The sequence below is a fragment of the Neobacillus piezotolerans genome, from assembly GCF_003362805.1.
Taxonomy (GTDB): Bacteria; Bacillota; Bacilli; order Bacillales; family Cytobacillaceae; genus Bacillus_D; species Bacillus_D piezotolerans.
Genome location: NZ_QNQT01000003.1, coordinates 1 through 113177, shown reverse-complemented (window position 1 = coordinate 113177; position 113177 = coordinate 1). Strand labels below are relative to the sequence as shown.

Below are 113177 nucleotides of genomic sequence, written 5' to 3'. Positions count from 1 at the left end.
TATACACCTAAAGTCGGAGAAATACCCCTTGGGGATTTTTCCAAAAACCAACATTCATGGGTAAACGAAAGGACGTTTTATTTGTGGAAAAGATTAACATGAGGTATACATCCGAGATGGAGAAAGCCATGCAAGGATCTCATGGTATCGGTTATGAAGAGTACCAGCTTAAGCATGATGTGCGGATGGAAGTTGAGCAGCGCCGCGAGAAAGAATATGTGAAGAGCCAGCGGATGATCGCGGATATTGACCGGAAAATCTTCTAGCAAGAAATCAGCCAAACGATGCCGTAATAGCGGCCAAGAAGAGGCTGGCCCACTTGCTGGTTAGACACAATATATAATAGGAAGAAACACGGAAAGCCAGTGGACCATATCACTGGCTTTTCGTGTTTTTTTAGGCTATTGTAAAAGCGTGTATACATGAAGCTGTCCGGGCAAGGGGAAAATAGCCTTGAAAAATCGAAAGGCCAATTCTCAATCCTGCATAGTTCAGTGAAAATGGAAAACAGCCCTGACATTCTGGTTAAAGGGTTGCTAACACATTTGATTTGTTATAAGATTGGAATGAGAATAAAATGAGAATGGAAGTTCCTGCTATACAGCTAGGGAGACTTCCTCATTCATAGCGGAGGTATTGAAATGGGTGGATCAACTTTAACGATCAAAGATCTTCATGTCGCGATCGAAGGGAAAGAAATTTTGAAGGGTGTAAACCTTGAAGTAAAAGGCGGGGAAATCCACGCCATCATGGGACCTAACGGAACCGGAAAATCAACCCTCTCTTCTGCGATCATGGGGCATCCGAAATATGAAGTAACAAGCGGTTCCATTACGCTTGACGGCGACGACGTCCTTGAAATGGAAGTTGACGAGCGCGCTCGCGCAGGACTTTTCCTTGCAATGCAATATCCAAGCGAAATCAACGGCGTTACAAATGCCGATTTTTTACGTTCTGCAATCAACAGCCGCAGGGGCGAAGGCAATGAAATTTCCCTTATGAAATTTATCCGCCAAATGGATGCCAAAATGGACTTCCTTGAAATGGACCAGGATATGGCCCAGCGCTACTTGAATGAAGGCTTCTCCGGCGGTGAAAAGAAGCGCAACGAAATCCTTCAGCTCATGATGCTTGAGCCGAAAATCGCCATTCTTGACGAAATCGACTCCGGGCTTGATATCGACGCACTCAAGGTTGTATCCAATGGAATCAACGAAATGCGCGGCGAAGAGTTCGGATGCTTAATTATTACACACTATCAGCGCCTTTTAAACTACATCACTCCTGACCATGTGCATGTCATGATGCAGGGCCGCATCGTTAAATCAGGCGGGCCGGAACTTGCCCAGCGCCTTGAAGCGGAAGGATATGACTGGATCAAGCAAGAGCTTGGCATTGAAGACGAAACAGTCGGGCAAGAAGCATAAGCGTTAGGGGGATTGGAAATGACTACTGAAACCATTTTGCCTTTTGACAAGGAGTTCATCAGCTCTTTTTCAAAAGAAAAGGCCGAACCCGCATGGCTTGAAGAATTGCGTCTGAAGGCTCTTGCCAGCATCGATTCTTTGCCAATGCCTAGGCCCGATAAAACGAAAATTGATAAGTGGAACTTCACGAAGTTCGAACGCCACACTGTCGAGAGCGAGCCGTTTGCATCCTTGAACGACCTTTCCGAGGATGTCAAGGCGCTTGTCGACATCGAGGGCCATAAGAATCTGTATATTCAGCGGAACAACACGCCGGCCTATCTATCACTGTCCCAGGACTTGAAGGATCAGGGCGTTGTGTTCACTGATATTTTCACGGCAGCGAAGGAGCATGGCGACTTGCTGCGCCGTTATTTCATGAACCAGGCTGTCCAGGTTGACGAGCACCGGCTCACTGCGTTACATGCCGCGCTCATGAACGGCGGAGCGTTCCTCTACATTCCGAAGAATGTCGAGGTTTCCGAGCCTATACAGGCTGTATACCTTCATGACAATGCCGAAACGAATCTGTTCAACCATGTCATTGTCGCTCTGGACGACAACAGCTCCGCGACATACGTTGAGAACTATATTTCGACTGTCGATGGACAAGGCGTGTTCAATATCATCAGCGAAACAATCCTTGGCGCGAATGCCCGCCTCCAATACGGAGCGGTCGACACACTTGCCAAAGGAATCACGACCTATGTGAACCGCCGCGGCGTAACAGGCAGGGATGCCCGGATTGATTGGGCGCTTGGCCTGATGAACGACGGTAACACCATTTCCGACAACGAAACCAAACTTGTCGGCGACGGCTCCCATGGCGACCTGAAGACAGTCGTTGTTGGGCGCGGGGAACAGATACAGAACTTTACGACGAAAATTGTCCATTTTGGAAAAAATACAGAAGGCTTTATTTTGAAGCATGGCGTTATGAAGGACAGCGCTACGTCAATTTTCAACGGAATCGGCAAAATCGAGCATGGCGCGACCAAATCGAATGCCGAGCAGGAATCACGCGTCCTTATGTTAAGCGAAAAAGCCCGCGGCGACGCGAACCCAATCCTGTTGATTGATGAAGACGATGTTACGGCGGGCCACGCGGCTTCCGTTGGACGTGTCGACCCAGTCCAGCTGTACTACCTGATGAGCAGGGGGGTACCGAAGGCAGAGGCTGAGCGCCTCGTCATTCACGGATTCCTGGCTCCGGTGGTCAACCAGCTGCCTATCGAAGGCGTCAAAAAGCAGCTTACCGAAGTGATTGAGAGGAAAGTTAGATGATAAATTCAGCCGAAATCCGCCAGCTGTTTCCAATTTTGAACCAGGAAGTTAACGGAAAGCCGCTCGTCTACCTTGACAGCGGCGCTACATCCCAAAAGCCGGTTCAGGTCATTGAAGCGCTAGACAAGTACTATCGCGAATATAATTCCAACGTCCACCGCGGGGTCCATACCCTTGGCACGAAGGCGACTGATGCATTCGAAGGGGCTAGGGAGAAAGCGCGAAAGTTCATCAATGCCAAATCGACTCAGGAAATCATCTTTACGCGCGGGACGACGACTGCTTTAAATACCGTCGCCCACAGCTATGGCACGGCGAATTTGCGGGAAGGCGATGAAATCGTTATTACCCCGATGGAACACCACAGCAACATCATCCCGTGGCAGCAGGTCGCAAAGCGGACCGGCGCCACACTGAAATATATGCCTCTTCAGGAAGACGGCACGATTTCAATTGAGGATGCGCGGAAGACGATTACGAAAAACACGAAAATCGTATCCGTCGTTCATATTTCAAACGTGCTTGGCGTAGTCAACCCTGTCAAGGATATTGCCAGAATCGCCCATGAAAATGGCGCGGTCATGGTCGTCGACGGCGCCCAGAGCGCACCCCACATGAAAGTCGACGTCCAGGATTTGGATTGTGATTTCTTCGCATTTTCCGGCCATAAAATGTGCGGTCCGACAGGAATTGGGGTATTATACGGGAAAAAGGAACTTCTGGAAAACATGGAGCCAATTGAATTTGGCGGCGAAATGATCGATTTCGTCCATGATTTCGAGTCGACATGGAAAGAGCTGCCGTGGAAGTTTGAGGCCGGCACCCCGATTATCGCGGGCGCCATCGGCCTTGGAGCGGCAATCGACTTCCTGCAGGATATCGGCATTGACAACATCGAAGCCCATGACCGCAGGCTCGGCGCCTACGCGCTCGACAAGATGTCGCAAATCGAAGGGATGACGATCTACGGGTCTAAGGATCCATCCAAGCGCACCGGCATTGTCACATTCAATATAAGTGACGTCCATCCGCACGATGTCGCCACTGTCCTTGACGCTGAAGGAATCGCCGTCCGCGCCGGCCACCACTGCGCCCAGGTGCTGATGAGGTGGCTGAAGGCTTCGGCCACGGCCAGGGCGAGCATGTATTTGTACAACACGGAAGAAGATATTGATAAGCTCGTTGACGGACTTGTCAAAACAAAGGAGTATTTCAGCGATGTCTTCTAATAACTTGGATCAGCTTTACCGCCAGGTGATTATGGACCACTACAAAAACCCCCGCAACAAAGGGGTTATCGAGGATGGCAGCCTGACGGTCAATATGAACAACCCAACCTGCGGAGACCGGATCCAGCTGACAATGAACGTTGAAGACGGAATTGTAACGAATGCGAAATTCGAAGGGGAAGGCTGCTCGATATCGATGTCTTCCGCCTCGATGATGACGCAGGCGATCAAAGGGAAAAAAATCGACGACGCCCTCAAGCTGTCCAAAATTTTTTCCGATATGATGCAGGGAAAAGACTATGATGACGATCTTGACCTCGGCGACATCGAAGCGCTATCCGGCGTTTCGAAGTTCCCGGCGCGAATCAAATGCGCGACACTCGCATGGAAAGCGATGGAAAAGGGACTCACGGATGGGACTAAAGAATAGGTTTGGCAGCCTTTGGAAGCGGTGCGCGTGCAGGCTCGATGCCGGATTGCCGGGATTGGGCGTGGGCGCAAAGCACCTTTTTCCAAAAAAAGGCCTTTAAAAACCTAAGAATGGAGGAACACGGTAATGGCTAAAAAAGCGCCAGAAATCGGTGATTATAAATATGGCTTTGCCGACAGGGATGTTTCCATCTTCCGGTCGAAGCGCGGGCTGACGCGCGAGATCGTTGAGGAAATTTCGAAAATGAAGGAAGAACCGCAGTGGATGCTCGATTTCCGCCTGAAATCGCTTGAGTATTTCTATAGCATGCCGATGCCTCAGTGGGGCGGCGATTTGAATTCGTTGAACTTCGACGAAATCACTTATTACGTTAAGCCTTCCGAGAAGACTGAACGCTCTTGGGATGAGGTGCCTGAGGAAATCAAGGCGACGTTCGACAAGCTCGGCATTCCTGAAGCGGAACAGAAGTATCTCGCGGGTGTTTCCGCCCAGTACGAATCGGAAGTTGTTTATCACAATATGCAGGAAGACCTTGAGAAGCTTGGGATCGTCTTCAAGGATACCGACTCCGCGCTTAAGGAAAACGAAGACATTTTCCGCGAGCACTGGGCGAAGGTTATCCCTCCGACCGACAACAAGTTCGCTGCTTTGAACTCGGCGGTATGGTCCGGCGGCTCGTTCATCTACGTACCGAAAGGCATTAAGGTGGACACTCCGCTCCAGGCTTACTTCCGCATCAACTCCGAAAACATGGGGCAGTTCGAACGGACACTGATTATTGTGGATGAAGGGGCCCATGTACACTATGTTGAAGGCTGTACAGCGCCTGTCTACACGACGAATTCGCTGCACAGCGCGGTCGTGGAAATCATTATTAAAAAAGATGCCTACTGCCGCTATACAACTATCCAGAACTGGGCGAACAACGTTTACAACCTTGTAACAAAGCGCGCGGTTTGCGACGCGAATGCGACGATGGAATGGATTGATGGCAACATCGGCTCGAAGCTGACGATGAAGTATCCGGCAGTCATCCTGCGCGGCGAGGGAGCCCGCGGCATGACATTGTCAATCGCATTGGCGGGTAAGGGCCAGCACCAGGACGCGGGGGCGAAAATGCTCCACCTGGCGCCAAACACATCTTCAACCATCGTGTCGAAGTCAATCTCGAAGCATGGCGGAAAGGTAACGTACCGCGGCATTGTCCACTTCGGACGCAAAGCCGACGGCGCCCGTTCCAACATCGAGTGCGACACATTGATCATGGACAACAAATCGACTTCGGATACGATTCCGTACAACGAAATCCTGAACGACAACATTTCGCTTGAGCACGAAGCGAAGGTTTCGAAGGTTTCCGAAGAGCAGCTCTTCTATTTGATGAGCCGCGGAATCTCCCAAGAAGAAGCGACTGAAATGATCGTAATGGGCTTTATCGAGCCGTTTACGAAAGAACTTCCAATGGAATACGCCGTTGAAATGAACCGCCTCATCAAGTTCGAGATGGAAGGCTCCATTGGTTAATATTTTTACTGTAAAAACCGTCTGTCCACGTGGCAGGCGGTTTTTCGCTGTGGGGGGATACTTCGGCCAGAAAAGGCAATTCAACAATGAAAGCCAAGATATACGGTGCGGCTGTTTGTATCGATTGTGGATTTGGACAAAGGAAGGGGAAAACATGGGGCCGGTGTCCAAATCAGGGGTGGATTTGGACAAAGAAAGAGGAAAACACGGGACCGGTGTCCAAATCAGGGGTGGATTTGGACAATGAAAGAGGAAAACGCGGTGTCGGTGTCCGAATCAAAGGGGCTTTCGGACAATGAAAGAAGAAAACGGGAGCTTTCCTTTGTGTGGCGGAAATCAATCTCAAGGTTCCATCAGAATATAGATCTTTGATTCAGCCTATATAGAAAAAAAATCCGCCCTTTTTAAAAAAGGGCGGATTTATCGTAAAATATCACGTAATTGTTTCAAACTGCCTGGAATAGAGGTGGGAGTATACACCGTTCCGTTTAAGTAAAGAATCGTGTGTGCCTTGTTCCATAATGCCGTCTTCAGTTAAGACAATGATCCTTTGAACATTGCGGATCGTTGATAGGCGATGGGCGATGACAATGGTTGTACGTCCTTTCGCCAGTTCTTCGAGTGATTCCTTGATAATGCTTTCACTTTCGTTATCCAAAGCACTGGTTGCCTCATCCAATATGAGAATTGGCGGATTCTTAAGAAATACACGGGCGATGCTTACTCTCTGTTTTTGCCCTCCGGAGAGTTTAACTCCCCGTTGGCCAATACTGGTGTGATAACCGTTTGGCAAGCTCATGATAAAGTCATGGGCGTTTGCGTGTTTGGCTGCTTTAATAATTTCTTCGTCGCTGGCTCCAGGATTTCCGTAACGAATATTTTCCAATATCGTTCCAGCGAAGAGATAAACATCCTGTTGGACAATTCCTATGCATCTTCTTAATGATTGAAGGTCAATCCTGCAGATGTTTTCCCCATCCAGCAATATCTCCCCATTCGTGACTTCATAAAAGCGGGGGATAAGGGAGCAAAATGTTGTTTTTCCAGCACCAGATGGGCCGACCAAGGCAACGTACTCTCCAGGCCGTATATGAAGTGACATATTTTCCAAGACATGGCTTGAATGATCTTCATAACGAAAGGAAACATTTTTGAACTCTATTTCCCCACGTACCTCTTCCATAGGCAGAGTCACGGCATTCGGTTCGTTTTCAATCGAAGGCTTTAGATTCATGATTTCCATAAACCGCTGGAAGCCAGTGATTCCTTCCTGAAATTGCGTGCTCATATGGGTCAGTTTTTGAATTGGTTCTATCATATAGCTGATATACAGCAAAAATGTGATTAAATCGGCCAAATCCAATGTGTTGTGTACGATACTGGCGCTCCCGATAATGACTACTGTGATTGTAATCAGCTGTATAATTGTTTGTACGGTATTGTAAAAATTGGCTTCGACTTTGTAAAACTCTATTCTGCTCTCAAGGAAACGATTATTTTCCCGGCTGAACTTTTCGATCTCATATTCCTCGTTGGCAAATGATTTCACGACGCGGATTCCTGATAAACTATCCTCTACTTGAGCGTTTACGTCCCCAATCCTTTCTTTGTTTCTTCTTAATGCCCTATTTTCAATCTTATTAAAATAGAGGGAAAGGGCGCCCAACAAAGGCAGGAAACAAAAAGTGACAAGCGTTAACGGGGCGTTAATAAGGAATAAAATGACAAAGGACCCGATAAAACGGATTAGATATTTGATGTAATCTTCCGGGCCATGATGATACAGCTCGGAAAGCATCAGCAGGTCGTTCGTAATCCTTGTCATAAGCTGGCCGGTCTTTTCCTTATCGTAAAAGCTAAAGGAAAGTTTTTGAATATGTGCGAACAGTTCACGCCGCATATCACTTTCCATGCGGGCTCCTACTTCATGGCCTTTGTAGTCTACAAAATAGGTTCCAATATTCTGGATAGCGACTAAAATGAGCATCATTGCCCCAATCCAATATACTTTAGGCAATGCGACGGATAAGTCTCCTTCTAAAACATCCTTTGTAATATACCGGACAAGCAGCGGGAAAACCAGCGTCACACCTGAGACAATGATTGCACAGGCCAAAACCGTAAGATACAACCTTGCATATGGCTTGTAATACGAGAAAAACTTTTTAATTGGAAAATCCATAAGTTACCCCTTTTTGTGTTATTTAACTAAACACATAGTAGGGGGTACACCGTAAACAATTAAGAAAGTGATACACCCCTATATGTTTGAACGGATGTGCTAATCAATTTTCGCATGGAAAATTCCTCCTTAATCTTTGTTAGTAAAATTATAAACACAGTATTTCAGTAAAGTACAGAATATTTAATGAAATTGTGTTTACCGATTATTGAAGGAATCCATAGCCAAGCCGTTCAGTGGGCGAAGCACTGCCATAGTAACCAGCACCATCCCAATCCACTCTAGATCCGCGTTTACTTTCCTCTCTCCCGGGAAAAAGACATTGAATAAGATGGTTTTTGGGCCTAATGTGCTATGATGGGAACTGGGGGGATTGTATGATTTATGTTGGAGTGACGGGTTGGGGGGACCATGATAGCCTGTATCGGCAGGGAATTCCCGCTCGCGAAAAGCTAAGCGAATATGCGGCCCATTTCCCGGTTGTCGAAGTGGACGCGGCGTTTTATGCCATTCAGCCCACTAAAAATTCAACGAGATGGGTTGAACAGGTGCCTGATACCTTCCAGTTCATCGTCAAAGCCTATCAGGGAATGACCGGCCACCAGCGAGGCGACAGCCCGTTCAAGACGGAAGCCGACATGTTCGCGGCGTTCAAGGAGTCCCTTACGCCCTACATGGAGCATGATAAGCTTGCGATGGCACTGTTCCAGTTCCCGCCATGGTTTGACTGCAAAAAGGAAAACGTCGACTATCTCCGCTTCTGTAAAGCCGAAATGGGCGACATTCCGTGCGCAGTTGAATTCAGGCACCAATCCTGGTATTCACCGGCATTCCGCGACCAAACGCTTGAATTCCTCAGGAACGAAAAATGGATTCACTCCGTTTGCGACGAACCTCAGGCAGGAACGGGTTCAATCCCGATTGTGCTTGAAGCGACCGACCCGGAGAAGACTCTTGTCCGGTTCCATGGCAGGAACGTGCACGGCTGGCAAAAGAAAAACGCGAAAAACTGGCGAGAGGTGCGCTATTTATATAAATACAACCGAGAGGAGCTGGCCGAATGGGCAAACTACCTGAAACAGCTCCAGGAAAAGAGCAAAGACATCTACGTTCTATTCAACAATAATTCCGGGGGGGACGCCGCGGGAAATGCGAAGGAAATGATCGAACTCCTTGGTATTGAATACAGCATTCTCGCACCCAGGCAGCTCGATCTTTTTTGAAAATTGGCCCATGCCAGCAATCTATATATTTTATTGAAACAGCAAACACCACCCGCATAGCAGGCAGGTGCGCGCAATAGTGGGAGACTGACATAATCATGGAATGGATTTTTATCATCTTGCTTGGGGTGGCGGCGAGCGCGCTTGGCTCGCTGATTGGCCTCGGCGGCGGGATTATCATCGTCCCGGCGCTTCTGTACCTTGGCACGCTCGGCATATTTCCCGACATTACGCCGCAGCAGATTGTGGGTACTTCTCTTTTTACAATGATTTTTACCGGCGCTTCCTCGACGGCCGGCTATATCAAGCATAAGACGGTGGACTATAAGAGCGGCCTTATTTTCCTGGTTGGGAGCGCGCCAGGCGGAATTTTTGGCGCCTGGATGGTGAAAAATCTCGATGTTCATACCTTTAATCTCTATTTTGGCATGTTCGTCCTCTTTGTTTCCGCCGTCATGATGCTCCGAAACCGCATCAAGCCGCTTCCATATAGGAAGGATTCCGGCTATGCGATGGCGTATACGGATAATAGAGGGAAAGTCCACGAATACGGATTCAATCCGTTCCTCGGGATAACCATTTCCCTCTCAATCGGCTTCATCTCCGGGATATTCGGAGTCGGCGGCGGTTCGCTCATGGTGCCGGCAATGATCCTGCTCTTCTTCTTCCCGCCGCATGTAGCCGTCGCGACATCGATGTTCATGATCTTTTTGTCCTCGATCATCAGCTCCGCCGCCCATATCGCTCTTGGAAACATCAACTGGCTCTATGCCGCCGCGCTTGTTCCCGGCGCCTGGATCGGCGCGCAAATCGGTGTTTTTCTGAACAGGCGGCTGCAAAGCAAAACGATTGTCCTGATCTTGCGCATCATTCTTGTTATAATCGGCATGCGCCTCATCTATGAAGGCGTTACCGCTTAATCAAACGAGTGAAGGGGGAACCCAATTTGAGCTACCGGAACACGTTTATAACAGTTTCTGAAGATTGCAAGGCAACCGAAGCAAAAGAGCCTTCTGTGAAGAACAACAAACAAACAGTGGCATCGATTGAATATAATCTAATGAAAAACAACCCGTATCGGTTCACCCAGGACGATGTTCAATTCGAGTCGCATATAAAAAGAAACCATCCCGGCTCAACGGAATTGAATGGCCTGAAGGAACAGTTTTTTGCAAAACCGAAGGCGTGTTTCCGCGCATCCCCGCTCGTCAAAACATACGGATGGGGCATCCATTATAACAATGAGGGAAAAGTGGCCATTTATGGCGTCAATAGCCCCGAATATAACGAATTCCTCCATTCGGATTCAGTCAAAGTGATTAAAGGAATGCGCTCAAAGAGGAAATAATTCTACTACCACAGAAAAAGTATGCTTATACCTTCTTTAAAAGCAAAGGAAGCGAACAGATGGAAAAGATACATATTTACCATACAAACGACCTCCACAGCCATTTTGAGCATTGGCCGAAAATCAGCCGCATCATCCGCGATCGCGCCAAAGAGAACCGGGAAGCGGGCGATGAGGTTTTTGTTTTCGACATCGGCGACCACGTCGACCGCTGGCATCCGTACACTGAAGGGACGATGGGAAAAGGGAATGCCGGGCTTTTGAACGAAACTGGTTACACCGCCGTTACGATTGGCAATAATGAGGGCATCACCCTCCCATATGATGGGCTGGACACCCTTTTTGAAAAAAGAAGCTATGACGTCCTTATCGCCAATTTATATACAAAGAAAGGGCAGCGCCCCGAATGGGCGGAACCTTTTAAAATCTACACAACAGCTGCGGGGACGAGAGTCGGAGTCATTGGCCTGACCGCCTATTTCGCGCATTTTTACAGGCTGCTGGGCTGGAGACTGGCCGACCCAATCGATGAACTCAGGCGGCAGCTTCCCTCAATGAAGGGACAGTCCGATGTAATCATCCTCCTTTCGCACCTCGGCTTATATGAAGATGAAAAGATTGCCGATGAGTTTTCGGAGATCGATGTGATTCTCGGCGGCCATACCCATCACGTCCTTCATGAGGGCAAGCTTGTGAACGGCACTCTACTGGCCGCGGCCGGCAAGTACGGCAATTTTGCAGGCCACGTCATATTGGAGCTTGAAAACGGCCAAATCTGCAGTAAATCGGCCCGCCTTTACCAAATCGAGGGCGCTCAGCCAGAGCGGTGGGAACGGAATGAAACCGAAGCGCTGTTTGCCATGGGCCGTAGCCTACTTGAAAAAAAAGTAGCCGAAGTCGAATCGCTGACAGCCGATTTCTTCATCGATTCGGATTTGCCGCAGCTTTTATGCGAAGCGCTACGGGAATGGTGCGATGCCGACTGCGCCTTTTTGAACGCAGGCCTGATCCTTGGCCCGCTTGAGGGCGATGTCACGAAATTCGATTTGCTTTCCGTTTGCCCGCACCCGATCAACCCATGCACCGTGACGCTCGAAGGGGACGAACTGAAGGAAATCCTCCGCATGACCCTTGATGAAAGCCTGCCACATATTGAAGTAAAGGGATTGGGGTTCCGCGGGACGGTCATGGGTAAATTTGTATATGACCGGATTGAAGTCCTCGAGGAAGAAATGGACTTCCTCATTGATGGAAAAATAATCGAACCTGAAGGGAAGTATATCATTGCGATACCCGACATGTTTACATTCGGCCGCTTCTTCCCGCAAATCGTCAGGTCGGAAAATAAATATTACTATATGCCCGAATTTTTGCGGGATGTCCTCGAGTGGAAACTGAACAGGATCTAATACACAAGTGCCTTTTGCTGCCATGCGAAAGACACTTTTTTCGCCTTTCAAGCTCCCCCGCGAGAAAGAAAATTTACCAGGGCGGGGACAAGTTCACTCCCCCCGCGCACATGCATAAAGTAATAGGGACAGGGGGAAAGGAGTGGGCGGATGATTGACGTCACACCAATAGAAATCGGCAGCAATACGTTCCTCGGAATCACAGTGCTACTACCCAAGACAACCCTCCTCGTTATTACAGGCGGCTCCGGCTACATTATGTGCGGCGCGCTCGATGTCGGCCTGTTGAACCGGAAACTGAGGGACAGGAAAATCATTGCCGGAAGGGCGGTAGGAGTAAGGACGATTGACCAGCTCCTCGACGCCCCGCTTGAATCCGTAACCCATGAAGCGGAAAAGCGGGGTATCCACGTTGGAATGGCGGGCCGTGACGCACTTCTGAAAATGATTTAAATACACAAGGCATCCATCCATATACGGATGAATGCCTTTTTTTTTGGGGGAAAATGGGCCCATGACGCCGGGGGTGGCGGCGCGGCAGCCGTTGCCAGTCACCCGTATTCCTCCGCCAAGGCACCTTGAAAAGTGTAACCTTCCTATTTTCCTGAATGAAAAAATGCTTTTCAATTAATAATTTTTGGTAGTTCCTGTAATTTTCTGAGATACTATTAGATTGAATCCGCTTTTTTACACTATCCAAAGAATCGAGACGTTTTTCCTAAGGAATAACCTTTATTTTACTTTTATTCTAGATATTATCCGAATTTTGGTGATATTTTGGTAAAATTTATTCTATAAATGAGTAATTGAAATAAAATATATTAAGATAATGTTTTTTTAGTTGACAAGCCTGCCGGGAATCCATATACTAACTTTATGATTTTATTTAAAAAGTCAGAAAAATAACAATTTTGTATTTATTCATCTGAGAATCATGGGGGTATTTGTTTATGGAAAATAGACCGCAATGGGGAACGCGGACGGGATTCGTCCTGGCTGCGATAGGTTCCGCAGTAGGTTTAGGGAACATCTGGAGATTTCCGGCCGTAGCGTATGAAAATGGAGGAGGGGCGTTCTTTCTCCCATACCTGTTCGCACTTTTGACAGCAGGGATTCCTTTGCTCGTTCTTGAATTTACTCTAGGCCATAAGTATAAAGGATCGTCGCCGCTGACATTCGCGCGGCTGAATAAAAAGTTTGAATGGCTTGGCTGGTGGCAGGTGGCGATTTCGTTTGTCATTTCAACCTATTATCCAATCATCGTTGCATGGGCGTTATCCTATGCGTGGTTCTCGTTGAACCTTTCTTGGGGGAAAGATCCGGGTTCGTTCCTCATGGGCGAGTATCTGAAGGTTGCCCCAAACCCAGGTGAATTCATTGGACTTGTGCCGGGTGTATTCTTTCCCTTGCTTCTCATTTGGGGCATTACGCTTGGAATCATGTTTAAAGGGGTTAAAAAGGGGATTGAAGCAGCGAACAAATTCATGCTTCCAACTCTGGTCATCCTATTCCTAATCATTGTTGTACGCGCTCTTTCATTAGACGGCGCAGCCGAAGGACTCAATGCGTTCTTCAAGCCGGACTGGAAAGAAATTGCGAGCCCGAAGGTTTGGATTGCCGCTTACGGACAAATTTTCTTCAGCTTGTCGGTAGGATTCGCCATCATGGTTACGTATTCAAGCTATCTTCCAAAGAAAACAGACCTAACAAACAATGCCTTTATCACAGGCTTTGCGAATTCCGGGTTTGAATTGCTTGCAGGTATCGGAGTATTCGCCGCGCTTGGCTTCATGGCCCAGCAGCAGGGCGTGCCGATTAACGAGGTGGTTAAATCGGGGATCGGGCTTGCATTTGTGGTATTCCCGCAAATCATCAACGAATTCCCGGCATTCAACCAGTTTTTCGGCTTCCTGTTCTTCGCCTGCCTGTTCCTGGCTGGATTAACATCACTGATTTCAATCGTCGAAACGTTCGTCGCCGGGGTCCAGGACAAATTCAACGTCTCCAGGACAAAGTCGGTTATGATTGGCGGAGGAGTTTCCGCCCTTGTTTCTATCCTTTACGCGACTAGGGGAGGACTGTATCTGCTTGATGCGGTCGATAACTTCATCAACTCATTCGGTATCGTAATCGCCGGCCTCGTAGAAGTAGTGCTGGTTGCGTGGGTGGCCAAAAAGCTTACCAATCTGCAGGATCACGCAAACGCCATTTCGGATATGAGGCTCGGCGGCTGGTGGAAGATCTCCCTGTCCATCATTACGCCTCTTGTCCTTGGCTATATGACGGTTCAAAACTTCATCACCAATACGAAGGAAAATTATGAAGGCTACCCAACTTCATTCCTGCTTTACGCTGGCTGGGGTGTCGCCATTGCGGCGGTTGTGGCCGGATTCGTCTTCATGTCCCTGCGCTGGGGCAAAGACAGCCTGAATGTGCCTGATGAAAAGGAGGTTTCATAATATATGGCGGGAGATGCAGTTACAATGATGATCCTCGGCATCGTCATTATTTGGGGAGGCCTCGTCGCAAGCATCGCGAACGCGGTCGTCAAATCGAAAAAAGCACGCTAACAAACCAAAGGCCATTCCGGGCAGCCGGAATGGCTTTTCCTTTTACGGAGCCTCCAATCAAATCCTGGCTGTGTGAAAACAAAAAGCCAAACCCCGGGGCATTTGTCACTCAATCCCCAATTCGTGACAACAAGAAGCTCAAATCCAAAAAGGAAGTCACTCATCCCAATAAGTGACCAAAGTACGGCCAAAGATGCCACTCTCAAAATCATGAAATCCTCACTAAATGATAAGAAAAGATAGCCGCTAAGCAGCTATCTCTGTTTGGCCTTCTTTTCCAATCGTTCCCACTTGCGCAAATGCGGAAATGGATCAAATGCCCATTCAGTAAAGCCATTGTCCTTGTACATCCCGTAGTGGAGGTGGGGAGGAAATTTTCCTGATGTTCCGGGCGGGCCGTATCCTGAACTGCCGACCCCCCCGATTAATTTGCCTGGTTCCACTACGTCTCCAACATTAATATCCTTTGCAAACCCGCTCATATGCGCGTAATAATGATAATTGTTGTTCAGGTCCCTGATTCCGATCCGCCAGCCTCCAAACCGGTTCCAGCCTTTCATTTCAACGATTCCATAGCTTGTTGCCCGGACCGGAACGCCATAGCCGGCAAAAATGTCAGTTCCCTCATGCATCCGGCGGCCTCCCCAGCCGCGCGCATCGCCCCATGTGTTTTTATAGCTGTGGTTGCTTCGGTAGGGGACTGGAAACGCGTTCCCTTCGAGGTCAATCCTGCCAAACTCATTGAAAACTTTCGCAAACCCCATAATGATTCCGACAGCTTTGTCACGGTGATAATATTCCCATAGGGCAATCCGGAAATTTTCATTGTCTGTCCCGTATTTCAGGACATGGTTTGCGAACGCTTGCAGTGCATCCTCACCCTCAAAGCGGCTCGCTTTTCTGTTCCCGTTCCCATCAATTCCTGCACCGCCAAAAAAGGATATCGACACAGGATGTTTGTCTTCATGGTTCGGGTTCGCCGCACCTGCCCATTGTTCCGGGGAGAAATAAATTGAAATTGCCCCATCCGGATCAGGCAAATCCTTGCGGGATAGCCGGACATTTCGTTCATACTGGTCTACAGCGGCGATATAATGCCAGGGAATGCCGGTTGCTGCCTCTGTTTTTTTATAAAGCTGCATCCTTGTTTTATATAAATCAGGCTCAGCCGCGCTTGCGAATTGGATTCCCGTCCCGGCCACGAGAAGCGAAAGTGCCAGCAATAACAGTGTCCTCAACTCAAATTCCCCTCCTTCCAGAATGGCTTCCGGCCGCTTCCCGGCTCACCTTTTTCTGTATTTTGCCTCATGGAATCAAGCTTCATAACGGACAATAATTGCCAATGGAAGCCCTTAATCTTGAAGGGCTTTCTTGAGTATGTTACAGTTCAAAAGAGAATAGCATTCTGTACATAATCGATGGAGTGGATGATATGACAACAGGGAACAGGCCTTTACGAAAGCCTGAATGGCTGAAAATAAAATTGAATACAAACGAAAATTACACAGGGTTAAAGAAAATGATGCGCAGCAAAAACCTTCACACGGTGTGCGAAGAAGCGCGCTGCCCGAATATCCATGAGTGCTGGGCGGTCAGGCGGACGGCAACATTCATGATCCTTGGGGACATCTGTACCCGCGCCTGCCGTTTTTGCGCCGTCAAAACAGGACTGCCGACCGAGCTTGACCTGCAGGAACCGGAGCGCGTAGCCGATTCCGTCTTCCAAATGAACTTGAAGCATGCCGTCATAACCGCCGTCGCCCGCGATGACCTTCGTGACGGAGGAGCCGCCGTTTTCGCGGAAACAGTCCGCGCAATCCGCCGGAAAAGTCCATTTACAAGCATCGAGGTGCTCCCATCCGATATGGGAGGCGTCGAAGAAAACCTTAGGATGCTAATGGACGCCCGCCCGGATATCCTGAACCACAACATCGAAACGGTTAGGAGGCTCACGCCGAGAGTCCGCGCCCGCGCGACGTACGACCGCTCGCTCGAGTTCTTGCGCAGGGCGAAGGAAATGCAGCCCGACATCCCGACAAAATCAAGCCTGATGATCGGTGTTGGCGAAACGTGGGAGGAAATCATCGAGGTGATGGACGACCTCCGCGTCAATAACGTTGACATTATGACGATCGGCCAATACCTTCAGCCGACGAAAAAGCACCTCAAGGTCGAAAAATACTACACGCCTGATGAGTTCAATGAACTGAAGCAGATTGCACTTTCCAAAGGGTTCAGCCATTGTGAAGCAGGGCCGCTTGTCCGCTCGTCCTACCACGCCGACGAGCAGGTAAACGCAGCCGCTAAAGCCAGGGCCGCACTGGCGGAAGCTACAGGGAACGAAGCCATCGAGGCATAGCCCGCGCATTGTGAAGGGCAGGCAACGAAGCCATCGAGGCGCAAAACTCACAATTTCGCCGCTAACCAGTAACCACAAACCAACTAGCAAACCTAAAGGCATCCGTTTCGGCGGATGCCCTTATCGCGTTCCATCCTAAACATAACCGATACACTTAGGCCCATACCTGAACTCCAATCCGGAGCCAAATTGCCACATCACCGATTCATGCCGCCGTTCGAACCGCCATTCATACCACCGTTTGTTCCACTCATACCGCCACTCCTATCACCAGGAGTCTCGCCATTTTCATTTTCCAATGCATTCACCCGTGCTCCCTGGGGCGATTTTTTCATTTCCCTAATCACAGCCGTAATCGATTCATCCGCATTCTTATTTTGCGTCGTCAGGCTTGTGAGGGTTTCCACATCGCGCATCAAGTTCTTGTTGTCCGAAATATACACATGGAAAAATCGCGGAACCCGTGACAATGCCGTTCTTTTCACCTGGTCAGCCGTCAGTTCCCGATTGGTTGTATCCGTATCGTAAGCGACAAGCACCTCTTCATCCGTAACAAGCACCGCGGCATCATTCACATTCGGAAGCGTCGTGCAAACCCGGCTAATATCCTTCGCGATTTGCCCCCTATCAAGGACAGCCATCTCTGATTTGTCCCCCATAATAGGGCTCTTCTGATGCCGGTAATATCCAAACCTCTGTGACTCATCTGGCCGCTTCTTATTTCCCCGGTCCCCATACACCTCCGACCGGCGATTATCCGGGTGCAAATGGCTCGCGCCGCCATAATTATCCCCCTTCGGATTGTCCTGGCACCCCGCAAGCAGCAGCGCGCATAGCCCGGCGGCCAAAAGCTCCTTCCTCATTCGCAACACCTCCTACCACAAGTATTGCCCTCCCGAAGCTTTTTTCTGTTAGTAATTGATTGGGAATCGGTTATAATGGAAAAAGAAGATTTGCCCGCAAATGAGGTGATAGGAATGATTATTGTCAACAACACCGCTTACGAGGTCATAGAAGATTACAGGAACGGTTTCAATGAGGATGCCTTCAAGGACAGATACAGCGAAATCCTGGCAAGGTATGATTATATAGTCGGCGACTGGGGGTACGGCCAACTCCGCCTCCGAGGCTTCTTCGACGACCAGAACCAAAAAGCCACCTTCGACACGAAAATCAGCACCCTGACTGAATACCTTTACGAATTCTGCAACTTTGGCTGCGCCTACTTCGTCGTTAAAAAGATTAAGAAATGATTTTTTTTGAAAAAAAGGGGCAGCCAAAAACCGGCTGCCCCTTTGCCAATGCCATCATGCCCGCGGCCCAATAAAGAACCCGCACACACCGCGTTATACAATCTGAGCCAAAAACGAGCGAAGCTCCTCCGCATCCTCTTCAGAAAGCTGGAAGGCATACTCAAGATACCCTTCCTCCTTCAGGTCATCCTCTCCAATAATCGCGAACCGGCTCCCTTGCATATCAAGCACCAAGGTTTTCCCGAAATGCCGGCCAGTCTGGATAAGGGCCAGATCGAACCGTGTGTTTTCACCAACGAAGCTCACAAACCTTGTTTTTGAAGCTTCGGTATCATCATATAAGAAAAAACGCTCTGCCATTTTTCCGCTCCTTTTAAAAAAATAATTCCATAACCCATCTTACCAAAAATAGACTGGGAAATGAATGTCGACAACTTTATTCGAAAAATCGGCTGAAAAACGACGAAAACTGCCAAATTGTGTTACAATACGATTACAGGTTAATCGGAGAGGAATGAAACGAATGGTCCGTCAGTATGTGACAAAGGCAACACAACTCATGCAATGGGGCAAGATTGTCCTTCCCCTGTCATCCATAAAGTTTTTCCCTCCGCAATTCGTCATCAGGAACCCGGTTGCCCAGGGAGTTAAAAGCGCTTTCCGGGAGGGCTATGAGGCTGCCGTTATTGTATTTAACCTAAAAAATTTAAAAGAACTGGCCGACTTCCTTGGCCCGGCCGAATTTCCGAAATTCATGGGACGCTTCAGGAAAGTTTTCCGCGAAGCCGTCGAGGCCGAGGTGGAGGAAGAGGACATTATTTCGCTCCATGATTTCTACGGGGATGGGCTGTCGCTTTACGTCCGCGCCGGGCATGACCGGAACGGCCTCTCTGTAATCGATTCCATCATGATAAAGGTGGCTGGCAGGGGGAGAAGGGAGCTGCATGCGGAGTTCCCGGAGGCGCAAATGGTCCTTGAAACAGGCTATATGTTCGTTGAAAAAAAGCATTACTCGATTCAGGAAGCCATTCTGAAAGCCCATCAGCAAGCTGTTGCAATGGCTGAAAAGCGGATTGAATCCGAATTTAACGAAATGCTCTTCATAATGGGCAAAATCATTTCCCAAAAAGAAATTTTTCTGCTCGCGCAGCCGATTATCGATGTTGCCACCAAGGAAGTCCGCGCTTGGGAGATGCTGACGCGGGGGCCGGCGGGAACGATGCTGGAAAACCCGTTCACACTTTTTTCCGTCGCCAGGCAGACGGGCAAGCTGTATGAATTGGAACTAGTCGTGCTTGAAAAAGCGCTTGAGGAAATTCGGCATATTGAATCCGAGCAGGACATTTTTATCAACTTCACGCCGCTTACGCTAGGGAACGCCCGGTTCATCCGGGACGTAAAGAGGCTGATGCATAAGTATAAGAATATTTCCCCAAAACAAATTACATTTGAAATAACGGAACGGGATTCAATTGAAGAGATGCGGGACTTCATTTACAACATTAAGGTCCTCCGCTTGATGGGATTCCGGATCGCGGTGGATGATACCGGTTCCGGCTATGCCAGCTTGAACACGATCAACGAGGTCATGCCGGACATCATCAAAATCGACCGCTCCGTCATTGAGAATATCGACAAAAACTCCGTGAAGGAATCGATGCTAAAGGGTCTTTTGCTTGTCGCCAGGGAGGCGGGCTCGCTAGTTGTCGCGGAAGGCATCGAAAATGAGGAAGAGGCTTCGGTCCTTACCCGCAACAACGTCGACCTCGCCCAGGGCTATTTCTATGCAAGGCCGAGGATGCTCGAAAAAAAAATTGCAACATAGGGATGTGGACGTATGTACTTTGTCGACCGCGAACTGATGGAGCAAAGGCTCCTCTACATAGAACAGCTGGCCGCGCTGTTCAAGGCGCAGGGGAAATGGGAATCCCCGGTTGAAAAAGCCGCGCTTGAAAGGATTGCCCATATGCTGGCCGAAGCTATGCTCGATGTCGGCAACGCGATGATCGATGGCTTCATCATGCGCGACCCGGGCAGCTATGAAGATATTATCGACATTCTCCTTGATGAAAAGGTTGTTGATGAATCCGTTTCCGCCAAGCTGAAAGTGCTTGTATCCCAACGGAAACAGCTTGTCCAGTTTTATACAGCCATCGACCATGGACATCTCGCGGCTGATTTGGCGGCAATACTGGATGGGGTCGAAGCCTTTCCAGGACTGGTCAGGACATACCTTGTCAAGGAACTGGGGCCCGTATCGGCTTTTAAAAACTAACGCTTTGAACGGCCGCTAAGAGCGGCCTTTTTCTTTATCCTGCTATTCAATTTGCCAAATTGGTATTCTATTTTTAGGAGTCAGCTATTTGACCTTTTATCAGGAGTGATGGATTTGAAAGCATATAGAGGTTACATGATTGATTTGGATGGGACGATGTATCGGGGGGCACAGCGGATCGAGGCAGCATCCGATTTTGTGAAGAGACTGCGAAGCAAAGGGATTCCGTATTTGTTTGTCACGAATAATTCGACCCGTACGCCCGCGCAGGTCGCCGAAAAGCTGAGCTCTTACGACATACCAGCCGAAGAGGATCATGTGTTTACTTCAAGCCTTGCTACCGCGAGCTTCATCGCGGCGGAAAAGCAAGGGGCGTCCGTGTATATGATCGGGGAAGAGGGGCTTCGGAGCGCCATTAGGGATAAAGGGCTTATTCCAGGAGCTGAGGATGCCGATTATGTTGTTGTCGGGCTTGATACCGCATTAACGTATGAAAAGCTTGCTGTAGCATGCCTGGCTGTCCGCAACGGGGCGCGCTTTTTGTCAACTAACAGCGATTTGGCCCTGCCCACCGAGCGTGGCATGCTGCCGGCGAACGGGGCGATTACAGCGGTGATTTCGGCTTCGACAGGTGTAAAGCCGACCTTCATCGGAAAGCCTGAATCAATTATCATGGAGCAGGCATTGAAAGTTCTTGGGACAAGCAAGGATGAGACGATTATGGTCGGAGACTATTATGAGACCGACATCCTTGCCGGAATGAATGCCGGCCTTGACACCCTTCTCGTCCATACCGGCGTAACGACCCGCGAATTGTTGGCAAATTACCCGAGAAATCCGACGTATGCAATCGATTCACTTGATCAATGGAACGTATAGCGCAAAAAGTCCAGCCGTCTAATGGCTGGACTTTTTTAAAAGAGAACACCTAAAAAAATAGTTTTATTCTGCATTTTCAGCGCGGTGCGCGAGGCGGCTTGACGCTGCAGCGGCGACCGCTCCAACGATATCATCAAGGAATGTATGGACTTCTCCGGTCGATTTATCGTTCAAGCGCCTTAGGATTCCGGGCTTTTGCTTATCAATGTATCCATAATTCGTGAATCCAATCGAACCGTAAACATTCACGATGGAGAATGCGAGAATTTCATCCACGCCATAGAGGCTTTCATCCGTTTTTATAATCGACTGGAGGGGCTCCTCCAGAAGGCCTTTCTCGGCAAGCATGTCAAGCTGGATGCCGGTAATAATCGCATTTTGAACTTCCCTTTTTGAAAGGACACGCTCCACGTTGTGGATGCAATCTTCAATTTTCAAGTCATCGTGGTATTTTTGCTGCAAGAAATAGACGAGGTCGGCGATATCCTGGACCTCGACCCCCCGTTCCTTCAGCCACCTGCGGGCGGTAGTCTCCGTTAAGTTTTCCTTCTTGTTCTCTGACATGTGGCAGTCACCTTTCCCTGTAATTTTCACTCTATATATACCCTATTTCTTTACATTATGCCTGACCTCCCCAAAAGGAACAAATTTGGGGATTCTTTCTTATTGTTTGCAATTGCCCCCGGTTCATCCCGTAATTTTTAAAAAAAGGGCGAATCCGAAGGTGAAAACAAGTTTGCAATAAACGGGCATATACATAGTAGGGAGGTGGGAAGGCAGGTGTTTTCATGCTCGGTCAAATGCTTGAAAAAATATACGGGATTACAAATGGAGAGTATTTGCGGCTCGAATCCTACGATGCTTTCAGGGGAAATGGCTTTTATTATATTGTCGTCAGCCCCAGAGGAAAAGACGAAGAAGAGGCTGCGGAACTTCAAAAAATAGCCGCCCATTTATCAGCGTATGGGGACAGGAATGTTCCCGCGGTCCTTCCTACAAAAAGTGGGAGCATCATTGCCGAGTGGGAAGGGGGTAAGTATTGCCTGCTTGCATCTGGGCCGCCAGAGAGGCAGGGGCAAATGAGGCTTGGGCGGAAGCTGGCAAAATTCCACGAGCGTGGCAGGATGGTGCCCTTCCAGGTCGAAAAAACGGCCCGGATTGGCCAGTGGAAAAACATGTGGGAAACAAGGCTTGACCAGATGGAGCGGGTCTGGTCTGAACGGATTTTCCAGCCGGCCGCGGATGAGTTTGAAAGGATGTTCATCGAATCGTTTCCCTATTTTACAGGGCTTGCCGAAAATGCCATCCAATATCTTGTGGATACGGAGCTTGATGAGGAAGCGGAAACGGTAGATGGCGGTACGGTCTGCCATGAACGGTTTACGGAAGGAGCTTGGGGGCGGGAGTATATTTTAAAAAACCCGATGGATTGGGTTTTTGATCACCGCAGCCGTGATTTGGCGGAATGGGCAAGGGGACGATTTCTCCATAACAGTCGGACTTGCGGGCCGGAAATCGCCCGGTTCTTTTCCGACTATAGGGGCATTGCGCCGTTGTCGAAATTTTCATGGCGGCTCCTGTACGCAAGGCTTTTGTTTCCTCTTCATTATCTTGAAACCGTTGAATCGTACTACAGCGCCAATAGGGAGTCGGTCCAGAAGGCGCTTGAGGACCGGCTCAACACAATTCTGAAGCAGACATCGGATTACGAGCAATTCACCGCGGCCTTTTTCGTAACGGCTGGTTCGCCATTTGCCGGGGCGCTTCCAGGGCCTGAGTGGCAGTCGAACCGATGACTCCTGTTTACCCGTCATAATATGGTACTATAATGTTATGACGGGTTTTAATTAGGAGGATTTAAAAATGAAGCCATACATATTCATTACACGTAAATTACCTGATGAAGTAGTTGAAGGGCTGCAGGATAGCTATGAGGTATCCATGTGGGACAAGGAAGAGATGCCTGTACCCAGGGAGCGGCTCCTTGAAGAGGCGGGGAAAGCGGACGCCCTTTTAACGATGTTATCCGACCGGATTGACGAGGAGGTTTTAGAGGCGGGAAGGAATCTAAAGGTTGTCGCCAATCTTGCGGTCGGTTATGACAACATTGATGTCCCTGCCGCTACGCAAAGGGGAATCGCGGTGTGCAATACTCCCGATGTCCTGACGGATACGACTGCCGACCTTACGTTTGCGCTTCTGATGGCCGCGGCCCGCAGGATTGTCGAAGCGGCCGATTATATAAAAGGAGACAAATGGAAGAGCTGGAGCCCGCTTCTTTTAGCAGGGCTGGATATCCACCATAAGAAAATCGGGATTGTCGGCATGGGAAAAATCGGTGCAGCAGTAGCGAAGCGCGCGACTGGTTTTGAGATGGACATACTCTACCATAACCGTTCGCGGAATATGGAGATGGAGGAGGCGGTCGGGGCCCAGTACGTGTCCTTCGACGAGCTTATAACCGAATCTGATTTCATCGTTTGCATGACGCCGTTAACCGAGCAAACGAGGGGGATGTTTACCCGTGATGTATTCAGAAAAATGAAGAAAACCGCCATCTTTGTGAACGCCGCCCGCGGCCCGGTCGTAGATGAAGGTGCGCTGTATGACGCGCTTGTTGAAGGGGATATCGCAGGAGCAGGGCTTGATGTCTTTGAAAAGGAGCCGATCAGTGCGAGCCATCCGCTTCTGAAACTTAATAATGTAACGGCGATTCCGCATATCGGAAGCTCAAGCATCGAAACGAGAATGACGATGATGAATCTGTGCGCATACAATATCAGCCTCGTCCTGTCAGAGAAGGAGCCGAAATCGCTCGTCAATAAGGACTGGAAAAACTCTTGATCCGCAGCATAAAAAAAGCGATTGCCTCGTTGGGGCAATCGCTTTGCTATAATTAATTAGAATACCTGCTCAACTTCGACGACGCCTGGGACTTCTTCAAGAAGGGCGCGCTCAATCCCGGCTTTCAGTGTAATTGTCGAGCTCGGGCAGCTTCCGCATGCGCCAAGCAAACGGAGTTTTACAATGCCATCCTCGACATCGACTAATTCACAATCTCCGCCATCGCGAAGGAGAAACGGGCGCAATTTATCTAAAACTTCCTGAACCTGTACCATCATTTCCTGTTCTGTCATGAAAATCGACTCCTTTCATAGTATCTATTATAATCTGAGAGGGGTTAAAAATCCATTCTTCAGAACAGGAAAACTTTGAATAAAAAGCTTTTTTATATTATTATCTTCAAAATGTTGTAAAATTTGGTCAAGGGGTGATTAGGGATGGGAGAAAAGAAAGTCGAAATTATCGTTTATGGCGCTGAACAGCTTTGTCCAAGCTGTGTGAACCTGCCGTCGTCAAAAGAAACATATGAATGGCTCGAAGCGGCGGTAAGCCGGAAATTCCCGGGCCAGCCATTCGATATAACTTATGTGGATATTTACAGTCCGCCGGAAGAGAGTGAAAAAAGGGAGTTTGCCGAGCGCGTTATCGAGGAAGACATGTTTTACCCGGTTGTCCTTATCGGCGACAAGGTAGTCGGCGAAGGCAACCCGCGTTTGAAAACGATTTTTGCGGAACTCGAAACCCACGGCTACCGCGCTGATTAGAAAAGCTATGGGTATGAGGTTTTCCACGAAAATTCAGCCCACCTAAATAGCTCCTATCCAGGCACAATTGGCATCCCCAAAAAGCGGAGGATGCCCTTTTGATTTTAAAAAAGACTGAAGGGCCATGGGCGCCATCCAAATATGTGCTTTCCCCAAACTCATGCACATAAAAAAACCAGGCACGGCACCTGGTTTCTCCATCAGCCCTTATGATATTTGTACAGCCACAGCACGCCTGATTTAAGCAGCCTTGCCACACGGCCAGTTATCGCGTGCTCAGCCATCATGCCAAAGCCCTGTTTTTTTCCAAGCGACCCGAGGACGCCTTTCAATTTAATCGGAGGCAGCGTGTCAGGCAGCTTTTCGCCGCTCCATCTTTTCTTGAGGATCTCGGCGATTTGTTCGGCCTGGCCCTCGGCAAGCTGCGCGCTCGGCGCATGCGGTAGGCTTGCGCAATCCCCGACAACAAATACATTTTCATGGTCCGGAAGATGGTGGTGCGGAGTCACGGTCAATCTGCCGGAGGAATCTTTCTCCACCCCGAGTTGACGGACAACTTTGTTTGCCTGGATGCCGGCAGTCCATACAATTACGTCGCATTGGACCTGTTCGTCATGGTTGTAAAGGATCTTCTCTTCCACCTTCGTAATGTTGGAATTATTGATAATTTCGACGCCGTGTCGGACAAACCAATTTTCCACGTATTCGCTAAGGCGGTCCGGGAAGTCGGACAGGATATGCTTGCCCCTGTCAAAAAGTTTTACATGAAGGTCAGGCCTACTTTCGCTCAATTCGCTTGCCAGCTCGACGCCGCTCAGGCCAGCGCCGACAATGCCGACGGTCGCGCCGGGAGAAAGATTGCTAAGGGTTTGGTACGTCTGGCGGGATCTACCGATGCTCTGGATGCTGAGGGTGTAAATGTCAGCACCAGGAACGTTATGGTATTTATCCTCGCAGCCAAGGCCGATAACGAGGATATCATAGCCCACCTTTTCGGACCCGTTTAGCTCGACGGTCTGCCCGTCAAGATTAATACCTGTCACTTCGCCATATTTGAGGGAGAGGCGAGGGTGTTCTGGAAAATCAACCCGCAGCTCCTTATCCGAGACCGTTCCGGCGGCGAGGGCATAATACTCCGTTTTAAGGCAGTGGTAAGGGTTTTTGTCCACCAATGTGACTGAAACTCCGGCAGGCAAATGGTCGGGGAGAAGCTCGTCCAGCAGCCTCATTCCGCCGTATCCTCCACCCAGGATAACTAGATTCGTCATAAAAATAATCCCCTTTTGTGTATGCAAAATGATTTTGTCGAGCGGGTAAAATTTTTGCGCCATAGCTTTTTAAACACGATTCATTCAGTTTGAGTATAGCTAAATTGTGGCGATATCTCAACAATTTCAATTGCGGTATTGACAGCAATAACGAGTATATGGTAATTGACTGGGATGGACAAAAAGAGTAGGATAATAGGGTGTACAAAATGAGGTGAGTGAATGATTAAGCCGTTAATAGAATTCTGCATCAGCAACCTTGCCAGTGGTGCCCAGGCGGCCCTCGAAAAGCTCGAAAGGGATCCGAACCTCGATGTTGTTGAATACGGGTGTCTCGGGTATTGCGGAAAATGCGCTTCCACCATGTATGCCTTAGTCAATGGAGATCCAGTCACCGGGAGCACACCGGAGGAACTTGTGGATAATATTTATCTGTACCTGGATGAGAATCCAATGTTTTGATTTTTGCCAAGGATAGGCAGACATGTTGAGAATCGATGCTCAACTGAAATATACTATAGATAAGGCTAGGAAAAAGGAGGGATTTGGATGGAAAACCAGATTGTAAACCTTACAGAAGCGGCTGCCCTTCAGATCAAGGATATGATGAAGCAAAACGAAGAGGAAGGCGCGTTCCTTCGCGTCGGCGTAAAAGGCGGCGGCTGCAGCGGCCTCTCGTACGGAATGGGCTTTGACCACGAAAAAGGTGAAGCAGATATTCTTCTTGAACAATTCGGGATTCAAATTTTGGTCGACAAGGAAAGCGGCCCGATCCTGAACGGGACAAAGATTGATTATAAAGAATCGATGATGGGCGGGGGATTCACAATCGAAAACCCGAACGCAATCGCTTCATGCGGATGCGGTTCGTCGTTCCGCACCGCAACAGCCGCCGGATCACCGGAAGAGTGCTAATGCTTTTTTGAAAAAATAACATTGAAATCTTCCTGATCGTTTGGTGAAACTTAAACGAAAGGGAAGGTTTTTTTTTTGAAAAATAAAGAGTGGCCTAGTTCAATCTGGAAAAAGAGCGGGACAAGGGTGTGCTGAATCGCATAGTACCTAATAAGGGGCGTAGATTAGGTTTTAAGAGCTAACTGAATTGCAATAGTCTCAAAACGTGACAAAGATCCTGTATGAGGAGAAGCTGAAGTCCCATTATTCGGATGGCCATCCAAAGAAAAAGGAACAAAAAAAAGCCTCCCGGATAAACCGGGAAGGCACGCTGGGATCAGCCAAACATTGACGAGCTGTGAAGCGGCTGGATCTTTGCTTTTGGATCAATATAGGCTTTGGCGTTGTTGACCGCGGTCGGCGCTTCGCCGAATCCGCATGCGATTAGTTTCACCTTGCCATCGTATGTGCAGATATCGCCTGCGGCATAGATGCCAGGCACATTTGTCTCCATTTTTGAATTAACTAAAATAGAGTTCTTTTCAATTTCAAGGCCCCACTCCTTGATTGGGCCGAGCGAAGAAACGAAACCGTAGTTGACGATGACCGCGTCGACATCGATTGCTTCTTTTGTAGAGCCGTCGACACTGGAAATGACGACCTGCTTGATCTCATCTCCGCCAATCAATTCGTCCGGAATATAAGGGGTCTTGATTTCCACCTTCGAATTGTGGAGGTTTTCAACGCTGTGCTCATGTGCCCGGAACTTTTCGCGGCGATGGATGATTGTCACTTTCTCGGCGATTGGCTCAAGCATCAATGCCCAGTCAACGGCTGAATCGCCTCCGCCAAAGACAACAACCTTTTTGCCTGCAAAATGGTTCAGGTCATCAATGAAGTAATGAAGGTTCTTCCCTTCATATTGGGAAGCGCTTTCTAATTCAAGCCTTCGAGGCTGGAACGCGCCGTTTCCAGCGGTAATGATGACTGTTTTTGTAAAATGGGTTTCTTTATCGGTCGTAAGCTTGAAGACGCCGTCAGCCTGCTTTTCAACTTTTTCAACCGACTGCTCAAGCGCGACAACAGGATTGAACTTTGCCATTTGCTCCTTTAGGTTGTTGACCAGTTCCTGTGCGCGGACCTTTGGGAATCCAGCAACATCATATATGTATTTTTCAGGATAAAGGGCTGACAGCTGGCCGCCTAGTTGTGGAAGACTCTCGATGATTTTTACCGAAGCCTGTCTCATCCCACCGTAAAAAGCAGTAAACAGGCCGACTGGCCCTCCCCCAATAATGGTAATATCAAAAACCTTTTGCTCTTCTTGCACTGTGTATCCCCCCAACAAAGTAGTAAAGGTAATCCACAGACTATCATACCACAACTGGGGCAATACAAGCCAGATGCTGCAAAATTTAGGAAACGCGACATCCTGGTTTCCACGCCCATAGTAGCATTAACTGGAAAAACCCTTGCCAATAAAGGGAAGGAAGAATAAGCAGAATTGTTGAAAATTTTAAAAGGAGCTTTTTGGTTAAAGAATTCGCTTGAAAATACAGGAGAAAAAGAATAAGATGAGATATGGAAATATTGTTACTAAATTGTGACAAAATCAGCACATTTTTTTTGACTACCAAAGTGAAAGAAATCACAATCTTACTCAAGCCGCTTTTGTTCCAAATTTAGGGATAAGAAAAAATTATTGGCTAACTAAAGTGGATAACAGCGGCAGAAGCTAAAAGCACTCGTATAAAATATAATGTAAAGGTGGAAGTGATTGCGTTGAGAATCCCAAAAATCGTCATTCTTGGGGCCGGCTATGGCGGTCTCATTACTGCGGTCCGTCTTCAGAAAATGGTTGGAGTAAATGAGGCGGAAATCGTCCTGGTAAACAAAAATGATTACCACTATGAAACCACTTGGCTGCATGAAGCATCCGCTGGCACTCTGCACCATGACCGTGTCCGTTATGATGTCGATTCCGTCATCGACCGGCACAAGATTGAATTCGTCCAGGGAACAGTTGTGGAAGTCAATAAGGAAGAAAAGAAGGTCATCCTTGAACAAGGCGAAGTCACGTACGATTATCTTGTGATTGCCCTGGGAGCGGAGCCTGAAACATTTGGTATTAAAGGATTGAAGGAATTTGCCTTCGGGATTACGAATATTAATTCGGCCCGCCAGCTCCGTGAACACATCGAGTACCAATTCGCGACTTACAATTTTGAAGAAGAAAAGAAGGACGAGCGCCTGACAATTGTTGTTGGCGGTGCGGGCTTTACTGGCATTGAATTCCTTGGTGAATTGTCCAACCGAATTCCGGAACTTTGCAAGGAGTACGATGTTGATTTCAACAAAGTCCGTGTGATTTGTGTGGAAGCTGCTCCAACCGTCCTTCCTGGATTTGATCCCGAGCTGGTTAACTACGCTGTAGCAACCCTTGAACGCAGGGGCGTAGAATTCATGATTGGAACAGCGATTAAAGAATGCACGCCTGAAGGCATCATCGTGGCCAAGGGCGAAAATGAATTATTGGAAATCAAGGCCGGCACGGTAGTTTGGGCCGCCGGGGTACGCGGCCATTCCGTGATTGAAAAGTCCGGTTTTGAAGCGATGAGGGGCCGTGTGAAAGTACAGCCTGACCTTCGTGTCCCAGGTTTCAATGATATTTTCATTATTGGCGACTGCTCATTGATCATAAATGAAGAAATCAACCGTCCATATCCGCCGACAGCGCAAATCGCGATGCAGCAGGGCGAGGTTGCTGCTCGGAACATTGTCGCGCTTGTCCGCGGCAAGGAAGAAATGGAATCCTTTGTTCCGGATATCAAAGGAACCGTTTGCTCGCTTGGTGAAGACGATGCGATCGGCGTCGTATACGGCAAGAAACTTACCGGCGGAAAAGCTTCCTTCATGAAAAAAGTCATCGATAACCGTGCGCTCTTTATGGTTGGCGGGGCCGGGCTTGTTTTGAAAAAAGGAAAGTTCAACGTGCTATAATCAGGGGAGGCAGAGCAATCTGCCTCTTTTTGTATTGCCTGAATTAGTTTGGGCAAAGCTTTTTCTGGTAAAAGAACATGCAACAATCAGGAAAGTGCCTTTTTTCATAGATATTAGACAACTATTCAAAAATGCATACATATTTGGAATTTATTTTTTGAAAGGGTGGAGGGAATGGCGGTTAATAAGCGTGGAAAAGTATGGCTGGCGGCGGCCGGCCTTGTCATATCCGGGCAGGGGAAATGGCTTGTTGTCAAAAAAAGCTACGGTGGGCTGAAGGGCAAATGGTCGCTTCCAGCCGGCTTTGTTAACCAGGGGGAAACCGCGGATCAAGCAGCTGTCAGGGAGGTGAAAGAAGAAACCGGAATCGAGTGCACCGTAAGAGGTTTGATAGGGCTCAGGACCGGCGTCATTGATCCCGATTTCAGCGACAACCTTCTGCTCTTTTTGCTTGAAGCAAAGGAAGGCGGCCTCATTCGCCCGCAGGAAAACGAAATCGTCGAGGTTGCCTACATGTCCCCCGAGGAATTAATGCTGGATAAGGATGCCTCCATCCTTATCCACTATTTGATTGGCCTTGGGAATCTCGGGCATCTCCCCGGCAAAGATGACCTGAATCCGGGAAATGAATTCGGCTATACGTCCTATAAGCTCTTTTTTTAAGCAGTTCGAGGGAAATCTTTGCTTTATTTTATAAATGGAGGAAATGTGTCTGTCCTTTAAAAATATTTACAATTTTCAGTAACTTTGAGAAAGAGCGAGAAAATTAAAGCAAGACATAAATGTATACGTTTTCATCTGGTAAAAATAGGCGAATATCCCGCTTTTCGTTTTCATATAATCCTGTTATATTATCAGAAAATTAAGTTAATATTTCAAAGGAGAGAAAATGCTATGAAAACAACAAAGACAGATGCGAAGAAATGTATCTATTGTGGAGGACACGGCTATTTCCAGCTACTTCTTGGCGGCTCTGAAACGTGCTCATGCTGTGGCGGCTCCGGAAAAAAGAAGGAGTAGCCAGAGAATATTCCCGCTCTCCTTCCGCCGCAGTGAATTAAGGCAGGGCTGTTGACTGTCCCACTGGCCTTGAGTAAACTATTACTTGAGTGCTTTTAGGGGGATGGATGATGAGTATTGTTGAATTGATATTATCGATGCTTTTATTCTTTGTGCTTTTTTTCGGAATTGGTTTCCTTTTGAATATGCTTTTGAGAATGTCGTGGATTATGGCGGTCATTTATCCGGTCATTGTCCTGCTGATTGTCGACAAGGTCAGGTTTATTGAGTATTTTACAAATACAAGGACCGCTTTTAGCGAACTTGGGAGCCGGCTTGGCTCACTCGGTTCGGCCGATGTGATCATCCTTTCCAGCGGCCTCGCCGGCGCGATTGCCGCGGGTGCGGCGATAAAGCTTTTAAGGAAAAATGGATACCAAATGTTCTAGCCTTTTCATTCGTGAAAAAGGCTATTTTTATGTCCGTATAGGCAAATTTGCCTGTTAAAAATCATTTTTTTGCTCCAATTATGAATATTTTCCTGATTCTTGGGGAAGATTGTCATGGGAGGAGTGAAAATATGAACCATATAAAAGCATGGACTAGGCGGTTTGCCATGGCAATCTTGTTTGTTCTGGCACTTACGACCACCTTTCAATCCATCTCCGGAGTTGAAGCAAAGATGCTTATTTCCTACTCCGGGCTTGGACAGGAAGCCCCACTTCATGAGAAAAGCGTTCACACATTTTTTGCCCATAAATTAAAAACGGTTGGATTGAAACTAAAAGAAATCAGGCACGCCATCAGGCCCCAAAGCCTCATATCATCAAGCGAAGCAGTCGCGGCTACCCCGCCAAAGCTGGAGGATGCCATTGACTGGAGCAAGTATAAGAAAAAAACAGTAACCGCGACGGGCTATACAGCGGGATATGAATCGACTGGCAAGGACCAAAACCACCCGGCATACGGAATTACATACTCAGGGGTCAAGGTTAAACGAGATCTGTTTTCAACAGTCGCCGCTGACCCGAAAATATTCCCAATCGGGACTGTACTTTTTATCCCGGACTATGGGTACGGCGTCGTAGCCGACACGGGCAGCGCCATCAAAGGACATAAGCTCGATCTTTATTTTGAAACCGTGGATGACGTTTTCAAGGAATGGGGCAAAAGGACCGTTGATGTATTCATTGTTAAAGTGGGTAATGGGAAGCTGAACGAACAGGAACTTACCGTTATGAACGAAACGGAATCCCTTCAGGTTTTCCGGCAACAGTACATAAAATCGGAAAAAAAATAAATCGAAATTTGAGCCGGCAGCGCGATTGCCGGCTTTTTTTATTGTCTAAAAAATTATAAAATGGAACCTTGTGGATAACTCGAAACAAGTTATTGTAATCCAGCTCCAGCGCCTAGCCCCTCGAGGTCATAAGCCAGTTCCCTCCGGAGGGCAGGCCCGTCCTCGGAAATGCTCGCATTTCCTTCGTGCGTGGGTGAATTCAGGGATGCCATTCAGTGTCCTGCGGGCCCTGTCTTATGCTGGTCGGGACTGACCACTAAGGAAAACTCCTGTGAATAATCCTCGCAGGGACAGGCTGTCTTTGCCTGTCACGAAGGCGCTTGCGCATTTTGTTCTGTTTAGGAAAATTAAGGATTTGTCCATATGGCCTTGGGCTTGTCCCTGAAGAGCTGATATTTTGTGGTAAGGAAGAAGCGGAAGTATGATTGAGATAGCGTCCATCATGGAGGGGAGGAGGACCGGATGGAATACCCGAGCCAATACTATGAATTTTTTATTTATTTTAACGAAGGCGATTATTATACGTGCCATGACCTTTTAGAGGAGATGTGGATGGAGGAGAAAGGGAACCTCTTCTTCAAGGGGCTTTTGCAGATGAGCGTCGCCCTTTACCATTATGGATATGGCAATGTTAAGGGAACCAGGGTGATGATGGAGGTGGCCCATGATTACTTGCAGGGTTACAGGCCGAAGCATTGGGGACTCGATCTCGAAAAAGTGATTGCATACATTGAGCAATGCCGGCTGCTCATCCCTGACAGGATTGACAAGGTCCCATTTGAACAAATCGGCACCCTACCAGAGCTGCCAACACTATATTTATATCTTGAAGAGTAGGACAAAACGGCTATATATGAATTTTTCACACTTTTCGCTATAATGGAAAAGTGTAGAAAGGGAGGTTGTGAGATGTTTACTGTTAAAACGGAAGTGAATTTTTCTGCGAGCCATGAGAACCTTATTGTCGGTCTTTTTGACAAGCCGGTTAAGTTTGAGGGCGGGCTGGCAACGCTTGATGAACTGTTCGGCGGACAGCTGAATGAACTTGCCAAAAATGGCGACATTTCAGGCAAGCTGAAAGAAGTAGGCAAATTACATACGCTTGGCAAGGCGGGGGCGAAAAAAATCTGGTTTGTCGGCCTTGGCAGGGAAAAGGAGTTTACATTCGATAAATTGAAGGAAGCGCTCGGCCGGGCATTCAAGTCCCTGAAAAACGCCAAGCAGGAAGAGGCGGCGATTTTGCTCGATTCATTCCTGGCGGACGATATAGACGCGGCGGACGCGGCATACGCCGCAAGCGAGGCATTCGCGCTCTCCACTTATTCATTTGAAGGTTATAAGCAAAAGCCAAACGAACCGGAGAAAAAGCTTGAAGCGATTACGGTTTATACGGAAGCAGCCGATGAAGAGGAAATCAACGCTTCGCTTACGGTAGGCTATGCATACGGGCAAGGAACAAATTCCGCGAGGACGCTTGTCAACACGCCGGGGAATATGCTGAAGGCTACGGATATTGCGGAATACGCGCGCAAGCTTGGTGAAAAATACGGCTTCGAAACAGAAATCCTTGGCCTTGAGGAAATCAGGAAGCTTGGAATGGGCGCGCTTCTCGCGGTCAACCAGGGATCCGTCGAAGAACCACGGATGATTGTCCTTAAATACCAGGGGAAAGAAACGTGGGAAGACGCGATTGGCCTTGTTGGCAAGGGTATTACGTTTGATACGGGCGGCTATTCCATCAAGACGAAAACAGGCATTGTCGGCATGAAGACAGACATGGGGGGTGCTGCCGCCGTTCTGGGGGCGATGGAAATCATCGGTGAATTGAAGCCTGAGCAGAATGTCGTCGCCGTGATCCCTTCGACCGACAATATGATCGGCGGCGGTGCTTTCAAGCCGGATGATGTGATCACGTCGATGAGCGGCAAAACGATTGAAGTGCTGAATACGGATGCGGAAGGCCGTTTGGTCCTTGCGGATGCGATGACGTATGCCAAGCACCACGGAGCCCAATACCTTGTCGATGTAGCGACGTTGACCGGAGGGGTTATCACCGCGCTCGGCCTACATACGACCGGCGCGATGACAAATAACGAAGAGCTGTTTGAACAAGTGCTTGAGGCATCTTATGAAGCGGGTGAGCAAATGTGGCGCCTTCCAATATTCGAGAAGGATCTTGAGCGGGTGCGCGGCAGTAAAATCGCGGATTTGAACAACTCGCCAGGCTCTGAAGGCCATGCCGTAATGGGCGGCGCGTTTGTCGGGGAATTCGCCGAAGGAACTCCTTGGGTGCACCTTGACATCGCCGGAACTGCTACCGCCAGACAGGACACCGATCTTGGTCCATCCGGCGCCACAGGGGTCATGTCGCGGACTCTTGCGCTGTTCGTTGAGCGTTTCGAACCAATTGAAAAATAACAGGCATTCCAAATAAGGATTAGTTTAAAACCAAGCCCTCCGGCACAACACCGGAGGGCTTTTTGCCGCCAATCCCTACCAGCCAAAGCCCGCCCACTCAAACTCTTCCTCTCCTGCATATGAAATAAGGAAGGCTATAGCACAGAAAAGGAGGTTCCCATATGTATGACATGAGAAATCAATATTACTATGGCGGGGATCAGCGATTTTTTGCAGGGCCATTTCTAGGAGGCCTGCTCGGAGGAGTATTGGGAAGCGCATTGTTCTTCCCGCGCCCCTTCGGCCTATTTGGCGGCTATCCAGGGTTCGGTTTTCCGGGATACGGGTTCGGATACGGTTATGGATTTCCGTATTATTGACCATATTCCCTTGTCAGCCAACGGCCCCGGAACAAAAAACATTCACCAATGGTTCCTGGGATCCCAGTCTGAAAGGATTTCCGCCATTAGTTTCAATCAGCACGCACGCAAGGAACAAGAGATAGGGCTGCCCATGAAGGGTTCAGCCCTATTTTACCGGCTTTCTCCCTTTGGAAAGCCCTCCCATCTATGTTAAAATTGGAAATAAGAAAGTCCGGATACGGTCCTGTCATTTAAAACGCTATTTCCACCGAAGTGTAACCGAAACGCTGCAGCATCCGACGTCAGTAAAAACAATTGTAATTCCATCCGGATCGTAGATAATTCCCGCATTCTTCCTGACTCCCGTAGACGCAATCAAGTTCCTGACAGTTTCCGTTTTAGACGCCTGGGCGGCTTCCATAATCCGTTTGGATAAATCCCGGGAGCCGGCTATTTTATTCGTTAAAATTTCGGCCTCCGATATGGCGGGCCTCACCCTTCGCGCGGATGCCATGAAAGTGTCGGGAACTGCCGGGGGAAAGACCCTGCCATACGGCCCGGAATACCCGGAGTACATTGAATGGGGATAGCCGAAATAGTGCAATTGCGTCACTTCCTTTAAAAAATAGTGGGTAAATTAAACATGATTTTCTCCAAAAGAGTTATACCGAGCCAATAATCGCGTTTTGTACGCTTCAATTCATTAATGTATATGAGAATCGGCGCCAGCCTATACGGTTTGGAAAAGGATTGCCTGAAACAAAAAAGGGGAAAGGAATAGCAAGGAAACCCCCGGGCAAGGGAGGAACTAAGGATGGATCTCGATTTTCTCTTGGATATTCTTAAAGAAAGCGGCTATTTTGGCTTGTTTTTTTGGCTTTTGCTGGGATCCTCGACCTTGCCGGTGCCAAATGAAATCATCATGATGACGATTGGCGCCGCGGCTTCCCAAAGCCGATCGGAAACACTTCCTATTTTCTTTACTGCACTTGGGGGTGTGCTGACGGCGTTGACGGCAAGCTATTTTTTCGGCAGGTTCATCGGCTGGCCACTGCTGAATTTTTTAGCAAAAAAGGAGCGGTTCGCCAAAAAGATCGCCGCTTCCCTCAAGCTTATGGACAAATACCATGCTTTTTCCCTTTCGCTCAGTTATTTTGTGCCGGGAGCAAGGTCGGTCGTACCTTTCCTATATGGATTCAGCCGGCTTCCGATTAAAACATTCGTGTGTTTCGCGTACAGCGGCGCCACAGCCTGGCTGACAATCATGTTCTTCGCTGGGTATTTGTTCGGCGAACATGCAAAGATTGCCGGGGGATATCTCGAGGAGTTTTTCCTGGCCATTGTATTGGTTGCAGTCATTATTTATGGTTTATTCAAGGTTCTCAGAAAAAAACGCGGCGATGAAAACGAAAAGGAGGAGCCCATTCTCCCGGCCAGCCTGTCCGCCATACAGAAAGGCAGCCCGGATTAATTCCGGCCTGCCTAACCAAATGTCCAGTTACATTTCCCTTCGGTGTTCGAATAAGTCGATTGTGCCAAGAACGACGTGCGCAAGGCCAAAACCAAGCACAGTATTGGCGACCGTTTTGTTGACTCCATTGTTCCGTGACATTGCGTAGCCGGCAGCAGTGACAGCTGAACCGAGAATCGTCGGAATCAGCCCTTCCCTGAATCTATTCAACCGCGCTCACCTCATTCGACTAGTTTCCGTTGGTCCATTGCTGGACATACATAGTATTTACAGTATAACGATTATTAAAGATAGAACATTTTACAATAGAAAGTTGGGGAAGCTCGATGGAAACAAAAAATACGCTGATTGAAGCGCTTGGCATTGAGATTACATTGCTTGAAAAGGGCAGAGTCGAGGCGACGATGCCTGTCGACGAAAGGACCAGGCAGCCATTCGGCCTGTTGCACGGAGGGGCATCCGTCGCGCTTGCCGAAACGGTCGCCAGTATAGGGGCTTATCAACTCGTCGACCAGGAAACCGAGTCGGTCGCGGGGCTGGAAATTAACGCCAACCATGTGCGCGGAATCCGTGAAGGGAATGTAAAGGCTGTCGCAACCGTTCTGCACCAGGGAAGAACAACCCAGGTTTGGGATATTAGGATTATGGATGAAGAAGGAAAGCCGGTTTGCATTTCCAGATGCACAATGGCCGTGCTAAAACTCAAAAAATAAGGCAGCGGCCCCGCTGCCTGTTTTGCTTTTTGAAGGGGCTGAGTGCCCAAAATATTGTAAAAAAATTTCAAAAATTTGCCCATTTCCATGCTATAATAAGGTAAACCTTGCATAAGGGAGTGGGAAGGCTTGTGAATTCTTACTGCCTGTCAAGAGCGAGGAAAAAGAAATATTTAAAAATAGAGCACGCGCACAAGTAATTGTACATGTTCCAAATATACTATAGTACAGGCGCAGGGGAGGAGTGGATGGATTGTCAGCGAAAAAGCAATTTTTGTTTATTGACTTTGAATTTACGATGCCGGAAAAAAACGTCAGGACAAGAGAGTTTTTTCCGGAAATCATTGAAGCGGGCGTCGTTTCCGTTATCGATAACAAAATTCAATCCCAGTTCTCGGCATATGTAAGGCCGGCAAGGTTTCCGATTCTTTCGGACCGTTGCAAATCATTCCTACATATTACCCAGGAGCAGATTGATGCGGGGATGCCATTTGCGGACCTGGTCAGGTACTTCCAGGAACTTGGCCGGAATCAGGAAAACACGATAGTGACTTGGGGAAACATGGATATGAAAGTGCTTCGCCATAATTGCGAGGCTTCACGGCTTCCTTTTCCGTTAAGGGGAAAAGAAATCGACCTTTCAATGGAATATAAGCGGTTTTTCGGAGACCAAAATCAGACAGGGCTCTGGAAAGCGGTCCAGGAATACGGCAAGGAAGGGACAGGGAAGCATCACCGCGCCCTTGACGATGCCTTGACAACGTACAATATTTTCAAGCTTGTCGAAAAGGACAAACGGTATCTTGAAAAACCAAAGCCAACGACAATCGGTGACAGGATCGATTTTTCGAAGCTTCTCAATGAATTCGTGTAAAAGGCCAAGTCACAATTTATGTGATTTGGCCTTTGTGTTTCTTAAAACCAGGGGCAGGCGACCTTGCCCTGTCACGAAGATGCTTGCGCAATTTGTTCTTTATTGCGCGAAATACTCTTTTTCAAGAGCTTCAAGATTGCGTAGGCTCATTTCACCCCAGGCTCCAGTCTCATTTGTAAGTTCGGCTTTCATTTTTTCCAGCGCATCCTTGAGTGATTGGTTATAATCCGGGACTTCACCGCTGAATTTTTTCACCATTTGCTTCGGAATCATAGCCCCTTCCCGATAGGAGAGGGCGCGGCGTTCATGAAAAAAGCCGACTTCGGCATCTTTTGGATGATGAAGGTCGCCCTGCATCGGGTGTTTCTGGACTGCGAGAATCCTGACCAACATGCCATTCGGGCGTTCTTCTACATATTCGGCAATGTATTTTCCTGTTTTATAAATGGCGGTTACGATGTCACCTTTTTGAAGCTCAGACAAGCTGACCACTCCTTTTGGAATTATCATTCACAGTTATCTATCATTATGGATGAAAACGATGGAAAAACAAAGTGCAAAAGCTTGTAATATCGGTTACAGTAGTAAAATGGAGGGATGCTTTGTGAAACTGAAAATCACGGCCTTATTGGCCGCCGCAATGCTGATTTTATCGGCATGTGCGTCGTCAGGGGATAAGGCGGACGACAAAAAGACGACGGGTTCCGGACAGAAGGCGCCGGAGCAAACGGAAAAAAAAGATGATCAGCAGGCACCGGAAGTAAAATCATATCCGCAGCTTTCGAACGATGTAGCGGAAAATGAAAGGCTCGTTGAAATGGTGACTTCGATGGGAAGCATAAAAATCAAGCTGTTCCCCGAATTAGCTCCAAAAACGGTTGATAATTTTATCAAGCTTAGCGAAAAAGACTACTATGACGAAGTGACATTCCATAGGGTCATCAATGATTTCATGATCCAGGGCGGTGACCCCGAAGGTACGGGCCGCGGCGGCGAAAGCATTTACGGAAAGCCGTTCGAGGATGAATTTTCGGAGCAGCTGCTTAACTTCCGCGGCGCGCTATCCATGGCGAATTCGGGGCCGAATACAAACGGGAGCCAATTTTTCATTGTCCAGAATAAAAACTTGGATCCTGGCCTGAAAAGCCAGATGGAAGAAGCCGGCTATCCGCATGAAGCGATCGTTGGCTACGAAAAAGGCGGAACGCCATGGCTTGATTTTAAACACACAGTCTTCGGCCAAGTCATTGAGGGCATGGATGTAGTGGATAAAATCGCAGAGGTAAAGGTTGGCGAATCGGACAAGCCTGAAGAGGATATCATCATTAAGGACATTAAAATCCTAAAATAAGAGCCCGCCACAGAAAGTTGTTATAAGGACCCTCTTGCCGCCGGTATGGTATACTAACGATGAAATCAGGCTTAAAGGGGAAGAATTGATATGGATTCCTTGGTAATGGCACTGTTCCTCTATTTTCCAGAGGATAAAAGCGAATATATTCCCGCCGCGATTTCGTTTTTCTTTTTCTTCCTTGGCGCAATCGGAACGATGTGGCTGATTGTCCGTGTCTCAAAAAAGGAAGCGCGAAAAGCGAAGGAGCTTGAAGAGAGGCTCGCAAAAAGGGGCGGACCAGAAGGAAACAGCTGATTGGCTGTTTCCTTTTTTGCTGAAAATCGAATCCTGCGGGAAATGCTTAATGAAAATCGTGGGTGGAAAGACTATGATTTTCATGAGCCGTCCCTTTCCCCCCTTCTTGGTGGAATCCTGTACGCGTATGCCGAGCTTGGGATTCCGGGCTTAGGGAGATTTGTATCAAAACTTGCAAGAGAAGGGAATAGGTTGCGGCTATATTAAGTAGACCGTGAAAAGACTATCAGCCTTTCGGATTCTGTTCCTGTTTTGAGGTTTTTTCTTCGAGGCCGATTTCGTTGCCGGTTGTAAATTCATATGAAGCCTCGACACCTGAATACTTTGCTTTTCTTCCTTTTCGGACACGATATTGGGAGAGATTCCTGTACACCATCACGCTGTACCCCTTTCATTTTTACCAAGGCCATCAACAGCCACATGACACGGCTTTTAATAGCCTTTCGCTGTTCCTACTTTGCGCGAAATTCCTTTTGCTGATGCAAAATCGGTTATTTTCAAACAGTTTTTTCCCGAAATAAAAATTATCCTCCCGCATATTAGAAAAGATGAAGTAGAACTGGTAAAATAGATGAGGCGAAAAATTATTTAAACATACAAGGAGAGAATGTTCCGATGAATAAGGTTCTTGTTTTTGGACATAAAAATCCCGATACAGATTCGATTTGTTCCGCTATTGCGTATGCCGAACTGAAGAAAAAGCTCGGTGTCGATGCGGAGGCCGTCCGCCTTGGTGAGGTTAACGGTGAGACCGCGCATGCGCTGAAAACATTTGGCGTCGAAGCACCCCGCCTTGTTGGCAAGGTATCCGGCGAAGCCGCTGGCGTCATTCTTGTCGACCATAATGAAAGGCAGCAAAGTGCCGACGATATTGGGGAAGTGGGCATCCTCGAAGTGATCGACCACCACAGGATCGCTAATTTTGAAACGAGCGACCCGCTTTATTACCGCGCGGAGCCAGTTGGCTGCACGGCTACAATCCTTAACAAAATCTACAAGGAAAAAGGAATTGAAATCGATAAGGCGACTGCCGGGCTGATGCTTTCGGCAATCATTTCGGATTCACTGCTTTTCAAATCGCCTACTTGTACGCAGGAAGATATCGACGCCGCGGCGGAGCTTGCTGAAATAGCGGGTATTGACGCCCAGAGCTACGGCCTCGCCATGCTGAAGGCGGGTGCGGACTTGAGCGACAAGTCGATTGCCCAGCTGATTTCGCTCGATGCGAAAGAATTCCAGATGGGTTCGGCGAAAGTGGAAATTGCCCAGGTGAACGCGGTTGATACGAACGACGTGATGGCAAGGAAGGGCGAACTGGAACATGCAATCCAGGCGGTTGTCGATGAAAAAGGGCTCGATTTGTTCCTGTTTGTTGTAACCGACATCCTGACGAATGATTCAATCGGGCTGGCTGTAGGTCGCGAGGCTTCGGCTGTAGAGCACGCTTACAATGTTGCCCTTGAAAATAACACTGCCGTTTTGAAAGGCGTTGTTTCAAGGAAAAAGCAAATCGTCCCGGTCCTTACAGAAACATTCCAGAAACGGAATCAATAAACGAATTTGGCCATCCCTACGCTGGGATGGCCTTTTTCATTCGTCTGTAAAGGAGGCACCTGCTTTAACTGAACGCCTTTTTAAGGCGCCCGAGCCCGTCTGCAAGTACTTCTCTTGGACAGGCAATATTCATCCTGACAAAGCCTTCCCCGCCCTGGCGGTATTTTGTGCCGGGCTCCAGTGCGAGTTTCCCTTTTTCGATTAACTTATGCTGGATTTCTTCATCCGTAAGTGACAATTCCCTGCAGTCAAGCCATAGAAGGTACGTGCCATCGGGTTCGACGAATTTTACAGAAGGAAGGCTGTTTTCTAAAAAATCCCTTGTGAATGAAACATTGCCCTCTATGTATTCAAGCAAGGCTTCCAGCCATGCGGCCCCATGCAAGTAGGCGGCTTCGGTTGTGACAGCCGCGAATGTGTTCAATGTTTTGAATCCCTGTGTATTCTGTGCTTGTTTGAATTTTTCACGAAGCCTTTCATTCGAGATAATTGCGGCCGCTGCCTGGATGCCTCCGAGGTTAAACGTTTTGCTTGGCGCTATAAACGTCACCGTCCTATCCGCGATTTCCTCCCCGAGGCTTGCGATTGGCACATGCCGCCGCCCCTTGAAAATAATATCCGAATGGATTTCATCGGAAACAATCAGGCAATCATACTTATGGCAAAGCTCGGCCAGGCGCCCGAGTTCATCTTTTGTCCAGACGCGTCCGCCAGGGTTATGGGGGTTGCACAGCAGGAACAGTTTGCATCCTTTTTTCAAAGCTTCCTCAAAGTCAGCATAATCAATTTCATAGCGCCCATTTTTTAAAACGAGTGGTGATGTTTCTACCAGTCTTCCGTTCGCTTCAATCATCTCGAAAAAAGGATTGTAGACGGGAGGCTGAACGAGTACTTTATCTCCCTGCTCTGTATATGCCTGGATCGCCGCCGCAATCGCCGGCACTACGCCGCTCGCGTATGCCAGCCAGGCGTGGTCGATTGTCCAGCCGTGCCGCGAAGCCAGCCAGCTGCCGATCGCTTCGTTGACGGATGGCTGGACAAACGTATAGCCGAAGATTCCATGCTCCACCCTTTTTTGTACGGCATCAATCAATTCCTGTGGCGGGCGAAAATCCATGTCCGCGATCCACATTGGCAAAACATCGCTTGTTCCATATATTTGTTCAGTCATCTCCCATTTAATCGATCCTGTGTTCAACCTGTTGATTTTTTCATTAAAATTCATGATAGACCCCCGTAGACATGATTTTTAAAAATTTCATTTGTGATAAACTAAAGAGAATTAAAGAATTGCGGGTGATTGCATGGAAACAGCAATGATGAATCTTCTTCTGGCGGACGAGCTGAATGAATGGGATCCGTTCCATATTGGCGGCGGTTCTTATGATACGGAAATAGCCGACGCCATACAGGCTGTGCATATGCTAAGCGACGAGATGAAGCTTGCGGAACGGCTGCAGTCTATATATGAGTTCTCCTTCGAGGAGTTAATTCCTTTCGAAAATTGTATAATCGTGGCGAAAAAGCTTCTTTCCATCAAAAATGAAAGTTCCTGCGCGCTTTAGAAAAGCGGATTTTCATTGCCCTGGCGTGTTTTAGGGGGCCAATCCCATTATGAAAACAGCGGCTGACTCAATTCGAGATGGCCGCTGTTTTTTAGGTCCGTTTAACTTGCTGGATAAAGGCCATACGCTCCCTGACAGGTGCGCGGCCGTCCGCGTTTCCAGCATCCCCGCCACGGCTGTTTAAGGTTCCTGTCTTTCAATAAACTCCTTCATTAGCCGGCAGACCTCTTCCGGACGTTCTTCAGGTACGAGATGGCCGGTATTTTCAAGTACGACAAGCTCCGAATTTTTCAAGTCGCCATGCAGCCTATTTCCGACGGCAAGCGGTACGACCCGGTCATGCTCTCCCCAAATCAGCAGGCAGGGCGTTATGATTTTATGGAGCGCTTCCGGACGCAGCTCGCCTTCGCGGTCGTGGATCAGCCTTCCTAGGCCATGGAACATCTGCTTGTCCAAAAATGGCTGCATGTAGCCCCTTAGCATGTCTTCATCTATCAGTGACTGGTCATGGACGACGAGCTTTAAATTCTTTTTGACCCCTCCCGACCTGACAAGCCAGCGCTTGACCGCCAGATGGAAGAACGGAAGCTGGCTGCCAAACGATAGAAGCCTGCCCGGAGGCTCCAGATAGCTTGAACTGCAAAAAAGGACCGCCTTTGTGGCTAAATGGGGCTGGAGCGCAATCATATTCAGGACGTACTGGCCTCCCATCGAGTGGCCCGCCAGCACCGGATTTTTTATTCCAAGCTCATCGAGAAGGGCGATCATCGTCGCGGCGATATTTTTATAGGAATATAAAAACTTCTTTGTCTTGCCGCTTTTTCCAAATGGGGGAACATCGATGTTCAGGACGTTATAATCCTTGCAAAGGAGCGGGACGAGCTTCCTGAAACTGAAAGTGGACGACAGGAACCCGTGCAGCAGGACCACCGTTTTCGCCCCAGGGCTGGACGGGTGCCATTCATAATAAACGCTGATTCCATTTATCTCTTTAATTGTTGCTTCTGCTGTGTGGCTCATTAGGCCCTCCCTCTGTCGTATAGGATCTATTTAAGTATATTTATTACCATACCCTCATTTTTGCATGATTCTCCCCAAAAATAAACGGACGCGCTCGGATTCCGCTTTCATGACTTGAATCGCCTTTTTTGCAAGCCTGGCTGAATGCTTTTTTTCGGCCTCGCGCCATACCCTCTAGCAAGCGGAGGGGGATATAGCGTTTATTCGGCGGGGTTCCGTGGAATACGGGTAATGGAAATGGCTTTTATAGCCTTTTGATTTAATCAGCCGGTTGTGTTATAATTTTTTATTGCGTATAAATGGGATAAAATTTACAAAACTTAGGAGTGTTTATATGTCGGAGAAAATCGAAACAGGCAGCGTCCTGACCGGAAAGGTGACGGGCATCCAGCCATACGGCGCTTTCGTCGCGCTTGACGGGAATACACAGGGGCTTGTCCATATTTCTGAAATCACGCACGGATATGTCAAGGATATTAACGAGTTTTTAAAAGTTGGGGATGAAGTAAAGGTCAAGGTTCTGACTGTTGATGAAGAAGCAGGCAAAGTCAGCCTTTCCATCCGGGCAACCGAAGAAGCGCCGCAGCAGGCAAAAACGCGCAAGCCGCGCCAAAAACGCCAGCCAGCGGTCATCCTGCCTGAAGCCGAACAGCAGCAGGGCTTTAACACATTAAAGGAAAAACTGCAGGAATGGATTGACCAGTCCCAGCAGGAAGAAATCAATAAGTAATCGAGAAAAGGCCTGCTCCCGCATAGGAGCGGGCCTTTTACTGTTCCGCCAAAAAAAAGGCTTTATATAAATGTTTTATTACTGGCTGCTTCTTATGTACAATAGAGATAGCAGTTTTGATTCAGTTTAAGTAAACGGGGGACGGCGTCTCTTTAAAAATGGAGGGGAATTAAATGGTACATATGGCAAAAACAAAGGATGTAATCGAACAGACAGAAAAATTCGGCGCGCGCAACTATCATCCGCTGCCAATTGTCATCTCAAAAGCTGAAGGTGTTTGGGTCGAGGATCCAGAAGGCAATAAATACATGGATATGCTGAGCGCCTATTCCGCTGTGAATCAGGGCCACCGCCATCCAAAAATCATCCAGGCGCTGAAGGACCAGGCGGACCGAGTAACGCTTACCTCGCGGGCTTTCCACAACGACCAGCTTGGCCCTTGGTATGAAAAGATTTGCAAGCTTACGAATAAAGGCATGGCCCTCCCCATGAACACCGGCGCCGAAGCGGTTGAAACCGCTGTAAAGGCAGCGAGGCGATGGGCTTATTTTGAAAAAGGCGTTGAAGAAAACCAAGCAGAAATCATCGGCTGTGTCGGAAACTTCCATGGCCGCACGATGACAGCGGTTTCACTCTCATCAGAAGAGGAGTATAAGAAAGGGTTCGGCCCGATGCTTCCGGGCATCAAGCTCGTCCCGTACGGCGATCTTAATGCGCTGAAAGAAGCAATCACGCCAAATACCGCCGCGTTCCTGATCGAACCGATCCAAGGCGAGGCCGGCATCATCATCCCGCCGGAAGGGTATTTGAAAAAGGCATACGAACTCTGCAAGGAACATAATGTCCTGTTCATTGCGGACGAAATCCAGGCAGGACTAGCGCGCTCCGGAAAAATGTTCGCCTGTGAATGGGAAGGCTTCGAACCGGATATGTACATCCTTGGAAAAGCGCTCGGAGGCGGCGTCTTCCCGATTTCCTGCGTAGTGGCGGACAAAGACATCCTTGGCGTGTTCAATCCCGGATCCCATGGTTCCACATTCGGCGGGAACCCAATGGCCTGCGCGGTGTCGATCGCGGCACTTGATGTCCTGATTGAAGAAAAACTCGCGGACAGGTCACTCGAACTCGGCGAATATTTCATGGGAAAATTGAAAGGAATAACAAATCCCCGAATTAAAGGAGTTCGCGGCCGCGGCCTGTTCATTGGAGTTGAACTGACTGAACCTGCCCGGAAGTATTGCGAACAACTTAAGGAAGAAGGCCTTCTTTGCAAAGAAACGCACGATACTGTCATCCGTTTCGCCCCGCCGCTTGTCATTTCGAAGGAGGAGCTTGATTGGGCGATCGAACGGATTAAAAAGGTGCTTGAAAAAGAATAATTGCGGATTGAAAGTTCGCTTTTTCGTTTTACCCGAATAAAATAGGCTGTATATTGGCATCCGCCTCCAAGGAGAATCGCCACATGCTCGAATCCACGCAGATTTTGATGAAGGAAGCGCTTGGGAAACTGGGCTACAAAGATCAAGTGTATGAACTGTTAAAAGAACCGTCCCGGATGCTAGAGGTTCGCATCCCCGTCAGAATGGACGACCAATCCGTTAAAGTGTTCACCGGCTATCGGGCGCACCATAACGATGCGGCGGGGCCGATAAAAGGCGGCGTCCGGTTCCACCCCGATGTGGATGCCGAAACGGTTAAAGCCCTTTCCCTTTGGGCGGCGCTGAAATGCGGGATTGCCGATCTCCCTTTTGGGGGCGGCAAAGGGGGAATCGCCTGCGACCCAAGAAGGCTCAGCCTTGGGGAGCTTGAACGCCTGAGCCGTGGATATGTCAGGGCGATATCACAAATCGTCGGACCCGCAAAGGATATCCTTGGCCCCGACGTGTTCACCAACTCGCAAATCATGGCCTGGATGATGGATGAATACAACAAGCTGAAAAACTATGATTCACCCGGTTTTATTTCAGGAAAACCGCTTTCCCTTGGAGGATCCGAAGGCAGGGAGAAAGCCAGCGCGCTCGGGTTGGCCATTTGCGTCGAGGAGGCTGCCAAAAAGAAACGATTAGGGATAAAAGGCTCGAAGGTGATCATTCAAGGGTTTGGTAACGCGGGAAGCTACCTCGCCAAATACCTGCATGACGCAGGCGCGATTGTCGTTGGGATATCGGATGCCTATGGCGCGCTTTATGACCCGGATGGCCTTCCTGTCGAGTATATGCTGAACCGGCGCGACAGTTTTGGAACGGTAACATCCCTATTCGAAGGTACGATTACGAACGAGGAAATGCTAGAGCAGGAGTGCGATATCCTCGTACCTGCCGCTGTTTCCGGCCAGATTACCGTCGAAAACGCCCACAATATCAAAGCTTCAATCATTGTTGAAGCCGCGGGTGGGCCCGTGACCCTTGAAGCCGCAAAAATCCTCGACGGAATGGGAGTCCTTGTTGTCCCAGATGTCCTCGCGGGGTTGGGCGGGATTTTGGTTTCTTACTTTGAGTGGGTCCAGAACAAGCAGGGGATGTATTGGCCGCTTGAGGATATTGAAGCAAAACTTCAGTTTAAAATGACTGAAGCGTTCAGCGCGATTTTTAGCTCCGCAAAAGCGAGGCGGATCAATATGCGCCTGGCCGCCTATATGGCAGGCGCCCAAAAAATGGCCGAAGCCTCGATTAAAAGGGGCTGGGTTTAACTGTAAAAGAAAATCCCCGCGGAATGCCGCGGGGATTTTTAGTGCGAATTTCAATTTGCGCTTCAATCCGGCTATTATCTTGTCGGATTTGTCTGCGCCGCTTCTTCCCGCTCATGGCTAGGTGCAAACAGGAGGCCAAGGTTAACAAGGCCGGCAATGCCGACTAGCCCGTAAATAATCCTCGAAACCGCTGAATCCTGCCCGCCAAATAGGGAAGCGACCAGATCAAATTGGAAGAACCCGATAAGGCCCCAGTTAATAGCGCCAATAATTGTTAGGACAAGTGCAATCCTTTGAATCGTGCTCATCATTACCCTCCTTTAAACGTTATCACTACTAATGTGGACACGATAAGGAATTTTATACATACATTGGCACAAGACATGCGTACTTTTTGCAATCCGCGGCAGGATAATAAATAATAATGTGTGTAAAGGAGGAGAACACATGGATAATTTTATTTTCCACAATCCTGTGCGATTGATTTTTGGTAAAGGACAACTTTCTGAATTGAAAAATGAAGTCCCGAAATATGGGAAAAAAGTGCTCCTCGTCTATGGCGGAGGAAGCATTAAACGAAACGGCCTGTACGATAAGGTCAACTCGCTTCTGAAGGAAATCGGAGCTGAAGTTTTTGAACTGGCCGGCGTCGAACCGAACCCTCGCGTCTCAACGGCCAGAAAAGGAATCGATATTTGCAAAACAGAAGGGATCGACCTGCTTCTCGCTGTAGGTGGCGGCTCGGTCATCGACTGTACAAAACTCATTGCCGCCGGCGCGAAATATGACGGCGACGCCTGGGATATTGTTTTGAAAAAAGCGGAAGTCAAGGATGCCCTTCCGTTTGGAACGGTATTGACGCTTGCCGCGACTGGCTCGGAAATGAATGCCGGCTCGGTCATCACTAACTGGGAAACAAACGAGAAATACGGCTGGGGCGCGGCGCCTCATACAATGCCGAAATTCTCAATTTTGGACCCTGTCAATACCTTTACGGTTCCAAAAGACCAGACCATCTACGGGATTGTCGACATGATGTCCCATACATTCGAGCACTATTTCCACAAGGCGGGGAATACGCCTTACCAGGACCGCATGTGTGAAACCCTCCTGCAAACCGTAATGGAAACAGCGCCAAAAGCTGTGGAGGACCTTGAAAACTATGAATACCGTGAAACCTTGCTTTTTTGCGGCACAATGGCACTGAACGGCATGATTAACATGGGCTTCCGCGGCGACTGGGCGACCCACAATATCGAACACGCCGTTTCGGCTGTCTACGATATTCCGCACGGCGGCGGGCTCGCTATCCTGTTCCCGAACTGGATGAAACACAACCTGAAAAATGATCCGGCAAGATTCAAGCAAATGGCGGTCCGCGTTTTCGGCGTCGATCCAACTGGCAAGACCGATGAAGAAGCGGCCATTGAAGGAATTGAAAAGCTGCGCGAATTCTGGTCAAGCATCGGCGCCCCGTCACGCCTCGCAGATTATGATATCGACGACAGCAAAATCGAACTGATGGCCGACAAAGCAATAGCCAACGGCGAATTCGGCGGATTCGTCACCCTTAACAAGGACGATGTACTTTCCATCCTGCGCGCATCTCTATAAACAAAAGGCTGTATCCCCACGGGTACAGCCATTTTTCATGAAACGGCCTGTTTCGTTTCCACCTATTTAAAAAAGCGCTCGAAAATACCCGAAAGTGGCCGCACTTCCACTGCAGCCTCATCCTTGCTTATCCGATTTCCTTTGGGTAAAGTGGGTATGATACAAATAAAACACGGAGGTTCCCAAATGACACATATCCGTTTTGATTACACGAAAGCGCTCGGCTTCTTTGGTGAACACGAACTCACCTACCTGCGTGACGCCGTAAAGGTCGCCCATCATTCCCTTCACGAAAAAACCGGAGCGGGAGGCGACTATCTCGGGTGGATCGACCTTCCTGAAAACTACGATAAAGAAGAATTCTCCCGGATCCAAAAGGCCGCGGAAAAAATCAAATCCGATTCCGATGTCCTAATCGTCATTGGCATCGGCGGCTCCTACCTAGGCGCCCGCGCCGCGATCGAATTTCTCGGCAACAGCTTCTATAACGCGATGTCTTCCGAAAAGCGCGGCACGCCGCAAATCATCTTTGCCGGAAACAACATCTCGTCCACCTACATGCACGATATCATCGGCCTGCTCGAAGGCAAGGACTTCTCCATCAACGTCATCTCGAAATCCGGCACAACGACCGAACCCGCCCTCGCCTTCCGCCTGTTCCGGAAGCTTCTTGTAGAAAAATACGGGGAAGCTGAAGCGCGGAAGCGGGTCTACGCCACCACGGACAAGTCGCGCGGAGCACTGAAAACGCTCGCCACAGAAGAAGGCTACGAAACATTCGTCATACCGGACGATGTCGGCGGCCGCTACTCCGTTTTAACAGCGGTCGGTTTGCTGCCAATCGCTGTCTGCGGGGCCGATATCGAAGCGATGATGAACGGCGCTCGCCAGGCGATGGAGGATTACAGCCAATCCGAGCTAGAGGACAACCCGGCCTATCAATATGCTGCGGTTAGGAACGCTTTGTACAACAAAGGCAAGACAATCGAAATGCTGATCAACTACGAACCAGGCCTCCAATATTTCTCTGAATGGTGGAAACAGCTTTTCGGGGAAAGCGAAGGGAAAGACCAAAAAGGGATTTTCCCGTCATCGGCCAACTTTTCAACAGACCTGCACTCGCTGGGGCAATATATCCAGGAGGGCCGCCGCGATATGTTTGAAACAGTCATTAAAGTGGAAAAACCACGATATGAGCTTACAATCGAGGAAGAAGCAAACGACCTTGACGGCCTGAACTACCTTGCAGGGCAAACAGTCGATTTCGTCAACAACAAAGCGTTTGAAGGCACGATGCTCGCCCACACCGACGGCGGCGTGCCGAACCTAATCGTTTCCATTCCGCAAATGGACGAGTATACATTCGGTTATATGGTTTACTTCTTCGAAAAAGCTTGCGCCATGAGCGGCTACCTGCTCGGCGTCAACCCATTCGACCAGCCCGGAGTCGAAGCCTATAAGGTCAATATGTTCGCGCTCCTTGGCAAACCGGGGTACGAAGAAATGAAAGCCGAACTGGAAAAACGCCTCAAATAGGATTGAATTAATGTTTTACGAAAAAATAAAACCAGATTAAAAAAAACGCTTAATGCGGATTGAGTTAAACGTTTTTATGAAAAAGGAAATATGAATGGAAAAAACACTTAAAATAGGATTGATTTATTGTTTTTACGAAAATGAAAAAGGAAAGAGGGGGCTGCTATGATTCCTGTTAAAAGCAATGTTGAAGGAAAGGATTTTTCCTTTAAGGAACTTGAAGACACCCTTAAGCCGCTTGGTTACAGTGTCGGCGGCAACTGGGATTACGACAAGGGCTTTTTTGACTACAAAATCAACGATAACGGCGCGTACCACTTTTTCAGGGTGCCATTCCAGGCGGTGGATGGCCAGCTTGACGGAGGAAATCCAAGAGTCAGAATCGGCACGCCGTTCCTTCTGGCACACGAGTACGAAGACGGGGTCGATGAAGAAGGCAACATCGGCAATCTGTCCGCTTCGGTAAACCAGTTCCAGTCACCCGAAGACAAGGACGCCCCAATTGACTCCGAATACCTAAAAATCGCGGACGGCCTCATCGAAAAGCTAGAGGCGGCCCTTCTTTAAAAACCTAATTCATTTAAAAGCGCGGGAGCAAACGGCCCCCGCGCTTCTACTTTTAATATCAATAGGGTTTTTATCCAAGCCCAATGGCATGGCATAAATCCACAGTTATATATGTTTGGACAGCAAAGTGAATTTTTAAGGGATGCGTGTCCAAAGGCGCCCCATGTTTGGACAGCAAAGTGCATTTTCAAGGGATGCGTGTCCAAAGGTGCCCCATCTTTGGACAGCAAAGTGAATTTTCAAGGGATGTGTGTCCAAAGATGCCCTATGTTTGGACAGCAAAGTGAATTTTTAAGCGATGCGTGTCCAAAGGTGCCCCATGTTTGGACAGCAATCCTGGTATTATTTTGGAATCCCTTCATAATTCGGACAGCAAACCAAGTTTCGGAGCAATCCGTGTCCAAATCCCTCTATGATTCGGATGGGATGCCACCGAGCCGTCTCCCCAAACTGACCTAACAAACTTCCGCGAACATATATCCTATGCCATATTAACAATCCCTAAAATATCGGCTATCCGAATAAAAAGATTATTTTATCGCGATAAATTCATCGCCAGCTTCAATTTTAAAAGAAAGCGGCGGGTTTACCTCCAATTCCTTTCCTCTTTTAATCCCTATCAACAGCTTTTCTTTATCAGCCCAGGCCGCTTTTGCCTCGGCGAATGTCCGTCCTTCAAAGTGCGAGGCTGCCGGCTCGGACGTAAGGCGGTTTTCCTGAAGCCTCCCCATGATATTCCAAAGAAGCCCAGTTCCCCGCGAGTGGATACTGCTTAGCATAAAGATGCTGGTCAGTTTGTTCGATTGCAGTACCTGGTCGGCACCGGCCCGTTTTGCATTCACCACCTGCTCGGGCGTGAGAATTTCGACAATGCACTTCACTTCGGGGCAAAGCCCTTTAATCGTCAGCAATGTCAGGATCGAGTTCATGTCCGCCAGAAGTTCCTCATGGCTATGGTCGGAAGTAATCAGCACCAACTCGGCCTTCTGGACGTTTCCTTTTAAAATGGTTGCATCAACGTGGGGCTTGCCTTGGATGAAGTGGACACAGCGTGACTCGGTTGGGTTTTCCTCAAGCGTTTCGTCGATAAGGACAATTTCAATCGGGCTGCCGGAATCGTTGAGCTTGCTGATGATTTCCCTGGAGCGCTCATTCCAGCCGACAATGACCATATGCCCGGCGTCTTTATAAGGCAGCTTCCCTTCCGACAAGGCGTTCTGCTTTGTGACAGCCGCGGTGGCCAAGGAAACGAAGTAATATGAAACAAGCCCGGCGCCAAATAATATCAGCAGGACAGCGGCGATCCTTCCTAAATGGGTGTGTGGAACGAAATCACCATAGCCTACGGTCGTGGCGGTGATAATCGCCCACCAAATCCCATCGTAAATCGTGTGGAAAGTATCGGGTTCCAGAAAACGGATACTCACCCCAAAACTCAAGAAAAAGAAAAGTGTTATCAACAAAACCCTCATTTGTACAGGCAATCGCAAAAAATGAATATACCAGCGGTTGGTCATGGCAACCTCCTTATCGGCGGAGCTTTTGAATAATATCATCCCGGCAATATCCCGCCTAACGGGTCTCCATATAGCCGGCGGTTTTTTACAAGTATGGTCAAAACCCGCCAATCCCATAAGGGGAGTAAGGCCTCATCAAAAAGGATTTTTCATAAAAAAAAACACTTTCCAAATCGATGGAAGTGTTCCTTGTAAAACATGAACCGCCGCTATCCTACCAAAGATATTCCCCTTCTTTGAATTCATCCGTGCGGAAAAGATAATCAAGGTTCGGTTTATGGATGAATTCGCGGTAGCGGTTGTCGATGTATCCTGCGCCCCGAGTTGTATCCTGGGGGACCCATTTGCCGTCGATCCTGATTTCGTTCCAGGCATGGTCCGCCCCATACACGACCTTGGCTTCTATCCCGGCTGCCCTATGGAGCGCCGCGGTCAAATGGGAAAATCCCATGCACATTGCTTTCCTGGTCCGCAACGCCTCAGTTGCCGATTTGAATTCAAATGGCCTTCCGGCGATTGCATCAAAGTATGTTGCCACATCATATTGAAGGTTTTCAGTTACCCAAGTATAAATGGCGATTGACTTTTCTTTATTTGTATTCTTTCCAAATGTAACATCTTCTGCAATCCTGACAATTTCCGGGTCGCCGCTCTCAACGACAGAGCTCGGAAGAAGGAAGGGATTCCCTTCCATCGTTTTTGTTACATGATAGGAAAGCGTGGTTAAAAGACCATGATCTTTGGTGCGGAGGGAGCTGGCTTCGTATGCAAGGTCTTTTGACAGGCTGGTGGCCATCGCGAAAGGGAGCCCCGGTTGGGCGGCGACAATTGCCAGGAATCCAAAAAGCACAATAAGAAGGAACTTTTTCACGAACTTCTCTCCCTGTAAAAGAAATATAAAATATAAATATAATATTTATAGTAACTATAGTAAAAAAGTCCCTGAATTGTAAAGAAGAAAATACTCGAATTTTCAGTTTTTTTATAAGAACAGCGAGAAACTTGTAAAATCAGTCGTTATTCAGGAATAACGGCCATGTTATATTTCCAAAAAGAATCCTGCCTTGGAAAATAAGGAATAATCCGCTAATACGCGACAAATACTAAAACGGGTCTATAAGCTGGCGTGAAATTGCCTTGAAGTGGGGGTAAGGGATGGTTGCAAGAAAAGAGTGGCGGAATCTTTCCATCGCGTCCATAGTTCTCGCAGTTTATCTGGCGCCGCTGTTCCTGCTCGGCGAGGATGCCCATATCCGGGTCCATGATAACCTTGATTCCAACATTGCCTGGTATAAGGTGCTTGCGGAAAGCGGGGAAATCTTCGGACCGGTAAACGCCTCCATTCCGCAGATTATAAATGGTGAGCTTTCCAGGAATGCATTCGGTCCGGAGCTTAGCGGGATTGTTTGGCTTCACGCGCTGCTTCCGCCAATGGCCGCCTATGCGGTGAGCCAGGCGATTACGCGGATTTTGGCCTTCATTGGGATGTATCTTTTGTTAAAAAAATACACAGTACGTGAGCCGAGGCAACAATGGATTGCCACAGCGGCGGCGCTGGCCTTCGCGCTGACTCCGTTTTGGCCATCGGGGATGCTCAGCACACTCGGCATGCCCTTCGCGCTTTGGGCGCTCCTGAATATCCGGGCCGGGGAGAAACGGCTAATCAATTGGTTCGTCCTGCTTCTATTGCCGCTGTATTCAAGCTTCGTTCTCGGCTTCTTTTTCTTTATCGTGGCGGCGGGGGTGTTCTGGCTTGTTGAAGCCATCAAAACAAAAAGATGGAACCTCCGTTTTTTGTTGGCGATCGCAGCATTGACAGTGATGTTTTTGCTTGTCGAGTACAGGCTCGTCTATTCATTCCTCTTTGATGATGAGCCGAACAGCAGGGATGAGTACTTCCATGCAAGGCTTTCCTTTTGGCAGGCGGTAAGGCTATCGGTGAAAAATTTCCTCCTTGGCCATACACATGTGATGACCGTCCATGGCCTGTTCATTATTTCCGCCACGGTGATTGCGCTCGCGGTCATTTTTACAAAAAAAAGCTGGCGCCATGAAAAGCTGTTCCTGCAACTTCTTTTGTTAAACGTTCTCCTCTCAATTTGGTATGCCTTCTGGTTCTACAGAGGGTGGCTGCCGCTGACTGAGAGGTTCCATTTCCTAGATACATTCAATTTCGCGAGGTTCCATTTCCTTAGGCCGCTTGTCATTTATACGGGTTTCGCGCTTGCCCTGAAAATCATCGCCGACGCGGGGCTTCCCTGGAGGAAGGCTGCGGCCGTCCTTGCCGCGGGGCAAATCCTGCTCTTGTTCCTGTTTAATGACGAAATCATTTATAGGGATAAGCCGACGTTCAGAGAATTTTATGCAGAAAAGCAATTCGCGGAAATTGGGCGCCATATTGGCCAGCCAAAAAAGAATTACCGGGTCGCGAGCATCGGAATCCACCCGGCAATCGCCCAGTACAACGGTTTTTTCACGCTCGATACATACAATAATTTCTATCCGCTATCCTATAAACATGAATTCCGGAAAATTATCGCCAAGGAGCTTGAGAAGAATAGGACCATCCGCGAGTATTTCGATGAGTGGGGGGGCCGCTGTTATCTTTTCACCGCGGAGCTCGGCAAACGGTATATGTTCAAAAAAAGCTCGAAAGCAACTTTGAAAAACCTTGAGCTAGACACTGGACAGTTCAAAAAAATGGGCGGGATGTACATTTTCTCCGCGGTCCCGATTCAAAATGCAAAAGATAACAGGCTTCGGCTCGAGCGCTCTTTTTCCTCGAAGGAATCCGCCTGGAAGATTTATCTGTACAAGGTGTTTTAACCGCGCCGCCGCATTTTCAACTGAAATTTTTTTAAAAGAAAAAGCCCTAACCACATCAGGAGGAACGAACCATGGGTGAACCAGTCCTAACAATTGTTGTCCCTTGCTATAACGAAGAGGAAGTTTTGCCGATCACGATCCGGGAATTATCAGGCCTGCTATCAGGAATGATTGGAGAAGGGCGTGTTTCGCCAAGAAGCCGGCTATTATTCGTCGATGATGGCAGCAGGGACAGGACATGGGAGCTTATTTACAAGACTGGCCTTGCCAATCACCTCGTCAAGGGGCTCAAGCTTGCGATGAACGCAGGCCACCAAAACGCGCTCCTCGCCGGAATCTTTACCGCTAAGGAAGCTTCAGACTGCATTGTGACAATCGACGCCGACCTCCAGGATGACATCACCGCCATCCCAAAATTTATCGAGAAGTACAAGGAAGGCCATGAAGTCGTCTATGGGGTAAGAAAAAGCCGGAAAAAGGACACATGGTTCAAACGGTGCACCGCTCAGGGATTTTACACGCTTATGGCCAAAATGGGCGTCAATCTAGTGTACAACCACGCCGATTTCAGGCTTCTCGGCAAACGGGCGGTCACCGAACTCGAGCGGTTCCGAGAAGCCAATATGTTCCTTAGGGGGGTCGTCCCGCTCATCGGCTTTAAATCAGCCGAAGTTTACTATGACAGAATGGAACGCCAGGCAGGGGAGTCGAAATACCCGCTCCGGAAAATGATCGCCTTCGCCTTTGACGGCATCACGTCCTTCTCGGTAACGCCGATTCGCCTCGTCCTGACTGCAGGAATCGCGGCTTGCTTGCTCAGCATCCTTTTCGGAGCATATTTCCTGTTCCTGAAAGTGTACGGAGATCCGGAATCGGGATGGACGTCGCTGATTATCTCAATCTGGCTGATCGGCGGCCTCCAGCTTGTCGCAATTGGCCTAATCGGGGAATACATCGGAAAAATATACAAAGAATCGAAGCAGCGGCCCAAATTCATTATCGACATCGATATGTTCAACCTGCCATTCAGCCTAAGAAACCAAGCCGAACCAGGAACGGAGCGATATCGCCTTGATAGCGGCAAACTCCCTGAAACAAACTAACTCATTCGTCCGCTTTGCGCTCGTCGGGGTCGCCAACACCGCGGCGGGCCTTTTGATTATGCTCACCCTTTTGAACATCTCCGGCGCCTCGTACTGGCTCTCGACGTTCATTGGGAACGCGGCTGGCGCGGCAATCAGCTATTTTTTAAACCGCGCGTTCACCTTCAAAAGCTCCGTCCGCTTCTCGGAAGGGGCGCCGAAATTCGCGGCCGTTATCCTTGTATGCTACTTTGCCTCCTATTGGGCGAGCAGGCAGTTAATCGGCTTGGGTGCGGCAGACTTCCTGCCAGCCATTTACCACGACGATGCGGCCGTCCTCGCGGGAAGCGTTTTATACACAATCAGCAACTATTTTGGGCAAAAAAAATATGTGTTCCGTGATGGGCCCCCTGCGGGTTAACCAGAAATGCCACCAAGCTGGACCGCTTTTTTAGAGGAAAAAGTGGCAAACAACCCGGAGGCTGCACAGCCAGCTTCCAATGAAATTCCATCCCCAATAACAGTCGTACAAGCCCCTGCACCTGAATACACTTTGTAGACAGGCTTTTTTTCAGGCAGGGGAGTGGAACGTCATGACCATTTATTTAAGTTATGTATTGCTCGGACTATCACTAGCGGCTCCAATCGGGCCAATCAACGCCGCCCAGCTCGACCGCGGCATCCGCTACGGATTCTTGCACTCATGGCTGACCGGAGTCGGAGCGGCAGCGGCAGACGGCATCTACATGATCATCGTCTACGCAGGAATCGTCAAATTCATCGACGCCCCAATCGTCCAGACCTTCCTCTGGCTGTTCGGCGCCTTCGTCCTTCTCTACACCGGCGTGGAAAGCCTGGTAAATGTAAAAGGGCTCAACATAAGCGGCAACAGGAAAAAGGAACCGCTCATCAAATCCTTCATGTCCGGCTTTTTCATGTCGCTGTCAAACCCGCTAACCATCCTATTCTGGCTAGGCATCTACGGCTCCGTCCTCGCGAAAACAGCCGCCACATCCGGCCATGGGCAGCTCATCCTGTACAGCGCCGCCATCTTCTCCGGCTTGCTCATCTGGGACGTCTCAATGGCCGTACTCGCAACAAGCGCGAAACGCTTCCTCACCACGGGCCTCCTCACGGCCATATCCATCATCTCAGGCCTCTCGCTCATCGGCTTCGGCCTCTATTTCGGATGGCAGGGAATCACCGCCCTTATCCCGTGGTAGACCAACACCTCTTTTGGAAAAAAGCCCGGCTTCCGCCGGGCAGGCCCACGCCATAAACGTTCATTAAACCCCGGCCGGGAACCTATCAAACCTTCCGCCCAGTAGCACCAGGCGACTTATCCGTATTTCCCTGGCCATTATAATCCGACTTGGCGGCACCACGCACCTGGTACCGGTCGGTGCCGATATACTCAGCCTGATGCTTTTCCTGTATTGCATGAAACTTCTTCTTGTCCAAGTTTGGCATTTTATCCACACTCCTTTCAGGTTAGGTTGCGCTCCAAGGCCTTTTTTATCCTTGCCCGGATTGCAATATAGCGTTATTTGCCGTATCACCTTAAAGTGTGTCTAATCGACGGAAACAGGTGCTTAATATGTGGGCCATTACAGACTTTCTGAACGGGAAAGCCCACTCCTTCAGGGGTGGGATGGGAGTGAGACCGGATACGGGGTGCCATAAACCAACAGCTTTTTGGCACCTCAAGTATCCGGAACCCAAAGAAATCCTCAAGATTTTTTTATTCAAACGGGGCTTTTCCTTGAATCCCTGCTTCAACTAGAGTATATTTAAAATAGGAACATACGTTTGTATTTGGAGGTGTAGAAATGGTGATTCACCGTTCACCCAGCTTTGTTCTCACCCTGGAGCTTGACAGCCATCCCAAGCTGTTTTCCGCTGCCGACAAAGAATTGGAAATCCTCCGTGTCCTCTACAACACTGTTCTTGGCAACTATCTGAAGCTGGAAAACCAGATGAAACGGCTGAAGGAATACAAAAGATGCATCCGGCAGCTGCATGGTGTCAAAAGAAAACTGGCACTTGATGAAGAGAACCCCTTCCTGCTAAACGAATTGGAATGCATCCGTGAAAAACTCCAGGACTTAAGGGAACAATACCAGCTGACCGAATATGCCTCCCACGCTTGGGCAAAGGGCATCCGTAAGCATTTCGGGGACAGGGTGAACGCAGCCGTCGCCCAGAAAACCGCTTCCCGCGCCTGGCTTGCCTTCAGGAATAAACTGTTCGGCAAGGCAAAGAAGGTCGTGTTCCTGCGGAAAGGGGAAATGGTGAGCTTCGAAGGAAAAACCAATACGACCGGCTGGCGGTATAGCAATAACCATCTCGTCTATAAGGACATGTCCACCCCGCTGAAGTGGAGCGGGCTAGACAGCCATGTGTCCGAAATCCTCTCCCATCTTGAAAAGAAAACCCCATTCACCTATTCCATCAAGAAAAAAGGGGAAACCCTCACCATCACCGATTTTTATCATGTCAAATATGTCCGGATTGTAAGGAAGACCATCCGCGGGAAGGTGCGTTTTTTCGCCGACCTGATCATTGCCGGCTACCCATCGCCAAAAGGCAGGAAGCTTGGGAAAGGGAAAGTGGGGCTTGATATCGGCACGGCGTCTCTCGCAGTTTCCTCCCCAGACAAAGCAGCCCTTTTCAACCTGGCGGAAGGGGTGAAAGACCTGGCAAGGGAAATAAAATTGGCACAGAGAAAAATGGACCGTTCCAGGCGAACGACGAACCCTGGCAATTATCACGAAAACGGCACAGTGAAAAAAGGAAGGAAAGTGTGGCAGTTATCCAACCGGTACAGAAAACAGCAGGCAAGGGTACGGGAACTGAACCGTAAGCAGGCAGCCATCCGGAAACTCTCGCACCAAAGGCTCGCGAACTCCATGCTTGCGCTCGGGGACGCGTTCTTCATTGAAACGATGAATTTGAAAGTCCTGCAAAAAAAGGCAAAGGAAACAAAGGTTTCCGAAAAAACCGGGAAATATGCCAAAAAGAAACGGTTCGGCAAGACAATCGGCCACAGGGCGCCCTCCATGTTTGTGGGCATCCTGGAACAAAAGGTGAAAAGCCTTGGCGGGAGCTTCAAAAGGGTCAACACCAAAACCTTCAAGGCGAGCCAGTACTGCCATGTCCGGAACGGCTTCTTTAAAAAACCACTTTCAGAACGATGGCATGTAATCGATGAGGAGACAAGGATTCAAAGGGACCTGTATTCCGCCTTCTTGTTGATGAACGCGAATTCTTCCGGCACAAAACCGAAGCGGATTGCATGCATGGAAACCTTTCCGGGATTCAAGAGCCTCCACGACGATGAAATCCATAAAATTAAAATAGAAAAAAGGAAGATCCTCAACTCAGGGATCCTCTTGTAATGAAAATTCAAAACATATAGGCGGTGTGATGCCACCGGGCTTGTGAAAGCCCAAAGATGCGGCCGCTAATGGCGGCGGAGGCTGCTTTGGCCGCGAATGTCCTGAAGTAAATTGTCCCAGTGTCCTGGTCCTAGATGCCGAGCGCATCAAGATGCGAACTGTGGCTGCCGGCCAGGAAGAAGGCAATGGATTCAGAACCCCACAGGTATAGCCGTGGGAGTATCAGTTGAAACTAGAAAGAGGACCCGGGCCATGGCGCGCGGATTTTTTAGGAAAGGGGCTTGCAAATGTTATCTTCAGCGCAATTGGAGCAGCTGCGGACGCGGCTGCTTGAAGAAAGGGCAAACCTTGAGGGCCATTTGGAGCGAAATGATGAATTCGGGCTGCAGCGTGGGCACGCGCATGAATCAATGGGCGAGCTTTCCAGCTACGACAACCACCCGGCCGACGAGGCCACCGAGCTGTATGAACGCGAAAAGGACATCGCCTTGAATGAACATTACAACAACCAGCTTGATAATATAAACAGGGCGCTTGAAGCCATCGCGCATGGTAATTACGGCAAGTGCCAGGTGTGCGGGAAGGAAATTCCGTTTGAACGCCTCGAGGCGCTTCCGGACACGACTTATTGCAAGGAACACAGTCCCGATACGGTGACATCGCATACCCGGCCGGTCGAGGAAGGCGTCCTCATGCCGCCATTCGGGAAATTCGATAAGGACGAAGAGGATGAAAGTGTCTCCTACGATGCCGAGGATGCGTGGCAGGAAGTCGCTTCATACGGGACGTCGGAAACCCCTTCCGACTTCGCTTTCACCGATGAAAAGGACCATTACAACGATGATTATATTGAATCCGAGGACCCGGTCGGCTACGTCGAGGATTATGAAAACTTTGTCGGGGTCGATATGTACGGCAACAACGTAACGGTATACCCGAACGGCCAGCACCGCAAATACGAGGACGAGCTCGACGAGGAAGGCATCATGACCCCATTCGGCGACCTGCCTGCGTTCGAGCATGACCCGTATGTCGACGATGACCCGGACGACGGCCTTCAGGACCGCCATTCCTATGAAAAATAAGAACGGGCATGCATGCCCGTTCTTTTGCGTTCAATCGCGGTTATGCAGGGACAGGCTGTTTTTTCCTGTCGCGAGGCATTCGCTTTCCGTGGGGCGTCATTTGAGCTACTCGGCGCTTGTGGAGTATCCGGATATGTGACAAGCAAGGGAGCGAAACGGGTAGGGTTGTCAGAATAACTCCGGATATGTGACGAGCAAGGGCGAAAATCCGCTTCGGTTGTCAGAATAACTCCGGATATATGACAAGCAAAGGCGAAAATCGGGTAGGGTTGTCAGAATAACTCTGGATTTGTGACAAGCAAAGGCGCAAAACGGGTAGGGTTGTCAGAATAAGCCCGGATATGTGACAAGCAAGGGTGCAAACAGGGTTGGGTTGTCAGAATAACGCTGGATATGTGACAAGCAAAGGCGAAAATCCGGTAGGGTTGTCAGAATAATCCCAGGCGAAAATTTTAAGGCGGCAATCGCCTCAAAACTGTCTTCATTTTATGATTTCTGCAGCAAGCGGCATTTAAAAAAGCATCCCCCCGAAAACGGAGAATGCCAGTGAATTTTAGCGCGGCAAATCTTCATCGCTTCCATCCGGACGCTCGATTCTGCCGCCAATTTCGCCTTCCATATACACGTCGCTTGCCTGTTCATGTGTTTCCGCAAGGCCGGCGGACACTTCATCCTGTTTTTTATAATCGGATGGATCGTAAATACGTCCTGCGATTCCTCTTTCACGTTTGTCCATCTTCATCATCCTTTCCCGCTTATTTTTCTCCTCCCAAAGTGTTTTATCCAGAAGGTTTTGGAGAAAAGTAAAGAAAAAGGAGGCGGAGACCATGACAGAAAAGGACCAGTTGCCATCACGGAAAAATCTTGATGAGGTGTTCCACAGCCTGCAGGATCAAATAACGAGGATTACTGTCGAAGAAGAAGAGGAAATGATCAAGCAGGAATTGGATGTTGAAACCGATAACGGTCAGGATCCCGGACGATAAAAAAACGCCGCCCGGTTGCGAATGCAGCTGGAACGGCGTTTTTAATAGGAATAGCGTATTTTTTCTTATTGAATCGGAAGCCAGCTGACCTTCCAGATACCCTTATGGTTTTTGACTAGCCTGAAGCCAAGGCCATCTTCCTCCGAAATGGTCACGACTGCTTCATCATCGCCAATGAATGCCACTTGTTTCAAAGGGCTTCCAAGTACTTTCTTAAGGAGTTTTTCATTTCCGGCATCCATATCGCGATCCTGGGAGACCTTTACATACTCCTCCACAGATGTAAAAATCGGGGTAACATCAGGATCATCATTGAACAAGGCGAATTGCGTTTCGTAATCCCGAATTTGTTCGGCATAGAAAAAGAAAAGAAATACCGAATACGAATCAAGCGTGTGAAGGATAACCTCATTATGTGTCTGTGCAAACTCGTCATAGGCCGCCTTTAATGTGTCAGTCAGCTCCAAATTCCCTTTTTCATTGAGGGGAACCGGCCTGCTTGAATACGTTATTTCCGGCTCTTCCGGTATCACGACCCGCTCCAGTTTTAGGATATCCGGGATATTCAGTTCTGCTCTCGCATAGGCGGTATAGCCTGTCACTTCAATCTCGACCCCCTCACGCATTGAATTGGCGGCCAGCCCAAATACCATAGCCAATTGGTCCGCGTCCTGCTGGTTAAATGTAAATTCATCCCCAATTCCCGGATTAATCGGCAGCCTCTCGAAAACCTCTTTATCAGGAACAAAGAAGATCTTATTCGCTTTGTCGCCCATACCGGCCCCATGGTAAATAAGGGTGCCAATCAGGATTGCTTTACCCGTAAACCGCGCTTCCATCAGGCTGGAATTACCCTCAATTTTTTCACCCACTGGCCCCTTTTTGACGAGCTCCCAGCCATTTAGGAAATTCCCTTCGTCCACCCCGTCGTAAAACGGGAAGTCAGGGGTTGTCGCACGTGAGCCGGTCCCGATGTCTAGCAGCCCAAGCTCCTTACCCGCAATGCCGCCGCCTGCCAGCAAAACCGCCGCCGCGACAAGCGCAGTCAGTGTTTTAGGCAAAATGTCACGCGGTTTCCGTAGCTTTTTTCCTTGCAACCCTTTTATCCGCTCCCTGATTTGCTGTTTTTCAGCTTCGGATAAAATTGATTCCTCGGGCAGGCTGCCATGCAAGGCGCTTTTCAGCTCTTCATTAAACTGACCCATAACGGCCACCTCTTTCCAAAGGGATATAGGCGTTTCTGATTTTTTCTTTTGCCCGGAGCAGCCGGGTTTTTACAGTCGCCAGCGGAAGCCCCAGTGTTTCGCTGATTTCCGAAACAGTCAGGTCCTGGTAAAAATGCAGCAAAATTACCTCCCTGTATTTTAGCGGCAGTGACCAAACAGCCTCCAACAGCTGCCTGTTTCCATCCTTTTCAATGGCTGTCTCTTCCGGGGTTCGTTTCAAGTCCTTCATCAAACTGAAAACTTTTTCAGCAACAGCCATGTGGCGGTAGTGCCAGCTTTTCAAATAATCCTTGGACCGATTAACCGCAATCGTATACACCCATGTTTTATACGAGGAGCGCCCTTCAAAGCTCTCCAGTTTCATAAAGACCGCCACAAAAACATCCTGGGCGAGGTCCCCGGCAATCCCCCAGTCCTTAACATAGGAATAAATCAGGCGTTTAACATGGCTGCCATATGCCCCCATTATCTCTTCAAGTTTGGCTTCATTTCCGCGTGCGAGCGCAATCCGCCTCTCCGTGGAATCCCCCTGCATTTCTTCACCTCTTCAAAATCGTGTTTCCCTTTTGACGAGCCTCAAATGGAAACAGATTCATTATCTGTATAAATTTATTTAAAAGCATGCTTTTTAAAAAAATAACGGCGATGTTTTCAATCCTATTTCCGTTACATATCATGATGCTGCTCAAAAAGCTCCTCAGAAGCCGTTTCAAGAAGTTTTAAATCAGGGTACCTCTCGAAACAGACTAATAGCCGCATCAAGACCATATCATTTTACAAGGCCACTCAAACGGTCCTAACAAACCTGCGCCCTAACGTTTCCCTATATTCCCAGCTATTATCGTACCGAAAAAAAGTATGGATAAGAAGATAAAAAATCTGAAAGTATTTTTTGAAAGGGTCCGAAACTTGAAGTAGAATGAATTGGCGACGATAAATGTAAAAAAAGGGAGGGAAGGGCATGGATGTGCGGTTGTCGGATTGGAATGAAAACTGGGTCCGGATGTTTGAAGAGGAGGCCCGGTTCCTTAAAACGGTATTTGGCGATGTGATTATCAAATTTGAGCATTTTGGCAGCACATCAGTGGAAGGGTTAAAGGCTAAGCCGGTAATTGACATGATGGCCATTGTAAAGGATATGGATATAGTGGATTCCTTCAATGAAAAAATGGCTGCGATTGGTTACGATGTGGCCGGTGAATGGGGGATTCCGGGCAGGAGGCTTTTTCGGAAAGGCGGGGAAAACAGGACCCATCATATCCATTTTTATCGAAATGACAACCCGCAAATTGCAAGGCATCTCGTCTTTCGCGACTACTTGCGTGTCCATCCAGATGAAGCGGCAAACTATGCTGCGTTTAAAGAAGAGCTTGCGAAACGGTTTCCGAAGACGAGCGAATACAGCCCGGCTAAGAAATTATTCGTTCAGGAGATGGAGCAGAGGGCTCTCCAATGGCACAATAAGGCCCTTAAAAACCGCTGAAATCACCTGAAAAAGACCAGGTAAAAAATGTAATTTTATGCTTGTCCAATTATAATAAAACAGAAGAATCCGCCTTTACCAAGGGGCGGATTCCTTTGTTTTCCAATTTTTATACAAACTTTTCAAGAGTTTCCCAACTTACAGGGATTCCAAATTCTTTTCAAAACTAGCTTCCTGCCCGTTAGTTTTAGCACCTGGCCCGCCGGTTCCATGGCAGCTTTCGTACATTTCTTTTAATTCCTTCTCACTAAAATCCGGGTGCATTTGCTGCATATGCGGCTTCATTTTAACAAAACTTAGGATTTCTTTGGCAAAAGACGGCCCTTCAGCGAAAACCCCGGCGGCATTTGCGCCTAAAAGCACACCCAGCCCGAGAATGGCTGCGACGATTTTCTTCATTCCTTTTTCCTCCCTATTTTTAGAGTCACCTAATTTTATAGGAACTTTGTGCATAATCTTTGCATTATTTTTGAAAAAACAATGACTTTTCCTTTCCTTGATAAGTCTAATGTCCCAACAGACGGCGGCAATTTTCCCAACTGAATAGCGCATGATTTACGTTGCTTCTATTAGAAAATTTGAAATATACTAAAAACACGCAGCGGGGGTGCTGCAGATTTAAAACTCGAGAGGAGCAAGCAAATGAAGAAAAGAACCAAAATTGGATCGGCTTTCATGAGTTTGGCGTTGGGAGTATCTGTTTTTGCTACGGCAGCATTCGGCCAGGCGCCTGAGCAGGCGGCGAAGGATTCCTACCGGGTCTTAATCAATGGCAGCGGCGCCGAAAAGGCAAAAGCGCAACAAAGTTTTGGGTCTCGCTGGGATTTCGGGGCTTCTGGCTTTACGACAACAGTTAACGGAAGCCAATACCAAGCCTTGTTGAAAAATAAGAATCTGAATGTTGAACTTGTTGAGGAAGTCCAGCTTGGCAGCGAGGCAACAGCGAAGCCGGGAGCATCCACGCAAGCGATTCCTTCCGACCAGACACCGTGGGGCATTGAAGCAATTTATAATGATTCTACTATTAAGTCAACGTCCGGCGGGGATGGCATTAAGGTAGCGGTCCTTGATACTGGCGCTTATACAAGCCATATTGACCTTCGCGACAATGTGGAACAGTGTAAGGATTTCACGCAGGCTACATCTCCACTTGTGAATGGAGTATGCAACGATAGGAACGGCCACGGCACACATGTTGCAGGAACGGTGCTTGCGAACGGCGGCTATGACGGCCTTGGCATTTACGGCGTAGCTCCACAGGCTGAACTTTGGGCATATAAAGTTCTTAATGACCGTGGGTCGGGCTACTCGGATGACATTGCTGCAGCAATCCGCCATGCGGCAGATGAAGCTTCCCGCCTTGGGGTAAAAACAGTCATCTCCATGTCGTTGGGATCGAGTTCAAAAGATTCACTGATTGCTAGTGCTGTTGATTATGCTTATGGGAAAGGCGCCCTTGTTGTAGCTGCGGCGGGCAACAGCGGCCCTAGCTCCAACACAATCGGTTATCCGGGTGCGCTTGTCAATGCGGTTGCGGTAGCATCCCTTGACAATACATTCGTAAACGGCACATACAAAGTTTCCGATTTCTCCTCAAGGGGTAATCCTGCAACTGCCGGTGACTATGTCATCCAGGAGCGTGACGTAGAAGTTTCTGCCCCAGGCGGATCCATTTACTCAACTTCCGCAAGCGGCGGTTATACGACAATGAGCGGAACATCCATGGCAACTCCGCACATTGCTGGGCTTGCTGCAAAGATTTGGTCTGCCAATAAGTCGCTCAGCAATGTCCAGGTTCGCGCCGACTTGCAAAACCGCGCGAAACAATATGACATCAAAGGCGGAACAGGAGCTGGAACAGGTGATGACTATGCTTCTGGATTTGGATTCCCGCGTGTGAAATAAACCATAATACCCAATCCATCCTGCGGAATAGCCGGATGGTTTTGGGCGTTTTGAACTATATTTTGTCGGAATATCCGATAATTTAGAATTATTGTTTTTTATTTCCTTCATTTCATGATAGAGTAGTAGAAAACGGTTGGTGAGTCTATTGGATTTTGGGCCTTTAATCAAATATTACAGGACGCAAAGGGGGATGACTCAAAAGGAGCTTGCCGATGGGATTTGCTCGATCCCGCATTTAAGCAAAATCGAACACAATTCCAAAGAGGGAAATAAAGAAACAATTGCCCTTCTGCTTGAAAGGCTAGGCATCGAAATTGAAGATGTCGCGGGCAAGGACGAGGAAATTAAAGCACTGCTCGATGAATTCGATAATCAAATGACGTTCCAGATCAAATCAGAAGCTGAACGCGTCTATTCCATGCTCTTGGAGCTAGGAAGCCTGATCCCGTTTTCATCGCACATTTATACATATGAACTGTATAAATATAGATATATGCTATTCAAGGGGAACGATGGGGAAGCGGAAGCCCAGCATGAATTGCTCAGGAAGCATTTGAAAAACTTTTCACGGCAGGAGCGAAACCTGTTCGACTATTTCACAAGCATCCATTTGATGCGGCAGGCAAAATACCATGAAGCGGACGCGATTCTTGAAAAACTCGATGCGGAGCAAGCGGGGGGAATCAATATTGGTGAATTCCTGTACCACAGGGCATTTGCCAAAGGGTATACGCTTCAAGCAGGATATGCCATCCATTTTGGAAAAAAAGCTCTACAGAATTTCATGGAACACCACAATTTCAGGCGTATCCTTCATACGTTGATGCTGCTTGGTATTAACTACACCCATTCCAATATTTATGAAGAGGCTTCATCATGCTTTGAGCATCTGATTCGAAATGCCGAGCTCCTGAATGAGAAAGAGTTGCTCCCGTATGTATACCATAATATGGGTCTGTTGCAGAAGAAAATGCAAAATACTGAATTGGCAATTCATTATTTTGAAAAAAGCCTTTCATTACAGCTGGAGAAAGAATTTAATTATCTGGTAACTCTTAACACCCTTGGCGAAACAAGGTTTATGGCGGGTGACACTTCAGGGGCAAAGAAGTGCTTTGCCGAGGTATCCCAGTTGGCAGACCGGCTGGAAAGCAAAAAGTATCTATTATTAAGCACGTTCTATTTGATGCTTGAAGCTGAAGATCCAGCTTCGTTCGAATATCTGGAATCTAAAGTAATACCACTTCTCGAAGAAGGCAAAGAGCATAAAGATGATTTAGCGCATTTTTATAAATTGCTTGCTGCCTATTTTACCAGGGAAGGAAAATTCGAGCAGGCAGTCCATTATTTAAATAAAATGACTTGAGGAGGATTTTTTAATGAAAAAAGTTTTTGTCATTCTCTGCTCTGTTTTCGCATTTAGCCTGTTTGCAGTAGGTGCCGCGCCATCAACAGCCGAAGCATCAACGCCGATTTATCCACCATTGGAGCTTGATACGCCGATTTATCCGCCATTGGCACTTGTTGATACGCCAATTTATCCGCCATTGGCGCTTGTTGATACGCCGATTTATCCACCATTGGCGCTTGATACACCGATCTACCCGCCGCTATGATTCTGCCATTCCAGGCAGGCAACTAACCTGGACATAAAAAAATCGGCGCATCCGAATTCCGGATGCGCCTTTTTGCGTCAATCGTCCTCTGAAAACATGTATTTTTTCGTTTTTGCAGAGATGTTCAGGACGAGCGACAGTGAGAGCAAGGTCCCAAGCAGGGAACTGCCGCCGTAGCTTAACAGCGGAAGCGGAATCCCCGTAATCGGGACAAGCCCGATAACCATCCCGATGTTTTCGAAAATATGGAATGTCAGAACCGATATGACCCCTGTTGCGATAAGGCTTTCATAAGGGCCTTTATTCCTAAGTGCAATAACGATGATCCTATAAATCAAAATAAAATAAAGCGAAATAACTAGACTCGCGCCGAAAAAACCAAATTCCTCCCCTATAATGGTAAAAATGAAATCCGAATGTGCTTCAGGCACATTCACCTGGGCCGCATTGAATCCTTTTCCATACATTGTGCCCGAGCCAATCGCCAAAATGGAATATGCCAGCTGGTAGGAACTATTTTGCATATCCTCGAAAGGATCAAGCCAGGAATGGATCCGGTTCAGCTGATAGGGGTCTAGTACTAGAAGCAATAAATCAGGTGCTTTAAGATAAATGGCAACGAGGCTCGCCAGTATAAAAGCAGCGATTCCGCCCAATACGGCAATAATCCGCCAATTGATTCCTGAAATAAACGTCATTCCTATTACAATCGCCGCAACCGCCATAGCTGTTCCGGCATCGGGCTGAACGAGGATAAAGGCGAGAGGCAATACAGCCACAGCAGAAATTTTTCCAAGTAGCTTTAAATCTGTTTGAAAGGTACGGTCCAGATAAGCCTCATTATGGTTTGATATCACCCTTGCAAGGAAAATAATCAGGAATAGCTTCATGAACTCTGATGGCTGAAGGGAGCCGAATTTTGGTATTTCAAACCAGGCTTTGGCGCCTTTTGTTTCTGGTGCAATCGAATCTGGCGCCAAAAACAGGGCGATAAGGACCAAGACGCCAAAAACATAGGCATAAGGTGATATTTTTTTGATTTGATCAAAATCAAAGAAATACACAAACGCCGAAACGCCAAAACCGGCTGCATACCATACCGCCTGCCTTGCCGCGAAATTGATGCCGTAGGGTGAATATTTCTGCGCGCTGTAAATAGCGATGCAGCTTACAATCATAAACAGGAAAATAAGCAGTAAAAGAGTGAAATCGAAATAATTCCGTTGAGATTTATCCATAAACATGCATCTCCGCATTTATTATTTCCCGGTAAATAGACAGGGTTTCGCCCCTTTGTGAATAAACTTCCACTCTTCTAGTGTACCTTATTTTCCAAAGTTTGGCGGGGTTTCCGGCAACCCGTTAATAAATTCTTTCCGTTGACAAGAAAAGAGGAATTCCATACAATTTTCTGTAACGCGTTACATATTTCCTGTATAGACGATCAAACAACCGCTTTTGTTACCGCATTTTAAAAAATATGTAAACCAGGCGGAAAAATGACACTTGTTTGGGCGTTATCTGCGTTTGGTTAAAACAGTAAATTGGAGTATCATACATAATAGAATTAAGTGCAGGCTGGATGGCAGTCCGATAACTGCCATTTATGTATAGTTGGCCATGGCGCGGTTTGTGGAAGGGCAGGATGCATGTATGAAAAAAAAGAAAATAACAGTCATAGGCAGCATCAATATGGATTTGGTTACGAAGGTTTCCCGTATTCCAATGGTTGGGGAAACCGTGATGGGGGAATCATTTTACACAACACCGGGCGGTAAAGGAGCAAACCAGGCTGTCGCCGCTGCCAGGCTCGGTGCTGATGTTTCGATGATCGGGGGGGTCGGCGACGATGTTTTCGGACGCGAACTTATTGCGAATCTGAAAAGCCATTCGATTGATGTTACAAAGGTTGGTATTTTTCCAGGAATATCGACAGGAATTGCGTCGATCACGCTATCCGGCGGGGACAACAGCATTATCGTCACCCCAGGAGCAAACCACTTAGTGACAACGGATTATCTTTTAAAGCATAAGGAAGCTATCGCGGCAAGTGATTGCGTTATTCTGCAGCTGGAAATACCGATGGAAACAGTAATGATGGCGGCATCTATCGCAAAGAACCATGGGGCCAGGGTAATCCTTAATCCCGCTCCTTTTCATCAATTGCCGGAGCAGCTGCTGAATGATGTGGACTATCTGACCCCGAATGAACATGAACAAAAGCAGCTGCTTCTTTCGTTAACGGAAAGGCGGAAAGAAGATATAGCGAAAAAATGCATCGTCACCAAAGGGTCCCGGGGCGTCGCCATCTACAAGGATGGCGAGGAAGAAATTCCTGGCTACCGAGTGGAAGCCGCCGACACGACAGGTGCCGGGGATACCTTCAATGGCGCGCTTGCTTTTGCGCTAAGCGAGGGATTCGGCCTGAAAGAGGCATGCCGTTTCGCCAACGCGGCTGCGGCGCTTTCCGTTACAAAACTTGGAGCCCAGGGCGGCATGCCAACAAGGGGAGAAGTTGAAGATTTGATGGAAAGCTCGGCTAAAAACAAGTCCTAAATTGCTTTTAGCGAACATTGTCGATTTATGGTAAAAAAAGGATGATAACTTTTTATCACGTGACTTGCCTTTTATTTCTAACCATGTTATTCTAAGTAAGAATTATTTTTGTTCGGTAACAAGCGACATCGCCTGGATACGTTTGAGCAAGAATAGTAATACAATTGTGTGCGAACCACACGAGGAGGCAACAAAAATGGAAAACGGTAAAGTAAAATGGTTTAATGCAGAAAAAGGTTTCGGATTCATCGAGCGCGAAGGCGGAGACGACGTATTCGTTCATTTCTCAGCTATCCAAGGCGAAGGCTTCAAAACTCTTGAAGAAGGCCAAGAAGTAACTTTTGACGTTGAGCAAGGCGCTCGCGGACCACAAGCTGCTAACGTTCGCAAAAACTAATTAGTTTTTGCTCCATAGAAAACAGGTTCCTGTACAGGGACCTGTTTTTATTTTTTGGGAAAAATAAAAATCAATGGTTCTTCATCATAAGTGCAAATTAATGATATTGTCGGGCCAAAATTTGAAAGGAAGTCACTCAAATCCAGTTTTGAGTGACATAGTCAGGCCACAATCCGGAAGGAAGTCACTCAAACCCAGATGAGTGACATTGTCAGGACGAAATACAGAATGGAAGTTACTCAACACTAATCCTCGTTAAAATCCTCACAAAGATGTCGCTCCAAACCAACGAGTAAAACTTAACCCCAACGAACCAATCCCATAATAGGCAGCATGACTAATCCATGGCCACTCAACCCGCCTCATATTCCTTCCTGCCTTTGCCAAAACTAAAGCCATAAAACAGGAAAGGGGCAGACGGCACTGATGGACAATCACTGGGCGCAGGATATCGAAATCTGCCTCGAATACGGCGATAGGCGCGAGCAATTTGGCGGGGCAGCTGTGCCGCCCACTTTTGGGAATTCGCTTTTTGTCTATGAATCGATGGATGCCCTCACTAACGCAGTTTTGAATGAGCAGGGACACTATGTATACACCCGGGGAACCAACCCAACAATTGAAACAGCGGAAAGGAAGCTTGCTGCCCTGGAACGCGGCGAGGCATGCCGATGCTTTTCCTCAGGGATGGCCGCGATTGCCGCCGCGCTTTTGAATTCCGTAGAGAGCGGTGACCATGTCCTCTGCGTCAGCAATCTGTATTTTTCAACGATGGAACTTCTCAAATACCTTGGGAAATTCGGCATCAGCCATTCGGTCTGCTATGAAACCGGGGCTGAAGCCGTGAAAAAACAGATAAAACCGAATACCCGGGTCATTTTTATGGAAAGCCCGTCCTACATGACATTCCGGCTGACAGACCCCAGGGCGTTTTCATCACTCGCAAAAAAACATGGCATCAGGACAATCATCGACAATACGTGGGCAACCCCTCTCTTCCAGAAGCCGCTGTTATATGGCGTGGATATCGTCGTCCACTCTCTCTCAAAATATCTCGGCGGCCATAGCGACCTTGTCGGAGGAGCGGTCATTTCAAAAAAGGAACTCATCGACAACCTTTTTACTAAAGAACTCCTGCTCATGGGCGGAAACTTTTCGCCTTATGAAGCGACCCTGCTGCTAAGGGGGATGCGGTCGCTGCCGTTCAGGCTAGAGACACATCAGGCAAATGCGCTCAAAGTAGCTGAATTTCTTGAGAGCCATCCAAATGTTAAAAAGGTCCTTCACCCCGGGCTCCCTTCCCATCCGGATTATGAACTAGGAAAAAGTGTATTGTCCGGATATAGCGGGGTATTCGCATTTGCCGTCCATGGCGGCTACAGGGGAGCAAGCCATGTCCTCGACCACCTCAGGCATATAAAAATCGGCGTTTCCTGGGGTTCATTCGAGAACCTTGCGATGTCTCCGAATACAGGAAGCAATGAACAGCAGCTCATTTCGGAAAATATCGATCCCGGGACCATCCGGCTTGCGGTGGGCCTTGGCGACAGCGGGAAAATCATTGCCGATTTGGAACAGGCCTTGGACAATGCCCAATGATTAAAAGAGGAATGCCAAACAATCCGACTCAGCTGCTGCTTTTCATGCGGGGCAGCTGATTTTTTTTATAGGACGAATAACCATCTATCTGCCTCCGGAATACGTTAAAGTGATGTTGCAGAAAAATGGAGGTATCCGATATGAATGAAGAACGTAGAACGCTTGCCTGGCACGAAACGCTGGAACTTCATGAACTGACTGCTTTTCAATCGATTGGTTTGATGAAACTGAAAATGGGAATGAAACGGATTACCGACTCGGATCTGCGGGGAATTTACCAGCGGTCGATCCGCGACCTTGAAGAAAATCTCACGGAACTGTTACAATTCTATCCTTCCGCGGCGGGGCAGGCCCCACGTGATGAGGACGAGGATGAGCTAAGGGAGGATAATCCGTTCTTTGCCGGCGACCTTTTGGCAATGTCCAAGACACTGGTCCGAAACTACGGGATCGCGATAACCGAAACGGCTACTCCCCAGCTTCGCCGTACATTCCTGAACCACATGACGAAGGCGGTGAGGGGCCATGAGCGGATTTTTACCTATATGGAAGGAAGAGGCCTGTATCCTGCATACAACCTCGGCAAAATCCTTCAGAATGACGTGACCCTGGCCCGGAGAGCGATTGGCATGCGGGACGAATAACACATAAGGTAAACACTAATAGCCCGGCGGTGCCCGGGCTATTTTTTATATGTAAATTATCCTGCGCAAGTGCCAGGCGCCAGGGAGCATTTACTTTTAGTTCCGCCAATGGCGGTTTTTTGCTAAATTGGTAATAGGAGATTGGCGAAAGGGGGAAAGCGATGCAATACGAAATAATGCCGCTCGGGGACAAGGCGATGACAGTTTCTTTCGGAGACAAGGTCACAATGGACATTCACAGCCGTATCAACGGCTTCATTGCAGCGCTCGAGGCTTCCAGTTCCAAGCTTTTTATTCTAATTCATATACGGTTACCCCGCGTTCAAACAGAATGGGTATTTCCCTTAATGGCCCGGATCTCCGCCATCGGGAAAGCGCCGACATTTTATCCGATGCTGTACCGCTTGGCGGGATACAGGTGCCATCCGGCGGGCAGCCGATTGTCCTGATGGCGGAGCGGCAGCCCACAGGGGGTTACACGCGGATCGCAACGGTTATAACCGCGGATTTGCCACTGCTCGCTCAGGCGGCGCCGGGAAACACGGTCCGTTTCAGGCAAGTTGGCATGGAAGATGCCCAAAAGGCATATTTTGAAGCCCGCTCCCTTTTGGCCGGCCTTTCCCTTGCCGCGGGTTTCTGGCACCAGGGCATGAAACTTTTTTAAAATCACTAAAAAGGGAGAGAACCTTAATTGCGGACGACGATTTATTTTGTGCGCCATGCACATACCGAATATACCCCAGATGAATTGGGGAGGCCGCTTTCCGTGCGCGGCAAAAAGGATGCTGAACGGGTTGCCGAACTATTGAAAAATAAAAATATCAGCGTGGTTCTTTCAAGCCCATACATGCGGGCGGTTGAAACGGTGGCTGGAGTTGCGAAAGCGATTGGGACAGAAATCAAAACAATTGAAGGCTTTAGGGAAAGGCTTCTTTCGGGCCAGTCCGTAGACGACTTTTCCACAGCGATCCAAAAGGTATGGAAAGACGAGGAATTTGCCTGGGAAGGCGGCGAATCGAACAAAGACGCCCAAGCAAGGGGCGTCGCCGCGTTAAACCATGTGCTTGATATATATAAGGGGGAAACAATTGCCATTGGAACACACGGCAATATCATGGCCATCATCATGAATCACTTCAGTGAAGAGTACGGATTCGAATTTTGGAACAATCTTGAAATGCCGGACATATATAAACTCTCCTTTGAGGGGCTCGAACTAGCCGAAGTACAAAGGGTCTGGAGCAGGAGTTAAGGTGGCGGGAAACATAATCGAATACCGGAACAACCTAATTAGCTTAATGAAGAAACTAGATTCGGAACCATTTACAGGGCCGCCCCCAAACGCGGCCCTTTTCTTATGCCCCAAACCTCGTATTTGTCGACAGCTGTCGTTTATGAACCAGTTTTATGTTTTTATGAACCGAAATTCGAATATATGAACCGGATTCCATATTTATGAACCGATTTTCGAATATATGAACCGATATGAATTTAAGAACTGCTATTCATACTTAATAACAATTTTCGAATTTACGAACCACTCTCCATTTATGTACCAAAAATTCAAAAATATGATCCTGTACCTATCAAACATCACCTCCCAAGAAAAGAAAAACCACATATAACAGAGTTTTAGTTTTGAACCATATAGGGTAGTGGAATGAAGAGGCTTTTTCACGAGGCTGTCGAATCTTTACACGGTTTCGGTTCCAAACCGCATCATCCCGAAATCAATATCCCTTGGCCAGCCTCTAAAAATGAAATTCCTAGTTGGAAAGGGTGGGTGTTTTGACTGAGAAAATTAAAGTCACAATCAATGGGGTAACTGCCGAGGCCGAGGGCAGCCAATCCGTCCTTCAATATTTGACAGATAGTTCGATTGAAATTCCCCATGTGTGCTATCATCCGAGCCTTGGGCCGATTGAGACTTGCGACACGTGCATAGTCGAAGTAAACGGGGAGCTTGTCCGCTCCTGTTCCACCGACCTGAAGGATGGGGATGCCATTAATACCGTTTCCCCCGATGTCAAAAAGGCCCAAACGATGGCAATGGATAAAATCCTTTACAACCATGAACTGTACTGTACGGTCTGTGATTACAACAATGGAACGTGCGAAATCCATAATACCGTTAAAGCAATGAAAATCAATCATCAAAGCATTCCGTTTGACCAAAAGCCTTATGAGGAGGATAATTCCCATCCTTTTTACCGCTATGACCCCGACCAGTGCATCCTTTGCGGCCGATGCGTTGAAGCATGCCAGGATGTCCAAGTCACGGAAACGCTAAGGATTGACTGGGAGCGTGATCGCCCTCGGGTTATTTGGGACAATGATGTCCCAATCAATGAATCATCCTGCGTTTCGTGCGGCCATTGTTCAACCGTTTGCCCGTGCAACGCAATGATGGAAAAAGGGATGGTTGGCGAGGCGGGGTTCCTGACAGCGATTGCGAAGCAAACACTACGGCCGATGATTGAATTAACAAAAGGCGTCGAAACAGGCTACGGATCCATCCTGGCGATTTCCGATATTGAATCCGCGATGCGGGATGAAAGAATCAAGAAGACGAAGACCGTTTGTACATTCTGTGGTGTAGGCTGCAGCTTTGACGTTTGGACAAAGGACCGTAAAATCCTTAAGGTCGAGCCTCAGGTCGAGGCTCCTGCTAACGGGATTTCCACTTGCGTAAAAGGGAAGTTCGGCTGGGATTTCGTCAACAGTGAAGAACGCCTGACAAAGCCGCTTATCCGTGAAGGGGATTCTTTCCGTGAAGCGAGCTGGGACGAAGCGCTCACCCTTGTCGCGAAAAAATTCACTGAAATTAAAAACACATACGGCCCGGAGACAATGGGATTCATTACATCTTCAAAATGTACCAATGAAGAATCATTTTTGATGCAAAAATTGGCGAGGCAGGTAATTGGCACAAATAACGTAGACAACTGTTCGCGTTATTGCCAGACGCCGGCGACTGTTGGTTTGTTCCGTACAGTCGGGTATGGCGGCGACGCAGGCTCGATCAAGGATATTGGATCGGCCGGCCTCGTCCTAATTGTCGGCTCGAATACATCCGAAGCTCACCCGGTCCTTGCCACCCGTGTAAAAAGGGCTCAAAAATTGAAAGGTCAGAAATTGATTGTCGCCGATTTGCGCAAGGATGAAATGGCTGAAAGAGCGGATCTTTTTATCAGGCCGAAAGCGGGCTCAGACCTTGTCTGGCTGTCCGCAATCACAAAGTACATCATTGACATGGGTTGGGCGGACGAAGAGTTCCTTGCGAGCCGTGTGAATAACGTGCCGGAATACATCGAAAGCCTGAAGCCATTCACGCTCGGTTATGCCGAGGAAGCAACCGGCATCCCGAAGGAAAGCCTCATCGAGGTCGCAACTATGATTGCGGAAGCGAAAAGTACTTGCGTGCTCTGGGCGATGGGCGTTACCCAGCATATTGGCGGGAGCGATACAAGTACGGCAATCTCCAACCTGCTTCTTGTAACCGGAAACTATGGAAAGCCTGGGGCGGGGGCATATCCTCTCCGTGGGCATAACAATGTCCAGGGAGCGAGCGATATGGGCAGCGCGCCTAATTATCTTACTGGGTATCAGCATGTCGAGGATGAAGAGGCCAGAAGAAAATTCGAACGGGCTTGGGGCGTGAATCTGAAGCCTGAACCAGGCTACAACAACCATGACATGATCGAGGCCATCCACCATAAGCAACTTCGCTCGCTTTACATCAAGGGCGAAGAGATGGGCCTAGTCGACTCCAACATCAACCATGTGCACGCGGCTTTTGAAGAGCTCGATTTCTTTGTCGTTCAGGATATTTTCTTCACAAGGACAGCCCAATTCGCGGATGTCGTTCTGCCGGCATGCCCAAGCTTTGAAAAAGAAGGGACATTTACAAATACCGAACGCCGGATCCAGCGCCTCTACCAGGTTTTCGAGCCGCTGGGAGAGTCAAAGCCTGACTGGGTGATCATCCAGGAAATCGCGAACCGGCTTGGGGCCGGCTGGAATTACAGCCATCCTTCCGAAATCATGGAAGAAATCGCGAACCTTACGCCAATTTATTCCGGCGTTACGTACGAAAGGCTGGAAGGCTTCAAAAGCCTGCAATGGCCAGTCGCGCCTGATGGCACCGATATGCCGCTTCTTTACAAGGAAAAATTCCCATTCCCGGACGGCAAAGCTCGGCTCCATCCGGTCACATGGTCGGTGCCTACAGAATTTGGCGAAGAATATGACATCCAGGTCAACAACGGCCGCCTGCTTGAACATTTCCATGAAGGGAATCTCACCTATAAATCGAAGGGGATTTCATCGAAAACGCCAAGCGTCTTCCTGGAAGTATCGCCGGAATTGGCTAAGGAACGCGGCATAATGGACGGCACGCTTGTCCGCCTTACATCGCCGTATGGGAACGTCAAAGTCCGCTGTGTCGTGACCGACAGGGTAAAAGGCAAGGAAGTGTACTTGCCGATGAATGACTCCGGCGATGCCGCGATCAACCTGCTTACGAGCAGCTACGCGGATAAGGACACCGATACGCCGGCCTACAAAGAAACGAAGGCAAAGCTTGAAATCCTTCAATATGAAGGGATCAATCCACTGCCGTCCATTAACCATAGGTATGGAAACCCGCAGCCGCAAATCGGCGTCCAGGTCCAGAAGAAGTGGGCGCGCGAGGATTATGTATTCCCTGGCGACGCTGTGAGAAAGGGGCAGAAGCAGCATGGCTAAAGCGATTAAACAAATCAAAAGAATTGAAATAACCGAAGAGCAAAAACACGAAAGGGATCTCCACGAGGTGGAGGAGGCGCTTTTAAAAAACAAGGAAGCCATCCTCGAAACACTCGAAGTACTGGGCCACATGAAGGAGCGGGGGGTATTAAGCCTCGCCTCCGCCCTCTTCGGACAGGGCGACAAAGTCTTGCACACCCTTGTAAAAGCCGCAGATAAGCCTGAAGCGGCGAATACTCTGAAAAACCTTCTATTGCTGGTCGGGGTACTTGGCACTCTGAATGTCAGCCAGCTTGAACCCCTGCTCTTAAAATTGAATTCGGGTATTGCAAGGGTCGCGAAATACCGGGATAACGAGGAAGAAATCGGCTACTTCGACATCTTCCGTTCCTTGAAGGATCCTGAAGTCAACAACGCAATCGGCCTTCTGTTTGAATTCATGAAGGGAATGGGAGAGGATACGTCCGATCTGGAGCGGAACACCCAATTGCCGGAAGACCAGGCTTTGCACAAAGTTCCCCATCATAGCGGATGATTACAGGGGAATCACATAAATGAAAGGAGGCGAGTGGATGGAGCCAATCGAGGTGAAAAGGGAAATCATTCGCTTCGGGGACGGCGGACCGATGGTGCTCGAAGATACGATTGTGACTGAATATACGGTGACAATCAAAGTGAATGGCGAAGAATTCGTCACCATGGTCTGCAGCCCGGCCTATATTGAGGAGTTGGCCGTCGGCTACCTTGCATCCGAAGGAATTATCCGAAAGCCCGAAGACATTGAACATTTGTGGGTACAGGAAAAGGAAGGCTTCGTCCATGTTACAACCTCAAGGCACAATCCCTTGACCCGCACACTTCAGGGAAAACGGTATTTGACCTCGTGCTGCGGTGCGAGCCGCCAGGGATTTGTTTTTGCCAATGACGCGCTCACGGTGAAAAACGTCAGTAAGTCCCGCGTGACTCTTTCAGCGCGGGATTGCTTCAGGCTGATGGAGGAAATGCAGGAATCAGCCGAAGTATTCCAAAATACCGGCGGGGTCCACAATGCTTCCCTATGCTGCATTGAAGGAACGATTCTTACGAGGATGGATATTGGCAGGCATAATGCGCTCGATAAAATCTATGGACATTGCCTGATGAATAAGATTCCAAGAAACGACAAAATCATTGTCTTCAGCGGCCGGATATCCTCGGAAATTCTATTAAAAGTCGCGAAAATCGGCTGCCCTGTCGTATTGTCCAAATCAGCGCCGACAGAGCTCGCCCTAAAGCTTGCGGAGCAGCTTGGCATAACAACAATCGGATTTATCCGCAATAGCTCAATGAATGTCTACACCCACGCTGAGCGTGTGACAGCCTAGAGATGAGGAATCCCAAATCAGAAAACAGCTAATATGATAAAATCCCATCCAGCAGCCTGGGTGGGATTTTTAATCTATTTCACGATATTGGACAATGTGGAATGACGACCCCTCTTCAAGAAGGCTATCAGCCAGAGGCTCATCCGAGTGGGGAACGATAACGAAAAGATCCCCATCTTTCCGGCCAGGACTTCGGCGGAGCACTTTGTACAGCAAGTCTCCGGCAATTTCCATGCAGGATGCCTCAAGTGTGCCAAACTTATCTAGATTTCTTCCGCCTGATGCTTTATAGATGGAAAATTTCATGGCTGCTCTCCTTCTTTTTGTCCATATTCCCCCTTGCGGAAAAGATAAACCGCTGGGATGATCCGGAACAAGGAAAAGGGAGATAGCCACCGTGAAGTCGCCCGGAAATGAAGAGGGGACAGGATTTCCTGTCCCCTAACAGCCTTGGCTTTTATTGGCAGCAGCCTTTCTTATAGCCGCCCATTGGCATTCCGGAATAAGCACCGGCAACCCCGGTCGGTGCCATCATGTTTGGCGCAGCCATCATGTTAGGCGAAGCAGGCTGGAAAGCTCCTGCTACGGCAGGTGCCGGCCCCATCATTCCAGGCCCCATCATTCCAGGAGCCATCATACCGGGAGCACCCATGCCTGGACCCATCATTTCAGGGCCCATCATCCCAGGACCCATCATACCTGGAGCGAATCCAGGTCCGGGGGCAAAGGCGCCAGCTACAGTTGGAGCGGGCGGCGGACCCGGCACCGGTCCAAGATCAGTAACGGAAGCCTCATTTACAAAGGATTCGGTGTGCGTAAAGTGGTGCGTATTCTCGATATTCGTGTGATGGACGTTAGTTGTATGGGATGGATGGACGTGCGGCTGGATGATATTCTCATATGAACACGTTACACAGCACTGTGTTGGATGGACAATTGCAGGCAAAACCTGTGTTGGTCGCGGACAGTACATTGAAATTCCCCTCTCTTTTAGTATTGGTACATTAACAGCGTATGAAGGAAGGTGTGCTCATGTACTGGGGCAAGTACCTAATTTTTCCTGTTAATCTTCATCCTTAACATCAGGGTCCTCCGGAATGGGTTCATTCCTCCATTCTTCGAAGAGCTTTTTTGCCAGCTCTACATGGTCGAAATGGTTTTTGAACTGCTCCCTGTTAATCAAATATTGGTCGCCGTCAAATACGGCGCGTATCCTTTTATGGGCGATCATTTCCCTGATATAAGTCTCTGGGAGGGACAAATATTCAGCCGTTTCCTTTATCGTTAAATACATAGTCATTCTCCTTTTAAAAATGGCTTGCTTCATCACGCTGCCAGCCGCACCTGAAAATTTTATTCCGGATTCCGAATTTTTTGTTCTGCCTTTTCAAGGTAATGAGTTAAAATAGGGAAAAACGGGATGCCGTTAAGAAAGCTATAAAAACAGTATACATAAAAAAGAGGAGGCCTGGCATGGAATTAGGGCGGGAAAAAACAGCTCCCCTGACAGAAGAGGGCAAGAGGGGAAAGATTTGGACGAGGGATTTCATCCTGATCTGCATTGCAAATATGTTTATTTTTATTGGATTTCAAATGACCTTGCCCACAATTCCCCTGTTTGTCGAACATCTTGGCGGCAATGACCAGATGATCGGATTTGTGGTTGGGGCATTTACCTTGTCCGCGCTGCTGATCCGCCCATACGCGGGAAGAGCGCTCGAATCGAGGGGGAGAAAGTTCGTTTATTTGACGGGATTGGCTATTTTTGTCCTTTCAGTTGGTTCATTCGGCTTTGCGGGAGGAATGGCGTTTTTGTTCCTGCTCCGGTTCATCCAGGGGGTTGGGTGGGGTTTTTCGACTACAGCCTCTGGAACAATCGCAACCGATTTGATTCCTCCAGAACGGAGGGGAGAAGGGATGGGCTATTATGGATTATCGGGGAATATAGCCCTAGCCGTCGGTCCCTCGCTTGGATTAATCCTCGCCGGTTTGCTGAATTTCCGGCAGCTCTTTTTAATTTGCGCTGTCCTTGGCCTTTTAGCCCTTATTCTCTCTTCGATTATCCGGTACAAAAAGGTGGAAAATGTCCAGAAAGCAACGGCCCTTAAATGGGACTTTTATGAAAAGAGCGCTTTGCAGCCGTCAATCCTGCTTTTTTTCATGACGGTAACCTTCGGGGGGATTGCTTCTTTCCTTCCGCTCTATACGGCTCAAAAGGGGATTCCGGGCATTCAATGGTATTTCCTGATTTACGCATTGGCCCTGATGCTGACAAGGGCGTTCGCGGGGCAGCTATATGACAAAAAGGGCCACAGGGCGATCTTCATACCCGGGGCGCTGCTGATCTTATTCGCGATGCTGCTTCTATCCTGGCTTCCGAACCAAGGAAGTTTATTTTTGGCCGCAGCACTTTATGGATTTGGCTTTGGGACTATCCAGCCGGGGCTCCAGGCTTGGGCCATCGATAAATCGCCGCGCAACCGCAGGGGCATGGCCACAGCAACCTTCTTTTCCTTTTTTGACCTTGGTGTTGGCGCGGGTGCCCTTCTGTTTGGGCAGATTGGCCACGTTTTTGGCTACGGAAGCATCTACTTCGCATCCGCGATTTCAATTTTTATATCAATTTTATATTATCTATTTCTTTTAAAAAAGGAAGGCAAACAAGGGGTTGCAGCCTAAGCCTCTTTGGGCGTAAGGGTGCCCGGTAAGGGGAGAGTAAATGTTGGTGAAGATGCCCGATTTGAAAGCTTTTTTATTTACATTATTCCTGGCGGTTCTCGGCGGGGCCATTTTCAATTTTCTTGGCCTGCCTGTGCCATGGCTGCTCGGGCCAATGGCGGCTACCCTGGGCGCTTCCTTATCCGGGAAGGCGGCCCTGTGGTGGCCGGTGAAAGTTCGGGACGTGGCGCTTATCATCGTTGGTTATTCAATCGGCCTTTCTTTTACTAAACCTGCTTTATTGCAAATTATTGCGCATTTCCCGTCCATCATTCTGATGACTTTCCTTTTAATTGGGTATTGCGCCGTACTTGCAATTGTGGTGTCCCGGCTTTCCGGCCTTGATTACCAAACCGCTTTGCTTGGCAGCATACCTGGCGGGCTTTCCCAGATGATTGCCCTTTCGGAAGAGATGAAAGGAACGGACAGCTCGGCAGTGATTATTTTTCAGGTGTTCCGCGTGCTCATGATTATTTTTATTGTTCCTTTTACAGTGCTCCATCCCTTTTCAGGAAGCGCGGCTGATCATGCAATCCAGACAGCCTCCAATGTGGAATTGTTCCCGGGAATCCTGATTTTTGCCCCGCTGGCAGTCGCTTTTGCTGTTTTTGGGAGAAAACTAGGGCTGCCGACCGCTTATCTGACCGGGCCAATCATCATCACCGCTGCATTGACTGTATCCGGGGTGGAAGGCCCGAACCTTCCGGGAACACTCATGAACGTGTCACAGCTGATGATTGGGGCATACATTGGCCTCATGTTCAAGCCGGGGAGCATTGCCAGGAACGGCAGGCACCTTCCATTCGCAGTTGGGTCCGGGATTGTGCTCCTCGCGGGATCAGCGGGCTTGGCCTTTCTTTTGAAAAATATGTATGGCCTGACGTTTACGACAAGCTATCTTAGTATGGCGCCAGGCGGAATGGACCAAATGAGCATCATTGCCCACGAGACCGGCGCGGATTTATCGATTGTCGCCGGCTACCAGCTATTCAGGGTTTTCTTCATCTTTTTCGCCATGCCTTATTTACTGAGGGGATTGTTCGGCCTCATCGGCAGGCGGCAAATAAATAAACATCGCTAATGTTGGGAAAAGGCTGTTTAATCAAGGTTGGATCAGGCAGACAGCTTACCGGTGTTTTCTAAAATTGAGATAAAATAGTATGAGCGAAAAAATTACTTGAATACATTAAATAATGGCTAGAATACATTAAATAATTGCTAGAATACATTAAATAATTGCTAGAATACATCCCAAAATCACTAGGCTTCCTTCAATATTGGCTTGGATTCCATTCACCGGTTGAGGAAATGTCTATACAAAACCCGAAGACTATTTGTATAATGGAATCGACATAAAAATATCTTTCTAAACAGGTGCTGATAGTTCCCTATCAGCTTAAAAGGGAAGTTTGGTGAAAAACCAACGCGGTCCCGCCACTGTAAATGCGAGCAACCTATACTTTGCCACTGCCCAATGGGCGGGAAGGCATAGGAAGCGATGACCATGAGCCAGGAGACCTGCCTGTTTGCACGCACCGGAAGCCTACGCGGATAGGAGGGTGTTAAGACAGGCCATAGTGCTTTTGGCCATGCTTAACGACGAACCTCCTCCTTCACAGGGGGATTTTTTTATGTGTAAAAAAAAGATAGGGAGAGAAGAGAATGGCCAGAAATCAGTATGTGAAAATTATGCTTGCATGGATGCTCGTATTCGCCCTGTTTGCCGGCGGATTTGGGCAAAAGGCGGCCGCGGCGGCCAGCACCGTAACGGTGAAGGTCCTTGGCGAAAAAGGGGCGGTACTCACCGAAAAGCAGACTGAAATCGGGGAAGCGGAAACAGCGTTCGACGCCCTCGTCAAGACTCTCGATAAGGATGCGGTTAAGTACGAACAATTCAGCTTCGGGAAAATGATTACAGAAATTAGCGGATTGGCCGGGACAGATACAGTATACTGGGGTTTTTACATAAACGGGATTTCCGCCATGACAGGCGCGGATTCGTATAAGCCGCAAAATGGCGACGCTCTGACATTCCGCTATGAGTCCGAGCCTCCAGCGGGAAAAGTAAATCTGGTCATTGCGGGTAAGGACAATAAGCCGAAAGAATTCAAGGATGTTGCTTTCATAGATCAACCGAATGCATTCCAGCTCCTTCAGACAGTTGCGGGGCCAGAAAATGTGTCCTTTGTCCAATACGACTTTGGAAAGATGATTTCTTCCATCAATGGCCTTGAGGCAAGCGGCACTAGTTACTGGGGCTTTTATGTTGATGGCGAGTCACAAATGGTCGGGGCGGAAAGCCATCCGCTGAAAGACGGCGAGACGGTTGAATTTAAGTATGAAACCTTTGCTCCTCCAGCGGAAGCGCCGGGGCAGTCAGAGCCGGGCAAAGATGCGGCGGTTTATCCTGCAGACAGGGTTGCCAGCGATTTAAATGGGACGATTGCGTATGTTTCAAAAAATAAACAGCTCGGTGAATGGGAAGCCATTGCCCTGAAACAGGCTGGAAAGCCAATCCCAGATGCTTATCTGAAGGAAGTCGCAAAAAAGGTGGCGGACAGGAAAGGTCAGTTCCGAAATATTACTGATTACGAGCGGTATACGCTTGGGATTCTGGCAGCGGGGGGAAATCCCGAAAACTTTGGGGGATACAACCTGGTTAAAGGCATCTACACCGGAGATTTTTCAAGGCAGGGCCTTAATGGGGCGGCATATGGCCTGATTGCCCTTGACAGCGCGGACTTTTTCATTCCCGCGGATGCTAAATGGACACCTGAAAAGCTGAAGGCGCATCTTGTTGCGAACCAGGGCGGTGATGGCGGATGGGCCCTTGACAGCCAGGCCGGCAGCGACCCCGACACTACTTCAATGGTCCTTACGGCTTTGAGTCCGTATAAGGATGAACCAGCTGTAAAACCGGCGATTGATAAAGCACTGGAGTATTTGAAAAATCTGTTTGCTTCAGGCAAGGTCGACAGCAGCCCTGCGACAGCCCAGGCTGTAATAGCCCTGTCAGCGTTAGGCCTGGATGCCAATAGCGGCATCATCACGGCGGACGGCAAGACATTGCTCGGCTATTTGGCTTCGTTCAGGCATGGGGACGGGGGATTTGCCTGGAAAGTGGGCGACGAACCAGACGCGCTGTCGACAGCCCAAGGAGTCCAGGCTCTTGTTGCCTACCAGCTTTATAAGGATGAAAAGGGTTCCCTTTACAAATTTGCTCTTGACCCATCGGCAGGCGCAAATCCAGCTATCGAAAATAAGGATTCTGAAAAAGGCCAGGGCGGAACTGTAAAAGAAGAGGGGCACCGTCTTCCAGATACGGCCACGAACGTATACAGCCTCCTTGCATTGGGCATCGCCCTTCTCGCATCTGGAGGAATTATGTGGTCTGTTGCCAGAAGGAAACGAGCCTAAGGCGCGGCAACGGCAGCGGGCGGTGTTCATTCCCGCTGCCGGAAACCGATTGAACGACAGTGATTTATAGAAGACAGGAGGAAAGGCAATGGGACGTAAAATCAAACTTAGGCTGCTGCTTGTTATTTCATTGCTCGCCGCACTCGCATTGGGAGGATGCGGATCAGCCCCTGAATCTTCGGCAATTAAAGCTCAACCCGAAACCGCATTAACACATGATGGAAAGGCCGGCGGGGAAAAGGATGGACCTTCAGATGACGGCACCTCCGCTGAACAGAGAGACAATGCTGAACAATCAGATAAGGCAGTTTCCGGCGGAACTCCCGGGCAGGAAGGCAATGCCGAAGCTGCAAATGGAGGCGGATCCACGGCTTCCTCTGTGGCTGGCACCACTGTCAAAACGCCAATCAGTCCTGCACCGGCCAAAACGGGCGGCGGGGATGCACCCGCGAAAGGAAGCCATCCGCCTAAAAGCACCGACACCAGCGGCAAGGCCGGATCAGGCAATACAGCATCTTCAGGCAGCACCGGCAAAACGCCCGCAAGCAGCTCTTCCGCCGCGGCGGGAGGGGCAAGCGGAAACAGCCAGCCTCAGGCAAAGCCTGCCCAAAAGCCCGCGCCCTCCGCTTTGGCATCCATTTCAATTAAAGGACCTGCCGACGCGGGTGTAATTCTCGCGGCAACCACAGTTGAGTTCAAGGATGGCGACACTGTGCTTGATCTGCTCTTAAAAGCAGCCGGGAAAAAAGGGATTGACGTCGATTACACTGGAAGCGGCCAAACTGCCTATGTTGCGGGGATCGATAATTACTACGAATTCGATTACGGTTCAAGGAGCGGCTGGATTTGCAAAAAGAATGGCAAGAAGCTTGAAAAAGGCGCCGGCACGGTGAAAGTGTCAAATGGCGACAGGATTGAGTGGGTCTACAGCGAAGACTTCCTGAAAAAAGAATGAACAGGCTCCATCCTTTAACCGCGTTCAGCTACTATGCGGGAGCCTTGGGGATGCTTCTATTGTTCCAGCATCCTGCGTTCCTTCTTGTCGCATTTACACTCATCCTGTTCTTGAATTTTGTACAGGATCGCTTTAAAAGCCTAAGGCGTTGGCTTTTTTTAATTCTGTCGAGCGGCGTCCTCCTGTTTGGCGTAAACCCTGTCTTTAATGAAAGGGGACGCGAAATTCTTTTTGAATTGGGAAGCCATCGTGTCACGGTGGAGGCCGTATTGCTTGGCGGAATGGCTGCGCTATCGGTCATGGGCATGATTGCCTTGTTCGTTTCCTATAATGAAATCATGACTCCGAACAAATTGTTGTTCCTTTTTTCAAGAATCATGCCGCAATTCGCTGTGCTTCTTATGCTGACACTGCGGTTCATCCCGCTGATGCGGATAAGGCTAGGGGAGATAGCCGCGGTCCAAGCCAGCAAGGGGATTGCGGTAGCTTCGGGAACATTAAGGGAGCGCGCCAAAAACGGTATGCTTTATGTTCAGACACTGCTTGTATTTTCACTCGAAGAAGCGATCCAGACCGCTGACTCAATGAAAGCGCGAGGCTACGGGTCTGGGACAAGGTCAGCATACCATCACTTCCGGTTCAGGAAGCTGGATTGGCTGTCACTTTGTTTCCTTTGCGCAGTTTTTGGTTTTGCGGTTTATGGAAGGCTGAAAGGATGGGGTGTGCTGAACGTTTATCCAATTATGGATAGCGTCAGCCTCTCCGGCCCGGAAACCGTCGTGCTGCTTGCCGTCATTTCCTATATTGGCTTCGCTGCAATCCTTGAATTGAAAGGGGCGTTCCGATGGCATACATCGAACTGAACAATGTAACGTTTACCTATCCGGATGCCCCTGGTCCAGCGCTTTCCTCGATCAGCCTTTCGGTAGGCATGGGGGAATTCATCGTCCTGTTTGGCCCGTCCGGCTCCGGTAAAAGCACGCTGCTGCGCCTGCTGAAGGAAGAAATCAGGCCCCACGGCAAACTTGAGGGGACGATAACCGCCGGAGGCATTGGAACTGACGATACGGGATTTGTTTTTCAGGACCCGGAAAACCAGATTGTGGCTGATGACCCGCTTCACGAGATGGTCTTCGGGCTCGAAAACCGCGGGATACCAACGAATGAAATGAGAAGCCGGGTTGCCGAAATCGTCAGCTTTTTTGGAGTGGAACCGATTTTACATAAAAAAATGCATGAGCTTTCAGGGGGGCGGAAGCAGCAGATGAACCTTGCTTCCGTCCTTTTGATGCAGCCGGATGTCCTGTTGCTGGACGAGCCAGCCTCCCAGCTCGATCCGGTGAGCACCCGTGAACTGTTTGACATGCTGAAGCGGCTGAACGAGGAATTCGGAATGACCATCATTCTGGCTGAACACCGTCTTGACGAAGCAATCGCCCTTGCTGACCGGGTGGTGATGCTCGATGGAGGTCGGATTGTCCATGAAGGCCCGCCGCGGCCTGTCATGCGCAGGCTAATGGGAACGGAAGCGGAACCCTTTATCCCCAGCATTCCCGCGCTGTTTTTGCGGGCGGAAAAGGAGACCCCGCTCCCAGGGATTCCGCTTTCCATAAAAGAAGGACGGGGATTGATTGATCTGCTTGGACCTGATGATGTTGAAGCGGCCCTGGAATTTGGCGGCGCATCCCAAACTGGAGAAGTCCTCCTTTCCGCGAGAAACGTCGGCTTCCGTTATGAAAAGAAACATGCCTCTGTAATTGAAGATTTCAAGCTGGAGCTTAAAAGAGGAGAACTTTACGCGCTCCTAGGCGGAAACGGCTCCGGAAAGTCCACCTTGCTAAAGTTGCTTTGCGGCGTGATAAAGCCATTGGAAGGGACGATATCCATTGAAGACGAGCCGTTTAAAAAATGGAATACCCGGGCACTTGCCGGAAAAATGGCCTATTTGCCGCAAAACCCAAAGTTTTTTTTCCTCCACGACAGCGTCGCCGGCGAAATAGAAGCCGCCTGCGAAATGTGGGGGGCGGACCCAACAGAAGCGGAGAGGCTGGCGCGTGAATTCGGGCTTGATGGCCTTCTTTACCGCCATCCTTATGACCTGAGCGGGGGGGAGCTGCAAAAGGCGGCATTCCTTTGCCTGCTTCTCAGGAAACCGGACGTGTTCCTGTTGGATGAACCGACGAAAGGCCTCGACCCAATTTCGAAAAAGAACCTTGGTTCAATTTTGCAAAAGGCAGGGGAAAATGGTTCGGCCATTCTTATAGCCACCCATGATATCGAGTTTGCCTCACAATACGCAACCCGGTGCGGCATGCTGTTTCAGGGGAATATCACGTCGGAAGATTCGCCGGCGCGTTTTTTAAAAGGAAATTTCTTTTATACGACCATGGCCCGGCGCCTGTTCAGGAACATCGACAGACGGGGCAGTAAGGCTGAAGAATAAAAGGTCGCTTTTTAAAGGGGAGTGGAGCATGAGGAGATGGAAAAAAGCTATTTTGATCTTGATGCCGACAATCATGCTGGCACTCCTTTTCTATGCCGCGGCAAAGGCGGAGGCGTTTATGTGGGCAAGTTTGGCTTTCGCCGCTGCCGCATTCATCTATCTGCTCGTCCGGTTTGAACGGAGGAAAATAGAAGCAAGGGAATTGGTGCTACTGGCGGTACTCGCTGCAATCGCGGCGGTCGGGCGGATTCCTTTTGCAAGCATTCCTGGCGTCCAGCCTACCACGTTTGTCATCATCATGTCGGGCCTCGTGTTCGGCGCCGAAAGCGGATTTTTGATTGGAGCTGTCGCCGCCCTTGCCTCGAATATGGTTCTTGGCCAGGGGCCGTGGACGCCGTGGCAGATGGCCGCATGGGGCCTGGCCGGGCTCTCGGCGGGCCTTTTTGGGAAAACCCGTGTGATGAGAAACCGATGGGGCAGGCTTGCTTTCGGATTTGTGTGGGGATTTCTGTTCGGCTGGATCATGAATGTTTGGGGATTGCTCGCGTTCGCCCAATCCGGCGGTGAAGTAAGCATGGCATCGATTGGGACCTATTTCGCCGCCAGCGCCTTTTTCGACTTCATGCATGCATGCTCGAATGTATTTTTCCTGTTCGTGTTTTCCGACATCTGGCTGAAAAGCCTCGGCCGGTTCAAACAGAAATACGGGCTCCTAGAGCGGAATGGCCTTTAATTCGATGCAAGGAAACTTTTATAAAAAATGCGTACAAGAATGTCGTGATAGTCGGGTATAATGTCCACTTACCGCATGCCTCAATCTACGCCAAATTCCTCGGGCATTTACTTAAAAACAAAAGGATGATAGAAGCCGCCGGCATAAGCTGGCGGTTTTAAAATTTTTTTTGGGAGGGGAATTAAACGTTACTTGAAAGAATTGAACGATAAATGTGATAACTAATCGATATAAGTTGAAAAGTAAACGAGATCGTTTTACCAGAACCTCCAACCGCTATCATCGCCAAAAGAAATACCCAAGAAGTCATAAAAATGAATTTTCCTTCGGCCGTATGGGTAAAATTTTGCGTTTTAGGGTATTAGGAAATGACATAGTGAAGAGGAGGCTGAAATAAGAGATGAGCGATTTATTCAGCAGAGGAATTTTACTTGGCCTTGGAGCGGCAATCGCGGGGAAGGAAAAGCTTGAGGAAACGATTATGAAAATGGCCGAACAGGGCACGATGAGCAAAAATGAAGCGGAATCACTGTTCAATGACCTTGTCAGAAAAGGCGCGCAAAAAAGCGAGAGCTGGAATCAGGATATCCGAAACTCCATTAAAACCCAGCTCAAAGAACTCGGTTTTGTGACAAAGGATGAATTCGACACACTGCAGGCCCAAATTGTCCTTTTACAAAAAGAACTGGCGGAGATCCGCAGCAAGGATAGCGGCCATTCCGGAACAACAACCGCCAAGGCGGATGCCGGTAGTGGCCTGAGTTCCGCGGGGTCGGGAATTGGCGGCGCTCTCCCGGGATCGGGCATTCAAGGTATCCCGGAAGGTGTTCCGTTGACGGGAGACGAGGAGCAAACCGGATTTACCGGAAGCCTGAATGATACGGACAGCCCGAAAACTTCCTCTGATACTGGCCGCGTGCATGACTGACAGTTGGTGATGGAATGTTGACCGATAAACTGCGTCGTTTAACCAGATACAAAGAAATCCTTTCCCTGCTGGGGAAATACGGGTTCGGATATTTAATCGAAGAGGTCGGCCTTAGCCAGCTCCTGTCATTCAAGGACCGGATTAAGGCCGATTTTGAAAAGGAAAACACCCAGGAGATGGGCGTGCGGATTAGAGGGTTGCTGGAAGAGCTAGGCCCAACTTTTATAAAACTGGGCCAGCTGCTAAGCATTAGGAGCGATCTTTTGCCCGATGATGTGATTAAGGAGCTGGAAACGCTCCAGGACAATGTTCCGCCGGTTCCGATTGATGAAATTAAGAAGAAGCTCACTCAGGAACTGGGGAAGCCCCCGGAAGAAACCTTCTATTCCTTTAATGAAGACTATGTGGCTGCCGCATCGATTGGCCAAGTGCATGAAGCTGTATTGTGGACAGGCGAAAAGGTAATGGTGAAAATCCAGCGGCCCGGCATAAGGAAGAACGTCCATACCGACCTTGAAATCCTCCAGGACCTGTCAAGGCTCCTTGAGCAGAATTACGACTGGGCGGAGCAATACAACGTAACCGAAATCACAAAAGAACTTAGCGATTCAATAAGGAAAGAGCTTGATTATTTGGAGGAAGCCCGGAATACGGAAACAATCGCATTCCAGTTTGAAGATAACGAGAAAATCAAGGTTCCGGAAATCTTCTGGGATTACACGACTTCATACATCCTGACAATGGAAAAAATCGACGGAATCAAGATAACCGACGTCAAACTGAAGGTGGAGGACAAGGAAAAAAGGAGGGAGATTGCCGACCTTCTCGTCCAGTCATTTATTACACAAATTTTGCGGGAAGGATTTTTCCACGGCGATCCACATCCGGGAAATATGCTCTATATCGAGGATTCTGCACAGCTTGCATACATCGATTTTGGCCAGGTCGGAAGGCTTTCGGGGAGGATGCGGTATAACACGGCTTCGATGATGATCGGCTTGATACGAGAGGACACTGGCATGATTGTCAAAGCGCTCTACCGGTTGTCCGATGTCCCTTCCGATGTGGATGAAAAGAAATTTTTTGACGATGTCGACCGGATCAGCAAAACGGTAAGCCGTGTTCCGCTTGGCGAAATGGACCTCGGAATGACGGTCAAGGATTTGCTTTCCACCGCCCAGGAGCACCGGATTATCGTTCCGACAGAGTTGACGATGCTCGGGAAAACATTAATCACGGTTGAAGGCATTATTTCCGGGATCGACCCGGAGTTGAACCTTATTCAGCTCGCAAGGCCGTATGCAGAGGAACTGGTCATGGAACGCTACAACCCAATCAATATCGGGAAACGGCTCTTTAAGGACGCGGAGGAAATATCGGAAACGATCACAAAGCTTCCCGGGCGCGTTGATGAAGTCCTAGAACAGGCGGCCGATGGGGAGTTGAAGCTGAAAATAAGCCTGTCGCAAATCGATTCGATTTTTAACAAAATCGACCGCATTTCCAACCAGGTTTCGTTCAGCCTGACCCTGCTCGCCTTCAGCATCGTCGTCCTTGGGCTGATCATCGGGGCGGCATTCGGGACGAACACACTCCTGACAAGCATCCACGCGCTTGAAATCGGCTTCGCCGTCGCGTTTCTAATGTTTCTTTGGATTATTTATTCAATACTTAGGTCCGGCAGATTTTAAACAAGCATGGCTGTTGATTTCCACTCCGGGCACACGCTTTCCGCGGGGCGTCATTTGAGCCGCCCTGGCGCTTGCGCCTGTGGGGTCTCAAACTTGCCGCTGCATCCCGCTGGACATTGAATAGCATCCTCGAATCTACCCACGCACGAAGAAAATGCGATAGCATTTTCGAGGAGTCGGCGCCCTCAGCTTCAATCAACTTAGTTAAAAAGGCATAACCCGGATTATAAACGCCGGGTTTTTCTTTTTTTTTACGGACTACCCTTCTTTAGATACACCAAAAAACCGGCTCCACATCCGGGAACCGGTCGAAAATGTTTAAAAGGGAAAAGCCGCATTTGCCGTAGGTAATATAAGAAAGTTTTAAACCACCACTCCTCAAAGTGGGTGTCTCCAGAAGCGTTCCTGCCTGTCCCCCTTGCCGTGTAGGCGGAGGCATGTCATTCCAGCTTCGTTCAAAAACTCCCTATAACAGCTTAAAGGTTAAAACTTTATTATGAGTACGAACAACGCAGCCTTGATAGTAGTATCATACAATAATAGCCCATCTTATTCAATGTAAATGTGTTCCAGCAGCGATTAAACCGCTGCTTTTTTCATGCTTGTCCTCAATTGGAAAATGATTTGCGAAGCGATCGCCTGATAGCCAAGGGAATTCGGATGGACGCCGTCCGGGGAAAGATTTTGCAGATTCTTTCCGTTAATGACCTTGGACGTCTCAACCACAATCGCTGTCGGGATGCCTTTCGCGGTCCTGTAAATATTCAAATTCCATTTTGGCAATAGCTTGTCGGCCATTCCATAATACGCCGCATCCGGATTCAGAGGATTGTACAATTCAAGGAACACAATCGTCGCTTTCGGATTAATCTCGGTAATCCTAGCAGCGATATCGGCAAGATTTTGCGTGAAAGATTCCTGGATGGAATCGAAAGCCTTAAAGGCAGACTGGAAATCCGTCTTCTTCGCCGCCTTAAGCACATCATTTCCGCCGATGTTCACCGTAATAATATTCGCCCGCTTAATTTCCTCGTCATATTTCCTCGAATCAACAAGCTGCCTCAGCTCGCCGCTCGTCATCCCGCTGATTCCCTCATTCCGGAAATCAACTTCCTTATTCGTCAGCCTTCCAAACTCCTCGGAAAACTTGGATACAAGATTCTCGCCTTGCCCAGCTCCGACTCCGCGGATAATCGAATCCCCAAGGGCAAGGTGGTATAGGGTCTTCTTCGGATACGTCGAATAATAATCTATATACGTCGGGGAGCTTTCCTCAACAGATGCTTCCAGCGACTGTTTCTTCAATTGGCTAATCTGATATTGGGGGTAATACAGCCAACCTGCAATACTTCCCACAATGATGACGGCAACAAGGAGGATATACTTTGCTATCGGTGATGCTCCCCTTCCATAATTCTCTTCTCTTAACTGACTCAATTATACCAAAATATGTAACAGGAATAATTAGGGAATCACTGGTAATTTCCTATGCGAACCCATTCCTATACCCCTTATTAAAAGCTTTTTTTTTCGGAAAATTGGCAGCCCGGACCAACATCCCTGGATACCCTGTTGCGCTCCGCCAACATCCATAATTTCCCGAACAAAGTCGAAACAGGAGTGCTCATTGGCTTGCCTTCTGGGAAAGTTTTCCTTTATTTTGTGAAAAAAGTAGCAATTTTTGTCGAAAGCAAGCGTCCATTTTTGGCAAGATAGATAAAATGTATCTGGAATTCAAGCCGATTCTATGCCACAATAACAGAGTAAGGAGGGGGAGTTTTGAACAAAAAGATTGTATCGGTCATTATTGCCGTGCTGGTCTTGGCGATAACTGCCGGAGGTTATGCGGTGTATGGAGCGAATAAAGACAAAAAAGCGGAAGATTCGGTAGATGAGGCAAAAACCTCCGCCGCCGACTTATATAAAGAGATGAAAAAATACATCAGCGCCGGGGAAGAATCCGGCGAATTTAAAAAAATTGATGGAGACAAGATTTTAACCGTTGAAGCAAAATCAGCCATTGCGAAAGCCGATCTTGAAAACGCTTCTGAAAATGCCAAAAAGGAACTTGGCAAGGTTTTGAAAGAAAAGGTTGAACCGAAGATTAAAGAAATACAAGAATACAATAAAGGCGCCACGATCGCCGCGTCTCTTTATGGACGGATCAATGAAGCGGAAAAACTGGCTGCGGAAAATCCGCTCGCACCGGAACTGCTCGCTGGATTGCCACAGCTGAAAGAAGACACGATTGAAGAAAACAGCAAATTCAAAACGCTTGAAGAGCCGTATTCTTCGCTTTTCACCGATCGATACGTCAAGAGAGTGGAAAAGCTTGAGGGAATCATCAATATGTTCGCGACTGCCGAACAGACTGTCCAGGCAGTCGTGAATATGTCTGTTAATGAAAAGACAAAAAGGGAAGCGTTTGATAAAAAAGTCGATGAAGCGAAAAAAATGATCGATGACCTGACCAATGAAGCAGCCAGGGAAGAATTGTCCGTACAGCTCGAAAATGCCTCGACTTCTTTCTATACAGCTGTGGCGGAACGGGAGGAGCAGGCCAGGAAAAAGGCCGAAGAGGAAGCTAAAACCTTTACAGCTGGCGACGGAACCGTCTATGAACTCGGGGAAGGGCCAGATTTCGAACCGGAAGCATCCGTAGCGAAACAACATGGAGGAAGGCTTTACTATATTCCCCATTCCGATGTCGGGATCATTGTCAAAGACAAAGCGACCATCATGTCAATGAGCGCCGGGTCAATTGGTACGACAACCGCACAGGCAAAGCTTTTAGCCGATTTGCTCGCGGCGAAGGGATACAAAATAACGTACGAGACGATAAAAGGTGTTGTGGATACAGGCACCCCGTTCGAGGATGAAAAAGAGTTCATCCGTATTTACAAGCAAGGAAACCAGCTATACGCCCATATTTGGTAAAAGTTGGAAGCATCCGGGATTCAAAGCCGGGTGCTTTTCTCCTTTTTCACGAACAAACACATTGGCAGGCAAACTTATGAACAAACTGTTTCCAAACCGTTAAGTTTTTTGGAAAAAAGCGCAAACGAGTTGATTCCTTGCCCGAGAAGATTTACTTTTGTACTAACGGATTGGCTGTTTTTGGAGGTGGATTGTATGAGGATCCTTGTGATAGAAGACAACGAAAGCGTTTGTGAAATGATTGGGATGTTTTTCTTAAAAGAAGGCATTGAAGGGGAATTTGTCCACAATGGGCTTGATGGCTATAGCCGCTACAAAGATGGCGGATGGGATTTGCTCATCGTCGACTGGATGCTGCCCGGTATGGATGGGGTCACCCTTTGCCGGAAAATCCGCCAGGAGAAAAGTGAAATTCCAATTATTATGCTGACCGCGAAGGACAGTGAATCTGACCAGGTGCTCGGGCTTGAAATGGGGGCGGACGACTATGTGACCAAACCGTTCAGCCCGCTTGCACTGATGGCGAGAATCAAGGCGGTCGCCCGGAGATACCAGAAAGCCGGGGAAGCGGGGGCGGAACCAAGGCATATCATTTCAACAAAGCATTTCTGGATCAACAAGGACACGAGGGAAGTGCTGCTTGATGGGACAGCGATTACAAACCTGACGCCAAAAGAATTCGACCTCCTGTCCTGCCTCGCCTCCAGCCCAAGGCAGGTATTTACGCGGGATCAATTGCTTGAAAGGGTTTGGGGCTATCAGTTTTATGGCGACGAGCGTACGGTCGATGTCCATATTAAGCGGCTTCGCAAAAAAGTCGGGACGGCGGCGCAGCCATTTTTCCACACAGTGTGGGGGGTCGGCTACAAGTTTGATGAGTCGGTAGAGGCCCATGAGGATTAAATATTTTTACCAGCAGCTGTTCAGCCATATCGGGGTTCTGATCGTTGCGTTCCTTGTCTTGAGCCTATTGTTTACTTATTACGTCAAGAACCTTGTGTATCAGAGCAAGACGGACGAATTGGTTGAATATGGGCAAAATATATTGGCCGACCTTGAGTGGAGCGGCGGCAATCCGAGGGAGGCTGACTCGGTCATCAATCAATATGCGAGGGTGCTGTTTGGCCGGGATATTCAATTCAGCGTTTTTCGCGTGGATGGAACGACGGTGACGCTGATGAATCCAATTGCCTGGAGGGGCCCGGCCATCGAATTGACGCGGTCCGACTGGAATATGCTGCGGGCAGGGGAGCCGGTCGTCATTAAATCGGATTTGAAGCGCTACAATCAAAACGTATCGATTGTCACTATCCCGTATAACCCGGGCGGGGAGTTCGTTGGCGGAGTCCTGCTGATTTCCCCTGTAAAAGGCCCGCGGGAAATGATCAGCGGAATTAATGAATACCTGCTCTATACGGTCCTGATTGCCCTCGGGGTATCTTTTTTGCTCAGCTGGGTCCTTTCACGAATCCATGTTATCCGGATCAAGCGCATCCAGAAGGCCGCTTCCGCTGTCGCGTCCGGGGATTATTCGGTCCGTGTGCATTCATCCAATTTTGATGAGATTGGCGAGCTGTCGAATGATTTCAACCAGATGGTCGATAAAATCAACCAGTCAATGGAGGAAATCGAGAGCCTTGAAAACAGGAGGCGGCAGTTTATGGCGGATGTATCGCATGAGATGCGGACACCATTAACGACCATCAGCGGGATTATCGAAGGCCTTCGGAATGACATGATACCCGAAGCCGAAAAGGAAAAGGGCATCGACCTCGTCAGCAAGGAGTCGAAGCGGCTGATTAGGCTTGTGAACGAAAACCTGGATTATGAAAAAATCCGCTCGAACCAGGTTATTCTTTCACGGGAGGATATCCAGTTGTCCGAGGTGTTTGAAATCATTCAGGAGCAGCTTGAGATGCAGGCTGAAAAACGGGGTAATGAAATTAATGTCGATGTCGACGATGACACGATGATTTGGGCTGACTATGACCGGCTTCTGCAAATCCTGATCAACATTACGAAAAACAGCATCCAATTTACAGAACATGGCTTGATTACCCTTGCTGGCTGGATGCGGGACGGAGCCACCATTATCGAAATTTCCGATACCGGAGTCGGCATCGACCCGGAGGAAGTTGAAAAGATTTGGCGCCGTTTTTATAAAGCAGACCTTTCACGGACCGGCAATCCATACGGCGCGTTTGGCCTCGGGCTGTCCATCGTAAAACAGCTCGTCCAGCTTCACGACGGGAAAATTAGTGTATCCAGCGAAAGAGGAGCCGGAACGAAATTTACAATCACGATTCCATATAAGAAGGAAGAGTAAAGCCGCGGGGAGGTTCCCGCGGCTTTTACAATGAATTCCCTGTTCTTTCCCTTATTTTTAAAATGCTCGACTCAGTTTGTTAATAATTTGTTCATATTTTCCGGTTAAGATAGTAACAGATAAGAAAAGGAATATACTAGGAGGTAATCACAATGAGTGATTTTTACCAGGACTATCCTCAAATCCAGCAGCCGCAGCCGGAACCTGAAAAAAAACCGGGCAAATCCGGAAAAATGAAAAGCTTCCTTTCTACCATCAGCGCGGGGGTCATCGGTTCCGCCCTCACACTCGCGGCTGTCAATTATACAGATATCGGTACAAACCTTGATAAACAAGGCTCAACACAGGCGGAAAGCTCAGGCAGCCCGGCTGCAAATCTTGTTCCCGCTTCAACCGCTTCCCAAACAGGATCGGTTGCCGATATGGTTGAAAAAGCATCCAAAGCAATCGTTGGCATTGTCAATTTCCAGCAAAATAACAACCCATTCAGTGATGCCCAGGGAATCGTGGAGCGGGGATCAGGATCAGGCGTTCTTTTTAAAAAGGATGGAAACACTGCTTATATCGTGACAAACAATCATGTAATCGAGGATGCTGAAAAACTCGAAGTATCGTTTTTTGACGGGGAGAAGGCGAAAGCCGAGGTGGTTGGCGCCGATGCCCTGACAGACCTCGCTGTTATAAAAGTAGATGCCAAGTATGTTTCACAAACGCTTGAGTTCGCGGATTCTTCAAGCCTGCGTCCCGGTGATGAAGTGTTCGCAATCGGGAACCCGCTTGGACAGGATCTCTCACGGACCGTCACTCGGGGAATTGTCAGCGCGATTAACCGAAGCATCGATGTGAATACATCCGCCGGCGAATGGAAGCTTGACGTTATCCAGACAGACGCGGCGATCAACCCGGGCAACTCGGGCGGCGCGCTTATTAATACAGCAGGCCAGCTGATTGGCATTAACTCTCTGAAAATCTCGGAAAGCGGAGTGGAGGGGCTTGGATTCGCAATCCCAAGCAATAATGTTGTCCCCATCGTTAACGAAATGATTAAAAACGGCAAAGTCGAACGGCCGTATCTCGGCGTAAGCCTTGCCGATTTTGAGGAAATCCATCCGGCCTTCCTGCAGGACCTTCCTAAAGAGGTCGATTCAGGTACAATGGTTACGTTCGTCCAGCCTGGGTCCGGGGCGGATAAAGCCGGAGTCCAAAAACAGGATCTCATCGTTGCAATCAACGGAAAGAAGGTTGAGAATTCAGCCGATTTAAGGCGCTATATGTACTCAAGCGCCAAAGCCGGTGACAAAGTAAAGCTGAAAATATACCGGAACGGCAAAGAGCGTACAATCGAAGTCACTCTTTCAGGAAATAGTGTCACGAGTTAATTAAAAAAGGAAACGGGCTTTATATAGGCTCGTTTCCTTTTTATTTTTTTCTTAGTTAAACTTAGCTGCTGATTTCCACTCCGGGCACACGCTTTCTGCGGGGCGTCAAAGCAACTACCTGAATATCTTCATGAAAAAGCATCTTTGAAAAGCATCACGCAGATTTGCGACGAGCTGAAGACAGCTTCTTCGAATATTCATTGGCGCAGGAGCAGTAAGGAGCCTCCTCGGCGCCAGCGCCTGTGGGGTCTCCACCTTGCCGCTGCATCCCGCAGGACACTGAATGGCATCCTTGAACTTGCCCACGCACGAAGAAAATGCGTAGCATTTTCGAGGAGTCGGTGCCCTATGTTTCAATCAACTAAGTGAAAAATTAAAACTGTGCCCTTTAACGCAGCCAAATTTTATGCGTTTACCGGAAGCGGCAGCCCAAGCCCTTCGGCGACTCTGGTTCCATACTCCCTGTCTGCTTTCAGGAAGTGGCCGATCTGGCGCAATTTAATGTCATCACGTTCAACCGGTTTCATCGCCGCGACGATATTCGCGACAAGCCGGGCTCTTTCTTCTTCGCTCATAAGACGGTACAGGTCACCCGCCTGGGTAAAATGGTCGTCATGGCTGTACGCGGTGCTGGCAGCAGAGCCTGTGACCTCATAAGGCGCGATATTATTCTCCGGCGTTTCCTTCGGGCCGCTGAAGCTGTTCGGCTCATAATAGACCGCTCCGCCGCCATTGGTATCAAACCTCATTTGCCCGTCGCGCTGGTAATGGTTCACATCGTTGCGGGGGCGGTTGATTGGCAGCAGGTTGTGGTTTACACCGACACGGTAGCGATGGGCGTCAGAATAGGCGAATAGGCGTCCCTGAAGCATTTTATCTGGCGAAGCTTCGATTCCCGGGACAAAGTTCCCCGGAGAGAATGTAGCCTGCTCAACTTCCGCGAAATAATTTTCCGGGTTTTTATTCAGGACCATCCGGCCGACTTCCTGAAGGGGATAATCCTTTTGGGACCAAACCTTCGTTACGTCGAACGGATCCCAGCGGTATGTATCCGCATCCGCCAGCGGCATAATTTGCACATATAGCCTCCATGCCGGATAATCGCCATTTTCAATCGCATTATGCAAATCTTCAATATGGTAGTCGGGATTGGTTCCCGTAATTTCAGCGGCTGTTTCAGCGGCCAGGTTTGCGATGCCCTGTTCAGTTTTAAAGTGGTATTTCACCCAATAGGCTTCCCCCGCGGCGTTCACCCATTTGAATGTATGGCTGCCAAAGCCATGCATATGGCGGAAAGTCGCCGGAATGCCGCGATCAGAGAACAGGATCGTGACCTGGTGGAGCGATTCTGGCGAAAGCGACCAGAAATCCCAAACCGCATTCGGATTTTTGAGATGCGTTTTTGGATTTCGTTTCTGTGTATGGATGAAGTCAGGGAACTTAATAGCGTCCCGGATGAAAAATACAGGAGTATTGTTTCCAACCAGGTCGTAGTTTCCTTCCTCGGTATAGAATTTTACCGCGAAGCCGCGTGGGTCGCGAACCGTGTCGGAAGACCCGAGTTCGCCAGCTACTGTTGAGAATCGGATAAACATTGGAGTGCGCTTGCCAACTTTAGAGAGAAAATCAGCCTTTGTAAATTTGCTTACATCTTTTGTTACTTCGAAATAGCCATGGGCTCCAGCGCCTTTTGCGTGGACGACCCTTTCAGGGACGCGCTCCCGGTTGAAATGGGCCAATTTTTCAAGCAAGTGGACATCCTGGATGAGAGTCGGACCGCGATGTCCGGCGGTAATTGAATTTTGGTTGTCGCCAACCGGTGCTCCCCAGCTCGTAGTCAGCTTCTTTTTGTTTTCCATGATTCAGCCTCCTAATAACATTATTAACACAGTGTAAAGATTACTTAAAAATATTAATTTTTACTTTATAATAATTATAATCTAATTTGAAGATAAGGCAAAATTTTTGCCCAGCTTAATAAAAAAATATATGGCCAGGCAGTATCGGTTATGACTACTTTAGTGTGAATCGGACCGCCTTCATGGGCCCCGAGAAAAAAGGGTACAAAAAAAGCAGCAGGCAAATGCCTGCTGCTTTCCTTTGAAGCGATGTCCGTCCTAGTCATTAATGACGACGGCCTGGCTTCCCATCTGTTCCCAGGCCTTAATAAAGTTGTTTCTGTCAGCCTTCCTGTCCTTCGTTCCATACGGATCATTAAAGTAAATATAGTCTTCGTCAAATCCCGTGACCGCGACACTGTGCATATTGAACGTTATTTTAACCTTTCCTTCAGGGGTATCCCATGTTTTAAAATTGGCTTCCTGCAACGGCGCGTAGGCTGTGTTGATTATGACCCAGACAGGCGAACCGCCGGCAAGTTTTTCAATTACTTTATTAAACGGCTGCCCTGTCAGGTTCTCAGCGTTTGAACCGGCATACTCCTTAGCCAGCTCAAAAATCGGTCCATGGTACACTCCAAGGCCGGGCCCGACCTCCATATTTCCGACAAACCCTGTATAAGGATTTCCGTATTGTCCATTTTTATATCGCAAAGGAACCCGTTTTACCTTTTTCGCCAAATCTCCCTTTGAAACACCGATTCCCTTATAATTCAAGACCATTGCCAGGCTCGTCACTTCGCAGCCATTGTACAGCCTTGGCTCAGCCATTTGATTTAACAGCGGTACATCAAGCTTAATTTTTTCCACAGGCTTTGGCGGCTGGGGGACTTCCTTCTTTTGGAGATTTCGCTGCGCCTTTGAGGCATCCGCATTTATCCTTGTGGCATTTTCTTTTTTCAAAAAGGATAACGCCTTCTCTGTTTTTAAAAGGAGTGAAGCCTTCTCCTGGTTAGGAAGAAGAAAAAATCCTATAAGCACGACCAGTACGAGCACCAAGCTTCCATAACCAAACAGTTTTCCCATAACACCATCCCACCCTGAACTCCCTAATCAGTTTGCTCTATCTCTATGAAAGTACTTACCCTTTAAATTTTAGCAAACAAACCAGAATAATCCACTACGAGGCGTTGAAATAGGTTAAATTGCCTAAATTTCCACAAAAAAAAGCACGGGCTTTTTGCCCGTGCCTATGCCTATTCCATTATTCGGCTTTTGAAGCCTGGATTTCAAATGTAATTTTAATTTTATCCCCAACGAGGACGCCGCCTGTTTCAAGAGCCGCGTTCCAAGTAAGGCCGTAGTCTGCGCGGTTAATGCTGCCAGTACCGCTGAAGCCAACCTTTTCGTTGCCCCATGGATCTTTTCCTGAACCTTCATAAACTACACTGAATGTTTCCGGGCGTGTTACTCCGCGGATTGTCAGGTCGCCTGTTACATCGTATTCGCCTTCATCTGTCTTCACGATATTAGTGGAAGCAAAAGTAATTTTCGGGTTGTTTTCCGCATCGAAGAAATCTGCTGAACGAAGGTGGTTGTCACGATCCGCATTATGCGTATCAATGCTTGCCGCATCAATCGCGAAAGAGATTTCCGCGTTTGTCAGATCGTTTGGATCCGCTTCAACGGAAGCATCGAATGCCTGAAAACTCCCTTTAACGTTTGCGATCATCATATGCCTTACAGAGAAGTCTACACTGCTGTGCGCCGGGTCAATTGCCCATTTTGCTTTAGTCATTTTCTTTTCCTCCTTAAGTTATGTTGATGCTAAGTATCTTTAATTTGAGATAATGTATTTCAAAATTTATTATATAAAGGGACATCTTATTTTGTCAAACAAAAAAGTAAATTTATTTAAAACAAGATGGACGATTTCGCCCCGCAGGATTGAAAGTGTGGAAGGAGGGTATACTTAAATGGGCTTTGCCGGCTGTTTTTTGCTAAAACAGCGGCATAATGGATAATCAATAATGGCAGGAGGAATAACCATGAGTAAAGACTTAACAACAATCGTCAACAAACAGGTAGCCAACTGGAGCGTCTTGTACATCAAGCTCCATAATTATCACTGGTATGTAACTGGACCTGAATTTTTCACGCTCCATGCAAAATTCGAGGAACTTTATAATGAAGCCAACATCCATATTGATGAGCTAGCGGAGAGGCTGCTCGCTCTGGGAGAAAAACCTGTTGCAACCATGAAGGAATGCCTTGAACTATCCTCCGTTAACGAAGCGGAAGGAAAGGAAAGCGCAACTGATATGGTCCGCTCGGTGGTGGGCGATTTTACCACATTGATCGGTGAATTGAAGGAAGGCATGGATCTTGCCGCGGAAACAGGTGACGAAACAACCGGTGATATGCTGCTCGCCATCCATGCTAGCCTTGAAAAACATGTGTGGATGCTGAACTCGTTCCTTGGAAAATAGGCAAAAAGAAAAACAGGACTGCCTTTTTGGCCAGTCCTGTTTTCGTTTTGAAAAAATAAAAAGCGCCTGCGAATACAGGCGCCGGTCAGAGGAGAAGATGAGATTCGAACTCACGCGACGGTTGCCCGCCCTAGCGCATTTCGAGTGCGCCCCCTTGAACCACTTGGGTACTTCTCCATAATGTTGTTGGAGCGGGTGAGGGGAATCGAACCCCCGCCATCAGCTTGGGAAGCTGGAGTTCTGCCATTAAACTACACCCGCAGGCAGAAATTTTGGTATTAATATGGTCGGGAAGACAGGATTTGAACCTGCGACCCCTACGTCCCGAACGTAGTGCTCTACCAAGCTGAGCTACTTCCCGGAAACGCATGGCTGTGTTGCACGCAGTCTGCGATTTTTAATAAAAGTGCGGATGAGAGGACTTGAACCTCCACGGGGTTGCCCCCACTAGAACCTGAATCTAGCGCGTCTGCCGATTCCGCCACACCCGCATGTCTAAGAAAACAGCATAAATAATATACCATAATAATGATATTTTTTGAAGAGGAAATTTATACTGCTGGGAAAATCTTTTTTCATCAAAAAATTGTTTATTGTGGAATTTGGTAATAAAATGGAGATATATGGTAGAAAAAGTGTATCCAAGTTTCTTCTTGGTCCTTAACCGATTGCCAACAGTTCGGGGTACAAGACCGATTTAAAGATAAGCCTTAGCTTTAAAAAAGATAGGAAACTTCAAGAAATGGCTGCAATTATTTTTGAAAAATCCAGAATGGAGGAGACAGGCATGTTTACTGTCAAGCCGGTGGGCCGGGTATGCAACAATCGCAAAGAAGTAAAGGACGATTACTGGGGAGATGTCATTTCGGAAATTGAAATGAACGAAATTCTGGATGGGAAATGCCTTGAAGGGATTGAGGATTATTCCCATCTGGAGATTTTGTTCCTGTTCCATCTCCTCCCAGAGGATAAAATTGAATACTGCGCGAGAAGGCCGCGGGATAATCCGGATTGGCCCGTGACAGGGATTTTTGCTCAGCGGGGCAAGGACCGCCCGAACAGGATTGGCGCAACGATTGTCCGCCTCCTGAAGAGGGAAGGAAATAAGCTGATGGTGGCGGGGCTGGACGCGATTGACGGCACGCCGGTGATTGATATTAAGCCTGTACTGGAAGAATTCTTGCCGAAAGAAGAAGTCCGGCAGCCAAAATGGGCATCCGAACTGATGGAGAATTATTGGAAATAACCTGTACAACCCGCCATATGCCATGTGTGGCCTCTTCGCCAAAAAATAGTAAAACAAGGCGGCCTCAAAAAGGGGCCGCCTTTAAAAATCATAAACTATATTCGTAATAGTCCTGCGCATGGTAGGATTTGAAACCGCATGATTCATACAGTCCGAGCGCATGGGCATTTTTTGCTTCGACTTCCAAAAACAGCGGCCGGCCTGCCCGATCCTCTTTGGCAATAATCCACGAAAGTGCCTTCCTGCCAATCCCTTTTCCTTGAAATTCCGGCAAAATCGCGAAACCATAAATCCAAGCTTCACCATTCGGGTGGTCGACACGCATCTTTCCGACCGGCTGCCCATTCGCTTCAATGATATAATAATTTTCATTGCTGCTTTCCTTCAGCACGCGGTGAAAGGCTGCTGCTTCCAGTTCGGTAAACCCAAAGCATTCCACTTCCAGGCGAACTTCGAGGTCATTGTCTTGATTGGTTGATTGGCGCAGGGTAACCCCTTCACTTGAAGGAGGAGCGGTTCCGTCCCACTTCATCTGGTACTCGGTCACATGGTATCGGTTCGGGACGGTTTCAAGAAACCCCTTGGCCGAGATGGAGCCCGCTGGCGCGTTCAAGAGAATCTGCCTTGTGCCGCGGTTTTTCGCCTCTTCAATCGCTTCATTGAGAAGTCCGGTGAAAATTCCTCTCCTCCGCCAATCGGGGTGCACCATTCCGCACAATTCAACCTTGTTGCCGAATCCATAAAGGCCTAGGAATCCAACAAGCGTTTCATTTTCGTAATGAAAAAAGTCATCTTTGCTTCCTTCTTTTCTTGCGGCGAGCATATCCCAGTTCAATTTCAACTCGAACCCGCCATCCCGCTCGCACACGGCCTGTAATTCTTTTATTTCTTTCAATTGCTTTTCTGTCAGCATGAATGAACCCCCTAGCCTTTTAAAAATCCACATTACCTATTCGGTATCGCTGAAGATTAATCCTGCAATCGCCCGGCATAGTCCACGAAGAGCTTCGAAATGAGCGGCAGGGTTTTGCTGATGTTGTACACAAGGTAAAAATAGCGCTCATCGTGAAAGCCTTCAATCTCATACATGTTGACCATGTTCAGGCCTGCATAGTCACGCGCGGCAATTTCAGACATAATCGCGATGCCGATTCCTTGCCTGACGAACTGGATCAAGCTTTGCCCGGAATCGGTATATGCAATGATATTCAATTGTTCTTTCGGAATGCCTGCTTTTTTCAAAAAACGTTCCAGCAAAGAGTTCGTTCCGGAATCGGAATGCCTCATTACAAATGGATGGCTTTTTACCTCATCAATCTTCACAGCGCCTGAAAACTTGATATTTGTGGGGGTTACAAGGACAAGTTTTTCCTGCAATAAAGGAAGATACCTTAATTTTTCATTTTCATATTTTTCCCCAAGCAAGCCGACATCGACTGATCCGCCAAGGACTTTATCCGCAACGGCCCTTGAGGGATATTCAGAAATATTAAAGGTCGCGGCCGGATATTCGGCGCGGAACTCCTTGATCATTTTTGGGACGAGAAATTGGCCCGGAACAGAACTTGCCGCCATCCGGATTGTTCCGCGGAATTCTGCCATGCCCCTATTCAGGTCAAGGAGCGCTTCATCTTTTAAAAGAAGGAGCTTCTGGGCCCAGAGATACAGGCGTTCCCCATGGGGAGTCAGGATATTTTCCCGGCCAACCCTGTCGAAAAGTTTAACATCGAGCATTTTTTCAAGTGACTGGATATGGGATGAGACGGTTGACTGGCTAAGGAATATTTCCTCCGCGGCCTTTGAAAAGCTTTTATGCTCAACCACTTTTGTGAAAACAAACAATTGATGAAAATCCACGCGCCATCCTCCTTTATGCATAAAAACGATTAATTAAAATCGGTAATATCGATAAGGATAGAGTACCATGATTTTTTTTCCAGGACAAAGGGGAAAAGAAAATCCGCCGGATGTGCCTCCGGCGGAAGTTGATGATAGAACTTGCCCGTAAATCCACGCGGGGTAGCCCCGTGGAATAAGTTATGGCTGGATATAGGGACCTTGCCTCAAATGCCCGGTAAGTTCCCTCATATGGTGGGAGAATACTTCATATCTGACCCAGGCAAGGGGAAACTTCATGGCAGGCTTGCTTTCCTGTCCGTAAACAAGTACATGCCTTTTTGTATATTCGACCCGCTCGATTTCATGGAGCAGGATGCCTTCCCGTTTTTTCCCATCCTGGAGGATGAGCTCGTGCCCGACAATCGAAATGCTCTTTGTTTTATTTTTCTTCAGCTCGTTTATAGTCAGGGCAACGCCGGCGAGCGTGAACAAGAGCGATGGCAATAACGGGCCTTCGAAACCTCTCATGGCGTTCCGGATCCAATGCATGATCAAAAGTCCATAGAAAAACCACATGCCCTTGCTTAGCCGCGGTTTGCTTTCGTAGAAAACACTGTTCTCGACCTCTGATTTTACCTCTTCCCGCCTTTTGAAAAATGCCTCTTTGTGCCCTTCGATCGACATGGAATCCAACTCTTCGAATTCGGTATACGTGCCGTCCCAAAGATGTGCCGTATCATCGCCATCCTCAAGCGCAAAGGCGCCTGCCCAGCCAATGAATTCCCTGTCAAGTTCCTTAAAGCCCATCATATAGAAACGGATTGGCTGTCCATAGTAATTCTCCGTTTCCACCTTGTCGATAATCCGAATATTCTCCGGAAAATGGGTTGCGCCATCTTCATCTTCAGGAAAGTTGACGATGGTCGAAAACAGCCTTGTTTTCGCTAGGTGCGGCTGCTTGCCTTCTTTTATAGGATAGAGATGCTCCAGATCCATTTCCCGCAATTCCCAATAGGCCATCTCGGCGCTTTCAATATTTTCCGCGCAATCGGCGATGATGGTTTGGTCGAACGGAAGATTTTTGGCAAGGCAAACAAGCAACGCTTCCGTCTTTATGAATGGATCATTGAAAGACAAAGCCTCAAGAAGCTCCTTTTCGGACTCCTCCGAGAAATAATATTTCATAAGAGTTAGGAAAAGCCTCATCCTGCTCCTGATGTAAAAATAATTTTCCTTCCAGGCTGTATAAACGAATTTCGAGGAATAATCCTTGTCAAAATTCAGGTAAAGCACCTTTGCCGCCTGGTAATCTTCAAGCAGAATTGGAAGGACAGCCTGTTTTTTATAGCCTTTATCCACTTCCGATGAATTGACGCAAAGAAGCAAATCATACATCATGAACTTATAATGCTCCGAGCGCAGCCTATCCAATGTTTTATCCAGGATGTCCCTTGCCAGGACGGGATAGGTTGTTAGCTCTCCGATTGGAATCGTAAACGTTTCCGTCCCGTTTATGAGGCCAACAATCTTTTCTTCGAGAAAGTGGAAGATCTCCTCATTTTCGGTGCCGAGCAAGTATTCAATTGCCCTTTCTTTTGCAGCGATGCTCAGTCCGTCAAAGTTTTTAACCAGGCAAACAACAACTTCCTCGATTGAAAAATTGCAGACAAAATCCGTCAGATAATACGAAGGATTGTCCCACTTGTCAACCGGCTCTGGAAAATTCCCCGCTGCCGCGATAATCATATCTCGAAGCACATCCACCTGCACTTCAAGGTTTTCCACTTGCCTGTACTCATAAAGCTGGTCAAGCCCTTCAAACCTCTTTTGCGGATTATCGCTCTTAACCAACCTTATAATCGACCGTAATTTTAACTCGTACAAATTCTCCCCACCCGTTCGGAAATCTGCTATATATAACTATCTATTCCTATTATTCTATTTTATATTATTCCTATCATCAATCCCAAAACGTGGAAAAGGTGAAGCAGGGACGAATCTTTTTTTCTACCGCTAATTAATGAAGCGGAAGACATAACCATTGCCTTAGTTTCTATAAAATTGACGGGCTTTATGCCCTATTAAATGAGTTAGGAAGGAATTACTAAAATGAAAGGAAGTGAGGTTATGTATAGCCAGGCACCATATCCGGTCAGGGTGGAGTGGGGCAGACGGGGAGCACGGGAAGCGGCCGAGCGCGGCGATATTGTCATCGTCGTCGATGTGCTAAGCTTTTCATCAACAGTTGTGACCGCATTGCATGCGGGGTGCGAAATTTTTCCGTATCCTCCCCATCTTGATGGAAAGGCATATGCGGAGCAAGTTGGCGGGGAATACATCCTTGGCAGGTCTGAAGCAGCCAAGTTCGGCAAGGCGACCCTGTCACCGGTCTCCTTTAATTCCTCGCTTAAAGGAAAAAAATTCGTGCTGACATCCTTGAATGGCGCGTTCTGCACCTGGATTGCAGACAAGGTGCCAGCATTGCTGATTGGCTCACTTCTTAATGCGGAAGGGTCAGCCCAGGCTGCGAATACACTCAGGGAGCGTCTCAAAGCGGATATTACCGTTGTACCATGCGGAGAGCAGTGGAGTGACCCGGCAGACCACGAGGACACTCTCCGGCCCTCGATTGAGGATTACCTCGGTGCCGGGGCAATCCTGTCCTGGCTTGACGGCGAAAAATCACCTGAAGCCCAAGTGTGCATCGGTGCTTTTCAGTCGTCAAAGCATAAATTAAGCGAGCTTATCTGGGAATCCGGCAGCGGAAGGGAGCTGCGGGCAAGGGGTTTTGAAGCGGATGTCATCCACTGCGGAAGGCTTAATGCTTTTGCTACTGTGCCGCTTTTATCCGAAAACAAATTCATCCATGCGCATGAAAAGTTCATTTTCCTCAATGAATAACTTCCCAGCCTTTTCCGAAACCTATTGGAAAAAGGAGGCCACACAATGGAGAACGAAACGGTCATCAAGGAGCTGAATGCCTTTTTAAAAGGACAATATATGGGCATCCGCGCGTATGAACACCTAATCGAAAGGCTTGACGATCAGGAAGTCAAAACAATTTTCCAGGGATTTCAACAGGACCACCGGCTTCACGCCGCAATCGTTGCCGAGCGGATTCAGAATCTTGGAGGCGTTCCGGAAAACAATGAAGGCCTTGTCGGAAAAATTCAGGGATTCATGAGCGAAATGATGATGCCGAAAGACACCGAGGGAATTGTCAAACTGGCGTTAAAAGGCGAAGATGTTTACGGAATTCAATTGTCGGAGGAAATCGTCAAAGGGGACCTTGATCCCGAAAGCCGGAAGATGGTTGAAAGCATCCTTGATACCGATCGGCGCCATGTAACAGCGTTGAATAATCTTGTCCATTAAATAGAGTTGACAGCCGCTATTCCTCTTATCGGGAAGGCGGCTTTTTACATGGGTTATGTGCCTGCCTTTTCATCAATGCGCTGATTATCATTTGCTTTTTTTCCGGAAAACAAGGAAAATCAAAACTAAATGATTGAAGAAGAAAGCAGGGATTTTATTGCCTGATTTTATAGAGCTTGGAATATCAATAGAAATGGCGGGGATTTTGAAGGAGAACGGAATCGCCGTTCCAACGCCAATCCAGCAGCTGGCGATCCCGGTCGTGCTAGATGGGAAAGACATCATTGCCCAGGCACAAACCGGAACGGGGAAGACACTTGCCTTTATCCTGCCGATTATCGAAAAAATTGACACGGATGCGGACCGAATTCAGGCGCTCATTGTCACCCCGACAAGAGAGCTCGCCCTCCAGATAACAAGCGAGCTTGAAAAGCTTGTCGCATCCAAGGATATAAGCGTGCTGGCAGTTTATGGCGGCCAGGATGTAGAAAAGCAGCTTAAAAAACTTGAGAAGCGGGTACATATTGTCGTTGGGACGCCGGGAAGGCTGCTCGATCATATTCGCAGGGAAACGGTCCGCCTTGGAGAAATTTCGTTCCTTGTCCTCGATGAAGCGGATCAAATGCTTCATATCGGTTTCCTGAACGAGGTGGAGACCATCATCCGTGAAACCCCATATGACAGGCAGACGATGCTTTTTTCCGCGACGATGCCCGAAGATGTCCGAAAGCTTGCCAAAAAACATATGCGGGAGCCTCAGTATATGCAGGTTGAAAAAACACAGGGGCCGGCTGAAACCGTCAACCAACTCGCCGTCCAAACAACCGACCGCGGCAAGCAGGGCGCCATAATGGAACTAGTGCGGACGCACAGGCCGTTTATGGCGGTCATTTTTTGCCGGACAAAAAGGCGGGTCGGCAGGCTGCATGAAGTACTGAAAGCAAATGGCTTTTCATGCGAGGAACTGCATGGCGACCTTTCCCAGTCAAAGCGGGAGCAAGTGATGAAAAAATTCCGCGATGCTGAATACCAGCTGCTCATCGCCACGGATGTTGCAGCTAGAGGCCTTGACGTTGAAGGCGTTACACATGTCTTCAATTATGACATCCCCGAGGATGCTGAAAGCTATGTCCACCGGATTGGCAGGACAGGCCGGGCCGGGACGAAAGGGCTCGCGATTACCTTGTTCACCGCGGCTGACCGGGGGATGCTGAACGAGATTGAAAAAGAACTGAACATCCGGATCAAAAAGGAAATCATGGAAGGCGCGAAAGATAAACCGTCTCCCGCTGAGTCCGCACAGAAATCCCGGGACGGAAGAAAGCCGTCCGGAAAACCCCATCATAGGGGCGTCCAAGGGGCAAAGAAACCGAAATCCGAAGCCGCCGAACCTGGGCGCCGTGACAAATCCCTTCAAGGCCGAAAACAAGATGCCACAGGCGGTAAAAATCGTCCAGCCAGCCAGGGAAAACAACAAATGGGCGCTGGGAAAAAAAGAGACATGGCTCCTCGGGGAGGAAAGGCCAGCACCAAACAGGCAGGCGGTTCACCGAACAAATCCACCCGCCAAGGCCGAACCCGGGGTAAACGGTAATACGGAAGAAATAATGCTTGAACCGGCGCGGTAAAATTCCGCCTGGCAGTTTGAATGCAATAAACAACTTCTTAGGAGAGCATAATGGAAAACTGGATTATTTCAATCATGAATGAATTTGGATACATAGGGATATTTTTGTTGATTGCCCTAGAGAATATTTTTCCGCCGATACCATCGGAGGTTATTCTTACCTTCGCCGGCTTTATGACAACAACTTCTAACTTGTCGGTCACTGGGGCTGTCGCGGTTTCAACCCTCGGCTCCGTCGCGGGCGCGGCAGTTTTGTATGGAGTCGGCCGGCTGCTTGATGTCGAACGGCTGGAACGGATTGTCGACCGTTGGGGCAGATTTCTCCGCCTTACGAGAAAAGACCTTCACAAGGCGGATGCTTGGTTTAGCCGCCGCGGCGTGTGGACGGTGTTCTTTTGTCGGCTCGTTCCGCTGGTCAGGAGCCTGATTTCAATCCCGGCGGGAATGGCGAAGATGAAATTCCCACTGTTCCTTCTTTTGACCACAGCAGGAACATTGATTTGGAATACGATTCTCGTTAACGCAGGCGCAATGCTTGGGGCATCCTGGGAAACTGTCGCCGGGTTCATGGACACTTTCTCGAATGTCGTTTACGTCCTTCTCGCCGGAGCGGCCCTGTACCTCGGCGCCAGGTTTATAAAAAAGCGCGTGTAACCACTCGCATGTCGATGCAAATAAAAGGGTTCCAGCCGTCCAACGTGAACTATGCCCTATAAAGTGGACAGTTAAATAAAAGGCCTAACTTGCTATGCAGCTAGTAAATGACTCCAGTATTGTGCCGGAGTCATTTTATTTAGACTCCATTGGTATCGTTCATTGTTGTATTCCTGGATATAGTTGCCGATCACTTGTGAAAGTTCTTTAAAGGTTTTGCACGCCGAATAATCTGCCTCATCCTTCATATGGCCAAAGAAAGATTCCATAGGGGCATTATCCCAACAATTTCCCTTTCGGGACATAGACTGAATAAGGCTCATTTTCTTAACCCTTTTCTGAAATTCAGGGTGCGTGTAATGAAAGCCTTGATCTGAATGGAGGATGGCACCAGGATGGATCATTCCCTTAAAGGATTGACGTAGTTTCTTAAGTGTTTGATAAACAATGTCCATCTTCAGATTGGTGGACAGGTGATAAGCAACGATTTCCCTTGTGGCGGCATCTTTAACGCATGAAAGGTACGCCGGATGCCCGGCTCCATAGTAAACATAGGTGATGTCTGTAAGGTAGACTTTGCCTGGGACATCCTGAGCGAACTCCCTGTTGAGTATGTTTGGAAGGGCCTTGTGTTCCTGATTGGCCTTGGCCATTTTCCTATAGGGATTCATCTGCCTGATTTTTGCGACAAGGTTAAAGTTCCTCATAATCCGGCGAATCTTCTTATGGTTCATTACCACTTGTTTATTGTTTTCGAGGTCCATTTTGATAACAAGGGCACCGGCCTTACCTTTCTTCTTATCAAAGGTTTCCTTTATCAATTCATAATCCTTCCAATCGTTCTCAAGCCTCTCGGCTCTTTTACCTTCGGCCTTTATCCAAGTATAATAGCCGTTCCTGCTTACGCCT

General features: G+C 48.4%; 119 protein-coding genes, 4 tRNA genes, 1 other RNA gene and 1 riboswitch. Of the genes, 85 read left to right on the top strand and 39 right to left on the bottom strand.

Annotated features, from left to right (window positions below; all coding sequences use genetic code 11):
• The first annotated feature begins 83 nt into the window (after positions 1-83).
• The 7 genes from DRW41_RS09610 (at position 84) to DRW41_RS23600 (ending at position 6305) form a co-directional block, all read left to right on the top strand.
• Complete coding sequence (locus DRW41_RS09610) at positions 84-266, top strand: YuzK family famiily protein (RefSeq protein WP_142752211.1); 183 nt, start codon at positions 84-86, stop codon at positions 264-266.
• Between the two features lie 375 nt (positions 267-641).
• Complete coding sequence (gene sufC / locus DRW41_RS09605) at positions 642-1427, top strand: Fe-S cluster assembly ATPase SufC (RefSeq protein ID WP_115451775.1); 786 nt, start codon at positions 642-644, stop codon at positions 1425-1427.
• Between the two features lie 18 nt (positions 1428-1445).
• The gene (gene sufD / locus DRW41_RS09600) at positions 1446-2750 is read left to right on the top strand and encodes a Fe-S cluster assembly protein SufD (protein WP_115451774.1); all 1305 of its coding nucleotides are present in this window, start codon (positions 1446-1448) and stop codon (positions 2748-2750) included.
• Positions 2750-3979, top strand: a complete 1230-nt coding sequence (locus DRW41_RS09595) for a cysteine desulfurase (RefSeq protein WP_115452052.1) — start codon at positions 2750-2752, stop codon at positions 3977-3979. Before sufD ends, DRW41_RS09595 begins: the two co-directional genes overlap by 1 nt.
• Positions 3969-4409: a Fe-S cluster assembly sulfur transfer protein SufU gene (gene sufU / locus DRW41_RS09590; protein WP_115451773.1), complete on the top strand. Its 441-nt coding sequence runs from the start codon at positions 3969-3971 to the stop codon at positions 4407-4409. Before DRW41_RS09595 ends, sufU begins: the two co-directional genes overlap by 11 nt.
• Before the next feature lie 126 nt (positions 4410-4535).
• Positions 4536-5933, top strand: a complete 1398-nt coding sequence (gene sufB / locus DRW41_RS09585) for a Fe-S cluster assembly protein SufB (protein ID WP_115451772.1) — start codon at positions 4536-4538, stop codon at positions 5931-5933.
• Between the two features lie 243 nt (positions 5934-6176).
• Complete coding sequence (locus DRW41_RS23600; protein ID WP_281272300.1) at positions 6177-6305, top strand: hypothetical protein; 129 nt, start codon at positions 6177-6179, stop codon at positions 6303-6305.
• Positions 6306-6366: 61 nt separating this feature from the next.
• Here DRW41_RS23600 and DRW41_RS09575 read toward each other — a convergent pair whose 3' ends face one another.
• A complete protein-coding gene (locus DRW41_RS09575) occupies positions 6367-8115 on the bottom strand; it encodes an ABC transporter ATP-binding protein (RefSeq protein ID WP_115451770.1) in 1749 nt (582 codons plus the stop codon).
• Between the two features lie 377 nt (positions 8116-8492).
• Between DRW41_RS09575 and DRW41_RS09570 the strand changes: the two genes are divergently transcribed.
• The 7 genes from DRW41_RS09570 (at position 8493) to DRW41_RS09535 (ending at position 14665) form a co-directional block, all read left to right on the top strand.
• Positions 8493-9338, top strand: coding sequence for a DUF72 domain-containing protein (locus tag DRW41_RS09570; protein WP_115451769.1), 846 nt, complete (start codon positions 8493-8495; stop codon positions 9336-9338).
• A gap of 98 nt (positions 9339-9436) precedes the next feature.
• On the top strand, positions 9437-10258 hold the full coding sequence (locus DRW41_RS09565; RefSeq protein WP_115451768.1) for a sulfite exporter TauE/SafE family protein: 822 nt from the start codon (positions 9437-9439) through the stop codon (positions 10256-10258).
• 26 nt (positions 10259-10284) lie between these two features.
• Positions 10285-10686, top strand: coding sequence for a DUF6157 family protein (locus DRW41_RS09560; RefSeq protein ID WP_115451767.1), 402 nt, complete (start codon positions 10285-10287; stop codon positions 10684-10686).
• A gap of 59 nt (positions 10687-10745) precedes the next feature.
• Entirely contained in the window at positions 10746-12095 is a 1350-nt protein-coding gene (locus DRW41_RS09555; protein WP_115451766.1) for a bifunctional metallophosphatase/5'-nucleotidase, read from the top strand.
• 150 nt (positions 12096-12245) lie between these two features.
• Positions 12246-12548 (top strand): YunC family protein, encoded by a 303-nt coding sequence (locus tag DRW41_RS09545; RefSeq protein ID WP_115451764.1) that lies wholly within the window; start codon positions 12246-12248, stop codon positions 12546-12548.
• A gap of 497 nt (positions 12549-13045) precedes the next feature.
• Entirely contained in the window at positions 13046-14554 is a 1509-nt protein-coding gene (locus DRW41_RS09540; RefSeq protein ID WP_115451763.1) for a sodium-dependent transporter, read from the top strand.
• Positions 14555-14557: 3 nt separating this feature from the next.
• Positions 14558-14665 carry a methionine/alanine import family NSS transporter small subunit gene (locus tag DRW41_RS09535; protein WP_115451762.1) on the top strand — a complete coding sequence of 36 codons (108 nt, stop codon included), beginning with the start codon at positions 14558-14560 and terminating at the stop codon, positions 14663-14665.
• Between the two features lie 254 nt (positions 14666-14919).
• Here the strand turns inward: DRW41_RS09535 and DRW41_RS09525 are convergent, their stop codons facing one another.
• Positions 14920-15903, bottom strand: a complete 984-nt coding sequence (locus tag DRW41_RS09525; protein ID WP_439330860.1) for a M23 family metallopeptidase — start codon at positions 15901-15903, stop codon at positions 14920-14922.
• A 194-nt stretch (positions 15904-16097) separates the two neighbouring features.
• Here DRW41_RS09525 and lipA point away from each other — a divergent pair, with 194 nt between their 5' ends.
• On the top strand, positions 16098-17024 hold the full coding sequence (lipA, locus tag DRW41_RS09520) for a lipoyl synthase (RefSeq protein ID WP_115451760.1): 927 nt from the start codon (positions 16098-16100) through the stop codon (positions 17022-17024).
• Between the two features lie 197 nt (positions 17025-17221).
• On the opposite strand, the gene DRW41_RS09515 is transcribed toward lipA, so the two are convergent.
• Positions 17222-17887 carry a YhcN/YlaJ family sporulation lipoprotein gene (locus tag DRW41_RS09515; protein WP_115451759.1) on the bottom strand — a complete coding sequence of 222 codons (666 nt, stop codon included), beginning with the start codon at positions 17885-17887 and terminating at the stop codon, positions 17222-17224.
• Positions 17888-18001: 114 nt separating this feature from the next.
• Between DRW41_RS09515 and DRW41_RS09510 the strand changes: the two genes are divergently transcribed.
• A complete protein-coding gene (locus DRW41_RS09510) occupies positions 18002-18277 on the top strand; it encodes a YutD family protein (protein WP_115452050.1) in 276 nt (91 codons plus the stop codon).
• A gap of 93 nt (positions 18278-18370) precedes the next feature.
• Here the strand turns inward: DRW41_RS09510 and DRW41_RS09505 are convergent, their stop codons facing one another.
• Positions 18371-18637, bottom strand: coding sequence for a DUF3055 domain-containing protein (locus tag DRW41_RS09505; protein ID WP_115451758.1), 267 nt, complete (start codon positions 18635-18637; stop codon positions 18371-18373).
• A gap of 163 nt (positions 18638-18800) precedes the next feature.
• On the opposite strand from DRW41_RS09505, the gene DRW41_RS09500 reads away from it, so the two are divergent.
• From DRW41_RS09500 to DRW41_RS09490, 3 genes are all read left to right on the top strand, one after another.
• A complete protein-coding gene (locus DRW41_RS09500; protein ID WP_245959398.1) occupies positions 18801-20102 on the top strand; it encodes an EAL domain-containing protein in 1302 nt (433 codons plus the stop codon).
• 12 nt (positions 20103-20114) lie between these two features.
• On the top strand, positions 20115-20552 hold the full coding sequence (locus DRW41_RS09495; protein ID WP_115451756.1) for a DUF86 domain-containing protein: 438 nt from the start codon (positions 20115-20117) through the stop codon (positions 20550-20552).
• 114 nt (positions 20553-20666) lie between these two features.
• The gene (locus tag DRW41_RS09490) at positions 20667-21431 is read left to right on the top strand and encodes a TIGR01457 family HAD-type hydrolase (RefSeq protein WP_115451755.1); all 765 of its coding nucleotides are present in this window, start codon (positions 20667-20669) and stop codon (positions 21429-21431) included.
• Between the two features lie 63 nt (positions 21432-21494).
• On the opposite strand, the gene DRW41_RS09485 is transcribed toward DRW41_RS09490, so the two are convergent.
• Positions 21495-21995 (bottom strand): phosphatidylglycerophosphatase A family protein, encoded by a 501-nt coding sequence (locus tag DRW41_RS09485; RefSeq protein ID WP_115451754.1) that lies wholly within the window; start codon positions 21993-21995, stop codon positions 21495-21497.
• Between the two features lie 224 nt (positions 21996-22219).
• Here DRW41_RS09485 and yutH point away from each other — a divergent pair, with 224 nt between their 5' ends.
• Together yutH and DRW41_RS09475 are read left to right on the top strand one after the other, a co-directional pair.
• Complete coding sequence (gene yutH / locus DRW41_RS09480) at positions 22220-23227, top strand: spore coat putative kinase YutH (protein ID WP_115451753.1); 1008 nt, start codon at positions 22220-22222, stop codon at positions 23225-23227.
• Between the two features lie 67 nt (positions 23228-23294).
• Positions 23295-24275: a 2-hydroxyacid dehydrogenase gene (locus DRW41_RS09475; RefSeq protein WP_115451752.1), complete on the top strand. Its 981-nt coding sequence runs from the start codon at positions 23295-23297 to the stop codon at positions 24273-24275.
• Between the two features lie 56 nt (positions 24276-24331).
• Here DRW41_RS09475 and DRW41_RS09470 read toward each other — a convergent pair whose 3' ends face one another.
• Positions 24332-24568 carry a NifU family protein gene (locus tag DRW41_RS09470; protein ID WP_115451751.1) on the bottom strand — a complete coding sequence of 79 codons (237 nt, stop codon included), beginning with the start codon at positions 24566-24568 and terminating at the stop codon, positions 24332-24334.
• Positions 24569-24712: 144 nt separating this feature from the next.
• Between DRW41_RS09470 and DRW41_RS09465 the strand changes: the two genes are divergently transcribed.
• Positions 24713-25039 carry a YuzD family protein gene (locus DRW41_RS09465; RefSeq protein WP_115451750.1) on the top strand — a complete coding sequence of 109 codons (327 nt, stop codon included), beginning with the start codon at positions 24713-24715 and terminating at the stop codon, positions 25037-25039.
• A 200-nt stretch (positions 25040-25239) separates the two neighbouring features.
• Here the strand turns inward: DRW41_RS09465 and DRW41_RS09460 are convergent, their stop codons facing one another.
• A complete protein-coding gene (locus tag DRW41_RS09460; RefSeq protein ID WP_115451749.1) occupies positions 25240-26307 on the bottom strand; it encodes an NAD(P)/FAD-dependent oxidoreductase in 1068 nt (355 codons plus the stop codon).
• Between the two features lie 222 nt (positions 26308-26529).
• Between DRW41_RS09460 and DRW41_RS09455 the strand changes: the two genes are divergently transcribed.
• Both DRW41_RS09455 and DRW41_RS09450 read left to right on the top strand, forming a co-directional pair.
• A complete protein-coding gene (locus DRW41_RS09455; RefSeq protein WP_115451748.1) occupies positions 26530-26769 on the top strand; it encodes a YuzB family protein in 240 nt (79 codons plus the stop codon).
• A gap of 87 nt (positions 26770-26856) precedes the next feature.
• Positions 26857-27222, top strand: coding sequence for a HesB/IscA family protein (locus DRW41_RS09450; protein ID WP_115451747.1), 366 nt, complete (start codon positions 26857-26859; stop codon positions 27220-27222).
• 316 nt (positions 27223-27538) lie between these two features.
• On the opposite strand, the gene DRW41_RS09445 is transcribed toward DRW41_RS09450, so the two are convergent.
• Positions 27539-28531 carry an NAD(P)/FAD-dependent oxidoreductase gene (locus DRW41_RS09445; RefSeq protein ID WP_115451746.1) on the bottom strand — a complete coding sequence of 331 codons (993 nt, stop codon included), beginning with the start codon at positions 28529-28531 and terminating at the stop codon, positions 27539-27541.
• A 452-nt stretch (positions 28532-28983) separates the two neighbouring features.
• Between DRW41_RS09445 and DRW41_RS09440 the strand changes: the two genes are divergently transcribed.
• The 8 genes from DRW41_RS09440 to DRW41_RS09410 all read left to right on the top strand — a co-directional run bounded on the left by DRW41_RS09440 (position 28984) and on the right by DRW41_RS09410 (position 35277).
• Positions 28984-30201: an NAD(P)/FAD-dependent oxidoreductase gene (locus DRW41_RS09440; protein ID WP_115451745.1), complete on the top strand. Its 1218-nt coding sequence runs from the start codon at positions 28984-28986 to the stop codon at positions 30199-30201.
• 174 nt (positions 30202-30375) lie between these two features.
• Positions 30376-30864 carry an NUDIX hydrolase gene (locus DRW41_RS09435; protein ID WP_115451744.1) on the top strand — a complete coding sequence of 163 codons (489 nt, stop codon included), beginning with the start codon at positions 30376-30378 and terminating at the stop codon, positions 30862-30864.
• 231 nt (positions 30865-31095) lie between these two features.
• Positions 31096-31221, top strand: a complete 126-nt coding sequence (locus tag DRW41_RS22950; RefSeq protein WP_181884485.1) for a YuiA family protein — start codon at positions 31096-31098, stop codon at positions 31219-31221.
• Between the two features lie 110 nt (positions 31222-31331).
• Positions 31332-31649: a YuiB family protein gene (locus DRW41_RS09430; protein ID WP_245959397.1), complete on the top strand. Its 318-nt coding sequence runs from the start codon at positions 31332-31334 to the stop codon at positions 31647-31649.
• A 131-nt stretch (positions 31650-31780) separates the two neighbouring features.
• Positions 31781-32500 (top strand): stationary phase survival protein SpsC, encoded by a 720-nt coding sequence (gene spsC / locus DRW41_RS09425; RefSeq protein ID WP_115451743.1) that lies wholly within the window; start codon positions 31781-31783, stop codon positions 32498-32500.
• A gap of 462 nt (positions 32501-32962) precedes the next feature.
• The gene (locus tag DRW41_RS09420; protein ID WP_115451742.1) at positions 32963-33337 is read left to right on the top strand and encodes a DUF309 domain-containing protein; all 375 of its coding nucleotides are present in this window, start codon (positions 32963-32965) and stop codon (positions 33335-33337) included.
• A gap of 72 nt (positions 33338-33409) precedes the next feature.
• On the top strand, positions 33410-34918 hold the full coding sequence (locus tag DRW41_RS09415) for a leucyl aminopeptidase (protein WP_115451741.1): 1509 nt from the start codon (positions 33410-33412) through the stop codon (positions 34916-34918).
• Between the two features lie 161 nt (positions 34919-35079).
• Positions 35080-35277 (top strand): hypothetical protein, encoded by a 198-nt coding sequence (locus tag DRW41_RS09410; protein ID WP_115451740.1) that lies wholly within the window; start codon positions 35080-35082, stop codon positions 35275-35277.
• Positions 35278-35518: 241 nt separating this feature from the next.
• Here the strand turns inward: DRW41_RS09410 and DRW41_RS09405 are convergent, their stop codons facing one another.
• Positions 35519-35836: a YuzC family spore coat inner layer protein gene (locus tag DRW41_RS09405; RefSeq protein WP_142752209.1), complete on the bottom strand. Its 318-nt coding sequence runs from the start codon at positions 35834-35836 to the stop codon at positions 35519-35521.
• Between the two features lie 237 nt (positions 35837-36073).
• On the opposite strand from DRW41_RS09405, the gene DRW41_RS09400 reads away from it, so the two are divergent.
• Positions 36074-36730 carry a DedA family protein gene (locus tag DRW41_RS09400; RefSeq protein ID WP_115451738.1) on the top strand — a complete coding sequence of 219 codons (657 nt, stop codon included), beginning with the start codon at positions 36074-36076 and terminating at the stop codon, positions 36728-36730.
• Positions 36731-36757: 27 nt separating this feature from the next.
• On the opposite strand, the gene DRW41_RS09395 is transcribed toward DRW41_RS09400, so the two are convergent.
• Positions 36758-36940 carry an asparagine synthase gene (locus DRW41_RS09395; RefSeq protein WP_115451737.1) on the bottom strand — a complete coding sequence of 61 codons (183 nt, stop codon included), beginning with the start codon at positions 36938-36940 and terminating at the stop codon, positions 36758-36760.
• Positions 36941-37056: 116 nt separating this feature from the next.
• Here DRW41_RS09395 and DRW41_RS09390 point away from each other — a divergent pair, with 116 nt between their 5' ends.
• Together DRW41_RS09390 and kapD are read left to right on the top strand one after the other, a co-directional pair.
• Complete coding sequence (locus DRW41_RS09390; RefSeq protein ID WP_115451736.1) at positions 37057-37443, top strand: hotdog fold thioesterase; 387 nt, start codon at positions 37057-37059, stop codon at positions 37441-37443.
• A 253-nt stretch (positions 37444-37696) separates the two neighbouring features.
• On the top strand, positions 37697-38317 hold the full coding sequence (gene kapD, locus DRW41_RS09385; protein ID WP_115451735.1) for a 3'-5' exonuclease KapD: 621 nt from the start codon (positions 37697-37699) through the stop codon (positions 38315-38317).
• 99 nt (positions 38318-38416) lie between these two features.
• On the opposite strand, the gene kapB is transcribed toward kapD, so the two are convergent.
• On the bottom strand, positions 38417-38800 hold the full coding sequence (kapB, locus tag DRW41_RS09380; RefSeq protein ID WP_115451734.1) for a kinase-associated lipoprotein KapB: 384 nt from the start codon (positions 38798-38800) through the stop codon (positions 38417-38419).
• Positions 38801-38921: 121 nt separating this feature from the next.
• Here kapB and DRW41_RS09375 point away from each other — a divergent pair, with 121 nt between their 5' ends.
• Together DRW41_RS09375 and DRW41_RS09370 are read left to right on the top strand one after the other, a co-directional pair.
• A complete protein-coding gene (locus DRW41_RS09375; protein ID WP_281272299.1) occupies positions 38922-39668 on the top strand; it encodes a peptidylprolyl isomerase in 747 nt (248 codons plus the stop codon).
• Positions 39669-39758: 90 nt separating this feature from the next.
• Positions 39759-39965 (top strand): hypothetical protein, encoded by a 207-nt coding sequence (locus DRW41_RS09370; RefSeq protein WP_115451733.1) that lies wholly within the window; start codon positions 39759-39761, stop codon positions 39963-39965.
• A gap of 226 nt (positions 39966-40191) precedes the next feature.
• Here DRW41_RS09370 and DRW41_RS22945 read toward each other — a convergent pair whose 3' ends face one another.
• On the bottom strand, positions 40192-40341 hold the full coding sequence (locus tag DRW41_RS22945) for a hypothetical protein (RefSeq protein WP_181884483.1): 150 nt from the start codon (positions 40339-40341) through the stop codon (positions 40192-40194).
• A gap of 239 nt (positions 40342-40580) precedes the next feature.
• On the opposite strand from DRW41_RS22945, the gene DRW41_RS09360 reads away from it, so the two are divergent.
• Complete coding sequence (locus DRW41_RS09360) at positions 40581-41519, top strand: manganese-dependent inorganic pyrophosphatase (protein ID WP_115451731.1); 939 nt, start codon at positions 40581-40583, stop codon at positions 41517-41519.
• Between the two features lie 64 nt (positions 41520-41583).
• Here DRW41_RS09360 and DRW41_RS09355 read toward each other — a convergent pair whose 3' ends face one another.
• Positions 41584-42744 (bottom strand): MalY/PatB family protein, encoded by a 1161-nt coding sequence (locus tag DRW41_RS09355; RefSeq protein ID WP_115451730.1) that lies wholly within the window; start codon positions 42742-42744, stop codon positions 41584-41586.
• A 79-nt stretch (positions 42745-42823) separates the two neighbouring features.
• Between DRW41_RS09355 and DRW41_RS09350 the strand changes: the two genes are divergently transcribed.
• Together DRW41_RS09350 and DRW41_RS23595 are read left to right on the top strand one after the other, a co-directional pair.
• Positions 42824-43084: a DUF1871 family protein gene (locus tag DRW41_RS09350; RefSeq protein WP_115451729.1), complete on the top strand. Its 261-nt coding sequence runs from the start codon at positions 42824-42826 to the stop codon at positions 43082-43084.
• 49 nt (positions 43085-43133) lie between these two features.
• Positions 43134-43268 (top strand): hypothetical protein, encoded by a 135-nt coding sequence (locus DRW41_RS23595; RefSeq protein ID WP_281272298.1) that lies wholly within the window; start codon positions 43134-43136, stop codon positions 43266-43268.
• Here the strand turns inward: DRW41_RS23595 and DRW41_RS09345 are convergent.
• Positions 43265-44104, bottom strand: a complete 840-nt coding sequence (locus DRW41_RS09345; protein WP_115451728.1) for an alpha/beta fold hydrolase — start codon at positions 44102-44104, stop codon at positions 43265-43267. The genes DRW41_RS23595 and DRW41_RS09345 overlap by 4 nt on opposite strands.
• A gap of 334 nt (positions 44105-44438) precedes the next feature.
• On the opposite strand from DRW41_RS09345, the gene yugI reads away from it, so the two are divergent.
• The 3 genes from yugI (at position 44439) to DRW41_RS09330 (ending at position 47523) form a co-directional block, all read left to right on the top strand.
• Positions 44439-44834, top strand: coding sequence for a S1 domain-containing post-transcriptional regulator GSP13 (gene yugI / locus DRW41_RS09340; RefSeq protein WP_115451727.1), 396 nt, complete (start codon positions 44439-44441; stop codon positions 44832-44834).
• A 182-nt stretch (positions 44835-45016) separates the two neighbouring features.
• Positions 45017-46213: an ornithine--oxo-acid transaminase gene (locus tag DRW41_RS09335; protein ID WP_115452047.1), complete on the top strand. Its 1197-nt coding sequence runs from the start codon at positions 45017-45019 to the stop codon at positions 46211-46213.
• A gap of 83 nt (positions 46214-46296) precedes the next feature.
• Positions 46297-47523 (top strand): Glu/Leu/Phe/Val family dehydrogenase, encoded by a 1227-nt coding sequence (locus tag DRW41_RS09330; RefSeq protein ID WP_115451726.1) that lies wholly within the window; start codon positions 46297-46299, stop codon positions 47521-47523.
• A gap of 74 nt (positions 47524-47597) precedes the next feature.
• Here the strand turns inward: DRW41_RS09330 and DRW41_RS09325 are convergent, their stop codons facing one another.
• The gene (locus tag DRW41_RS09325) at positions 47598-47831 is read right to left on the bottom strand and encodes a DUF378 domain-containing protein (RefSeq protein ID WP_115451725.1); all 234 of its coding nucleotides are present in this window, start codon (positions 47829-47831) and stop codon (positions 47598-47600) included.
• Positions 47832-47970: 139 nt separating this feature from the next.
• Here DRW41_RS09325 and DRW41_RS09320 point away from each other — a divergent pair, with 139 nt between their 5' ends.
• From DRW41_RS09320 to DRW41_RS09310, 3 genes are all read left to right on the top strand, one after another.
• A complete protein-coding gene (locus DRW41_RS09320) occupies positions 47971-49137 on the top strand; it encodes an iron-containing alcohol dehydrogenase (protein WP_115451724.1) in 1167 nt (388 codons plus the stop codon).
• A gap of 186 nt (positions 49138-49323) precedes the next feature.
• Positions 49324-50673 (top strand): glucose-6-phosphate isomerase, encoded by a 1350-nt coding sequence (locus tag DRW41_RS09315; RefSeq protein WP_115451723.1) that lies wholly within the window; start codon positions 49324-49326, stop codon positions 50671-50673.
• 165 nt (positions 50674-50838) lie between these two features.
• Positions 50839-51240, top strand: a complete 402-nt coding sequence (locus tag DRW41_RS09310) for a YugN-like family protein (protein WP_115451722.1) — start codon at positions 50839-50841, stop codon at positions 51238-51240.
• A 530-nt stretch (positions 51241-51770) separates the two neighbouring features.
• On the opposite strand, the gene DRW41_RS09305 is transcribed toward DRW41_RS09310, so the two are convergent.
• Together DRW41_RS09305 and DRW41_RS09300 are read right to left on the bottom strand one after the other, a co-directional pair.
• Entirely contained in the window at positions 51771-52757 is a 987-nt protein-coding gene (locus DRW41_RS09305; protein ID WP_115451721.1) for a potassium channel family protein, read from the bottom strand.
• Positions 52758-52971: 214 nt separating this feature from the next.
• Complete coding sequence (locus tag DRW41_RS09300; RefSeq protein WP_115451720.1) at positions 52972-53628, bottom strand: transglutaminase domain-containing protein; 657 nt, start codon at positions 53626-53628, stop codon at positions 52972-52974.
• A gap of 284 nt (positions 53629-53912) precedes the next feature.
• Between DRW41_RS09300 and DRW41_RS09295 the strand changes: the two genes are divergently transcribed.
• The 4 genes from DRW41_RS09295 (at position 53913) to DRW41_RS09280 (ending at position 57888) form a co-directional block, all read left to right on the top strand.
• Positions 53913-55583, top strand: a complete 1671-nt coding sequence (locus tag DRW41_RS09295) for a DUF6044 family protein (protein ID WP_115451719.1) — start codon at positions 53913-53915, stop codon at positions 55581-55583.
• 71 nt (positions 55584-55654) lie between these two features.
• On the top strand, positions 55655-56686 hold the full coding sequence (locus DRW41_RS09290) for a glycosyltransferase family 2 protein (protein ID WP_115451718.1): 1032 nt from the start codon (positions 55655-55657) through the stop codon (positions 56684-56686).
• On the top strand, positions 56655-57086 hold the full coding sequence (locus tag DRW41_RS09285) for a GtrA family protein (protein ID WP_115451717.1): 432 nt from the start codon (positions 56655-56657) through the stop codon (positions 57084-57086). The genes DRW41_RS09290 and DRW41_RS09285 overlap by 32 nt, the downstream gene beginning before the upstream one ends.
• Positions 57087-57258: 172 nt before the next feature.
• Entirely contained in the window at positions 57259-57888 is a 630-nt protein-coding gene (locus tag DRW41_RS09280) for a LysE family transporter (protein ID WP_115451716.1), read from the top strand.
• Between the two features lie 85 nt (positions 57889-57973).
• On the opposite strand, the gene DRW41_RS22940 is transcribed toward DRW41_RS09280, so the two are convergent.
• Positions 57974-58135 (bottom strand): hypothetical protein, encoded by a 162-nt coding sequence (locus tag DRW41_RS22940; RefSeq protein WP_181884482.1) that lies wholly within the window; start codon positions 58133-58135, stop codon positions 57974-57976.
• 359 nt (positions 58136-58494) lie between these two features.
• Between DRW41_RS22940 and DRW41_RS09275 the strand changes: the two genes are divergently transcribed.
• Together DRW41_RS09275 and DRW41_RS09270 are read left to right on the top strand one after the other, a co-directional pair.
• Positions 58495-60063 (top strand): transposase, encoded by a 1569-nt coding sequence (locus DRW41_RS09275; RefSeq protein WP_115451715.1) that lies wholly within the window; start codon positions 58495-58497, stop codon positions 60061-60063.
• Positions 60064-60350: 287 nt separating this feature from the next.
• The gene (locus DRW41_RS09270; RefSeq protein ID WP_115451714.1) at positions 60351-61148 is read left to right on the top strand and encodes a TraR/DksA C4-type zinc finger protein; all 798 of its coding nucleotides are present in this window, start codon (positions 60351-60353) and stop codon (positions 61146-61148) included.
• 553 nt (positions 61149-61701) lie between these two features.
• On the opposite strand, the gene DRW41_RS09265 is transcribed toward DRW41_RS09270, so the two are convergent.
• Positions 61702-61884, bottom strand: a complete 183-nt coding sequence (locus DRW41_RS09265) for a YozQ family protein (protein WP_342771990.1) — start codon at positions 61882-61884, stop codon at positions 61702-61704.
• A gap of 91 nt (positions 61885-61975) precedes the next feature.
• Here DRW41_RS09265 and DRW41_RS22935 point away from each other — a divergent pair, with 91 nt between their 5' ends.
• Positions 61976-62134 carry a hypothetical protein gene (locus DRW41_RS22935; protein WP_181884481.1) on the top strand — a complete coding sequence of 53 codons (159 nt, stop codon included), beginning with the start codon at positions 61976-61978 and terminating at the stop codon, positions 62132-62134.
• A 65-nt stretch (positions 62135-62199) separates the two neighbouring features.
• Here DRW41_RS22935 and DRW41_RS09260 read toward each other — a convergent pair whose 3' ends face one another.
• Both DRW41_RS09260 and DRW41_RS09255 read right to left on the bottom strand, forming a co-directional pair.
• A complete protein-coding gene (locus DRW41_RS09260) occupies positions 62200-63339 on the bottom strand; it encodes a hypothetical protein (RefSeq protein WP_115451713.1) in 1140 nt (379 codons plus the stop codon).
• Complete coding sequence (locus DRW41_RS09255; protein ID WP_115451712.1) at positions 63326-63895, bottom strand: sigma-70 family RNA polymerase sigma factor; 570 nt, start codon at positions 63893-63895, stop codon at positions 63326-63328. Before DRW41_RS09255 ends, DRW41_RS09260 begins: the two co-directional genes overlap by 14 nt.
• Positions 63896-64321: 426 nt before the next feature.
• Between DRW41_RS09255 and DRW41_RS09250 the strand changes: the two genes are divergently transcribed.
• Positions 64322-64843 (top strand): GrpB family protein, encoded by a 522-nt coding sequence (locus tag DRW41_RS09250; RefSeq protein ID WP_115451711.1) that lies wholly within the window; start codon positions 64322-64324, stop codon positions 64841-64843.
• A 138-nt stretch (positions 64844-64981) separates the two neighbouring features.
• Here DRW41_RS09250 and DRW41_RS09245 read toward each other — a convergent pair whose 3' ends face one another.
• Entirely contained in the window at positions 64982-65242 is a 261-nt protein-coding gene (locus DRW41_RS09245; RefSeq protein WP_115451710.1) for a hypothetical protein, read from the bottom strand.
• A 243-nt stretch (positions 65243-65485) separates the two neighbouring features.
• Here DRW41_RS09245 and DRW41_RS09240 point away from each other — a divergent pair, with 243 nt between their 5' ends.
• The 3 genes from DRW41_RS09240 (at position 65486) to DRW41_RS09230 (ending at position 68367) form a co-directional block, all read left to right on the top strand.
• Positions 65486-66748 (top strand): S8 family peptidase, encoded by a 1263-nt coding sequence (locus tag DRW41_RS09240; protein WP_115451709.1) that lies wholly within the window; start codon positions 65486-65488, stop codon positions 66746-66748.
• A 139-nt stretch (positions 66749-66887) separates the two neighbouring features.
• A complete protein-coding gene (locus DRW41_RS09235) occupies positions 66888-68117 on the top strand; it encodes a helix-turn-helix domain-containing protein (protein WP_281272297.1) in 1230 nt (409 codons plus the stop codon).
• Positions 68118-68130: 13 nt separating this feature from the next.
• Positions 68131-68367: a hypothetical protein gene (locus DRW41_RS09230; protein WP_115451707.1), complete on the top strand. Its 237-nt coding sequence runs from the start codon at positions 68131-68133 to the stop codon at positions 68365-68367.
• A 77-nt stretch (positions 68368-68444) separates the two neighbouring features.
• Here DRW41_RS09230 and DRW41_RS09225 read toward each other — a convergent pair whose 3' ends face one another.
• Positions 68445-69605 (bottom strand): FtsW/RodA/SpoVE family cell cycle protein, encoded by a 1161-nt coding sequence (locus DRW41_RS09225; RefSeq protein WP_245959396.1) that lies wholly within the window; start codon positions 69603-69605, stop codon positions 68445-68447.
• A 415-nt stretch (positions 69606-70020) separates the two neighbouring features.
• Between DRW41_RS09225 and rbsK the strand changes: the two genes are divergently transcribed.
• The 9 genes from rbsK (at position 70021) to fdhD (ending at position 79673) form a co-directional block, all read left to right on the top strand.
• Positions 70021-70923 (top strand): ribokinase, encoded by a 903-nt coding sequence (rbsK, locus tag DRW41_RS09220; RefSeq protein ID WP_115451705.1) that lies wholly within the window; start codon positions 70021-70023, stop codon positions 70921-70923.
• A gap of 196 nt (positions 70924-71119) precedes the next feature.
• Entirely contained in the window at positions 71120-71320 is a 201-nt protein-coding gene (locus DRW41_RS09215) for a cold-shock protein (protein WP_043932249.1), read from the top strand.
• A gap of 426 nt (positions 71321-71746) precedes the next feature.
• A complete protein-coding gene (locus DRW41_RS09210) occupies positions 71747-72919 on the top strand; it encodes a trans-sulfuration enzyme family protein (protein ID WP_115451704.1) in 1173 nt (390 codons plus the stop codon).
• A 140-nt stretch (positions 72920-73059) separates the two neighbouring features.
• Positions 73060-73563 (top strand): spore coat protein, encoded by a 504-nt coding sequence (locus DRW41_RS09205; RefSeq protein ID WP_245959395.1) that lies wholly within the window; start codon positions 73060-73062, stop codon positions 73561-73563.
• A 127-nt stretch (positions 73564-73690) separates the two neighbouring features.
• The gene (locus tag DRW41_RS23885; RefSeq protein ID WP_115451702.1) at positions 73691-74227 is read left to right on the top strand and encodes a 5-oxoprolinase subunit C family protein; all 537 of its coding nucleotides are present in this window, start codon (positions 73691-73693) and stop codon (positions 74225-74227) included.
• A 27-nt stretch (positions 74228-74254) separates the two neighbouring features.
• Entirely contained in the window at positions 74255-74815 is a 561-nt protein-coding gene (locus DRW41_RS09195; protein WP_115451701.1) for a histidine phosphatase family protein, read from the top strand.
• 536 nt (positions 74816-75351) lie between these two features.
• Positions 75352-78309, top strand: coding sequence for a formate dehydrogenase subunit alpha (fdhF, locus tag DRW41_RS09190; protein ID WP_115451700.1), 2958 nt, complete (start codon positions 75352-75354; stop codon positions 78307-78309).
• Positions 78302-78844, top strand: coding sequence for a helical membrane plugin domain-containing protein (locus DRW41_RS09185; protein ID WP_115451699.1), 543 nt, complete (start codon positions 78302-78304; stop codon positions 78842-78844). Before fdhF ends, DRW41_RS09185 begins: the two co-directional genes overlap by 8 nt.
• A gap of 37 nt (positions 78845-78881) precedes the next feature.
• Positions 78882-79673 (top strand): formate dehydrogenase accessory sulfurtransferase FdhD, encoded by a 792-nt coding sequence (fdhD, locus tag DRW41_RS09180; protein ID WP_115451698.1) that lies wholly within the window; start codon positions 78882-78884, stop codon positions 79671-79673.
• Positions 79674-79742: 69 nt separating this feature from the next.
• Here fdhD and DRW41_RS09175 read toward each other — a convergent pair whose 3' ends face one another.
• The 3 genes from DRW41_RS09175 to DRW41_RS09165 all read right to left on the bottom strand — a co-directional run bounded on the left by DRW41_RS09175 (position 79743) and on the right by DRW41_RS09165 (position 80967).
• Positions 79743-79979, bottom strand: a complete 237-nt coding sequence (locus DRW41_RS09175) for a hypothetical protein (RefSeq protein ID WP_115451697.1) — start codon at positions 79977-79979, stop codon at positions 79743-79745.
• A 151-nt stretch (positions 79980-80130) separates the two neighbouring features.
• Complete coding sequence (locus tag DRW41_RS09170; RefSeq protein WP_115451696.1) at positions 80131-80646, bottom strand: CotD family spore coat protein; 516 nt, start codon at positions 80644-80646, stop codon at positions 80131-80133.
• A gap of 90 nt (positions 80647-80736) precedes the next feature.
• Entirely contained in the window at positions 80737-80967 is a 231-nt protein-coding gene (locus tag DRW41_RS09165; RefSeq protein ID WP_115451695.1) for an excisionase family DNA-binding protein, read from the bottom strand.
• A gap of 179 nt (positions 80968-81146) precedes the next feature.
• Between DRW41_RS09165 and DRW41_RS09160 the strand changes: the two genes are divergently transcribed.
• The 9 genes from DRW41_RS09160 to DRW41_RS09120 all read left to right on the top strand — a co-directional run bounded on the left by DRW41_RS09160 (position 81147) and on the right by DRW41_RS09120 (position 92558).
• The gene (locus DRW41_RS09160; RefSeq protein ID WP_115451694.1) at positions 81147-82352 is read left to right on the top strand and encodes an MFS transporter; all 1206 of its coding nucleotides are present in this window, start codon (positions 81147-81149) and stop codon (positions 82350-82352) included.
• Positions 82353-82392: 40 nt separating this feature from the next.
• Positions 82393-83472 carry an AbrB family transcriptional regulator gene (locus tag DRW41_RS09155; RefSeq protein ID WP_115451693.1) on the top strand — a complete coding sequence of 360 codons (1080 nt, stop codon included), beginning with the start codon at positions 82393-82395 and terminating at the stop codon, positions 83470-83472.
• 274 nt (positions 83473-83746) lie between these two features.
• Positions 83747-83931: riboswitch (cobalamin riboswitch) on the top strand.
• Between the two features lie 122 nt (positions 83932-84053).
• Positions 84054-85808, top strand: a complete 1755-nt coding sequence (locus DRW41_RS09150; protein ID WP_115451692.1) for a DUF4430 domain-containing protein — start codon at positions 84054-84056, stop codon at positions 85806-85808.
• An 88-nt stretch (positions 85809-85896) separates the two neighbouring features.
• Positions 85897-86763, top strand: coding sequence for a DUF4430 domain-containing protein (locus tag DRW41_RS09145; RefSeq protein WP_115451691.1), 867 nt, complete (start codon positions 85897-85899; stop codon positions 86761-86763).
• Complete coding sequence (locus tag DRW41_RS09140) at positions 86760-87626, top strand: energy-coupling factor transporter transmembrane component T (protein WP_115451690.1); 867 nt, start codon at positions 86760-86762, stop codon at positions 87624-87626. Before DRW41_RS09145 ends, DRW41_RS09140 begins: the two co-directional genes overlap by 4 nt.
• Positions 87608-89206, top strand: coding sequence for an ABC transporter ATP-binding protein (locus DRW41_RS09135; RefSeq protein ID WP_115451689.1), 1599 nt, complete (start codon positions 87608-87610; stop codon positions 89204-89206). Before DRW41_RS09140 ends, DRW41_RS09135 begins: the two co-directional genes overlap by 19 nt.
• Before the next feature lie 28 nt (positions 89207-89234).
• Entirely contained in the window at positions 89235-89939 is a 705-nt protein-coding gene (locus DRW41_RS09130) for an ECF transporter S component (RefSeq protein WP_115451688.1), read from the top strand.
• A gap of 400 nt (positions 89940-90339) precedes the next feature.
• A complete protein-coding gene (locus DRW41_RS09125; RefSeq protein ID WP_115451687.1) occupies positions 90340-90867 on the top strand; it encodes a phasin family protein in 528 nt (175 codons plus the stop codon).
• A gap of 17 nt (positions 90868-90884) precedes the next feature.
• Positions 90885-92558 carry an ABC1 kinase family protein gene (locus DRW41_RS09120; RefSeq protein WP_222928841.1) on the top strand — a complete coding sequence of 558 codons (1674 nt, stop codon included), beginning with the start codon at positions 90885-90887 and terminating at the stop codon, positions 92556-92558.
• A 325-nt stretch (positions 92559-92883) separates the two neighbouring features.
• Here the strand turns inward: DRW41_RS09120 and ssrS are convergent.
• Both ssrS and DRW41_RS09110 read right to left on the bottom strand, forming a co-directional pair.
• Positions 92884-93079, bottom strand: a non-coding RNA gene (gene ssrS, locus DRW41_RS09115) — 6S RNA.
• A 58-nt stretch (positions 93080-93137) separates the two neighbouring features.
• The gene (locus DRW41_RS09110) at positions 93138-93995 is read right to left on the bottom strand and encodes a GDSL-type esterase/lipase family protein (RefSeq protein WP_115451685.1); all 858 of its coding nucleotides are present in this window, start codon (positions 93993-93995) and stop codon (positions 93138-93140) included.
• Positions 93996-94337: 342 nt separating this feature from the next.
• Here DRW41_RS09110 and DRW41_RS09105 point away from each other — a divergent pair, with 342 nt between their 5' ends.
• The 4 genes from DRW41_RS09105 (at position 94338) to DRW41_RS09090 (ending at position 99200) form a co-directional block, all read left to right on the top strand.
• Positions 94338-95495 (top strand): hypothetical protein, encoded by a 1158-nt coding sequence (locus DRW41_RS09105; RefSeq protein WP_115451684.1) that lies wholly within the window; start codon positions 94338-94340, stop codon positions 95493-95495.
• Positions 95496-95690: 195 nt separating this feature from the next.
• On the top strand, positions 95691-96398 hold the full coding sequence (locus tag DRW41_RS09100; protein WP_115451683.1) for a response regulator transcription factor: 708 nt from the start codon (positions 95691-95693) through the stop codon (positions 96396-96398).
• On the top strand, positions 96388-97821 hold the full coding sequence (locus DRW41_RS09095; RefSeq protein WP_115451682.1) for an ATP-binding protein: 1434 nt from the start codon (positions 96388-96390) through the stop codon (positions 97819-97821). Before DRW41_RS09100 ends, DRW41_RS09095 begins: the two co-directional genes overlap by 11 nt.
• A 152-nt stretch (positions 97822-97973) precedes the next feature.
• Complete coding sequence (locus DRW41_RS09090) at positions 97974-99200, top strand: S1C family serine protease (protein ID WP_115451681.1); 1227 nt, start codon at positions 97974-97976, stop codon at positions 99198-99200.
• 404 nt (positions 99201-99604) lie between these two features.
• Here the strand turns inward: DRW41_RS09090 and katA are convergent, their stop codons facing one another.
• From katA to DRW41_RS09075, 3 genes are all read right to left on the bottom strand, one after another.
• Positions 99605-101059, bottom strand: coding sequence for a catalase KatA (katA, locus tag DRW41_RS09085; protein ID WP_115451680.1), 1455 nt, complete (start codon positions 101057-101059; stop codon positions 99605-99607).
• A gap of 258 nt (positions 101060-101317) precedes the next feature.
• Positions 101318-102124: a C39 family peptidase gene (locus DRW41_RS09080; protein ID WP_115451679.1), complete on the bottom strand. Its 807-nt coding sequence runs from the start codon at positions 102122-102124 to the stop codon at positions 101318-101320.
• Between the two features lie 178 nt (positions 102125-102302).
• Positions 102303-102836 (bottom strand): YceI family protein, encoded by a 534-nt coding sequence (locus tag DRW41_RS09075; protein WP_115451678.1) that lies wholly within the window; start codon positions 102834-102836, stop codon positions 102303-102305.
• Between the two features lie 250 nt (positions 102837-103086).
• Between DRW41_RS09075 and DRW41_RS09070 the strand changes: the two genes are divergently transcribed.
• Positions 103087-103527, top strand: a complete 441-nt coding sequence (locus tag DRW41_RS09070) for a Dps family protein (protein WP_115451677.1) — start codon at positions 103087-103089, stop codon at positions 103525-103527.
• Between the two features lie 89 nt (positions 103528-103616).
• Here DRW41_RS09070 and DRW41_RS09065 read toward each other — a convergent pair.
• The 4 genes from DRW41_RS09065 to DRW41_RS09050 all read right to left on the bottom strand — a co-directional run bounded on the left by DRW41_RS09065 (position 103617) and on the right by DRW41_RS09050 (position 104018).
• Positions 103617-103704 (bottom strand) — tRNA-Ser (locus DRW41_RS09065).
• 10 nt (positions 103705-103714) lie between these two features.
• Positions 103715-103788, bottom strand: a tRNA-Gly gene (locus tag DRW41_RS09060).
• A 23-nt stretch (positions 103789-103811) separates the two neighbouring features.
• Positions 103812-103888: transfer RNA gene (locus tag DRW41_RS09055), tRNA-Pro, on the bottom strand.
• A gap of 46 nt (positions 103889-103934) precedes the next feature.
• Positions 103935-104018 (bottom strand) — tRNA-Leu (locus DRW41_RS09050).
• A 296-nt stretch (positions 104019-104314) separates the two neighbouring features.
• On the opposite strand from DRW41_RS09050, the gene DRW41_RS09045 reads away from it, so the two are divergent.
• Positions 104315-104773, top strand: coding sequence for an SAM-dependent methyltransferase (locus tag DRW41_RS09045; protein ID WP_115452045.1), 459 nt, complete (start codon positions 104315-104317; stop codon positions 104771-104773).
• A gap of 88 nt (positions 104774-104861) precedes the next feature.
• Here the strand turns inward: DRW41_RS09045 and DRW41_RS09040 are convergent, their stop codons facing one another.
• The 3 genes from DRW41_RS09040 to DRW41_RS09030 all read right to left on the bottom strand — a co-directional run bounded on the left by DRW41_RS09040 (position 104862) and on the right by DRW41_RS09030 (position 108496).
• Positions 104862-105686: a GNAT family N-acetyltransferase gene (locus tag DRW41_RS09040; RefSeq protein ID WP_115451676.1), complete on the bottom strand. Its 825-nt coding sequence runs from the start codon at positions 105684-105686 to the stop codon at positions 104862-104864.
• 56 nt (positions 105687-105742) lie between these two features.
• Positions 105743-106630 (bottom strand): selenium metabolism-associated LysR family transcriptional regulator, encoded by an 888-nt coding sequence (locus DRW41_RS09035; RefSeq protein WP_115451675.1) that lies wholly within the window; start codon positions 106628-106630, stop codon positions 105743-105745.
• Between the two features lie 180 nt (positions 106631-106810).
• On the bottom strand, positions 106811-108496 hold the full coding sequence (locus DRW41_RS09030) for a hypothetical protein (RefSeq protein WP_115451674.1): 1686 nt from the start codon (positions 108494-108496) through the stop codon (positions 106811-106813).
• A gap of 225 nt (positions 108497-108721) precedes the next feature.
• On the opposite strand from DRW41_RS09030, the gene DRW41_RS09025 reads away from it, so the two are divergent.
• From DRW41_RS09025 to DRW41_RS09010, 4 genes are all read left to right on the top strand, one after another.
• Positions 108722-109513 carry a 2-phosphosulfolactate phosphatase gene (locus DRW41_RS09025; RefSeq protein ID WP_245959393.1) on the top strand — a complete coding sequence of 264 codons (792 nt, stop codon included), beginning with the start codon at positions 108722-108724 and terminating at the stop codon, positions 109511-109513.
• Positions 109514-109558: 45 nt separating this feature from the next.
• Positions 109559-109987 carry a ferritin-like domain-containing protein gene (locus DRW41_RS09020; protein WP_115451672.1) on the top strand — a complete coding sequence of 143 codons (429 nt, stop codon included), beginning with the start codon at positions 109559-109561 and terminating at the stop codon, positions 109985-109987.
• Positions 109988-110120: 133 nt separating this feature from the next.
• Positions 110121-111581: a DEAD/DEAH box helicase gene (locus DRW41_RS09015; RefSeq protein WP_439330859.1), complete on the top strand. Its 1461-nt coding sequence runs from the start codon at positions 110121-110123 to the stop codon at positions 111579-111581.
• Positions 111582-111665: 84 nt separating this feature from the next.
• Complete coding sequence (locus DRW41_RS09010) at positions 111666-112268, top strand: DedA family protein (RefSeq protein WP_115451670.1); 603 nt, start codon at positions 111666-111668, stop codon at positions 112266-112268.
• 92 nt (positions 112269-112360) lie between these two features.
• Here DRW41_RS09010 and DRW41_RS09005 read toward each other — a convergent pair.
• Positions 112361-113177 (bottom strand): IS3 family transposase (locus tag DRW41_RS09005; RefSeq protein WP_115451669.1); only part of this gene is annotated, 817 nt, incomplete at its 5' end.

Bases quoted from the DNA above. Each gene is read 5' to 3' on its own strand.
- sufC (WP_115451775.1), top strand. From the start codon at position 642: ATGGGTGGATCAACTTTAACGATCAAAGATCTTCATGTCGCGATCGAA.
- sufD (WP_115451774.1), top strand. From the start codon at position 1,446: ATGACTACTGAAACCATTTTGCCTTTTGACAAGGAGTTCATCAGCTCT.
- sufU (WP_115451773.1), top strand. From the start codon at position 3,969: ATGTCTTCTAATAACTTGGATCAGCTTTACCGCCAGGTGATTATGGAC.
- sufB (WP_115451772.1), top strand. From the start codon at position 4,536: ATGGCTAAAAAAGCGCCAGAAATCGGTGATTATAAATATGGCTTTGCC.
- DRW41_RS23600 (WP_281272300.1), top strand. From the start codon at position 6,177: ATGAAAGAGGAAAACGCGGTGTCGGTGTCCGAATCAAAGGGGCTTTCG.
- DRW41_RS09575 (WP_115451770.1), bottom strand. From the start codon at position 8,115: ATGGATTTTCCAATTAAAAAGTTTTTCTCGTATTACAAGCCATATGCA.
- DRW41_RS09570 (WP_115451769.1), top strand. From the start codon at position 8,493: ATGATTTATGTTGGAGTGACGGGTTGGGGGGACCATGATAGCCTGTAT.
- DRW41_RS09565 (WP_115451768.1), top strand. From the start codon at position 9,437: ATGGAATGGATTTTTATCATCTTGCTTGGGGTGGCGGCGAGCGCGCTT.
- DRW41_RS09555 (WP_115451766.1), top strand. From the start codon at position 10,746: ATGGAAAAGATACATATTTACCATACAAACGACCTCCACAGCCATTTT.
- DRW41_RS09545 (WP_115451764.1), top strand. From the start codon at position 12,246: ATGATTGACGTCACACCAATAGAAATCGGCAGCAATACGTTCCTCGGA.
- DRW41_RS09540 (WP_115451763.1), top strand. From the start codon at position 13,046: ATGGAAAATAGACCGCAATGGGGAACGCGGACGGGATTCGTCCTGGCT.
- DRW41_RS09535 (WP_115451762.1), top strand. From the start codon at position 14,558: ATGGCGGGAGATGCAGTTACAATGATGATCCTCGGCATCGTCATTATT.
- lipA (WP_115451760.1), top strand. From the start codon at position 16,098: ATGACAACAGGGAACAGGCCTTTACGAAAGCCTGAATGGCTGAAAATA.
- DRW41_RS09515 (WP_115451759.1), bottom strand. From the start codon at position 17,887: ATGAGGAAGGAGCTTTTGGCCGCCGGGCTATGCGCGCTGCTGCTTGCG.
- DRW41_RS09510 (WP_115452050.1), top strand. From the start codon at position 18,002: ATGATTATTGTCAACAACACCGCTTACGAGGTCATAGAAGATTACAGG.
- DRW41_RS09505 (WP_115451758.1), bottom strand. From the start codon at position 18,637: ATGGCAGAGCGTTTTTTCTTATATGATGATACCGAAGCTTCAAAAACA.
- DRW41_RS09500 (WP_245959398.1), top strand. From the start codon at position 18,801: ATGGTCCGTCAGTATGTGACAAAGGCAACACAACTCATGCAATGGGGC.
- DRW41_RS09495 (WP_115451756.1), top strand. From the start codon at position 20,115: ATGTACTTTGTCGACCGCGAACTGATGGAGCAAAGGCTCCTCTACATA.
- DRW41_RS09485 (WP_115451754.1), bottom strand. From the start codon at position 21,995: ATGTCAGAGAACAAGAAGGAAAACTTAACGGAGACTACCGCCCGCAGG.
- yutH (WP_115451753.1), top strand. From the start codon at position 22,220: ATGCTCGGTCAAATGCTTGAAAAAATATACGGGATTACAAATGGAGAG.
- DRW41_RS09475 (WP_115451752.1), top strand. From the start codon at position 23,295: ATGAAGCCATACATATTCATTACACGTAAATTACCTGATGAAGTAGTT.
- DRW41_RS09470 (WP_115451751.1), bottom strand. From the start codon at position 24,568: ATGACAGAACAGGAAATGATGGTACAGGTTCAGGAAGTTTTAGATAAA.
- DRW41_RS09465 (WP_115451750.1), top strand. From the start codon at position 24,713: ATGGGAGAAAAGAAAGTCGAAATTATCGTTTATGGCGCTGAACAGCTT.
- DRW41_RS09460 (WP_115451749.1), bottom strand. From the start codon at position 26,307: ATGACGAATCTAGTTATCCTGGGTGGAGGATACGGCGGAATGAGGCTG.
- DRW41_RS09455 (WP_115451748.1), top strand. From the start codon at position 26,530: ATGATTAAGCCGTTAATAGAATTCTGCATCAGCAACCTTGCCAGTGGT.
- DRW41_RS09450 (WP_115451747.1), top strand. From the start codon at position 26,857: ATGGAAAACCAGATTGTAAACCTTACAGAAGCGGCTGCCCTTCAGATC.
- DRW41_RS09435 (WP_115451744.1), top strand. From the start codon at position 30,376: ATGGCGGTTAATAAGCGTGGAAAAGTATGGCTGGCGGCGGCCGGCCTT.
- DRW41_RS22950 (WP_181884485.1), top strand. From the start codon at position 31,096: ATGAAAACAACAAAGACAGATGCGAAGAAATGTATCTATTGTGGAGGA.
- DRW41_RS09430 (WP_245959397.1), top strand. From the start codon at position 31,332: ATGAGTATTGTTGAATTGATATTATCGATGCTTTTATTCTTTGTGCTT.
- spsC (WP_115451743.1), top strand. From the start codon at position 31,781: ATGAACCATATAAAAGCATGGACTAGGCGGTTTGCCATGGCAATCTTG.
- DRW41_RS09420 (WP_115451742.1), top strand. From the start codon at position 32,963: ATGGAATACCCGAGCCAATACTATGAATTTTTTATTTATTTTAACGAA.
- DRW41_RS09415 (WP_115451741.1), top strand. From the start codon at position 33,410: ATGTTTACTGTTAAAACGGAAGTGAATTTTTCTGCGAGCCATGAGAAC.
- DRW41_RS09410 (WP_115451740.1), top strand. From the start codon at position 35,080: ATGTATGACATGAGAAATCAATATTACTATGGCGGGGATCAGCGATTT.
- DRW41_RS09405 (WP_142752209.1), bottom strand. From the start codon at position 35,836: ATGTACTCCGGGTATTCCGGGCCGTATGGCAGGGTCTTTCCCCCGGCA.
- DRW41_RS09400 (WP_115451738.1), top strand. From the start codon at position 36,074: ATGGATCTCGATTTTCTCTTGGATATTCTTAAAGAAAGCGGCTATTTT.
- DRW41_RS09390 (WP_115451736.1), top strand. From the start codon at position 37,057: ATGGAAACAAAAAATACGCTGATTGAAGCGCTTGGCATTGAGATTACA.
- DRW41_RS09370 (WP_115451733.1), top strand. From the start codon at position 39,759: ATGGATTCCTTGGTAATGGCACTGTTCCTCTATTTTCCAGAGGATAAA.
- DRW41_RS22945 (WP_181884483.1), bottom strand. From the start codon at position 40,341: ATGGTGTACAGGAATCTCTCCCAATATCGTGTCCGAAAAGGAAGAAAA.
- DRW41_RS09360 (WP_115451731.1), top strand. From the start codon at position 40,581: ATGAATAAGGTTCTTGTTTTTGGACATAAAAATCCCGATACAGATTCG.
- DRW41_RS09355 (WP_115451730.1), bottom strand. From the start codon at position 42,744: ATGAATTTTAATGAAAAAATCAACAGGTTGAACACAGGATCGATTAAA.
- DRW41_RS09350 (WP_115451729.1), top strand. From the start codon at position 42,824: ATGGAAACAGCAATGATGAATCTTCTTCTGGCGGACGAGCTGAATGAA.
- DRW41_RS23595 (WP_281272298.1), top strand. From the start codon at position 43,134: ATGAAAACAGCGGCTGACTCAATTCGAGATGGCCGCTGTTTTTTAGGT.
- DRW41_RS09345 (WP_115451728.1), bottom strand. From the start codon at position 44,104: ATGAGCCACACAGCAGAAGCAACAATTAAAGAGATAAATGGAATCAGC.
- yugI (WP_115451727.1), top strand. From the start codon at position 44,439: ATGTCGGAGAAAATCGAAACAGGCAGCGTCCTGACCGGAAAGGTGACG.
- DRW41_RS09335 (WP_115452047.1), top strand. From the start codon at position 45,017: ATGGCAAAAACAAAGGATGTAATCGAACAGACAGAAAAATTCGGCGCG.
- DRW41_RS09330 (WP_115451726.1), top strand. From the start codon at position 46,297: ATGCTCGAATCCACGCAGATTTTGATGAAGGAAGCGCTTGGGAAACTG.
- DRW41_RS09325 (WP_115451725.1), bottom strand. From the start codon at position 47,831: ATGAGCACGATTCAAAGGATTGCACTTGTCCTAACAATTATTGGCGCT.
- DRW41_RS09320 (WP_115451724.1), top strand. From the start codon at position 47,971: ATGGATAATTTTATTTTCCACAATCCTGTGCGATTGATTTTTGGTAAA.
- DRW41_RS09315 (WP_115451723.1), top strand. From the start codon at position 49,324: ATGACACATATCCGTTTTGATTACACGAAAGCGCTCGGCTTCTTTGGT.
- DRW41_RS09310 (WP_115451722.1), top strand. From the start codon at position 50,839: ATGATTCCTGTTAAAAGCAATGTTGAAGGAAAGGATTTTTCCTTTAAG.
- DRW41_RS09305 (WP_115451721.1), bottom strand. From the start codon at position 52,757: ATGACCAACCGCTGGTATATTCATTTTTTGCGATTGCCTGTACAAATG.
- DRW41_RS09295 (WP_115451719.1), top strand. From the start codon at position 53,913: ATGGTTGCAAGAAAAGAGTGGCGGAATCTTTCCATCGCGTCCATAGTT.
- DRW41_RS09290 (WP_115451718.1), top strand. From the start codon at position 55,655: ATGGGTGAACCAGTCCTAACAATTGTTGTCCCTTGCTATAACGAAGAG.
- DRW41_RS09280 (WP_115451716.1), top strand. From the start codon at position 57,259: ATGACCATTTATTTAAGTTATGTATTGCTCGGACTATCACTAGCGGCT.
- DRW41_RS22940 (WP_181884482.1), bottom strand. From the start codon at position 58,135: ATGCCAAACTTGGACAAGAAGAAGTTTCATGCAATACAGGAAAAGCAT.
- DRW41_RS09275 (WP_115451715.1), top strand. From the start codon at position 58,495: ATGGTGATTCACCGTTCACCCAGCTTTGTTCTCACCCTGGAGCTTGAC.
- DRW41_RS09270 (WP_115451714.1), top strand. From the start codon at position 60,351: ATGTTATCTTCAGCGCAATTGGAGCAGCTGCGGACGCGGCTGCTTGAA.
- DRW41_RS09265 (WP_342771990.1), bottom strand. From the start codon at position 61,884: ATGGACAAACGTGAAAGAGGAATCGCAGGACGTATTTACGATCCATCC.
- DRW41_RS22935 (WP_181884481.1), top strand. From the start codon at position 61,976: ATGACAGAAAAGGACCAGTTGCCATCACGGAAAAATCTTGATGAGGTG.
- DRW41_RS09260 (WP_115451713.1), bottom strand. From the start codon at position 63,339: ATGGGTCAGTTTAATGAAGAGCTGAAAAGCGCCTTGCATGGCAGCCTG.
- DRW41_RS09255 (WP_115451712.1), bottom strand. From the start codon at position 63,895: ATGCAGGGGGATTCCACGGAGAGGCGGATTGCGCTCGCACGCGGAAAT.
- DRW41_RS09250 (WP_115451711.1), top strand. From the start codon at position 64,322: ATGGATGTGCGGTTGTCGGATTGGAATGAAAACTGGGTCCGGATGTTT.
- DRW41_RS09245 (WP_115451710.1), bottom strand. From the start codon at position 65,242: ATGAAGAAAATCGTCGCAGCCATTCTCGGGCTGGGTGTGCTTTTAGGC.
- DRW41_RS09240 (WP_115451709.1), top strand. From the start codon at position 65,486: ATGAAGAAAAGAACCAAAATTGGATCGGCTTTCATGAGTTTGGCGTTG.
- DRW41_RS09230 (WP_115451707.1), top strand. From the start codon at position 68,131: ATGAAAAAAGTTTTTGTCATTCTCTGCTCTGTTTTCGCATTTAGCCTG.
- DRW41_RS09225 (WP_245959396.1), bottom strand. From the start codon at position 69,605: ATGGATAAATCTCAACGGAATTATTTCGATTTCACTCTTTTACTGCTT.
- rbsK (WP_115451705.1), top strand. From the start codon at position 70,021: ATGAAAAAAAAGAAAATAACAGTCATAGGCAGCATCAATATGGATTTG.
- DRW41_RS09215 (WP_043932249.1), top strand. From the start codon at position 71,120: ATGGAAAACGGTAAAGTAAAATGGTTTAATGCAGAAAAAGGTTTCGGA.
- DRW41_RS09210 (WP_115451704.1), top strand. From the start codon at position 71,747: ATGGACAATCACTGGGCGCAGGATATCGAAATCTGCCTCGAATACGGC.
- DRW41_RS09205 (WP_245959395.1), top strand. From the start codon at position 73,060: ATGAATGAAGAACGTAGAACGCTTGCCTGGCACGAAACGCTGGAACTT.
- DRW41_RS09185 (WP_115451699.1), top strand. From the start codon at position 78,302: ATGGCTAAAGCGATTAAACAAATCAAAAGAATTGAAATAACCGAAGAG.
- fdhD (WP_115451698.1), top strand. From the start codon at position 78,882: ATGGAGCCAATCGAGGTGAAAAGGGAAATCATTCGCTTCGGGGACGGC.
- DRW41_RS09175 (WP_115451697.1), bottom strand. From the start codon at position 79,979: ATGAAATTTTCCATCTATAAAGCATCAGGCGGAAGAAATCTAGATAAG.
- DRW41_RS09170 (WP_115451696.1), bottom strand. From the start codon at position 80,646: ATGTACTGTCCGCGACCAACACAGGTTTTGCCTGCAATTGTCCATCCA.
- DRW41_RS09165 (WP_115451695.1), bottom strand. From the start codon at position 80,967: ATGTATTTAACGATAAAGGAAACGGCTGAATATTTGTCCCTCCCAGAG.
- DRW41_RS09160 (WP_115451694.1), top strand. From the start codon at position 81,147: ATGGAATTAGGGCGGGAAAAAACAGCTCCCCTGACAGAAGAGGGCAAG.
- DRW41_RS09155 (WP_115451693.1), top strand. From the start codon at position 82,393: ATGTTGGTGAAGATGCCCGATTTGAAAGCTTTTTTATTTACATTATTC.
- DRW41_RS09150 (WP_115451692.1), top strand. From the start codon at position 84,054: ATGGCCAGAAATCAGTATGTGAAAATTATGCTTGCATGGATGCTCGTA.
- DRW41_RS09145 (WP_115451691.1), top strand. From the start codon at position 85,897: ATGGGACGTAAAATCAAACTTAGGCTGCTGCTTGTTATTTCATTGCTC.
- DRW41_RS09140 (WP_115451690.1), top strand. From the start codon at position 86,760: ATGAACAGGCTCCATCCTTTAACCGCGTTCAGCTACTATGCGGGAGCC.
- DRW41_RS09135 (WP_115451689.1), top strand. From the start codon at position 87,608: ATGGCATACATCGAACTGAACAATGTAACGTTTACCTATCCGGATGCC.
- DRW41_RS09130 (WP_115451688.1), top strand. From the start codon at position 89,235: ATGAGGAGATGGAAAAAAGCTATTTTGATCTTGATGCCGACAATCATG.
- DRW41_RS09125 (WP_115451687.1), top strand. From the start codon at position 90,340: ATGAGCGATTTATTCAGCAGAGGAATTTTACTTGGCCTTGGAGCGGCA.
- DRW41_RS09100 (WP_115451683.1), top strand. From the start codon at position 95,691: ATGAGGATCCTTGTGATAGAAGACAACGAAAGCGTTTGTGAAATGATT.
- DRW41_RS09095 (WP_115451682.1), top strand. From the start codon at position 96,388: ATGAGGATTAAATATTTTTACCAGCAGCTGTTCAGCCATATCGGGGTT.
- DRW41_RS09090 (WP_115451681.1), top strand. From the start codon at position 97,974: ATGAGTGATTTTTACCAGGACTATCCTCAAATCCAGCAGCCGCAGCCG.
- katA (WP_115451680.1), bottom strand. From the start codon at position 101,059: ATGGAAAACAAAAAGAAGCTGACTACGAGCTGGGGAGCACCGGTTGGC.
- DRW41_RS09080 (WP_115451679.1), bottom strand. From the start codon at position 102,124: ATGGGAAAACTGTTTGGTTATGGAAGCTTGGTGCTCGTACTGGTCGTG.
- DRW41_RS09075 (WP_115451678.1), bottom strand. From the start codon at position 102,836: ATGACTAAAGCAAAATGGGCAATTGACCCGGCGCACAGCAGTGTAGAC.
- DRW41_RS09070 (WP_115451677.1), top strand. From the start codon at position 103,087: ATGAGTAAAGACTTAACAACAATCGTCAACAAACAGGTAGCCAACTGG.
- DRW41_RS09045 (WP_115452045.1), top strand. From the start codon at position 104,315: ATGTTTACTGTCAAGCCGGTGGGCCGGGTATGCAACAATCGCAAAGAA.
- DRW41_RS09040 (WP_115451676.1), bottom strand. From the start codon at position 105,686: ATGCTGACAGAAAAGCAATTGAAAGAAATAAAAGAATTACAGGCCGTG.
- DRW41_RS09025 (WP_245959393.1), top strand. From the start codon at position 108,722: ATGAAAGGAAGTGAGGTTATGTATAGCCAGGCACCATATCCGGTCAGG.
- DRW41_RS09020 (WP_115451672.1), top strand. From the start codon at position 109,559: ATGGAGAACGAAACGGTCATCAAGGAGCTGAATGCCTTTTTAAAAGGA.
- DRW41_RS09010 (WP_115451670.1), top strand. From the start codon at position 111,666: ATGGAAAACTGGATTATTTCAATCATGAATGAATTTGGATACATAGGG.